Origin of the sequence: Clostridium fessum (assembly GCF_003024715.1) — a bacterium.
In the GTDB taxonomy this organism is placed as follows: domain Bacteria; phylum Bacillota; class Clostridia; order Lachnospirales; family Lachnospiraceae; genus Otoolea; species Otoolea fessa.
In genome coordinates this window covers 343,948-424,735 of the sequence record NZ_PYLO01000003.1, presented here as the reverse complement: position 1 = coordinate 424,735, position 80,788 = coordinate 343,948, and the positions used below count along the sequence as shown (strand labels likewise).

Annotated in this window: 72 protein-coding genes and 2 tRNA genes (1 of these 74 cut by a window edge); 53 read left to right on the top strand and 21 right to left on the bottom strand. The window is 48.7% G+C overall.

Annotated features, from left to right (window positions below):
• The 4 genes from C7U56_RS11275 to metA form a co-directional block, all read left to right on the top strand.
• A partial coding sequence (locus tag C7U56_RS11275; RefSeq protein ID WP_233430254.1) for an IS200/IS605 family accessory protein TnpB-related protein occupies nt 1-609 on the top strand: 609 nt, incomplete at its 5' end.
• A gap of 250 nt (nt 610-859) precedes the next feature.
• On the top strand, nt 860-1,648 hold the full coding sequence (locus C7U56_RS11270) for a pseudouridine synthase (protein ID WP_107001285.1): 789 nt from the start codon (nt 860-862) through the stop codon (nt 1,646-1,648).
• Nucleotides 1,649-1,760: 112 nt separating this feature from the next.
• On the top strand, nt 1,761-3,722 hold the full coding sequence (ligA, locus tag C7U56_RS11265; RefSeq protein ID WP_107001284.1) for an NAD-dependent DNA ligase LigA: 1,962 nt from the start codon (nt 1,761-1,763) through the stop codon (nt 3,720-3,722).
• A gap of 172 nt (nt 3,723-3,894) precedes the next feature.
• On the top strand, nt 3,895-4,818 hold the full coding sequence (metA, locus tag C7U56_RS11260; protein WP_107001283.1) for a homoserine O-acetyltransferase MetA: 924 nt from the start codon (nt 3,895-3,897) through the stop codon (nt 4,816-4,818).
• Between the two features lie 308 nt (nt 4,819-5,126).
• On the opposite strand, the gene C7U56_RS11250 is transcribed toward metA, so the two are convergent.
• From C7U56_RS11250 to C7U56_RS11235, 4 genes are all read right to left on the bottom strand, one after another.
• The gene (locus C7U56_RS11250) at nt 5,127-6,542 is read right to left on the bottom strand and encodes an alanine/glycine:cation symporter family protein (RefSeq protein WP_107001282.1); all 1,416 of its coding nucleotides are present in this window, start codon (nt 6,540-6,542) and stop codon (nt 5,127-5,129) included.
• A 40-nt stretch (nt 6,543-6,582) separates the two neighbouring features.
• The gene (glsA, locus tag C7U56_RS11245) at nt 6,583-7,515 is read right to left on the bottom strand and encodes a glutaminase A (RefSeq protein ID WP_107001281.1); all 933 of its coding nucleotides are present in this window, start codon (nt 7,513-7,515) and stop codon (nt 6,583-6,585) included.
• Between the two features lie 233 nt (nt 7,516-7,748).
• The gene (locus C7U56_RS11240; protein ID WP_107001280.1) at nt 7,749-8,681 is read right to left on the bottom strand and encodes a LysR family transcriptional regulator; all 933 of its coding nucleotides are present in this window, start codon (nt 8,679-8,681) and stop codon (nt 7,749-7,751) included.
• A 118-nt stretch (nt 8,682-8,799) separates the two neighbouring features.
• Nucleotides 8,800-10,416: a polysaccharide biosynthesis protein gene (locus C7U56_RS11235; RefSeq protein WP_107001279.1), complete on the bottom strand. Its 1,617-nt coding sequence runs from the start codon at nt 10,414-10,416 to the stop codon at nt 8,800-8,802.
• Nucleotides 10,417-10,708: 292 nt separating this feature from the next.
• Between C7U56_RS11235 and C7U56_RS11230 the strand changes: the two genes are divergently transcribed.
• Both C7U56_RS11230 and C7U56_RS11225 read left to right on the top strand, forming a co-directional pair.
• Nucleotides 10,709-12,004: a Na+/H+ antiporter NhaC family protein gene (locus tag C7U56_RS11230; protein WP_107001278.1), complete on the top strand. Its 1,296-nt coding sequence runs from the start codon at nt 10,709-10,711 to the stop codon at nt 12,002-12,004.
• Between the two features lie 19 nt (nt 12,005-12,023).
• Entirely contained in the window at nt 12,024-12,938 is a 915-nt protein-coding gene (locus C7U56_RS11225) for an AEC family transporter (RefSeq protein ID WP_107001277.1), read from the top strand.
• A 186-nt stretch (nt 12,939-13,124) separates the two neighbouring features.
• On the opposite strand, the gene C7U56_RS11220 is transcribed toward C7U56_RS11225, so the two are convergent.
• Nucleotides 13,125-13,925 (bottom strand): helix-turn-helix transcriptional regulator, encoded by an 801-nt coding sequence (locus C7U56_RS11220; RefSeq protein WP_107001276.1) that lies wholly within the window; start codon nt 13,923-13,925, stop codon nt 13,125-13,127.
• 436 nt (nt 13,926-14,361) lie between these two features.
• On the opposite strand from C7U56_RS11220, the gene C7U56_RS11215 reads away from it, so the two are divergent.
• From C7U56_RS11215 to C7U56_RS11205, 3 genes are read left to right on the top strand one after another with little or no spacing between them, the layout of a single operon-like run.
• Nucleotides 14,362-14,865 carry an NADH-quinone oxidoreductase subunit NuoE family protein gene (locus tag C7U56_RS11215; protein ID WP_107001275.1) on the top strand — a complete coding sequence of 168 codons (504 nt, stop codon included), beginning with the start codon at nt 14,362-14,364 and terminating at the stop codon, nt 14,863-14,865.
• Nucleotide 14,866: 1 nt separating this feature from the next.
• Nucleotides 14,867-16,330: an NADH-quinone oxidoreductase subunit NuoF gene (nuoF, locus tag C7U56_RS11210; protein ID WP_181357230.1), complete on the top strand. Its 1,464-nt coding sequence runs from the start codon at nt 14,867-14,869 to the stop codon at nt 16,328-16,330.
• Entirely contained in the window at nt 16,327-18,051 is a 1,725-nt protein-coding gene (locus C7U56_RS11205) for an NADH-dependent [FeFe] hydrogenase, group A6 (RefSeq protein ID WP_329751004.1), read from the top strand. Before nuoF ends, C7U56_RS11205 begins: the two co-directional genes overlap by 4 nt.
• Before the next feature lie 6 nt (nt 18,052-18,057).
• Here the strand turns inward: C7U56_RS11205 and C7U56_RS11200 are convergent, their stop codons facing one another.
• On the bottom strand, nt 18,058-19,014 hold the full coding sequence (locus tag C7U56_RS11200; protein ID WP_107001273.1) for a DUF3878 family protein: 957 nt from the start codon (nt 19,012-19,014) through the stop codon (nt 18,058-18,060).
• 364 nt (nt 19,015-19,378) lie between these two features.
• Here C7U56_RS11200 and C7U56_RS11195 point away from each other — a divergent pair, with 364 nt between their 5' ends.
• The 6 genes from C7U56_RS11195 to C7U56_RS11170 all read left to right on the top strand — a co-directional run bounded on the left by C7U56_RS11195 (nt 19,379) and on the right by C7U56_RS11170 (nt 26,126).
• Entirely contained in the window at nt 19,379-19,600 is a 222-nt protein-coding gene (locus tag C7U56_RS11195) for a DUF1858 domain-containing protein (RefSeq protein WP_107001272.1), read from the top strand.
• Between the two features lie 321 nt (nt 19,601-19,921).
• The gene (locus tag C7U56_RS11190) at nt 19,922-20,878 is read left to right on the top strand and encodes a LysR family transcriptional regulator (RefSeq protein ID WP_107001271.1); all 957 of its coding nucleotides are present in this window, start codon (nt 19,922-19,924) and stop codon (nt 20,876-20,878) included.
• Between the two features lie 626 nt (nt 20,879-21,504).
• Complete coding sequence (locus C7U56_RS11185; RefSeq protein WP_107001270.1) at nt 21,505-22,434, top strand: fumarylacetoacetate hydrolase family protein; 930 nt, start codon at nt 21,505-21,507, stop codon at nt 22,432-22,434.
• Between the two features lie 68 nt (nt 22,435-22,502).
• On the top strand, nt 22,503-23,297 hold the full coding sequence (locus C7U56_RS11180; protein WP_107001269.1) for an SDR family oxidoreductase: 795 nt from the start codon (nt 22,503-22,505) through the stop codon (nt 23,295-23,297).
• A gap of 273 nt (nt 23,298-23,570) precedes the next feature.
• Entirely contained in the window at nt 23,571-24,818 is a 1,248-nt protein-coding gene (locus tag C7U56_RS11175; RefSeq protein WP_107001268.1) for a dicarboxylate/amino acid:cation symporter, read from the top strand.
• Between the two features lie 129 nt (nt 24,819-24,947).
• Nucleotides 24,948-26,126: a pyridoxal phosphate-dependent aminotransferase gene (locus C7U56_RS11170; RefSeq protein WP_107001267.1), complete on the top strand. Its 1,179-nt coding sequence runs from the start codon at nt 24,948-24,950 to the stop codon at nt 26,124-26,126.
• A 270-nt stretch (nt 26,127-26,396) separates the two neighbouring features.
• Here the strand turns inward: C7U56_RS11170 and C7U56_RS11165 are convergent, their stop codons facing one another.
• The gene (locus C7U56_RS11165; RefSeq protein WP_107001266.1) at nt 26,397-27,335 is read right to left on the bottom strand and encodes a LysR family transcriptional regulator; all 939 of its coding nucleotides are present in this window, start codon (nt 27,333-27,335) and stop codon (nt 26,397-26,399) included.
• A gap of 781 nt (nt 27,336-28,116) precedes the next feature.
• On the opposite strand from C7U56_RS11165, the gene nifS reads away from it, so the two are divergent.
• From nifS to C7U56_RS11140, 5 genes are all read left to right on the top strand, one after another.
• Entirely contained in the window at nt 28,117-29,304 is a 1,188-nt protein-coding gene (nifS, locus tag C7U56_RS11160; RefSeq protein WP_022358754.1) for a cysteine desulfurase NifS, read from the top strand.
• 173 nt (nt 29,305-29,477) lie between these two features.
• Nucleotides 29,478-29,915 (top strand): Fe-S cluster assembly scaffold protein NifU, encoded by a 438-nt coding sequence (gene nifU / locus C7U56_RS11155; protein ID WP_022358753.1) that lies wholly within the window; start codon nt 29,478-29,480, stop codon nt 29,913-29,915.
• Nucleotides 29,915-30,994, top strand: coding sequence for a tRNA 2-thiouridine(34) synthase MnmA (mnmA, locus tag C7U56_RS11150; RefSeq protein ID WP_107001265.1), 1,080 nt, complete (start codon nt 29,915-29,917; stop codon nt 30,992-30,994). Before nifU ends, mnmA begins: the two co-directional genes overlap by 1 nt.
• Nucleotides 30,995-31,134: 140 nt before the next feature.
• A complete protein-coding gene (locus C7U56_RS11145; RefSeq protein WP_233430253.1) occupies nt 31,135-32,355 on the top strand; it encodes an N-acetylmuramoyl-L-alanine amidase in 1,221 nt (406 codons plus the stop codon).
• An 80-nt stretch (nt 32,356-32,435) separates the two neighbouring features.
• Nucleotides 32,436-32,525 (top strand) — tRNA-Ser (locus tag C7U56_RS11140).
• 175 nt (nt 32,526-32,700) lie between these two features.
• Here the strand turns inward: C7U56_RS11140 and C7U56_RS11135 are convergent.
• Both C7U56_RS11135 and C7U56_RS11130 read right to left on the bottom strand, forming a co-directional pair.
• Nucleotides 32,701-33,549, bottom strand: coding sequence for an aminotransferase class IV (locus C7U56_RS11135; protein ID WP_107001264.1), 849 nt, complete (start codon nt 33,547-33,549; stop codon nt 32,701-32,703).
• Nucleotides 33,550-33,666: 117 nt separating this feature from the next.
• Entirely contained in the window at nt 33,667-34,809 is a 1,143-nt protein-coding gene (locus tag C7U56_RS11130) for a YkvI family membrane protein (protein ID WP_107001263.1), read from the bottom strand.
• A gap of 212 nt (nt 34,810-35,021) precedes the next feature.
• On the opposite strand from C7U56_RS11130, the gene C7U56_RS11125 reads away from it, so the two are divergent.
• On the top strand, nt 35,022-35,933 hold the full coding sequence (locus C7U56_RS11125) for a LysR family transcriptional regulator (protein WP_107001262.1): 912 nt from the start codon (nt 35,022-35,024) through the stop codon (nt 35,931-35,933).
• A gap of 210 nt (nt 35,934-36,143) precedes the next feature.
• On the opposite strand, the gene C7U56_RS11120 is transcribed toward C7U56_RS11125, so the two are convergent.
• Together C7U56_RS11120 and C7U56_RS11115 are read right to left on the bottom strand one after the other, a co-directional pair.
• Entirely contained in the window at nt 36,144-36,488 is a 345-nt protein-coding gene (locus C7U56_RS11120) for a cupin domain-containing protein (RefSeq protein ID WP_107001261.1), read from the bottom strand.
• A gap of 143 nt (nt 36,489-36,631) precedes the next feature.
• Nucleotides 36,632-37,429, bottom strand: a complete 798-nt coding sequence (locus C7U56_RS11115; RefSeq protein ID WP_107001302.1) for an ATP-binding protein — start codon at nt 37,427-37,429, stop codon at nt 36,632-36,634.
• 354 nt (nt 37,430-37,783) lie between these two features.
• Here C7U56_RS11115 and C7U56_RS11110 point away from each other — a divergent pair, with 354 nt between their 5' ends.
• From C7U56_RS11110 to holA, 8 genes are all read left to right on the top strand, one after another.
• Nucleotides 37,784-38,959 (top strand): aminotransferase class I/II-fold pyridoxal phosphate-dependent enzyme, encoded by a 1,176-nt coding sequence (locus tag C7U56_RS11110; protein WP_107001260.1) that lies wholly within the window; start codon nt 37,784-37,786, stop codon nt 38,957-38,959.
• Nucleotides 38,960-39,004: 45 nt separating this feature from the next.
• Nucleotides 39,005-39,583 (top strand): VanZ family protein, encoded by a 579-nt coding sequence (locus tag C7U56_RS11105; RefSeq protein WP_233430252.1) that lies wholly within the window; start codon nt 39,005-39,007, stop codon nt 39,581-39,583.
• A 16-nt stretch (nt 39,584-39,599) separates the two neighbouring features.
• Nucleotides 39,600-40,355: a tRNA pseudouridine(38-40) synthase TruA gene (gene truA / locus C7U56_RS11100; protein ID WP_107001259.1), complete on the top strand. Its 756-nt coding sequence runs from the start codon at nt 39,600-39,602 to the stop codon at nt 40,353-40,355.
• 120 nt (nt 40,356-40,475) lie between these two features.
• Complete coding sequence (locus C7U56_RS11095) at nt 40,476-41,066, top strand: RNA polymerase sigma factor (protein ID WP_107001258.1); 591 nt, start codon at nt 40,476-40,478, stop codon at nt 41,064-41,066.
• Complete coding sequence (locus tag C7U56_RS11090; protein WP_107001257.1) at nt 41,063-42,517, top strand: anti-sigma-I factor RsgI family protein; 1,455 nt, start codon at nt 41,063-41,065, stop codon at nt 42,515-42,517. Before C7U56_RS11095 ends, C7U56_RS11090 begins: the two co-directional genes overlap by 4 nt.
• A gap of 286 nt (nt 42,518-42,803) precedes the next feature.
• Nucleotides 42,804-42,876 (top strand) — tRNA-Gln (locus C7U56_RS11085).
• 256 nt (nt 42,877-43,132) lie between these two features.
• Nucleotides 43,133-45,493 (top strand): ferrous iron transport protein B, encoded by a 2,361-nt coding sequence (gene feoB, locus C7U56_RS11080; RefSeq protein ID WP_107001256.1) that lies wholly within the window; start codon nt 43,133-43,135, stop codon nt 45,491-45,493.
• 212 nt (nt 45,494-45,705) lie between these two features.
• Nucleotides 45,706-46,689, top strand: coding sequence for a DNA polymerase III subunit delta (gene holA / locus C7U56_RS11075; RefSeq protein ID WP_107001255.1), 984 nt, complete (start codon nt 45,706-45,708; stop codon nt 46,687-46,689).
• A gap of 160 nt (nt 46,690-46,849) precedes the next feature.
• Here the strand turns inward: holA and rpsT are convergent, their stop codons facing one another.
• Nucleotides 46,850-47,113, bottom strand: coding sequence for a 30S ribosomal protein S20 (gene rpsT / locus C7U56_RS11070; RefSeq protein ID WP_022358531.1), 264 nt, complete (start codon nt 47,111-47,113; stop codon nt 46,850-46,852).
• 517 nt (nt 47,114-47,630) lie between these two features.
• Here rpsT and C7U56_RS11065 point away from each other — a divergent pair.
• Complete coding sequence (locus C7U56_RS11065) at nt 47,631-48,125, top strand: DUF2798 domain-containing protein (RefSeq protein ID WP_107001254.1); 495 nt, start codon at nt 47,631-47,633, stop codon at nt 48,123-48,125.
• Nucleotides 48,126-48,165: 40 nt separating this feature from the next.
• Here the strand turns inward: C7U56_RS11065 and C7U56_RS11060 are convergent, their stop codons facing one another.
• Complete coding sequence (locus C7U56_RS11060; protein WP_181357229.1) at nt 48,166-48,642, bottom strand: GHKL domain-containing protein; 477 nt, start codon at nt 48,640-48,642, stop codon at nt 48,166-48,168.
• A gap of 495 nt (nt 48,643-49,137) precedes the next feature.
• On the opposite strand from C7U56_RS11060, the gene C7U56_RS11055 reads away from it, so the two are divergent.
• The 8 genes from C7U56_RS11055 to ytvI all read left to right on the top strand — a co-directional run bounded on the left by C7U56_RS11055 (nt 49,138) and on the right by ytvI (nt 57,059).
• Entirely contained in the window at nt 49,138-49,653 is a 516-nt protein-coding gene (locus C7U56_RS11055) for a hypothetical protein (RefSeq protein ID WP_233430251.1), read from the top strand.
• On the top strand, nt 49,650-50,585 hold the full coding sequence (locus C7U56_RS11050; protein WP_107001252.1) for an ABC transporter permease: 936 nt from the start codon (nt 49,650-49,652) through the stop codon (nt 50,583-50,585). The genes C7U56_RS11055 and C7U56_RS11050 overlap by 4 nt, the downstream gene beginning before the upstream one ends.
• A gap of 98 nt (nt 50,586-50,683) precedes the next feature.
• Entirely contained in the window at nt 50,684-51,559 is an 876-nt protein-coding gene (gene cdaA, locus C7U56_RS11045; RefSeq protein ID WP_107001251.1) for a diadenylate cyclase CdaA, read from the top strand.
• Entirely contained in the window at nt 51,537-52,913 is a 1,377-nt protein-coding gene (locus C7U56_RS11040; RefSeq protein WP_107001250.1) for a CdaR family protein, read from the top strand. Before cdaA ends, C7U56_RS11040 begins: the two co-directional genes overlap by 23 nt.
• Before the next feature lie 43 nt (nt 52,914-52,956).
• Nucleotides 52,957-53,220, top strand: coding sequence for an HPr family phosphocarrier protein (locus C7U56_RS11035; RefSeq protein ID WP_107001249.1), 264 nt, complete (start codon nt 52,957-52,959; stop codon nt 53,218-53,220).
• 53 nt (nt 53,221-53,273) lie between these two features.
• Nucleotides 53,274-54,575 carry an O-antigen polymerase gene (locus C7U56_RS11030; RefSeq protein WP_107001248.1) on the top strand — a complete coding sequence of 434 codons (1,302 nt, stop codon included), beginning with the start codon at nt 53,274-53,276 and terminating at the stop codon, nt 54,573-54,575.
• A gap of 139 nt (nt 54,576-54,714) precedes the next feature.
• The gene (locus C7U56_RS11025; protein ID WP_107001247.1) at nt 54,715-55,905 is read left to right on the top strand and encodes a pyridoxal phosphate-dependent aminotransferase; all 1,191 of its coding nucleotides are present in this window, start codon (nt 54,715-54,717) and stop codon (nt 55,903-55,905) included.
• 38 nt (nt 55,906-55,943) lie between these two features.
• Complete coding sequence (ytvI, locus tag C7U56_RS11020) at nt 55,944-57,059, top strand: sporulation integral membrane protein YtvI (protein WP_107001246.1); 1,116 nt, start codon at nt 55,944-55,946, stop codon at nt 57,057-57,059.
• A gap of 14 nt (nt 57,060-57,073) precedes the next feature.
• Here ytvI and C7U56_RS11015 read toward each other — a convergent pair whose 3' ends face one another.
• Nucleotides 57,074-58,015, bottom strand: a complete 942-nt coding sequence (locus C7U56_RS11015) for an AraC family transcriptional regulator (RefSeq protein WP_107001245.1) — start codon at nt 58,013-58,015, stop codon at nt 57,074-57,076.
• Between the two features lie 305 nt (nt 58,016-58,320).
• On the opposite strand from C7U56_RS11015, the gene dapF (C7U56_RS11010) reads away from it, so the two are divergent.
• From dapF (C7U56_RS11010) to C7U56_RS10970, 9 genes are all read left to right on the top strand, one after another.
• On the top strand, nt 58,321-59,181 hold the full coding sequence (gene dapF, locus C7U56_RS11010) for a diaminopimelate epimerase (RefSeq protein ID WP_107001244.1): 861 nt from the start codon (nt 58,321-58,323) through the stop codon (nt 59,179-59,181).
• Between the two features lie 220 nt (nt 59,182-59,401).
• Entirely contained in the window at nt 59,402-60,721 is a 1,320-nt protein-coding gene (locus C7U56_RS11005) for a glutamine synthetase family protein (RefSeq protein WP_107001243.1), read from the top strand.
• Nucleotides 60,722-60,752: 31 nt separating this feature from the next.
• Nucleotides 60,753-61,307: an ANTAR domain-containing response regulator gene (locus C7U56_RS11000; protein ID WP_107001242.1), complete on the top strand. Its 555-nt coding sequence runs from the start codon at nt 60,753-60,755 to the stop codon at nt 61,305-61,307.
• A 46-nt stretch (nt 61,308-61,353) separates the two neighbouring features.
• Nucleotides 61,354-62,154, top strand: a complete 801-nt coding sequence (gene dapF, locus C7U56_RS10995) for a diaminopimelate epimerase (protein WP_107001241.1) — start codon at nt 61,354-61,356, stop codon at nt 62,152-62,154.
• A gap of 72 nt (nt 62,155-62,226) precedes the next feature.
• Nucleotides 62,227-63,027, top strand: a complete 801-nt coding sequence (locus tag C7U56_RS10990) for an N-acetylmuramoyl-L-alanine amidase (protein WP_107001240.1) — start codon at nt 62,227-62,229, stop codon at nt 63,025-63,027.
• 170 nt (nt 63,028-63,197) lie between these two features.
• Complete coding sequence (locus C7U56_RS10985; RefSeq protein WP_022358543.1) at nt 63,198-63,830, top strand: cytidylate kinase-like family protein; 633 nt, start codon at nt 63,198-63,200, stop codon at nt 63,828-63,830.
• A 131-nt stretch (nt 63,831-63,961) separates the two neighbouring features.
• Entirely contained in the window at nt 63,962-65,344 is a 1,383-nt protein-coding gene (locus C7U56_RS10980; protein WP_107001239.1) for an MATE family efflux transporter, read from the top strand.
• Between the two features lie 32 nt (nt 65,345-65,376).
• Complete coding sequence (gene rlmD, locus C7U56_RS10975) at nt 65,377-67,056, top strand: 23S rRNA (uracil(1939)-C(5))-methyltransferase RlmD (RefSeq protein ID WP_107001238.1); 1,680 nt, start codon at nt 65,377-65,379, stop codon at nt 67,054-67,056.
• 24 nt (nt 67,057-67,080) lie between these two features.
• Nucleotides 67,081-67,326, top strand: a complete 246-nt coding sequence (locus tag C7U56_RS10970) for a DUF6061 family protein (protein ID WP_021683568.1) — start codon at nt 67,081-67,083, stop codon at nt 67,324-67,326.
• 51 nt (nt 67,327-67,377) lie between these two features.
• On the opposite strand, the gene C7U56_RS10965 is transcribed toward C7U56_RS10970, so the two are convergent.
• The 7 genes from C7U56_RS10965 to C7U56_RS10935 form a co-directional block, all read right to left on the bottom strand.
• The gene (locus C7U56_RS10965; protein WP_107001237.1) at nt 67,378-70,023 is read right to left on the bottom strand and encodes an ABC transporter permease; all 2,646 of its coding nucleotides are present in this window, start codon (nt 70,021-70,023) and stop codon (nt 67,378-67,380) included.
• Between the two features lie 15 nt (nt 70,024-70,038).
• Nucleotides 70,039-70,710: an ABC transporter ATP-binding protein gene (locus tag C7U56_RS10960; RefSeq protein ID WP_006858253.1), complete on the bottom strand. Its 672-nt coding sequence runs from the start codon at nt 70,708-70,710 to the stop codon at nt 70,039-70,041.
• 135 nt (nt 70,711-70,845) lie between these two features.
• Nucleotides 70,846-71,745, bottom strand: coding sequence for a sensor histidine kinase (locus C7U56_RS10955; RefSeq protein ID WP_107001236.1), 900 nt, complete (start codon nt 71,743-71,745; stop codon nt 70,846-70,848).
• A complete protein-coding gene (locus C7U56_RS10950) occupies nt 71,738-72,415 on the bottom strand; it encodes a response regulator transcription factor (protein ID WP_107001235.1) in 678 nt (225 codons plus the stop codon). The genes C7U56_RS10955 and C7U56_RS10950 overlap by 8 nt, the downstream gene beginning before the upstream one ends.
• Nucleotides 72,416-72,431: 16 nt before the next feature.
• Entirely contained in the window at nt 72,432-73,604 is a 1,173-nt protein-coding gene (locus C7U56_RS10945) for a sigma-70 family RNA polymerase sigma factor (protein WP_107001234.1), read from the bottom strand.
• Nucleotides 73,605-73,630: 26 nt separating this feature from the next.
• The gene (locus C7U56_RS10940; RefSeq protein ID WP_107001233.1) at nt 73,631-74,833 is read right to left on the bottom strand and encodes a hypothetical protein; all 1,203 of its coding nucleotides are present in this window, start codon (nt 74,831-74,833) and stop codon (nt 73,631-73,633) included.
• A gap of 5 nt (nt 74,834-74,838) precedes the next feature.
• Nucleotides 74,839-75,945: a DUF6076 domain-containing protein gene (locus C7U56_RS10935; protein ID WP_107001232.1), complete on the bottom strand. Its 1,107-nt coding sequence runs from the start codon at nt 75,943-75,945 to the stop codon at nt 74,839-74,841.
• A 221-nt stretch (nt 75,946-76,166) separates the two neighbouring features.
• Here C7U56_RS10935 and C7U56_RS10930 point away from each other — a divergent pair, with 221 nt between their 5' ends.
• The 6 genes from C7U56_RS10930 to C7U56_RS10905 all read left to right on the top strand — a co-directional run.
• Nucleotides 76,167-76,787: a CHC2 zinc finger domain-containing protein gene (locus C7U56_RS10930; protein ID WP_107001231.1), complete on the top strand. Its 621-nt coding sequence runs from the start codon at nt 76,167-76,169 to the stop codon at nt 76,785-76,787.
• Nucleotides 76,762-78,153 (top strand): DNA primase family protein, encoded by a 1,392-nt coding sequence (locus tag C7U56_RS10925; protein ID WP_107001230.1) that lies wholly within the window; start codon nt 76,762-76,764, stop codon nt 78,151-78,153. Before C7U56_RS10930 ends, C7U56_RS10925 begins: the two co-directional genes overlap by 26 nt.
• A 377-nt stretch (nt 78,154-78,530) precedes the next feature.
• A complete protein-coding gene (locus C7U56_RS10920) occupies nt 78,531-79,820 on the top strand; it encodes a plasmid recombination protein (protein ID WP_107001229.1) in 1,290 nt (429 codons plus the stop codon).
• Nucleotides 79,821-79,835: 15 nt separating this feature from the next.
• Nucleotides 79,836-80,021, top strand: coding sequence for a hypothetical protein (locus tag C7U56_RS10915; protein ID WP_021683581.1), 186 nt, complete (start codon nt 79,836-79,838; stop codon nt 80,019-80,021).
• Between the two features lie 90 nt (nt 80,022-80,111).
• The gene (locus C7U56_RS10910; RefSeq protein WP_015540908.1) at nt 80,112-80,342 is read left to right on the top strand and encodes a helix-turn-helix domain-containing protein; all 231 of its coding nucleotides are present in this window, start codon (nt 80,112-80,114) and stop codon (nt 80,340-80,342) included.
• On the top strand, nt 80,314-80,788 hold the 5' end (the start) of the coding sequence (locus C7U56_RS10905; protein ID WP_420867024.1) for a recombinase family protein. It continues 1,205 nt past the right edge of the window; 475 of the gene's 1,680 nt are visible here — the first part of the coding sequence; the start codon lies at nt 80,314-80,316; the stop codon falls past the right edge of the window. The genes C7U56_RS10910 and C7U56_RS10905 overlap by 29 nt, the downstream gene beginning before the upstream one ends.

Below are 80,788 nucleotides of genomic sequence, written 5' to 3'. Positions count from 1 at the left end.
TTCTCCAGTGATAAAGACCATTTGTATCATGTGCTTGGCAGAATCCGCCGTTTTCAGAGGGAACATTCCTCCAGACAGGTCCAAAGCCGATGGGATTATGCAAAAAGGCTGAATATGGAGCTGTCCCGCAAAATAGCTGCGGAGATCACGAAATATGCCGCAGAGTATCAGGCAGGTGTAATTGTGTTTGAGTATCTGGAAATGCAGGGAAAAATATCCGGAAAAAAGAAACAAAAGCTTCATTTATGGAGAAAGCGGGATATTCAGAAACTGTGTGAACATCAGGCACATCGGAACGGGATTCGTGTCTCAAGAGTCAGTGCCCGGAACACCAGCAGGCTGGCCTGTGACGGAAGCGGAGCGGTAGTAAGAAACCAGGAGAACCATAGCCTATGTACCTTCCGGACCGGAAAACAGTATAACTGCGACCTGTCAGCATCCTATAATATCGGAGCGAGATATTTTATACGGGAACTTTTAAAACCCTTGCCGGAAACGGAAAGGTCTTCACTGGAGGCAAAAGTACCTGCAGTGAAGCGTAGAACCTCCTGTGTTTATGCAGATTTGAGAAAGCTTTATGTAGAAGTAAACAATTTAAAAGCGGCATAAATGCAGGCAGATATACAGCGGACTACCTGTAATGTGGAAACCAGCCGTATCCGGCATGGGAAAAGTGCGTATCCGCACGAATTCTAAGTTACTGGCGTATCCGCCGATATTTAGTCTTGCCGTTTAAAACGGCTGAGAAGCATGTGACTTTAGCCATGTGAGGTTCACCCCCATGGACGAAAATGTTATAATTTTTATACTTTGGTTGCCGGAATCCTACGGCACAATAAATCGAAATGAGATGAATAAAATGCAAAAAAATCAAAATGATAAATCATACAAGAGAGTACAGCCAAGTGAAAAGCAGGAATCCCGGATTCCAGCGGAAGGCGTTCGTTTAAATCGCTTTTTGAGCGAGGCGGGCATCTGCTCCCGGCGGGAGGCGGATCGGCGGATCGCGGACGGGCGTGTGACGATCGATGGGCGCGTGGCAGAGGTCGGACAGAAGCTGATGCCGGGACAGCGCGTGGCGTGCGATGGCGTAGCGGTGTCCGGCAAGGATGCGCCGGTGCTTTTAGCGGTCAATAAGCCGCGGGGGATTGTCTGCACGACTTCTGATAAAGATCGGGCAGAAAATATCGTAGAATTTTTAGATTATCCGGTCCGGATTTACCCGATCGGGCGTCTGGACAAGGATTCAGAAGGGCTGCTTCTCATGACGAATGAGGGCGAGCTGGTCAACCGGATTCTAAGGGCTCGTTACGGACATGAAAAGGAATATCTGGTAACGGTGGATAAACCCATTGATAGTGAGTTTGTCTGGAAGATGAGCGCAGGAGTGAAGATTTTAGATACGGTTACCCGTCCTTGTGAGGTGGAAAAGACCGGGAAGACGAGTTTCCGGATCATCCTGACCCAGGGACTCAACCGCCAGATCCGCCGGATGTGCGAGGCGCTGGGGTACCAGGTGCAGACGTTAAAACGCGTCCGGATGCTGAACATTACGCTGGATGGGCTGAAAACAGGCGAGTACCGGGAAGTGACAGCGGCAGAGAGACAGAAATTAGAAGATATTTTGAACGGAAAGAAGAATGACTGAGACAATGTTGTCTGGCAGTCAGTGCAGGTTCACATATGAGGTTGCATAGAAATGCTTGAAAACGCATTCAGAGGTAGTTGGAGAGAGCGATGGGAAAGGTGGAGTCAGATAGATGGCAGAGGACAAGACAAAACGGATACGGGAGCTGATTGGGACGCTGCGGGCAGCAGGGCGCGCCTATTATCAGGAGAGCCGGGAGATCATGAGCAACTTTGAGTATGATAAGCTTTATGATGAACTGGTTTCATTGGAGAAAGAGACGGGAATTGTGTTTGCGAACAGCCCGACGCAGAATGTAGGATATGAGGTAGTCAGCGCGCTTCCGAAGGAGCGCCATGAGAAGCCGATGCTTTCGTTAAATAAGACGAAGAGCGTGGAAGAGCTGGCAGACTGGCTCGGCGGGCAGACCGGGCTTTTATCCTGGAAGATGGACGGTCTGACGATCGTCCTGACCTATCAGAATGGAACACTTGTCAAGGCGGTTACGCGTGGAAATGGTGAGATTGGCGAGGTTATCACGGCAAATGCAAAGGCGTTTGTCAATGTGCCGTTAAATATTTCCTACCAGGGTGAGCTTATCCTGCGCGGTGAGGCGATCATCCGGTATTCGGATTTTGAGAAGATCAATGAGCAGATCGAGGATGTCGATGCGAAATATAAGAATCCGCGAAACTTATGCAGCGGTTCGGTGCGTCAGTTAAACAGCGAAATCACAGCGCAGAGACAGGTCCATTTTTATGCGTTCAGCCTTGTAAAGGCGGATGGCATTGATTTCAAAAATTCGCGGAAAGAGCAGTTTGAGTGGCTGAAAACACAGGGGTTTGAGGTCGTAGAGTACCATGAGGTGACAAAAGAGACGCTGCCGGAGACGGTCAAAATGTATTCTGAGGCGATTGCGGAAAATGATACGCCGTCGGATGGACTGGTGCTTTTGTATGATGATATTGCCTACGGCCAGTCGCTGGGGCGGACGGCAAAATTTCCGCGCGATTCGATCGCATTCAAGTGGGCGGATGAGATTCAGGAGACGAAGCTTCTCTATATTGAATGGAGCGCGTCGAGAACGGGGCTGATTAACCCGGTGGCAGTATTTGAACCGGTTGAGCTGGAGGGAACGACGGTCAGCCGCGCCAGTGTCCACAACATCAGCATCATGGAGGCGCTGGAGCTGGGGGCAGGCGACCGGATTACGGTTTATAAGGCAAATATGATCATTCCGCAGATCGCGGATAACCTGACGCGCAGCGGCGTCCGGGATATTCCGGAGGCATGTCCGGTGTGCGGCGGTCAGACGGAGGTGCGCCAGCTCAACGATGTAAAATCACTCTACTGCACGAACCCGGACTGCCAGGCGAAGAAGATCAAGAGTTTTACTCTTTTTACAAGCCGCGATGCGTTAAATATTGCGGGACTTTCAGAGGCGACGCTGGAGAAATTTATCGGTGTCGGCATGATTCATGAGTATGCGGACATTTTCCATCTGGACCGCCATCAGGAAGAGATCGTTGAGATGGACGGATTCGGGCAGAAATCGTATGACAATCTGATTGCGGCGGCTGAGAAAGCGTCCCACACGACCCTGCCGAGAATGGTGTACGGTCTGGGCGTTGCAGGCATCGGTCTGGCAAATGCCAAGATGATTTGCCGTCATTTTAAAAATGATTTTGAGGCGATGCGCCATGCCACCGTGGAAGAGCTGGTCGAGATTGATGGAATCGGGGAAGTTCTGGCGCAGGCGTGGACGGCATTCTTTTCGGATGGAAAGAATAATGCGATCGTCGATCATCTGCTGGCGGAGCTGACCTTTGAGGCAGGAGACGAAGAAAGCAGTGAGGGTGCAGATGAGGCATTCGCCGGGATGAATTTCGTCATTACCGGTTCGCTGGAACAATTCAAAAACCGGAAAGAACTGCAGGAGCTGATTGAGCGCCGCGGCGGCAAAGTGACCGGAAGCGTGACGTCCAAGACGAATTATCTGATCAATAATGATGTGGCGTCGTCGTCCTCGAAGAATAAGAAGGCGCGGGAATTGGGGGTGCCGATTCTTTCGGAGGAGGAGTTTTTGAAGCTATAAGAGAGGTGAAAAAGCCGGACGCCAGACAGTGTTTAGCTGGCTTTTTTTTGCAGCTTGTGTTATGATTAGGAATGCTGATATAGTTTTTATTGTAAGTAGAAATGAATCATATCGGTATATAATAGAATCCTAAAATTCAAACGAATTTTATATAAAAAGGGGATATATAACCATGCCAATTAAAATACAAAAGGATCTTCCTGCTAAGGCAATTTTGGAATCGGAGAATATATTTGTGATGGATGAGGATCGGGCGATGAGCCAGGATATTCGTCCGCTTGAGATTTTGATTCTGAATCTGATGCCGATCAAGGAGGATACGGAGACGCAGCTTCTGCGGGCACTTTCGAATACGCCGCTGCAGGTGGACTGTTCATTCCTGATGCTGGAAACGCACGTTTCGAAAAATACATCGCAGACGCATTTGAATAAGTTTTATGTGACGTTTGACGAGATCCGCCGCAAGCGCTTTGATGGTATGATTATTACCGGTGCGCCGGTGGAGAATATGGAGTTTGAGGAGATCAACTACTGGGACGAGCTGACGAAGATCATGGAGTGGAGCAAGACGCATGTGACTTCGACACTTCATATCTGCTGGGGGATGCAGGCGGGACTCTATTATCATTATGGAATCCAGAAACATCAGAGAAAGACGAAGCTTTCCGGCATTTACAGACATCGTCTTTTGAACCGGAAGATCCCGCTGGTCCGTAGTCTCGATGATTATTTTTACTGCCCGCATTCCCGTTACACGGAAGACCGGGAAGAGGATATTCTGAAACATCCGGAATTGCAGATTCTGGCGAAATCGGATGAGGCTGGCGTATTTCTGGTGATGAACCAGGATGGAAGCCAGATTTTCGTTCAGGGGCATCCAGAGTATGATCGCATGACGTTAAACAACGAGTACCACCGCGATCTGAAAAAAGGCTTAAATCCGCAGGTACCGTGCAACTATTACCCGGACAACGATCCATTTTCCATGCCGGTGCTGAAATGGAGAAATATGTCCAACACGCTGTACACGAACTGGCTGAATTACTATGTATACCAGATGACGCCGTACGTGCTGAAGGAGGACGAGCAGGAGTAGGAACAGAAATCTGCTATTTATGAGAGTATAAGATATAGAAATAGAGATTTCGATAAAATTGATCGGGGAAAATATCTTCTTCGAACTGGATGGTGGGAGCCGCCGTCGGAGTGGTGCTGCTGGCAGCTGGAATGTTTTTGATTTGGAAGAACCGCAAATAAGGCTGCAGATTAATAAAACGGTAAAAAGATAGATATAATACAGATATGAAAAAATACAGGCAGGGCTGTCGGAATTTTGCACAGTGTGGTTGAAACCATGTGTGGGAAAGATTCTGACAGCCCTGTTTATGCGGATTTTTGTTTTTATTAATTCCAGAAATCGGTTTCTTCTTTCAACTCAATATCAGCTGCTTTAAAGACCGGATTCTTCCCAGCCTGTTTCTGTGCCCGGTAGTCTTCCAGGCAGCGGAGCGCCGGCTTGGCAATCAGGAAGATAATTGGTACGTTGATGACTGCCATCAGTCCCATCAGAACATCGGCGGTATCCCACACGATGCCGAGACTTGCCACAGAACCGATGAGGACAATCACGATAGCGATCACTCTCTGGGTAATCCGGATGCCCTTGACTGGAGTTTTGCCGCAGAGATAAGCCATGCCGGTTTCAGCAAAATAGTAGTTTCCGAGTAGCGTGGTAAAGGCAAATAAAATCAGGGCAACTGTGATAAATACAACACCTGCGGTGCCGAATACGTTATTCATAGCTACCTGCACATATGCCATGCCAGCCATGTCTGCACTCGGTGCAACGCCGGAGCAGAGCAGTAAAAATGCGGTTGCAGAGCAGATGACAATAGTATCGATAAATACGGATAATACCTGAACAAGACCCTGTTTGACCGGGTGGCTGACACCCGCGGAACCGGCTGCGGTAGCGGAAGCACCGACACCTGCCTCATTGGAGAACAAGCCTCTCTTGATGCCGAGCATCACAACGGATCCCATGAAGCCGCCGAAGATAGCCTGAATATCAAAAGCCCCTTCAAAAATGCTTGCGAACATACCCGGAATCATGTTTCCGTGGAGAATAATCATCAGCAGGGCAGCTGCAATGTAAAGTCCGCCCATTACCGGAACAAGAATTCCTGTGATTTTAGCGATCTGTTTGCCGCCGCCGCTGATGCAGATGCCGAAGATAACAGCCTGGATGATACCGATGAGAATCGGAGTCAGGCTTGGATTGTAGAAACTGTATACTTTAAAAGAATCTGCCACATTGAAGGATGCAACGAGGTTAAATCCAACCATGTAAGTCAAAATCATGAAAATAGCATAGAGAACACCCAGCCATCTTTTTTTCAGAACGGCTTCAATATAGTAGGAAGGACCGCCGTAGCAACTTCCGTCCTCGGCACGGCGTTTGTAGATCTGTGCCAGCGTACTTTCTACAAATGCGGTTGCACTTCCGAGGATCGCGGTCATCCACATCCAGAAGATAGCGCCCGGACCGCCGAAACAGATGGCGGTAGAAATGCCGGCGATATTTCCGGTGCCGACGCGCGAAGCAGTGGAAACCATCAATGCCTGAAAGGCGGAAATAGACTCATCTTCCTTGTCGGATGGCTCCAGGATAACCCGGATAGATTCAAGTAAGTAACGAAGCTGTACCCCTTTGGTGCGGATGGTAAAATATATGCCGCCGCCTACCAGCAGGATGATTAACACGTAGCTGTAAAGATAGTTGCTTGCTGTGCCGATTATCTTTGCGTATAAATCTGCCATTTTAAAATACCCCTCTCATACAATTTACATATTGTTTTTGCTATAAAGTGTGCCGCTGCGGATCAAACATATGGAGATGCAGTTCATGTGACATATATTCAAGCACGCATTCTCCAGCGACGCTGTTCCCCTTTTTATCTAACGCCGGTCCGAAGATGCCGATTCCCATCTCGCCGTCTACCACTGATAAGATACCGCCGCCGACGCCGCTTTTGGATGGGATGCCGACCCGGACGGCAAATTCGCCGGAACCATCGTACATACCGCAGGTAAACATGAGTGTTTTGACGATTTTAACCGCCTGGCTGCTTAAAAGCCGTTTCCCCGTGTCTGGATGAATGCCATCGTTGGCGAGAATCAGTCCCAGTCCGGCGAGGCTTTCTGCCGTCACGCTGAGAGAGCACATTTTGACATAAAAATGCAGGCTGTTTTCCACATCTTTATTCTTTTCGATGTACCCCTTGCTCTCCAGCAGATAGGCGATTGCCCGGTTGCGGGAAATATGAGACATTTCCGAGTGATAAACCTTTTTGTCGAGGTTGATGTCCGGATCCATGCAGAGAGCCCGGATGGTATCAAGCATGGTATCGAAACTGATTTCGGAAGCAAGGCAGCTTGCCACTACGATAGCGCCTGCATTGATCATCGGGTTGTAGGGGGAACTGTCCGTATTTTCCAGTTTCATCAGCGAGTTAAATGGATCGCCGGTCGGCTCCATGCCTACTTTTTTAAATACCTGGTCGAAGCCGCAGATTTCCAGCGCGACTGCAAGGGTGATGATTTTGGAGATACTCTGAATACTGAATCGGACTTTCGTATCCCCGACGGAAATCCGTTTGCCGTTCCGGCAAAAAACACTGACTCCGAGCTGACTGCCATCTACCTTTCCAAGTTCTGGTATGTAGGTGGCAACTGCACCCTCATGGGTATGTGTTTTTCCCAGTGCAACGGCCTGTTCAAGTACATCTCTCATACTTAAACGCCTCCTGTTTTTTATTCGGTGTTGCTTTCTGATAGTATGGTAGCATGGGGAAGACAGTATGTATAATGCGTGTCAGCTTTAAGGGATATGACAAAAAGGTATAACGGGATATATATGTCAGATATGAATAAATATTTATGATGAACGGGGAAGAGGTGCTGAAAAGGATCAAAAAAAAACTGCCGGGACGGCTGTGAATGTCCGGCAGCTTTGATGGTGTTTTTTTAGAGAAGTTTTTTCTTTAAGTCATAAATAAATTCTTGTACGATCGCTGTCATTGGCGTGTCTTTCCGCATTGCATATCCAAATTCCAGCATAAAACCACAGTTTGGAATCGGAATAGAAGTGGAGTGGTAGGAGGCTTCTTGTTTGGCGAAATCGTGGATGCCGATGCTGTAGCAGTCACTGATCGAGATCATGTACATCAGGGTGGCGCGGCTGGAAAGATAGGTGATTTTCGAGCGCATTTTTTCTGCATCCTGATCCCCTTCGGAGAGAAGCTGGTAAATATAATCATCGCATTGTCCAAGATACCAAAGAAAGCCGTACTCTGCCAGTGTGTGCAGGTTGACCGGTTTCTGTTGCAGCAGAAGCGGATGTTTGCGGGAAATGATAATGTGTGGTTCGATGTTGGCAAGAAAATGGTATTCCAGCCCTTTTGATTCGAGCAAGGCCTCCATTTCACGCCGTTTGCGGCTGTCAAAATGAAACACGCCTACATCGACACGCCCGGATACCACATCCTCGATGACTTCGTCTGAATTGCCTTCATACAGTCGATGGGAGAAGGATGGCTGATCGCGGTGACGCAGGACTATTTCACTGAAACTTTCCATGATATGAGAAAAACGTGTCATGGAGACAGCCAGCGGATCAGAAATTTTGATTTGTTCCTTCTTTTTCTGAAACCAGAGCTGTTCCATTTCGTCAATGATTTTTTCGGAATGTGTCAGAAATTCCATTCCTTCAGGCGTTAATGTTACGCCTGAGCGGCTGCGGTTAAAGAGCCTGGCGCCGAGATTTTCTTCCAGATCGTGCATGATTTTCCCAAGATACGGCTGGGAAATATAGAGCGCCTGGGCGGCTTTATTGATGGATCCGAGGCGCGCTACCTTGATAAAATATTCTAAATGCCGAAAATTGATATCGTATTTCAAAAAAGTTCCCCCTTTGTAAATCCCCCTGAATGTAATAAGTATAAAATAAAAAAATATAAATTGCCAGAAAATACCTAAACATATTGCATTTAAGGGATATAGCAAAATAGCATATAATTTATTGTTTGACTGTACCTGTATGTAAGAGAAGCAGTCCTCCTATATACAGCAGGCAAAGGATACCGGACTGGATGAGGACAGGCGGAAACAGGTGAGGCAGGTAAGACGCGTTTGGAATAACTTCTAACATCCCAATCGAAACCAGCAGGCAGAATGCCGGTTTTACAATGCCCTGGCTGACTGGTAGGCGGATCGGGACTTCGCAGGCGAGGGCGTGGATGTGGAGAAAGGCGAGCACCAGTTCGCTGATGAGAAGCGCCGCCAGATAGGCGAAAATCCCCCATCGCGGGATGGCGAAAAGGACGAGCGACAGGGTGAGAAGCATGGAAACCGTATGGTGGATGAAGACGGTTCCCGTTTTCCCAAGCCCGTTTAAAATACTTCCCATGGTAGTGGAGAGGTAGAGAAACGGGCAGAGCCAGGATAAAATCTGGATGAAACGTCCGGCATCGGCGTTGTGGTAAAAGGTTTCGCCCAGTGCTGGACCGAAGCGGGTGAAGAGCCCGACGCAGAGAATTCCCATGTACAGGCTGTAGCGGAGTGCCATGGAGATGGTGCGTTCGATTTTGTCCGGCTGATTCTGCGCCTGCGCCTCCGAGACTGCCGGGAGCAGGACGACGGCGAGGGAGTTGGTAATGGCGGATGGAAAGAGGACAAAGGGGAGTGCCATGCCTGTGAGAACTCCGTAAATACTGACCGATTCAACCCGCGAGAGCCCGGAGAGGAGAAGCTGGTTCGGTACAAAGATGGCTTCGAGACTCTGGAGAAAGCTGAGCGTGAGGCGATTCGCCATGAGGGGGAGTGCCATGGTGAGGAGGGGGAGGAGCAGGGGGGGAGTGTGGGCGGATTTTTTTTGTGAGGGAGGCGTGGTGCTGGAAGTGTCAGGGGTATAAGGGGGCGTAGAACGGGATGAGTATTGAAAATGGGTGGTATTTTTTCGTGTTTGACGAGAATAGCTGGAAATATGCGTGTCTGTATTTTGCAGTGTGGCAGCAGGCTTCGAGCATCCATAAACCAGCAGACAGAACACCGCCGATGCCGCTTCCCCGATCAACAGCCCCCAGACAGCCAGCAGCACCGTGATCGGAATCCTGTTCGTGCGGCAGACATGGACGATCAGCAGGACGGAGAAAATGCGGATGCACTGCTCGACCACCTGTGAAAACGCCGGGACTGCCGTTTTTTTGAGCCCGTAATAATACCCGCAGCAGCAGGCATGGATCGCGCAGAAGGGGATCGAGAGGGCGAGTGCGGGCAGAAGCGGCGCACATTCGGGCGCAAGAAGGACGCGCGCGGCGAGAAAATCGGCGAAGGTGTAGATCAAAGAGGTCAGCGGCAGGGCGATCGATAGTGAGAGTGCGAGGCTGACCCGCAAAAAGGCGCGTCCCTTTTCCGGGGAGGCGGCGGTCAGGCGGGAGAGCGAAGTCTGGATTGGACCGGCGCAGAGAGCAAATGCGATGCCATGTATGGGAAAAATCATCTGATATAAACCCAGACCTTCGGCGCCGATCGTCCGGGAGAGAAAGATGCGGTAGAAAAAGCCGAGAATCCGGCAGAAAAATCCGACTGCCGTCAGGAGCAAGGTTCCGGTAATCAAAGGATGAAATCTTCGCATGGCAGATCTCCGGGGAGGGTATGTCAGAAAAGTATATGAGGAGGAAGATGAAAGTAGAAGAAAACCAAGATGTTTATAAAACACTGGGGACACATTTTTTGGGAAACTGAAAGAAGACCCGAGTTGGCAGAAGGGCAGAAATAGCTTAAATTAAAGGATACAAAAATAAACTGTATTTAATACATAAATTAACAGATGGACATTGAGTTAGAACAGGAATATACTAAAAACATCAAAAAATAAAAAATTACTGCGAAAAATAACTGGTTGGTAGGGAAAAGAGTGTGAAGCTATGTTAGAAGGAATTGTATTACTTGCATTTATCGCGGCGCTGGCAGGCTGCGTATTTACCGGCGCGTCCGTGCTTTGGGCGCTGGCGGGCGGCTATCTGATCTTCTGTGTGTACGGTTTGATTCGGAAGCACAGCTTTGCGGAACTCGGAAAAATGTCGCTTTCCGGCGTTAAAACCGTCCGCAATATCCTGATGATTTTCGGACTTATTGGCTTTATCACAGCGCTGTGGCGGGCGTCCGGCACGATCGCCGTGATCGTGTGCTGGTCGTCGAAGCTGGTGTCGCCGTCGGCATTTCTGGTGATCGCGTTCCTTCTTAACTGTATGGTGTCGATCCTGACCGGAACCTCCTTTGGAACCGGTGCGACGATGGGTGTTATCTGTATGGCGATGGGACGTGCGATGGAGCTTGACCCGTTCTGGATCGGCGGCGCGATTCTTTCTGGCATCTATTTTGGCGACCGCTGTTCACCGGTATCGTCCAGCGCGAATCTTGTCTGTGTGCTGACGAAGACGGATATTTATGAAAATATCCGCGAAATGATAAAGACATCGCTGGTGCCATTTGTGGCTACATGTATTCTCTATTATATAGTGGGACGTTCCATGAGTGCCGGAAACGGACGGATGGATGTGGAAGGGCTGTTTTCCAATCGTTTTGTACTTCATTGGAGTGCGGTAATCCCGGCGGCTATTATCCTGGTGCTGTCTGTGTTCCGGGTGGAGGTCAAGAAAACGATGCTGATCAGCATTGTGTTGGCGGCGTTTCTGAGCGTGGCGCTGCAGGGGCGGACAATCGGAGAAATTTTACAGATGTGTCTGACCGGTTATCAGGCAAGCGATCCGGCGCTCAATGCTATGATGAACGGCGGCGGCCTGAAATCAATGATTAAGGTGGCTGCGATTGTGAGCCTGTCCTCCTGTTATGCAGGAATTTTCGAGGGAACTGGGCTCTTGAAGCCGATTCAGGGGAAAATAGAGGCGTTGAGCCGGAAAATTACTCCGTTTGGTGCGACCTTTGCGGTGGCGGCAGTTGCTTCCATGATCGCTTGTAACCAGACGCTTTCGATCATGCTGACCCATCAGCTCTGCAAGGAAGGAAATCCAGATAATAAACGATTTGCAATCGATCTGGAAAATACGGCGGTTGTGCTGGCACCGCTGGTTCCGTGGTCGATCGCCGGAGCCGTTCCTCTGGCAGCCGTCGGTGCTCCGATTGCGAGTGTGGTGGTGGCGTCGTATCTGTACATACTGCCGATCTGGAGTTTTTTGGTTCGTCTCATAAGAAGGTCGTAGGAAAAGGAGGAAGAGCCATATGAATTTACTCGAACTTTGCAACCTACAGGGTTCCTTATTCCTGATGATACTGGCGGGTGCGGTACTGAAACGGCGCGGGATCATCAGCAAGGAAGGCGAAAAATGTCTGACGGATCTCTGCGTGAATATCGTGATTCCCTGCAATATTGTGAAATCGTGCCTGATTTCATTTGATGCTTCGATTTTTAAAACGTGCGGGTTGCTGTTGGCGGTTGGATTTGTCTTGCAGCTTGTCTGTGTGGCCCTCAACAAAGTGCTGTTTAAGGAATATTCAGAGCAGCACCGGAAGGTGCTTCAATACTGTACGATCGTTTCCAACGGCGGATTCCTCGGAAATCCGGTTGCGGAAGGCGTATATGGAAGTATGGGACTTCTCTACGCATCCATTTTTCTGATTCCGATGCGCGTTGTCATGTGGTCGGCGGGTACATCCTATTTTGTTGGAGGCGGTTCTGACCGGAAAAAGGTATTGAAAAATGTCCTGACGCACCCGTGTCTGGTCGGTGTCTACATCGGTATGTTCCTGATGGCAACACAGCTGCAGCTTCCGGGCGTGCTGAAATCGACGGTTACCTACATTGGAAACTGTAACTCGGCGCTGACGATGTTTATTATCGGTACGATTCTGACCGATGTGAAACTGCGTGAGATTATTAATCCGACGGCCCTCAAATTCAGTGTGCTCCGTCTGTTCCTTCTTCCGCTTCTGGCATATGGAATCAGCCTGGCGGCCGGATTGGATTCGGTGGCAGCAGGTGTGGCAGTCATCATGACGGGAATGCCAGCCGGTGCAACTGCAGCGATCTTTGCGGCGCGCTATGACAGCGATGCACCGTTTGCAGCGAAAACGGTAGTGCTCACGACGCTGATTTCGATGATTACGATTCCGGCGTGGTGTCTGTTTATAGGATAAAAAGAATAGGTAAGAAGCAACAATAATAGAAAGAATACTAGAAAAATTGAGAAAATAATGTAAATATGGTAAATGAATATAAAAAGACCTGAAAGGTGCGGTAAATGGCTGCTCTTCAGGTCTTTTATATTTTAAAATGAATCAAAGGTTAAGCAAACAGAGGTTGAAAGAATTAGTTTATGATTCTTATTCATTCGTTTCACTCTTTCGTGAAATCCGCGCTTCTTCCAGATAATTATACAGTGTATACTTGGAAATCTGCATCGCGTCGCACAGGAGCAGGCTGGTTTTTGTGATCTTGAAGACGCCTTTCTGGTCAAGATAGTCGAGTGCACGAATTTTTTCTTCCTTGTTCATCAGCATCATCGGTTTTCCGATCATGGACTCTGCCTGATAAATATAGTGCTGTAAAATATCATCGACATTCTTTTTGAGAATAAAGTCGCGGTCAGACATGGCTGCCTGATTTGCGCCATTCGTGCCGTCCGTGCTGCCAGTTCCGGAAAAGGTGCCATCAGAAGCCATTCCGGATGGTGTGCAGCCAGACATGCCGTCGATCTGTGCGCCCACAGCTGCCGATACGCCGATGGTGCCTGGGCGTCCGATCAGATTTTGCAGGGCGCTCTGTGCCAGATAGAGATCGCGAACATCCATATTTAAGCAGACAGATCCGATAATTTTGTGATGTTCGTCCTCGATGAGCGTTGTGCAGGACTTAAAAAGCCGGTCTTTCTGGCTGGTATCGAGGGAAATGATCGAATGCTTGAGCGGCTCGATATCATTGCCGAGCTGTGTGATCATGCCGCCGCGCGGGGAACCGCCGACGTCGCGCCCGCTTAGCTGTGAGTTGAATGCGTAGACGATCGTGTGATCGTAGCCTTTGCGGTAATCGTGGACGATGATCTCACAGTTATCTCCGAGAAACTTTTGAAGTCCTTCGAGAAAACGGATGAGAAACTGAAAGTCCATGTAGTTGGAAATTTCCATGAATACCTCCTTTGGGGTGCTCTGTGCCCCGAGTGTGTATCGCAAAATTTTGCGTCTTAAAATAATTCGGAAAATGAAATGCACAGGGATTGTCTTTCTTTTGTCAAAGTTCCTGAAAAAAATTTTATCGCGTTCATTTTGCTGCGTCAATCCTGTTTCTATAGAAAAAAGTTAGTAGATAGGGAACATAAATAAGAGAATGTTCTCCTTTTTTGTTTAAAAATCAAAAATTCAGGTACAAGATAACGGGAAATGAGAGCAAACCTGTTTCTTTCATCATACTCTCAGACAAACTGTTTGTCAATTAACAAACCAAACTGTAAGTTTTTCTTGACAATTTGTCAGTGCATCCCTATAATTGAGAAAAAATCAAACAGACAGTTAGTCAAACAAAAAATAAGTTTGGAAAAATACAAACTGAAAGTGAGGGAGCAGGATGGACAGGGACAGTTATGTATATAAGACACCGGCTTCAAAGCTGGTACAGGTGGCAGCGATTGCGGCGGAATACAAGGGCAGACCGGATATGCTGATGACAGTGATCATCCGGGCGCAGAAGGTTGTGTCGGCATTTTCTAAGGAGGTGGCGTCAGTCATCGCCAGGGAGATGGATATTCCGATGAACAAGGTGTACAGTTTCATCACCTTTTATGCGATGCTGTCGGTAAAACCGAGGGGGCGCTACATCGTCCGAATGTGCAAGAGCGCGCCGTGCCACGTACATGGGGCGCAGGCAGTCGTTCAGGCGCTGGAGGATCAGCTCGGCATCAGCATCGGGGAGACGACCGAGGACGGAAGGTTCACCCTGGAATACTGTCCCTGCCTGGGACTGTGTGAAATATCCCCGGCGATCATGATCAATGAGCACGTGTACGGCAACCTGACGCCGGAATCGGTGCGGGATATTATCAAACAATATATACGGGAGGATGTGGAATAGTATGGAGGAAATGCACGTATTGCTGAAAAACCGCGGCAAGATTAATCCGAGAAGTTCACAGGAGTATGCGGACCGCGGCGGATTTGAAGCGCTGAAAAAAGCACTTTCGATGGATAGTGAAGCGATTATCGATGTGATCCGCGCCTCCGGACTTCGTGGACGCGGCGGTGCGGGATTCCCGACCTACCGCAAGATGGAGTTTACCGCCCATGCATCTGACCCGACGAGATACATCGTCTGTAACGCCGATGAGGGAGAGCCGGGAACGAATAAAGACCGGATTCTTCTCTCGACCGACCCGTGTGCGGTCTTCGAGGGCATGGCGATTGCTGGAAAAGCAGTCGGCGCCCATACCGGATATATCTATCTGAGAGCCGAGTATACATATTTGTTCCCGGTATTAAAAGATGCGCTGGAGGATGCGGAAAAACGCGGATTTTTAGGAAAAAATATGATGGAGAGCGGTTTTGACTTTGAAATCAAGTTCCGCTCCGGTGCGGGTGCTTACGTCTGCGGCGAGGAGACGGCATTGTTTGAGTCCATTGAGGGAAAACGAGGCGAGCCACGTTTCCGTCCGCCGTTTCCAAGCATTCACGGACTCTTTGGAAAACCGACCATGTTAAATAACGTAGAGACGCTGGCGAATATTGCACCGATCCTCTTAAACGGAGCGGAGTGGTACCGCAGCATCGGCACGGCAAACAGCCCTGGCACGAAACTTTTTACGGTCTGTGGAAATGTGGTCCGCAGGGGCGTATTTGAATTTCCGATGGGCGTGAACCTCAAAGATATCATTTATGAGGTGTGCGGCGGTATCGCGGATGGAAAAGGGCTTCTGGGCGTGCAGACCGGTGGTACCTCCGGTGCGATCATCAATGCAGATCAGATCGATATGACACTGGATATTGATACAGTTTCGGCATCCGGCGGACGTCTTGGCTGCGGTACGATTCTGGTCATCGACGACAGCAACTGTATTGTAGATATTGTGCGAAACAATTTGGACTTCTTCCGCGGCGAGTCATGCGGAAAATGTACACCGTGCCGCGAGGGCGGCCAGCAGCTGTACAATCTGGTTACCCGCATCAGCCGGGGGCTGGCGACTCTGCCGGATCTGGAAAAAATCGATGAGCTGACGGAGACGATGCGTCTGACCGCACTTTGTGGTCTGGGACATTCGACCGCAGTTCCGGTGCAGACGAGTATCCAGAACTTCCGAAAGGAATATCTGGCGCACATTGATCGGGATTACTGCCCGGTCTGTACACAGGCAGCTGTGGCGGAAGGCATTTATGAAGCAGAAGAAGATTATAGAAACGATGGAAACAGCCGGATAGGAAGACAGCATGCAGCAGTCGGTGAACGTGATGTCATATATGATTCGTATGACGCGTATGCAAGACACCGCAGCCGGGGAACATCCTATGCGGGACAGTTTAAACGGAGAGGGGGAAGAGAAGCATGATGGTACATCTGACAATCGACGGACAGCCGGTAGAGGTGGAGGAAGGAACGACGATCCTCCAGGCGGCGAAGAAAGCCTGTATCCACATTCCGACTCTCTGCTATCATGAGGATTTGAGCATCAAGGCGGTCTGCCGTATCTGTGTGGTTGAGGTAGAAGGACAGAGACTTCTACCGACCGCGTGCAGTACACCTGTTTCGGAGGGAATGGTCGTGCAGACGGCATCCCCGAAGGTACTGAAAGCGAGAAGAAATATTCTGGAACTGATTTTTGCGAGACATCCGCAGGAATGCCTCGTATGTCCGAAGGACGGAAAATGCGATCTGCAGAAGGTAGCGCAGGATGTCGGAATGCACCTCGATATCCGCTATGACAAGCAGCTCCGCCATCAGAAGGAGGACTGGAGTTCTCCGGCCATCATGCGGAATCCGCAGAAATGTATTCTGTGCGGGCGTTGTATGGAGGTCTGCAATGAGATTCAGGGAATCAACGTCCTTTCGAAGGAAAACCGTGGATTCCATACGCTGATCGCCCCGGCCTATGGGGAAAAACTGGCTGATACCAATTGTATTAACTGCGGCCAGTGCGTGCAGGTGTGTCCGACCGGAGCATTGACGGTGCATTATCATACCTACGGGTTATATCGCCAGAAAGAATTAGGCAAAAAACTGATTATCCAGGTGGCTCCGTCCGTCCGCATTACGCTGGCGGAGGCACTGGGTGAGCAGCCGGGTGTTGTCAGCACGGGACGTCTGGTGTCGGCACTTAAGCGCCTGGGCTTTTACAAGGTATTTGATTCTGATTTTTCCGCGGATCTGACGATCCTGGAGGAGGGAACGGAACTGTTAAACCGCCTGCAGAATGGCGGAACTCTGCCGATGATCACCTCCTGCTGTCCGGCGTGGGTTAAATATTGTGAGACTTACGCGCCGGAGTACACGAAGCATTTATCGACGGCAAAATCCCCGCAGCAGATGTTCGGTGCGCTGATCAAGACCTGGTTTGCGAAGCGCGAGGGCATCGATCCGGGTGAGATCTGCAGTGTTTCCGTTATGCCGTGTACGGCAAAGAAATTTGAGTGTACCCGTCCGGAAATGAGGGACAGCGGCTATCAGGATGTGGATATTTCCATCACGGTACAGGAACTGGCAGCGCTGATCCGTGCCGGTGGAATCGATTTTTCTGAGCTTCCGGATACGCCGTTTGACGATCCATTTGGCGAAGGAAGCGGCGCGGGACTTATTTTCGGTGCGACTGGCGGCGTCATGGAGGCGGCACTCCGCACCGTTTATGCGGTGGTAACCGGCAAAGAGATGGAACATCTAGACTATACACCGGTCCGCGGTTTCGAGGGAATCAAGGAATCGCAGGTTGATTTGAACGGCAGAGTGATCAAGGTAGCCGTGGCACACGGCATCAAGAATGCCAAGATTCTGCTGGAAAAGGTAAAGAACGGAACCGCCGATTATCAGTTTATCGAGATCATGGCGTGTCCGGGCGGCTGCATCGGCGGCGGTGGAAATCCGCCTAAGACATGGTCGATCATGGAGAAGCGGAAGAAAGCCATCTATGAGGCAGAGGCAGAGCTTCCGGTCAGACAGTCGCACAAGAACCCGGCGATCCAGAAAATTTATGAGACGTATCTGGGAGAACCGTGTGGGGAGCTGTCACATAAGCTGCTGCATACAGAGTACTGCAACCGGCAGGATCTGTTGCAATAGATTATGTTATTGATCTTCCCAAGTCTCAATCCGCGCCTTACGGTTCAAAATCCCTTTCTCCCATATCATTAAATGCATCTTAAATTCAATCGAATCCTGCGCTGTCGTAAAGGGTTCTTCACGCAGCAGTTCGGAGCGGATGCCGCGCTTTTCAAGCTCTTTCTGTCTTTTTTTGGCAAAAAGTTCGAGAGCCAGGTGACGGGTCTGCTGGGCTTTTCCGAAGGTGCGGGACGGGTAGGCGGAAGAGGCTTTTTGAAGCTTCCGGGTCAGGAGATCGACTGTCTTGGCATGGGCGTTCCGGTGCAGGAGGCGGGCAATCTGACGGGCGCGGCGCTTGGTGGGGTGCTGCTCATAGTCTTTCAGGCGATGTAGCAGTTTTGGATCACTGGCTTCGACGGCGATGGATTGGAAGACGCGCGAAGCGTCTTCGGAGAGATGCCAGGGATTTTCACGGATGACGCGGTATTTTTCCGGGACCGCCGGGTAGCAGCAGACGTTCAGTGGGGGAAATTCCGCGAGGGAGGCAAGCTCCCGCTCGTTTGCGTTGCAGGAGTTTTCCCCCAGATAGTCGAGTTTGTCGCGCAGGATGGCGATGCGGTATTCGAGCTGGCGGAGGTATTCGTAGCCTTTCATCCAGAAGTGCCCGAGCTGACTGTAGTCATAGTAGTGATTTTCGAGAGTCAGATCTTCGAAAAAGAGTGTGACAACCGAGTCTCCCTGATGGACGATCAGGGCATAGCGTTCGTTTTCATCCTGGGTTAAGAGGGCATCGAGTTCGCCCTCGTATGCCGGATCGTAGGTACCGGTCAGGCGGGCGTTGTGGAAGAGAAGGAAACTTTCGACTGCATCATTCATCAGGTAAACTAGGCGGATCGTGTCGGGAGCAGAAGTGCCGGTTTCCGGGAGAATAAGTTCGAACTGGTTTTCGGATAATAGTAATTCTAACATGGAAAAGGGATCCATTTTATAAAACTCCTTAATGTATAAAAATCAAAATGTTTTCCGACACAGGCAGAAAAACGGAGCCAGTGACTATCGTATTCTCAATACAGGAAAACATAGAACAATCATGGTAATTATAAGAGAAATAAGAAGAGGATGCAAGAGAAGAGTAATGCTGCTGCCGGATTGTACAAAATTTTCAGCTCAGAAAAATTTTTCCAGTGAATCGTAACATTTTCTATGTTTCACAAAAAAAGATAGTAAAACCGCGCGATTCGTGTTAATATAAGAAAGCATAAGAATAATCGCGGTGTTTTTGCAGCGGCGGTGAAAACCGCAAAGCTGCGTAAGAGACTGCAAGTATGAATAGAAAGGAAAATTTATCATGGAAATCACAAAAGCAACCACGATGGGCGAGATGCTTCAGTATGATATGGGTATTGCATATGTTCTGATGGAGGCAGGCATGCACTGTGTTGGCTGTCCGTCTTCGATCGGTGAGTCTCTGGAGGAGGCCTGCATGGTACATGGTCTGAACGCAGACGAGGTTATGGCAAACATCCAGGAGTACCTGAACGCAAAGAAAGAGTCTGAGCAGGCTGAATAATCGGAACTTAGATGTTCGATAAAATTTCGGATAAAAAGACGCTGTGTACGAAGTAATGAGGCTTCAGCATAGCGTCTTTTTCGTTGTTTTATAGGAAAGAACGCCTCATAAAGCAAGAGTGAAAAATGCTCGGATTGTTGTTTAGAGACTGAAAATTGTGTAAAAATAGTATACATTACAGAATTGACGTGATAAAAAGAACCCGTTATAATTGCGATAAAAATATTTTTACTTTTTTTCCGGGAGAGAGACTAAAACATATAACCGGATAAAAGCGGGTAGCTGATAGAGTACATAGAGATACAATGGAGGGATGGGAGTATGTTCAGTAAGCGTGAGTATGAATACGTGATGGAAATTGCGAAGGAAGGAAGTTTTTCAAAAGCAGCCCAGAAACTCTATATTTCCCAGCCGGCGCTCAGCGGTGCGATTAAAAAGATTGAGAAAGAGTTATATGGGCTCTCGCTTTTTGACCGGAATGTGAACCCGGTGGCACTGACCCCGGCGGGGCAGTATTATCTGGAAAAAACGCGGAAGATATACGAGCTCAGCAATGAGATGGAGCAGCATTTTGCAGAGCTGGCGGGTATCCGTTCCGGTGTGATTAACATCGGAAGCTCCGGATATTTCTGTGCGTATTTTCTTCCGGAGGTGATCCGGGGCTATTGCAGACTGAATCCAAAGTGCCGGATCAACGTGACGGAGACGGATATTTCAGGGATGGATGCGGGGCTTAGAACCGGGCAGTTTGATATCACGATGGATGTCGAGGCACTCGACCCGGAGATGTTTGAGAGTGTGACGCTGGGGTATGAGTATATGATTATGGCGGTTCCTGCTTCCTTTGCTGTGAATGAGAAGCTGAAAGAGTTTCAGATCTCCAGGGAATCAATCCTGGAGCGGAGTTTTCTGGATGAAGCGGTGCGTGCGGTGGACCTTTCCAAAGTCTCGAAAGAACCATTTCTGATGCTGAAAAAGAATCAGGATTCTTATAAAAGGAGTATGGATATCTGCGCCCACGCTGGTTTCGAGCCGAAGGTGATTATGTATTTTGATCAGCTTCAGACTGCCTATAATGTGGCGCGGAGCGGACAGTCCGGTATCATCTTTTTTAGGGATGCACTGCTGAAATACACAGAGAAAACGGAAAAACTCTGTTATTACAAGATTGGCGATCCGCTGGCAAAGCGTGCAATCCTTTTGTCGATGAAGCGCTATCCGGGCGTGGGGGCAACAGTAGATGATTTTATCAAATACATTCTACTGGCTAAAAAATAGTTTAAAATTTCACAAAATACTGATAGAAAATTGCTTATAGTGCCATATTTAAAAATAACTCGGATTTTTAACCAGATAAAATACTGGAGTATATCCCATAGCTGAAAAAATAGAAACTTGGATGCAGAGCCTGGGCGGCGGCTATTCCCATGACTGTGCGAAAGCGATTGCACTGGTGCCGTTTTTCAAGGCTGCATATTAAAATAAGTGTTCAAATTCTCAGTGTCATGGACAGGCATAAGGATTCTCCTATGGACATCAAACATACTACTAGAATGATTAACTTATAAAAGCAATAATAAAACGATTATATATATTTAAAATCATACGTCTGGAACAGGCATTTCCACTTCCTCCAACCACAAGGAAAGCCTGTATCCAGGCGTATTTTCGCTTATTAGGGAAGGTCAAGTATCATTTTAGACACGTTATGGTCCATAACCATTTACCTATACGTCCATATTCGAAAGAGAGTTGGAACATTTTTGGTGGGAATGGTAAAGTAATGTCAGAAAGAAACAGAGAGCTTCAAGAGGTTGGGTTTCAGACGCTGAAACAAAATGAAAAGAAACAGACAAATAGAACTTCTGAAGAAGCAATCTCTGACAGATAAAGGAGGAAACCATATGAGATTTGCAACTATCAAAGTGAACGGAACAGAAAAAGCCGGTATCGTCTTAAAGAATGGAGTGCTTCCGATTGAGGCACTGAATGCAGCAAAGGGAACCGCATGGGCCGAGGATGTCATGAGTCTCATCCAGAAGCAGCAGATTCCGGGACTGACAAAATGGTATAACGCAGGCGGCAAGGAAGAGCTGGAAAGTATTCCGGGACTGGTTCCGAGCGAGAAAGTTGTATACGGACCGCTCTACCGCAACCCGAAACGTATCTTCGGTATCGGCCTTAACTATGCAGACCATGCCGGAGACATCGGTTCTGCAGCTCCGAAGGGATTTCCGGGAAGCTTCTTCAAGCAGGCAGACACCCTGATTGGTCCGGGCGATGAAATCCTGCTTCCGAAGTTAAAAGAAGCACAGAAAACCACCGCAGAGGCTGAGCTTGGAATCATCATGGGCAAGGATTGCAGAGATGTATCCGAAGAAAACTGGCAGGATGCCATCGTCGGTTACACCACCATCCTTGATATGACTGAGGAATCCATCTTAAAGGGAAATGATTATGTAAGCGGCAACCCGAGATATTTAACCATCGTAAAGAACTTCCCGACCTTCTTCTCCTTCGGTCCGGAGCTTGTAACCCCGGATGAGGTACCGGATGTCAATGAACTTCTGGTCCAGAGTGTTCACAACGGTGAAGTTCATGCAGAAAACGTAGTAGCAAACATGACCCACAGACCGCCGCGTCTGGTATCCCTGCACAGCAGCATCCAGGGCTGGTACGCCGGAGACATCCTTTCCACCGGAACACCGAGAGCGTTCCATATCCAGAATGGCGATGTAGCAGAGTGCCGCATCACCGGACCGGACGGATTCGAGATGACACCACTTGTAAACCCGGTTGTTGACTTAAAAAAACATCCGGAAAAGGAAGTGTAGGAAAATAAAAAATTCAAACAGAACATTCAAATCATTTTATATATTCATTTTAAGCAGGAGGTAGCAACATGGATTTAGGATTAAAAGACAAAGTAGTTCTCTGTATGGCATCAGCAGCCGGACTTGGCAAGGGAATTGCAACCGAGATGGCAAGAGAAGGTGCAAAGGTTATGATTTGTACCGCAGAACCGTTTAAAGATCAGCTTCTGGAAGCACAGGCTGAGATTGAGAAAGAAACCGGAAACCGTCCGGAGACCTTCCTCTGCGATGTTAACAAGGCGGAGGACATCGAGGCACTTGTAAAACACACCGTTGAAACACTGGGCGATATCTACGCACTCGTAAATATGTGTCCGGGTCCGAAGCCGGGACCGTTCGTAAGCTTTGATGATGCGGCATGGGAGGGCGCTTTTGAGATGTGCCTGCTCTCCTACGTAAGAACCATCCGTGCGGTACTCCCGTCCATGAAACGTCTCGGCGGCGGCCGTATCGTAAACTCAACTTCTTCTTCCGTTAAGGACTGCCTGGACAACCTGATTCTTTCCAATACCATGAGAATGGGCGTTGTCGGCATGAGCAAGACCCTGGCGAGTGAGGTCGGCAAAGACAATATCTTAGTCAATGTCATTGGACCAGGTCGTATCGGCACCGCAAGAATTGAGAATCTGAACAAGATGCGTGCAGACAAGGCTGGCATCAGCGTAGCAGATTACGAGAAGGAAGACCTGAAGAAGTTCCCGATGGGACGCTACGGCACCATCGATGAATACGGACGTCTGGCTACATGGCTGTGCTCCGAGGCAAATACATACGTATCTGGTCAGACTATCCTGTTAGACGGTGCGATGACAAGAGCATACTAATTGCAAAACATGGCAAAGATGCATTTCCGGAATGCAGGACATCCGGAAGAGTTCACGGAAGGCATGTTTTGCAGGTGAATTGGGAAATTTACCCGGAACTGCAGATACCTCTCTCCCGGAGGACATTTGGGGAAATGAAATCTGGGAGAGAATATAGCATAGAGGAGGTTGTTTAAAGCAGGCACTTTTGAAATAGAAAGTGCTGTGAAACAACATGGTGGTCACATATGTGTGAACAGTAAGTGAGGGTATTGCATAAGAAGGGGAATATTCATGAAAGAAAAAAAGAAATTGAGCTTGGCGACAAAGACGTTCATCGGTTTTGGCCTTGGTATTGTCATCGGACTCGTATTTGGAGAAAAAGCAACCATTGTAAAACCTCTGGGAACCATCTTTTTAAATATGATTAAAATGATTGTCGTTCCGATGGTATTCTTTTCCATCACAGCGGGAGTCGCGAGCTTAGGAGACTTGAAAAAGCTTCGGAACATTGGCGTGAAGGTGGTTGGACTGTATGCGCTGACATCTGCACTCTGTGTAGGATTAGGGCTTATCATGGCAAACATCATCAATCCAGGAAAAGGATTTGATTTAACCGCGTTATCACAATCAACTGATTATGAGGCGCAGGCGATGCCGAGTATCATTGATACGTTAATCGATATGTTCCCATCCAACATTTTCACTTCTTTTACCAACACAAATATGCTGCAGATTATCGTATTTTCGGTATTCTTAGGCGTAGCACTTATCATGATGGGAAAAGAGGGGGAACGCCTTTTAGCAGGTGTACAGAGCTGTGCCAATGCAATGTATAAAATCACAGCCATTGTTATGGAGTTTTCTCCGATTGGTGTATGTGCACTGTTAGCAGATTCAGTTGGTGCATATGGTCTGAAAATCTTTGGACCGCTCGGAAAGCTGATTCTCACGGTTTATGCTTCCGATGTAATCCTTGTTTTACTGATGTATATTCCGATGGTAGCGCTTCTGGCAAAGTTCCCGGTAAAGAAATGGCTGCAGGGTATCTGGAAAGTATGGGTTGTAACGGCCAGCACCACCAGCAGCAGCGGTTCTCTTCCGATCACAACCTCTGTTACGAATGATGAGTTTGGCGTATCTTCCGAGTTATCATCGTTCTCCCTGCCGCTTGGCGCAACCATCAACATGAATGGTGGATGTATCTACTATGCAGCGGCTATCGTAATGACGGCACAGATTTATGGAATGAACCTGACACCGTCCGCATTGGTAAACATTATTATTTCTACTGTATTAGTAGCTATGGGCTGTCCGGGTGTTCCGGGAGGCGCGATCATCATGACCACGATTCTTCTGACGAACATGGGACTTCCGCTGGAGATTGTAGGTCTGATTGCCGGTATCTTCCGACTGATTGATATGGCAAATACAACCTTTAACGTAACCGGTGATGTGGTAACCACCATGGTGGTAGCACGCAGCGAGGGCATGATGCATACGCTGGGAACTGGTGCGGAAACCGAGACAAAGGCAGCGTAAGGGCTGGAGAACAGAAAAACGGAATTCCGGCCGGCTACCAGGAAAAATAAAATATTCTTGGAAAAGTGTCAGCAGATGCGGACCAATGAGAATCTGAGAGTATATGCAGAATGAAAAGGAGATTTTATTATGGATAAATTATTCGCAAAAAGAATGGATGAACTGGTTCCGTCTGGAATCCGTAAAGTAAACGAAAAGGCGCTGGCAATGGAGCGCGCAGGAGAGACGGTCATTCACTTTGAGTTAGGGCGTCCGGATTTCGATACACCGGAATACATCAAGAATGCCTGCATCGAGGATATCAAAAAAGGCGATGTATTCTATACTTCCAACTTTGGTACCATGGAGCTGCGGGAGGCGATTGCCTGGAAATTAAAGACGCAGAACAATGTAGAGTACAAACCGACTGAGATCATCGTCAGTGTAGGTCTTTCCGAGGCAGTTTTTGATGTCATGGCAGCAATTCTCGACGAGGGCGATGAGGTTCTGGTTCCGAATCCGGGCTGGTTAAACTACTTAAATGTTCCGAAGCTTCTGGGCGCGGTTCCGATTACCTATACATTGAAAGAGGAGAATGATTACCAGATTGATCTGGATGAGATTCGTGCAAAGGTTACCCCACGGACCAAGGCACTCGTTCTTATCACTCCGAGCAATCCGACCGGCGGTGTGCTGGCAGAGGATGTGCTGAAAGAACTGGCAGAGATTGCTGTGAAGAACGATATCATGATTATATCAGATGAGGTATATGAGAGACTGTTATACGATGATGCAAAACACATCAGCATCGCCTCTCTTCCGGGCATGAAGGAGAGAACCATCACATTAAACGGCTTCTCCAAAGCATACTCCATGACCGGCTGGCGTCTCGGCTACGCAGCCTGCAGCGAAGAGATTGTCAAGACTGTCAATAAGCTGCATCAGCACGTGGTTACCTGTGCAAGTTCCTTCGTACAGAAAGCCGGCGTCGTAGCGCTGAAAGAAGAGAAGAACGAAGTAGCAGACATGGTAAAAGAGTATCAGAGACGCCGCGACTATGCAGTTAAAGCAATCAACGAGATCGACGGACTGAGCTGCCGCTGCCCGAAGGGTGCGTTCTACATCTTCATCAACATCGAAAAACTCGGCATGAGTGGACAGGAATTTGCTCCGCTGCTTCTTGAAAATGCCAAGGTAGCAATGGTACCGGGCGATGTATTCGGAAGCGAAGGCGACCACTATATCCGTATGTCCTTTGCAAACAGCTATGAGAATGTTGTTGAGGGATGCAAGAGACTGAAGGAATTTGTGGAGAAGATTCGTAAGTAAAAGTTACTTAAAAAATTTGCTTTACGAATTGAAAGACCGAGTGAATGGTCGGAATCTGGATAAGGAAGAATAGTAGAATAAAAATTCTTCAAATGTTAAATAAATTCGACCAAGAAATGATAGAAAAATATGAAATAAAACACAGGCAGCTTCGACGGATATCGTCTAGGCTGCCTGTGTCTATTAGGGGCTGAAGTCCCATTTTGTACGTTTTGTGCAAAAATTCTAAAATATATGTAGAAACAGAATGCACAGAGAAAGAGCAAATTCTTATGCCTTAATCTTCTTTTCCTCCAGATTCCGGTAATACTCCTTCACCATATCGATAAAATCCTTCGCGTGTGGTGAAATAATGCTGTTCTTCTTATATAAAAGCAGCAGCGGCACGCTGAACGGTGGATTGTCTACGGTGAAGAATGCAAGCTGCTCCACGTGGGCAGTGTGGCGGATTCCGCCTTCCGGGAGGAAGGTGATGCCGAACCCTCTTGCCGCCAGGTTGACCGAAGTCGTACTGCTGGTGGTGTATAGGGCATCCTTTGGTTCCATATTCATTTTGGCAAAGAGGTTTTTCATGGCGTGTCCCATGACCTGATCCTCCTGCAGCAGGATGAAGCGTTCCCGGCGCAGCTTTTTCATGTCGATTGGAAGCGGATGGTCCGGAGTGCCTGCTTCCAGACCGCGGATAGCCGGATGGTCCTTGCTGGCTACCAGAAGGAGGCGCTCATTGAAGATGGTGTCATAGACGAAATCATCCAGATTGAGCGGCATATTCATCAGGGCAAAATCGATCTGATCCTCCTGTAACAGCTTGGAAAGCTGGGCAGTGTGGTGTTCACGTAAGGTGATGCGGACATCCGGGTGGCTTTCAGAGTAGCTTGGCAGGATATCCGGCAGCAGGACGGATCCGCGCCACAGCGTCATGCCGACATTCAGAGTACGGCTGCGTCCCGTTTTCAGCTCGCCGAGCTGTTCCTCAAACTGCCCGGTCAGGACTCCGACACTTTCCAGATAACGCATATAGATTTTTCCTGCCTCAGTTAGTTTGAGCGGCATATGGCTGCGATCGAAGAGCTTGACACCTAATTCCTTTTCGGTTCGTGCGATACACTGGCTTAAATATGGCTGTGACAGATATAATTTTTCAGCCGCTTTGGAAATGCTTCCCTCACGGACGGTGGTAATAAAATACTCCGGGTTTTTAATATACATTTTTCCGCCTCCATTTAGCTTAATTAGCCTTTGCTTTATAGGACTATTTTTAAATGCTTATATTATTGTAAAAAAACAATATTTATATTCTCGTTCCGGGGATGGTATTTCAAGTTGATGCGTGTTATATTATAGCCATCAGGAAAAAACAAGAGTTTTCACTTAGAAGTATCCTAATAATATATAATAATATTACAATAGCGATATGTCAAGTGAAGAACCGACCTGATTCTATACCAATCCCTTTTATGTATAAGTATTGACAGGTATCCGTTACCAGTTTATTTCTTTTTATTTATGTAAACCCTATTGCATCAACCCTCCATGTGCGGTCAGAAGCCAATGACAGCACTACAGCAGTTATCCGAAGATTCCCTCTTGGAGGATAACATGCGTTTCCACGGAATTGCTGCCGATTGGGTAACGGATTTCAAGGCAGAAGTGGAGCAAAGATTTAATAAAAAACCGTTTAGTCAGGAGTTGACCCCTCCTAGCTGGACGGTTTTTTATTGTCTGGATAAGTAAGGTGGAATAGCTTGAGCACATTATATACCCCATTTTTAACTAGGTTTTTTCAAAAACCCGCTCATTCTTGCTTGTATTTTTTCAATTTTCCTATATAATAATAAAGAACGTAGATGAAGCTTTTACCTTTATTGCTACAAACTATGTACGCAGCAAATGTTTACAGGCGGGGAGTTCCTGCCGTGAGATTCCGTGTGATACAATCACAATAAAGGCAGGCGTGCATACACTAAGAAGAAAGGCGGATTTATTAGTTATGAAACAGTTGATTTATCTGGACAATGCGGCGACAACCAAAACGCGTCCGGAAGTAGTGGAGGCAATGCTCCCGTATTTTACGGAGTATTACGGCAACCCGTCTTCCGTTTATGAATTTTCGGCAGAGCCGAAGAGAGCGATTGCACAGGCTCGCGAGACGATCGCGAAAGCGCTGGGCGCAAAGTCCAACGAGATTTACTTTACCTACGGCGGCACGGAGTCTGATAACTGGGCGCTGATTTCCACAGCAGAGGCATATCAGGCAAAGGGCAAGCACATTATCACGACCAAGATTGAGCACCATGCGATTCTGCACACCTGTGAGTACCTGGAGCAGAGAGGTTTTGAGGTTACTTATCTGGATGTAGATGAGTTCGGTGTTGTTAAATTAGACGAGCTGGAGAAGGCGATCCGTCCGGACACCATCCTCATCTCTGTTATGTTTGCAAACAATGAGATCGGTACGATTGAGCCGATCAAGGAAATTGGTGAGATTGCGAAGAAACACGGCATTTTATTCCACACCGATGCGGTACAGGCATTTTGTCATGTTCCGATCAATGTAGATGAGTGCCATATCGATATGCTCAGTTCCAGCGCTCACAAGTTAAATGGACCGAAGGGAACCGGCTTCCTTTATATCCGTACCGGATTAAAGACTCGTTCCTTCATCCACGGCGGCGCACAGGAGCGTAAACGCCGCGGCGGTACCGAGAATACGGCTGGTATCGTAGGATTCGGCAAGGCAGTTGAGATTGCGATGGCGACGATGGAAGAGCGCACAGCAAAAGAAAAAGCGATGCGTGACCACCTGATCGAGCGTGTATTAAAAGAAATTCCATTTGCACGCCTCAACGGACATCCGTCCCAGAGACTTTCCAACAATGCAAACTTTGCATTCCAGTTCATCGAGGGTGAATCCATGCTGATCATGCTTGACATGGAAGGCATCTGTGGTTCCAGCGGTTCTGCATGTACCTCCGGATCCCTGGATCCGTCCCATGTACTTCTGGCGATCGGACTGCCGCATGAGATTGCACACGGTTCCCTGCGTCTGACCCTGTCAGCCGAGACAACCATGGAGCAGATTGATTTCACGGTAGACTGCTTAAAGAAGATTGTAGAACGTCTTCGTTCTATGTCTCCGCTGTATGAGGATTACATTAAGAAACATCCGCAGCAGTAAGATTTAGACATTTTAAGCAAAATGAACATCTACAGATAGGTACTTTTGCAACTGAAAGTGCCGTAGGATAACGTGGTGGCAGCAGAAATTTGCCGTATTTAAAGGCGAAAGCACGGCAAATTCCGTTACTGTACACGTACACAGTGAATGAAGATATAGAGAGGAAACACCCGATGTATTCAGAGAAAGTAATGGATCATTTCCAGCATCCGAGAAATGTAGGCGAGATTGAAAATGCCAGCGGTATGGGTACCGTCGGCAACGCAAAATGCGGCGATATTATGCGTATTTACCTGGATATCGATGACAACCAGATCATCCAGGATGTAAAATTTAAAACATTTGGCTGCGGTGCAGCCGTTGCGACCAGCAGCATGGCGACCGAGATGGTAAAAGGAAAAACCATCCAGGAAGCGATGGAAGTTACCAACAAAGCCGTTATGGAGGCACTGGACGGACTTCCGCCAGTTAAGGTACACTGTTCTCTGCTCGCAGAGGAGGCAATTCACGCTGCTCTCTGGGATTATGCTCAGAAGAATGGCATTGAGATCAAAGGACTCGTAAAACCGAAGACGGATATCGGCGAGGAAGACGTCGAAGAAGAGTATTGATGAAAAAGAAAAAAGTAGTAGTCGGCATGTCAGGAGGAGTTGACTCCTCCGTGGCTGCCTGGCTTTTAAAAGAACAAGGATACGATGTGATCGGCGTCACAATGCAGATCTGGCAGGATGAGACGAATGTAGAGCAGGAAGAGCACGGCGGCTGCTGTGGTCTGAGCGCTGTCGATGATGCCAGACGGGTTGCGGAACGGCTTGAGATCCCGTATTACGTGATGAACTTCAAAAAAGAGTTCAAAGAAAATGTCATGGATTACTTTGTACAGGAATATCTGGACGGACACACGCCGAATCCATGTATTGCCTGTAACCGATATGTAAAATGGGAGTCCCTTTTGCAGAGAAGTCTGGAAATTGGGGCTGATTATATTGCAACGGGACATTATGCGCGCGTGAGGAAGCTGCCGAATGGCCGCTATGCGATCTGCAAGTCTGCGACGGCGGCGAAAGATCAGACCTACGCGCTTTATAACCTGACCCAGCATCAGCTTGCACACACTTTGATGCCGGTCGGCGAATATACGAAAGACAAGATTCGTGAGATGGCGGAGGAGATTGGACTTCCGGTGGCACACAAGCCGGACAGCCAGGAGATCTGTTTCGTGCCGGACAACGATTATGCAAAATTTATCGAGGAAAATAGTGATTGCCGGATTGACGAAGGCAATTTTGTAGATAAGTACGGCAATATTTTAGGTCGTCATAAAGGAATTACCCATTATACGGTGGGACAGAGAAAGGGCTTAAATCTGGCACTCGGTCATCCGGTGTTCGTGACGGAGATACGTCCGGAGACGAACGAGGTTGTGATCGGGGAAAATGAGGATGTCTTTTCTAACCGCCTGACCTGCCGGAATCTCAACTGGATGGCGATTGAGGATCTGGGCGATCAGGAGATGCGCGTCAGTGCGAAGATTCGTTACAGCCACAAAGGGGCGCTCTGTACGATCCGCAAGATTGGCGAAGATCGGGTGGAATGCGTATTTGATGAGCCGCAGAGAGCGGCGACGCCGGGACAGGCAGTCGTTTTTTATGACGGCGAATATGTCGTAGGCGGCGGTACGATCGAATAATTTAGAAATGAAAGAAGATTTTAATTGGGCAGAAATCTCTGTCGGCATCAAAGTTGTGCTGCGATCCGATTGATTAGAAACAGTGAATGCGCGGATCATGGAGAGGTTAGAATCTTCTGTAAGATTGGAGTTTTTTATAAATGGCAAGAGGAGAAAGCAGAAAAAGAAAGCCAGGCACACCGGATTACCGGAAACGTTTCTGGGCGGCGGTGACCGCGATTGTGGTCACGGCGGGTTCCATTGGCGTAAGCCATGCTGGATTTACCCTTCCGAATCAGGCACAGAAGCAGGTGCAGATGGCGGCTGCTGAGACAGAACCGGCGGAACAGACAGCGAAGAAACAGGTGCCGAATGCGGCAAAGCGAAGTCTGGAGCTGGAAGATGCACAGGGCATTCAGGAGGCGGATGCAGCGGCGGTTGCGGACCAGAGCGAGCTGGAGAGTGACAAAACGACGGCGAGCGGCTTCCGGAGTGTCGATGAGACAGTGTATGCGACTGAGAACCTGCTCAACGTGCGTTCGGGCTGTGGAACGGAGTATGAGATTGTGACACAGCTGAATCAGGGCGACAGCGTGCAGCGCGTCGGTATCGGAGACGGCTGGAGCGAGGTGCTTTATAAGGACAAGAGCTGTTTTATCCGTTCCGAATACCTGACGACGACCGAGCCGGGCAGTGAGGAAGCGACGGTCACAGCGCAGGGGGCAGAAGCGGATGCACAGGGTGCACCGGTGTCCAACGGACGTATCGTAGCGATCGACGCGGGACATCAGGCAAAGGGCAATCCGGACAAAGAACCAGTCGGACCGGGCTCCTCGACCATGAAGGCGAAGGTGGCTTCCGGCACCGAGGGCGTATCGACGAAGCTGCCGGAGTATGAACTGACTTTATCAGTTTCGAAGAAGTTAAAACGGATTCTGGAAGAGAGAGGCTATCAGGTCGTCATGATCCGGGAGTCCAACGATGTCAACTTAAGCAATGCGGAGAGAGCGGAGATCGCCAACAAGAGCGGCGCCTCCATTTTTGTCCGGATTCATGGAAATTCGCTGGATAATACGACGGTCAACGGAACACTCTCCATGTGCCAGACGGCAACCAACCCGTACAACGGCGGGCTTCACGCGGCAAGCTATTCTCTTTCCAAGAAGATCACGGACTCTGTCTGCGCGGCAACCGGCTTCAAGAACCGCGGTGTGCAGGAGACAGACAGCATGAGCGGCATCAACTGGTGTAAGATACCGGTTTCCATTGTCGAGATGGGCTTTATGAGCAACCCGGAAGAAGACCAGAAGATGGCGCAGGATGATTATCAGGAATTGATTGCCGGGGGAATTGCGAACGGAATTGATGCGTATTATCAGTAAATGCTGAAAAAAACAGATGACAAAAGTCAAAATATCATGTATAATAGTATAGGTGTTTCGAAGAGAAACACCTAATATCTGGAGACGTAGCGAAGCGGCCGTAACGCGGCGCACTCGAAATGCGTTTGTCGGTTCATCCCGGCACGAGGGTTCGAATCCCTCCGTCTCCGCGTCCTGGGGATCCTTGTAAATACAAGGATCCCTTATTTTATTTCATAGGAAATTGCGTCCTATGAAACAAAAAATGCTCCGCGAGGATGCGCACTTGCGCGAAGCAGAAACATGTCGCAAGCGAAAAAGAGCTGCCACGTTTTGAGTGACAGCCCTTGGCAAATTTATGGATTTTTACCGTACCTTCGTATCTTCCGCATAAAACTCCGCATAAGCATCCTGCAAAGTCTTCAGCGTCTTCGGATCTTTTCCTCCGATTGGTTTTCCATCGAGTTCAACGGCCTGGATGCAGAGCCCGCCGGAGCTGCTGACGATGATTTCGTCGGCGTCTGCCAGTTCCTGCATGGTAAATGGTGCCTCGCTGGTCGGGATGCCGTTTTTCTCAGCTAACATCAGCAGATGTTTTAACGTGATGCCCGGAAGAATCAGATTATCTCTCGGTGGGGTGCAGAGAACGCCGTCCTTGATGATTAAGATATTGCTGTGGGCGCATTCGGTGACGCGTTCGCCGCGGTGGAAGACCGTTTCCTGACAGCCCTGTTCGATGCAGCGCTGGTAAGCGATGACACTTGGAATCAGGTTCAGCGTCTTGATGTTGCAGTGCAGGAAACGGGTGTCCTCCATCGAGATCAGGCGGAAAGTCTTATCAAATGGAATCAGGTCGCACGGAACAGTAAAAATCATCAGATTTGGTTTTACGGAAGCAGGTGGAAACTGATGTCCACGATAGGTAGTTCCGCGGGAACACTGCCAGTACAGCATACCGTGGTCAATCTCATTGGCATCGATGCATTTCTGCAGCTCGGCACGCAGTTCTTCGCGCGACATTTCAAACGGGATTTCCAGCAGCTTGCAGCTGTTGTAGAAACGGTCGAGGTGGTCGTCTGCGGCAAAAATGTTGTTGTTTGCAAAGGTGGTGGCATCGTAGCAGCCATCTCCAAAATAAACGGCGCGGTCCAACATCGGGATTTTCATTTCCTCGAGGGGGCCGATTTCTCCATTGTAATATCCGACATATTTCATTGCATATACTTCCTTTCTATGTTGATTCGAAAATACCTCGTCAAGTGTTTACATTATACCACATCCGTCTATAAGATGAAATCTCCCACAGGCGGATGTGTTCTTATCATTACATATTTATTTGTCTTTATGTTTAATAATCTTATATCCGCCTACCAGCAGCGTCGGCAGCAGGTAGAAGAGGATAAATCCGTAAGACAGGTACGAATAGCCCTGCTCGATCAAGGTGACAACGCCGACGCGGGATAATACGAGTGCAGCGATCAGCGTGATGACCGTAATCAGACCGCGGTTTGTATCGGACAGCTTGGCAGCGCCCTTTTCCTCCATGGCAACGTCGAAACGGTCGATGATCATGTGGATGCAGCCAGTTGCCGTCTCAACCAGCGTCCAGCCCATAACGAGACTGAACAGTGCCATCAGTGCCGGTCCGCCGTTGACTGCCTTGATCATTTCCATCCACGGGGTTGTGACATCCGCGCCGACGATGGAGGTGTCACCGTAGAAGCACATCATCGCAAAGTAAGACAAAAACCACGGAATAACCATCAGAAGACCGGCGATCAGACCGGAAATAAAGGTTTCTTTCCGTTTGGTCTGGCGTGTCAGGGAGAACATGCCCATCGGGATGGAATTGATGTTGTAGGCAACATACAGGATACCGGTGTAAATGCACAGCGGAACAGTGACAGAGCCGTCGTAGGTGCTGGTGTCCATCGTGCTGAATACATGGGAAATGTTGCCGCCCTTGTTGACGAGTACCAGAATTGTAAACAGAATATAGCCGCCATACAGTAAAATAGTACCGATCGATTCAAATTTCTCGATCATCTTGGAACCCTTAAAGTTCAAGAGTCCGCAAATCAGAACGATCACAACGGAGCCGAGAATATTCGGAAGTCCGACCTGCTCGAAAATACTTCCAGTTGCGGCTGCCATAACGGCAATCAGCAGAATCGCGATGAGGACAGTTAAAATATCCATCATCGGCCAGAGCGGTCCAATGACCTGCTTGATATAGTTTTTATAATCGTAAACCTTGTAGATCCGGCAGATCTCAAAGGTCAGGAAGGCAAACAGGGCAAAACCGATGCCGATCGTCAGTCCGGAGATCCAGCCCATCGCTCCGAATTTCGCACCGTAAGAATAAATCTCACGTCCGGTTGCATAGCCGCCGCCAATCAGAACCGATTGCAGCAGGACGCCCGGCAGAATGTACTTGGCGTATGTGCCTTCGTAGAAATTTTTGAATTGTTTCATACCTTTCACTCACTTTCTTTTGTTGACTATTAAAAATTATAAAGGATGAATGAAAAACTTGCCAATAGAAAGAACAGATATTATAATAAGGGAAACTTATAACGAAACAGGAAAAGCCAGATCGAAAGCCCGTAAATTGGGCGGCGTGATTCATTTTTTTGCTCGATCGAAAAGACGCGATTACATATAGGATATAGAAATGGGGAAATGAGATGAATTTAAAACAAATGGAATATTTTGTGGCGGCGGCGGAGCAGCTGAATTTTACGCGGGCGGCGAAAAAATGTTTTATTTCGCAGACAGCGATGACGCTGCAGATTCGGTCGTTGGAGGAGAAGATCGGGGTGCCGCTTTTTGTGCGGGACAAGCACCATGTCGAGCTGACGGCGGCGGGAAAGGTATATCTGAACGAGGCGCGGGCGGTTCTGGTCCGCGCCGAGGAGGCGGCGAAGCTCGCGCGGACGGCAGCGGAAGGCGTAGCTGGGGAGCTGACGATCGGATTTATCCGGGGATATGAGCAGAGCCGTTTTTCGGAGACGCTCAGAAGTTTTCATGAGGCGTACCCGAATATTTCGATTCATCTGCTGCGGGAAAATATGAGTGCGCTCTATGAGCTGTTAGATAATGGAACCTGCGATCTTGCGTTTAATCTGTCTTTGTACACGCAGAATTACGAGGATTTAAAGCATCGATTCCTCAAACGGTTTCCGATGATGGCGGTTCTTTATCCGGGACACACGCTGGCGGGAGAGAGCCATCTGATGTACCGTGATCTGGCGCGGGAAGACTTTATCATCATGCAGCCGCAGGGGCGTTCCAACGATGAGGCGGAAGAAGTATTGATTTGTTACAATAAGGGCGGTTTTATACCGAATATCGTGGCGCGTGAACGGGAGGTACAGACGGTGCTTCTGGAGGTGTCAGCGGGATTTGGCGTGGCGATTCTCCCAGAATATGCCGTCCGCCATTATCGGAATGCGCGGAATCTGGTAGTGGTTCCGCTTCTCCGCGCGGACGGCAGCCCGGAAGAGCTTGATTTTGAGATCGCATGGCGTCAGAGCAACCCGAATCCGGCGATTGAAAAGCTGCTGCAGTGGGTGGAGACACATGAGTATGTGGAATAATGAAAGCTGGAAGCTGCTGTTCATATCTGTTGAAGGGAGATTAACTGGAAAAATGAACACAACCATGTGCTTATAAAATGAAAAACAGGCATATCGCGGAGAAAAGGATGAAAATCATGCATGGATTCCTGCGGTATGCCTGTTTTGGAATAAATGGATAAGGGCTGCTATCAGTCGGGCTGCATGGTAAAAAGAGTTTGAGCGCAGTCTTTATTTAAATGGGAAAACAACCGTCAACATCCATTTAAATGCTTCCGGTGCATAAACGGCGTGCGGCTTTTTCGCCGGCATGACGAGAACTTCGCCTGCGTGAACCAGGTGCTCGACGCCATCGACCGTGAAGCGGCCGGTGCCTTCCAGAACGGTCACCATCGCATCTCCGGTGGAATCATGGGTGGAGATTTCTTCGCCTTTTGCAAATGCAAACAGAGTAACGCTGACAGCTTCGTTCTGTGCCAGAGTCTTGCTGACGATCTGACCGTCTTCTGCGTTTACCAGGCCGGCTAAAGACTGCACTTTTTCGTGAGTAATGTTTTTGATGTATGGGTATTCCATAATGAACCTCCTTAATAAAATCTCGTTTAGATATATAAATTTTCGTATTCTTTTGAGTCTGATTGAGTCCATTCGGCAGGTGTGTATGGAGAGCGGAACCTGCACGAAATGGTTGGGTAGGTCAATCGGGGGAATGGCAGATATTAATCTAAAATCCGCCCATCGATCGAAATGGTTGTTACCTGCCATGGAATGAATTTTCCGCTTGCCTGCAAGGCATTTTTAACTGCCTGTTCAATGCCTCCGCAGCATGGAACCTCCATGCGGACAACGGTCACGCTCTTGATATCGTTGCTGCGGATAATTTCGGTCAGTTTTTCGGAGTAATCGATGCTGTCCAGTTTCGGACATCCGATCAAGGTTATTTTACCATGGATAAAGTCCTGATGGAAGCGGCTGTATGCGTAAGCGGTGCAGTCGGCAGCGACCAGGAGCTTTGCCCCATCGAAATACGGTGCATGGATCGGAGCTAATTTAATCTGAACCGGCCAGTTTTGAAGGGCGCTCACCGGGATGGATGCTGAATCAGAAGGATTAAAAGTCTCGGCGCTATCTGCATGAGTATCGTCATGTTCAGAAGGAGCGCTTTCAGTGCGCTTCAGGAAACGGCTCATGGATCCTGGACATCCGCTGAATGCAGGGCGGGCGGAAGCGTTTGCAGAAGCAGCAGTATTTGCATTTTCCAGCACCTGTTTTGCCTTGCGGGCAGCCATATGAACCTGGACGGCCGCTTCATCGTAAGCCGCTGCTTCGCGCTCGACAAAAGAGATGGCACCGGTCGGACAGGCTGGCAGGCAGTCTCCCAGACCGTCACAGTAATCATCTTTTAAAAGAGCTGCCTTTCCATCAACCATGCCGATGGCGCCCTCGTGACAGGCAGAAGCGCAGAGCCCGCAGCCGTTGCATTTTTTTTGATCAATTTCAATAATTCTTCGTATCATGATAAAAACCTCGTCTTTCTTAACTTTCATGTATGAATTTCCTGTCCGTGAGGATAAAAGCACGGAACAATTACTGTTTCAATTACGAGATTAAGTATAATTGTTTTGCTGAGAAAAGTCGGTTGTTTTTACAACGTTTTTAGAAAAGCTACGGCAAATTCCGTTGTTGGACACGCCTTTACTTTCCTATATGCTTGTACTATAATTAATACTTATATAGCCAGATAAAAAGAATGGCGGAGAAAGGCTGAGAACCAGAAAAATCAAAGATAGAACGATGGAGAATGACAGAGTCAGGGGCTGTTGACTCAGCTGGTGGATAGAAGAACTTCTGAAAGCGAGGAAAAACATAAGATGAAATTTGCAAATAGAATGGACCGGTTTGGCGAGGGCGTGTTCTCCATGCTGGCGCAGATGAAGAAGAAAAAATTGGAAGAGGGGGAGATGATCGTTGATCTGAGCATCGGCGCACCGAATATTGCCCCCGCACCGCATATTTTAAAGGCGCTCAGCGAAGCCTGTCTGGTACCGGAAAATTACCTGTATGCAATTCAGGATCAGCAGGCACTTCTGGAGGCAGTGTCCGACTGGTATGCGCGCCGCTATGGAGTGGAGCTGAACCCGGAGACAGAGATTTGCTCTTTGCTCGGTTCCCAGGAGGGACTGGCGCACATCGCACTTTCGATCGTGGACGAGGGCGATGTGGTTTTGGTACCGGATCCGTGTTATCCGGTGTTTGCGGATGGTCCGTCTTTGGCGGGGGCAGAGCTTTACTATATGCCGCAGCGCGAAGAAAATCACTACATCATTGATTTGAAGGAAATTCCGGAGGAAGTCGCTCAGAAAGCGAAATTTATGATTGTCTCCTACCCGAACAATCCGACGGCAGTGCTGGCACCGGATTGTTTTTATGAAGAGCTGATCGCATTTGCAAAGAAATATGATATTATCGTGCTGCATGACAACGCCTACAGTGAACTGGTATTTGATGGAAGAACCTGCGGAAGTTTTCTGTGTTTCCCAGGAGCGAGAGAAGTCGGAGTGGAATTTAATTCCCTGTCAAAGACCTATGGACTGGCGGGGGCACGTGTCGGCTTCTGCGTGGGAAATAAGGAAGTTGTCAGTCATCTGAAAACGTTGAAATCCAATATGGATTACGGTATGTTCCTGCCGATCCAGAAGGCAGCGATCGCGGCGATTACCGGTGACCAGAGCTGTGTGGCTTCGACCAGAGCTGCTTATGAGGGACGGCGTGACTGTCTGTGTGATGGTCTTGCATCCATCGGATGGAAGATGGAGAAACCGGAGGGAACGATGTTCGTCTGGGCACCGATTCCAGCTGGATTTAGCGATTCGATGGAATTTGTAAAAACGTTATTTGAAAAAACAGGAGTTCTGGTGACACCGGGAAGTGCGTTTGGTCCATCGGGAGAAGGACATGTGCGGATGGCGCTGGTGCAGGATGAAGATGCGATCGCGCTGGCGGTACAGCGGATTGACGGGAGCGGAATCTTAAAATCCGAGCAGTAAAGGCGTAAGCGCATAGAAGAATCAAGCGAATACAGGGATTGATAGATGAATACAGGAAAAAATATCCGGGAAAAACAGAAAGCACTGGGAATGGCATGGATCTGGCATGTGATCTTAATATTATACATTTTATTTATCTACTCCAATTCCATGCGACCGGCAGTGCAGTCATCGGCGGAGAGCGGACGGGTTCTCCGGCTTTTGCAGAAGCTGGCAGCAGATACCGGAATAGCCGTACCATGGCTGACCGAGCATATTGTGCGCAAATGTGCTCATTTTATTGAGTATACAGGACTGGGGATTTTGCTGCGGCAGAGTGCTCTCTGTGTGCGTGTGAACGGAGCTATTTTGGAAGAAATGCGGACAGAGGATCCGGCTGATGGGAAAGATAGGACTGGGAGAATGCGTGCGATGGCACCGTGCGGGCCTGTATGGCTGGAACTCCATCGTATCGCTATTTTTGCGGTCCCGTTTCTGGATGAGACGATTCAGCTGTTTACCGAGGGGCGTTCTGGTCAGATCAGCGATGTGTGGCTGGATATGGCAGGAGCGCTGACCGGAACGTTGCTGTATCTGGCGGCGGGACAGATATATTTACGAATAAAAAAGAATGAAAATGGATAACACATGGAGAAAAAATATGCCAGATCGAAATATAAAAATTACCCTGCAATATGACGGAAGCCGTTATGACGGCTGGCAGAAGCAGGGAAACACGGACAAGACGATACAGGGAAAATTAGAGCAGATTCTGGAGAAAATGGCGGGGCAGACGGTAGAGGTGCACGGTTCCGGACGGACAGATGCAGGCGTCCACGCATGGGGACAGGTGGCGAATTTCCATCTTCCGGCGTCCTGTGCCGGGATGAGCGCGGAGGAGTTGAAAGCGTACCTGAACCGCTATCTCCCGGATGATATCGCTGTTTTATCGGCACAGGAGGCGGGAACGCGTTTTCACAGCCGTTTAAATGCTGTTTCCAAGACGTACTGCTACCGGATTGAGACGGCAGCGAAGAAAAATGTATTTGAGCGCCGATATGTGTACGGTCTGGGGGAACCGCTGGACATAGCGTCTATGAGACGGGCGGCTGCGTATCTGACGGGTGAGCACGATTTTAAAGCATTCTGTTCGTTGAAACGGATGAAAAAATCGACGGTGCGGAATCTCACTGCTATTGAGCTGACCATGCAGGAAAGTGTGTGCGAACTGCATTTTCGTGGCAATGGCTTCCTATATAATATGGTAAGAATCCTGACCGGTACACTGATCGAGGTAGGACTTCATAAGCGGACACCGGAATCAGTGGCGGAGGCGCTTTTTTCCTGTGACCGAGCGCTGGCAGGTTTTACGGCGCCGCCGGAGGGGCTTTTTCTGGAACGGGTCGAGTATGAATAAAGCTGCATTGATTTTTGCCAGCTGCCGTGAGGAGCTGGACAGAAATCAGAAAAAATTCATAACAAATGCAATAAGAACTGGTTTCTTTGCATTAAGTTATATAGAAAGGAAATTTCGTCCATGTTTTTGACGGGGCTTTTAACGACCATGGAAGAGCCGGTCGCCTATGATAAGATGAGCGATGAAAAGCTGCTTCTGCGAGTGGCAGAGGGAGATAAGGCGGCATTTCAGCAGCTTTATCAGAATACGGATAAAACTATATACGGTTTTATTCTATCGATTTTGCGGAATCTGCAGGACTCTGAGGAGGTCATGCAGGAGCTTTATTTAAAGGTCTGGACTTCGGCTGGAAGCTATCAGTCGCAGGGCAAACCGCTGGCGTGGATGTTTACGATCGCTAGAAATCTTTGCTATATGCGCTTCCGTGACCAGAAGCATGAAGCGGATATCGGGCTTTCGGATCTTTCTGAGATGGAGACAGGGGAATTCTGTCCCCAGATAGAGGATGCTGCGGATAAGATGGTATTACACGCAGCACTCAAAATATTAAATGAAGAAGAACGGCAGATTGTACTTCTGCGGACATCAGCGGGGTTAAAACATCGTGAGATCGCGGCAGATTTGGAGATGCCGCTGGCAACGGTGCTTTCCAAGTACAACCGTGCTATGAAAAAACTGAAAAAACACCTGAGAGAGGAGGGAGTACATTGACCGATCACTCTGAAACAGCGTGGGAACAGGATGAGATTGAGTCACATCTGCGATCGGCGATGGACGCCCTGACTCCCAACGTATTCGATAAAATCGATCTCTCGACGCCACAGGAGATCTATGTAAAACCATCCCGCCGTGTACGGATGTACCGCCGGATGCGGACCGTGGCGATGGCAGCAGCCGCCTGCCTGTGTGTGGCTGTGTTAGGAGGCGGTGTTTCATTTTACCAGAATCACCGTGTCGATTCGGTGATTGGCATCGATGTCAATCCGAGTATTGAGCTTTCCGTCAACCGGAACGAGAAAGTATTGCAGGCGAATCCGCTCAATGAGGATGCGGAGACGATCCTGGATGATATGAATTTGAAAAATGTAGACCTTGATATTGCGGTCAACGCATTGATCGGTTCGATGGTCCGGAACGGTTATCTGGATGAACTGGACAATGCGATTCTAGTTACCGTGTCCAATGAGAATGAGAAAAAGGCATCATCTTTGCGTCAGGATGTCGTAGGGGATGTAGAGTCTTCCCTGCAGGAACACGCGGTACAGGCGGTTGTCTATGACCAGCGGATGAAGGTAACCGGGGAGATTCAGGATCTGGCGGAGAAATACAATATTTCTTATGGAAAAGCGTATTTTCTGCGAGAGCTGATTCGGGATAACGACCTGACCGAAAATGATATGAAAAAATTTGCCGGTATGACGATGGAAGAGATTGCGCGGGAGATCGCGGATCGTGCTTATACGGTAGGTTATTCGAAGACGGACAGCACCATTGAGACGGATGCGGCTCTGGTTCGTGAGGTGACATTGCCGCAGACCGAGGAAGAAACCTTAGCGGAGACGACCGTGGAAAGCACCGGTCAGCCGGAAAATGAACCGACGCCGGCAGAACAGCCATCGACTGCAGTACGCCCGGTGGAGACAACCGCCGCAGCAGATGAGGACGAGGAAGAAGTCGATTCGGGAGGCAAGAAAGCGAAGATTGACTATGTAGATTACGAGAGCGGTTCGCTGAACATCGTTTTTAAGGAAAAGGTTAAATGGAAAAATCCGACCGTGTCGGTGGTAGATCCGGACGGTCAGAGCTATTCGGCGAGAATCACGGACACAGGCGGAACCTCCTGTGAGATTCACGTCAAAGGGCTTCCCGCCAATACGGAGTGCACGTTTACGCTCGGCGGAGTGGCAGTGCGGGACGGCGGTTCCTTTGGTACGGTAAAAGGCTATTTCGAGACGCCGGATATTGCGGATGATCTGATTGATGAGGATGACGACGATGCGGATGATGAGACAGTGGAGACAAAGCCATCCGAGACATCCCGCGCGCCGGAGACACTGACAGAAGCAGTAAAGGAGAGCACGCACTCGGAGACAGAGTACAGTCAGATGGAGACAAAGCAGACGGAAAAAGAAACGAAGACAGATGCGGAGTCAGCTAATTAAAGCGGAGTGTATGAGGATATATGATTCCTGCTGCCTGAACCATGATATGTCTGGAGTTATCAGAAGTTGGATTCGGGCAGCAGGAATTTTAAGAACCATTAGAATTATTTGCAGGAAGCCTCGTGACGGAAAAATATCCGGGGCATTACGAGACTGTAAAATGTTTCGAACTGGTAAACAATTATAATTGTTCAAAAAAACATAAGTGTTTGAAAAAAATACTTGACGAAACAAAAATTTATGATATAATAATAAATGTGGCTGAGACAGCTATGAAATAAAAGATTGGGCTATCGCCAAATGGTAAGGCAACGGACTCTGACTCCGTCATTTTCAAGGTTCGAATCCTTGTAGCCCAGCTATTTTGAGACAGTGAGGATGATTCATCCTTGCTGTTTTTCTTTTGTCTTTTCTGTTTTTTTTTCTGATTGGTAGATTCTTAAAGATTCCAACGATTGACAAATTCCCTAAAGTACAATAGACTTATCTGGAAACATAATTGAGAAAAAGTTTCAATAGTATTTTTCTCTCTATGCTTTGCTTCAAAATCAGGCGGATGTAGAAGCTTGATGACATACAATGAGTTTGACCAATGAAGAGAGATGGAGGCAGAGAATGACATTAAAGGATTTACCAATAGGAAAAACTGCAACCGTTCGGGCAGTTGGCGGAGAAGGTGCACTGCGGCATCATTTTCTGGATATGGGATTGATTCCGACTGCATCGGTTACGATGGTAAAATATGCGCCGATGGGCGATCCGGTTGAGGTGCGGATTCATAGCTATGAACTGACGTTGCGCCTGGCGGATGCAGAGAAGATAGAGATTGAGAATGTACGCGAGGCAGGAACCGAAGCAGCGGACAAAAAGGAACATGGGATTCCGATGGCGCGCGCGATCGATCACCCTGGACTCGGAGAAGGTGGAAAATACCATACAAAGGCGGAGGAACACCCATTGCCGGATGGCACCGTCCTGACGTTTGCACTGGCAGGTAATCAGAACTGCGGCAAAACGACGCTTTTTAACCAGCTGACCGGCTCTAATCAGCATGTGGGGAATTTCCCAGGCGTGACGGTGGACCGGAAGGATGGCACGATCCGCGGACATGAAAATACGAAAGTGACCGACCTGCCAGGAATCTATTCCTTATCGCCATATTCGAATGAGGAGCTGGTGACGCGTCAGTTTATTTTGCAGGAGCACCCGAAGGGAATCATCAATATCGTGGATGCGACGAACATTGAGCGCAACCTGTATCTGACCATGCAGCTTCTGGAACTGGATATTCCGATGGTTCTGGCGCTTAATATGATGGACGAGGTGCGCCAGAACGGCGGTTCTGTCCGTGTCAACGAACTGGAGGAAGAACTGGGAATTCCGGTTATCCCGATCTCAGCGGCAAAGAATGAAGGAATCGGAGAGCTGATCGATCATGCGCTTCATGTAACGCATTTTCAGGAGAAGCCGGGACGGCAGGATTTCTGTGATGCGGATTATCACGGTGGTGCGGTGCACCGCTGCCTGCATGGTATTATGCATCTGATCGAAGATCACGCGCAGAATGCGGGTATTCCGGTGCGCTTTGCTGCATCGAAGCTGGCAGAAGGCGATGAGGAGATTGAGGCGCGTCTGAATCTGGACACGAATGAAAAAGAGACGCTGGAACATATTATCTGCCAGATGGAGAAGGAACGCGGGCTGGATCGGGCAGCTGCGATTGCAGATATGCGGTTTGGTTTTATCGAAAAAGTCTGCAGGCAGACAGTCGTCAAACCGAGGGAAAGCCGGGAACACCAGCGAAGTGTGAAGATTGACCGTCTTCTTACCGGAACCTACACGGCGATTCCGGCATTTATTGCAATCATGGGTCTGGTATTCTGGCTGACATTTAATGTGATTGGCGCGGTCCTTTCAGATGGTCTGGAACTGGTGATTGGATGGCTGACAGAGCGGGCAGACGCAGCGCTGACAGCGGCAGGTATCAATCCGGTGCTCCATTCCCTTCTGATCGATGGTGTGTGCAATGGTGTCGGAAGTGTTTTGAGCTTTCTGCCGATCATTGTGACGCTGTTTTTCTTCCTGTCGCTTTTAGAGGACAGCGGTTATATGGCACGTGTGGCGTTTGTGATGGATAAACTGCTTCGAAAGATCGGCCTTTCCGGACGGAGCATCGTGCCGATGCTGATTGGCTTTGGCTGCACGGTACCAGGAGTCATGGCAAGCCGGACGCTTTCTTCGGAGCGGGATCGAAAAATGACGATCCTGTTGACTCCGTTTATGAGCTGTTCCGCCAAGATTTCGATTTATGCGTTTTTTACCGCTGTCTTTTTCCCGCATCATGGGGCGATTGTTATGATTGCACTTTATCTGTTGGGAATCCTGATGGGAATTTTGATGGCAATGCTTCTTAAAACAACTTTATTTAAGGGTGAAGCCGTTCCGTTCGTCATGGAGCTTCCGAACTACCGGATGCCGGGGGCGCGCAATGTCGCCCAGCTTCTCTGGGAAAAGGCAAGGGATTTCCTGCAGAAAGCATTCACAGTTATTTTTGTGGCGACGATTTTAATCTGGTTCCTTCAGACATTTGATCTGCACCTGAATGTTGTGTCCAATTCCCAGCAGAGTCTTCTGGCGGTTATTTCTGGTGTGATTGCACCACTGTTTGCGCCGATGGGATTAGGCGACTGGCGTGTCTGCACGGCACTTCTGACCGGATTTATGGCAAAAGAGAGTGTTGTATCAACGCTGTCGGTTCTGTTCGGGACGACTCAGAGCCTGCGTGACATTCTGACCCCTCTTTCAGCGGTCAGTCTGCTGGTTTTCTGCCTGCTCTATACGCCGTGCGTGGCAGCGATTTCATCGGTCAGACGCGAACTGGGCGGAAAATGGGCTTGCTTTGTCGTGGTGGCGCAGTGCGTGATTGCGTGGATTGTAGCGTATGCGGTCTATCTTTTGCTAGGGATGGTAATGTAGGTTTTGACTGAAAGTGAACCAAGGAAAAATTTCAAGCAACAAAAGGAGCTGCTGTTTTATTCTTTTTATGGGTTTACAGTAGACAACATTTTAGAAAAATGTTTATAATAGTAGGAAGTGAAAAAATAGACAGGAAAGTAACCGGATGGACAGTCATTCGAAAAAATGGATCTGTTTTTATCGAATAGAACCAGGAGGCGGGGACGGAGTTAATGCAGACGATCAATGAAGACATCAAAAATGGCACATTTAAGCCGGTTTATCTGCTATACGGCGAAGAGGCGTTTTTGAAGCAGAGTTATAAAAAGAAGCTGCGGGCGGCGATCTCGGGCGATGATACGATGAACTACAATTATTTCGAGGGAAAAGGGCTGGATGTGAACGAGCTGATCAGTCTGGCGGACACGATGCCATTTTTCAGCGAGCGGCGTCTGATTCTGATCGAGGACAGCGGATTTTTCAAGACTTCTTCGGAGGCGCTGGCGGAGTATCTGCCGATGATGCCGGACACGACCTGCATCGTATTCGTGGAGGAGGCGGTCGATAAGAGAAACAAACTCTACAAAAAGGTCAAGGATCTGGGTCACATTGCGGAGATGAAGCGGCAGGACAGCGCGCAGCTCGCCAGATGGGCGGCGACGATCCTGGCGCAGAATGGGCGGAAGATCACGCCGTCCACGATGAATCTCTTTTTGGAGCGCGTCGGCGATGATATGGAAAACATCCGGATGGAGCTGGAAAAACTCATTTCCTACACGATGGGCAGTGAGGTAGTGACGGCAGAGGATGTGAAAGTCATCACGACCGTGCAGATCACGAACAAGATCTTCGACATGGTAGCGGCGATCACGGCGGGAAAGACGAAGCGGGCGATGGATCTGTACGAAGACCTGCTGACACTCAGGGAGCCGCCGATGCGGATCCTGTTCCTGATTGCCAGACAGTTTAACCAGCTTTTGCTGGTGCGAGAATTGCAGGCGTCCGGCGCAGACCGGGGGACGGTTGCCTCGAAATTGAAAGTACCTCCGTTCGTAGCCGGAAAGCTCAGCAGCCAGGCGGCGGCATTTACGAAAGAACAGCTCATTTCCTATGTGCAGACCTGCGTGGATGCCGAGGAGGCAGTCAAGACCGGGCGGATGGGCGACCGGCTGGCGGTGGAGCTGCTGATCAGTCAGCCCAGAAGTTCCGTGCGCTGATTCTAAAGGGCAGTGCCAGCATCAGAATCAGCGGTTCTTCGGCCGGACCCGGCTGGAAAAGAAGCAACAAAAAACCATTATTCTGTCACACCCACAGAATAATGGTTTTTTAATTTGGGTTAATTTTTAATATATAATTCGAAAGATCCGCTCTGGATAATTAAGCCAGAGTATTTACAGCCTTGGAAAGACGGGATACTTTGCGGGAAGCTGTATTCTTGTGGTATACGCCCTTGGAAGTAGCCTTGTCGATCTCGCTGGTAGCAGCTAATAATGCAGCCTGTGCAGCAGCCTTATCTTTTGCAGCAACAGCAGCTTCTACTTTCTTAACAGCAGTTTTAACTTTGGATCTGATAGCCTTGTTTCTTGCAGCTCTTGTCTCTGCAACTAAGATTCTTTTTTTTGCGGATTTAATGTTAGCCAATGTAGTGTACCTCCATCATAAATTCTTTTATTTTGATTCGTAATTCATTTTGTATTTGGTTTGCATTAAAGCCTGGACACGGACAGTTCAATGTAAACATACTATTACATTCTATCGAATAAAGGCAGTATTGTCAATATCTATTTGCCTGTTTTTAGGGAAAAATTCGGAAAAAATGAAAGGGGAGCTGAAAAAGCAGCTCTTGTCAAGTTGCATAAGCGGAATAAAAAATAAAAAAAATTGATCGTTCAATATGATGAAATTGTGAAAAAATAAAAAAAGTGCTTACACGAATGGAAAAAAGACGTTATAATAGCGAACCGTAACCCAAATCGAATATAGTTTGAAAAAACGCAGTGAGATTGCATACAGCAGTAGAGATCGAAACGAGTTTCCGATTTCTGCTGCCTTTTATTTTGTGAAATTTATCACGGACAGCATCTTGTGCGTGGGTGTGTCGGACTGATTTGCCGTTGCATCTGGATAGAAGCAATTATTTTATAGGAGGAGAATGAAAATGCCAAGAAATAAGAGAGAAAGTTTTATCTATTCCGTTATCATGTGTTTCACGATGGTACTCTGGATGAGTATGTACAATGTAACCCTTCATATGGGACATTTATCCTTGGAAACGATCCGCGAAGGATGGATCGGATTCCCGTTTGCATTCGTGTATGCGTTTCTGTTTGACTGGTTCATCGTGTCCGGTCCGGCGAAGGGAATTGCGTTCCGTTACTTTGTATCACCGGAGAGCAGCACACTTCGTAAAGTAATCACGATCTCCTGCTGCATGGTCGTTCCGATGGTATTTGTTATGTCCTTATATGGCGGTCTGGAAGCCTGCGTGAAATCCGGCGCATGGAGCCAGCTGCTCATCATCTGGCTGACCAATATTCCGAAGAATATCATCATGGCGCTTCCGTTCCAGCTCATCGTAGCAGGTCCGCTGGTGCGCTGCGTGTTCCGTACCGCATTCCCGGAGGGAACCGTGCTGCAGGAACCGGTTATGTAGGGAGATAGCAGAAAAAACTGGATATCCCCTTTTTGTGTCATTACGGATTCAGCAATACCGAAGCATAAAATACGCCGTCCCGCCATTCAAACCGTGCATCGCCGTGGTACTGTTCGGCGATCATGCGGATCGATTCGGTTCCGATGCCGCTTCCCGCAGGTTTGGTCGATACCAGTTTTTCATTCATCCAGGTAGGGCTGAATGCGCTGGTGTTGTCCGTGGTGATGGACAGGGTGGAGATACCCGTCTGCACCGCGGAGAGACGGATGAAAGGCGGCGTGTTTTCAGAGCCGGAACACCCGGTCTCCCAGGAGAAAAAGTTGTAGCCGAAGAGCGCCTGACAGATGTAGAAAGCGGCGGCACGCACGACCAACAGATAATCGATGATAAATAAATATAGAAATAAAATCATTCCGCTCTCGGCGTCTACTATCAGCTTAAATAAAACGCCAAAGCAAGGGAGCGCGAGGTATTGCACCCATACACTGGACAAATCATCTACAATCGCGATTTTCAAAACAAAATCCCTCTTTTCTTCTGATTGTCTGGAAAAAGGCTGCTTACGCATGTTTCGAACCTTTTGATCCTAATATCATAAAGATGTTGGGGTCAAAAGGCATTTTGCCCCCTCTGATACCAGATTGCTCCGCACTATATGCTCCCGCAATCTTCAAAAACATTCGTAATTCGCTCATTTTTCTTGGAAAAATGGCTACTTACTCATGTTTTTGGCGGGTCCCAAGGTCAAAAATTCTCCTGCAAGCAAGCTTGCGTCGAACTTCTGACCTTTTGACCCTGGTATCATCATAAAAGTATCATAACATAAAAAGAAGCAAAAAAGGCATAGTTTTTACATCTTATGAAACAGACTTGATACGCTCTGCCGATCATGCGAAAATGTGTGATCGGCAGAGCTCTTTTTTGATGTCTGACAATCCCTTACAAATTTATGAAAAACCTATGAAAAATCCCCCCGCCCCCTCGCCAAGAGAAAAAAGTTATGTTATAATTTATGGAAGAATGCGTTTTTGGCGCAGCGGTTTCAGAAACGGGACGTATTGAACCGGAAGCCGCGGCATATATAAAAAAGGAACCATGTATGCTCAACGAAGACAAGATAAAATTAATGACCGAACTGGCACTGTTTGAGAAGAAGCATGCTTCCCAGATGAAAACAGTCAATCAGTATTTTAAAAGCGACTATATCAGCCGCAATCTGCTCCGGGGATTTATAAGCTATACATTGTGCAGCATACTTCTCTTTGGAATGTGGGTATTATTTAATGTAGAAGTAGTTCTGAGTTCGATAGGAATGGATGAACTGAAGGGACTGGCTTTTCGAGGAGGAGCTTTATACCTCGGGGGGCTTTTTCTGTATGTCGTCCTGACGATCATCGTGTATGGCGGGCGGTATGAGTACGAGGAAAGGATGAACCGGATCTACATAGCGAAACTGAAACATCTGGATAAGCGCTACGATATACACCGGCGCGCCAGAAAAATGGAGAGAGAGAGGAGAGGCAGATGAGAGGACTCCTTGCAGGGAAAGAAGCACTCAAGGCTTTCTATGCGAGATACAGTGCATTTGTGAATGCATTCCTGCGTTTTATAACTGCCTTTGCGGCGGTGTTTCTGATTAACCAGAACATCGGACTGATGCCGAAACTGAGCGGCGGTCTGGTGCCGCTGTTTGCGGGAATTATATGTGCATTTCTCCCATTTGGAGCCATTGCGTTTCTGATTGGGGTTTTTTTGCTGGCACAGCTCTTTGCAGCATCGATGGAAGTGGCGCTCATCACCTTGGTGTTCCTTCTGATCGTGGTGCTGCTGTATTACGGATTTCAGCCGGGTGACAGCGCGTACCTGATTGTAACGCCGATCTTGTTTTTTCTGAAGGTGCCGTTTGCAGTCCCGATGATTCTCGGACTGACTGGAAGCCTCGTATCGGTGATTCCGATGAGCTGCGGGATTTTTCTGTACTACGTGATTCTGTATGTGAAGCAGAACGGAAGCTTCCTGGCAGGCAGTGAGCAGACTGAGATCACGCAGATGCTGGCGCAGGTCATCAAAAACCTGCTGGCAAACCCGGCGATGCTTGTCATGATTGCGGCATGCTGCCTGGGGGCGCTGACGGTCTGTGTGCTCAAGAAACTGTCGATCAACTACTCCTGGGGGATCGCGATCGGAGCTGGCCTTATTTTACAGATTCTGGTTGTGTTTATCGGCGATTTCCGCTTTGGCGTTCCGGTGTCCGTGCCGGAGCTGGTTGTGGGAATGATTGGTGCGGTCATTGCATCGCTGATCTATCAGCTGTTTGTTTTTTCGGTCGATTACAGCCGGACCGAGTACACGCAGTTTGAGGATGACGATTATTATTACTATGTGAAAGCGGTTCCAAAGATTGCGATTTCGAGGACGGATGTAAAGGTACAGGAAATCAATAAAGTAAAGAGAAGATAGACTATTTTATAAAAGAAACTTGTTGTTAAAAGAAATGCGTGACGGGTCATATGTACGTGACTGGTAACAGAAACGCAGCCCGAAAGGGAGGGAAAAGAATGGCAGAGATACTGGCGGAGATTTATTCGTGGATCTCGTTCGTACCGAAGATAACCTTTAAAAATTTAATAGAGATCGCGATTATAGCAATTCTGGTATATGAAATGCTGATCTGGATCAAAAATACGCGGGCGTGGACGCTTCTGAAGGGTATTGTTTTTATTCTTGCATTCTTTCTGGCAGCTGCGATCCTGGAACTGGATACGATTCTGTGGCTTCTGGAAAAGACGTCGTACATTGCGGTAACGGCGATCATCGTTATTTTCCAGCCGGAGCTGCGGAAAGCACTGGAGCAGATCGGAAGCCAGAACGTGCTGACGACGCTGTTTTCAACGGATGATACGAAGAAAAATGAGGATTTCAGCGAAAAGACGATTGCAGAGCTGGTGCGTGCTTGTTTTGAGATGGGAAAAGTCAAGACGGGCGCCCTGATCGTCATCGAGAGGGGCACGCCGCTCGGAGAGATCGAGCGGACGGGCATCGAGGTCGATGGTATCGTGACGAGCCAGCTTCTGATCAATATTTTTGAGCACAACACACCGCTGCACGACGGCGCGGTCGTGATTCGCGGTAACCGTGTGACGGCGGCGACCTGTTATCTGCCGCTCTCGGACAATATGGATATCAGCAAGGCATTGGGAACCAGACACCGTGCGGCAGTCGGAGTCAGTGAGGCGACCGATAGCGTGACGCTGGTTGTATCGGAAGAGACAGGGCGTGTGTCGGTGGCTGTGTCCGGACGGCTTAAGAGTGTCAAGGATGGAGATGAACTGAGAGATATATTGTCAGTTCTGGTAAAACGGGAAACGGAAAACACAGGTCGTTTCAGAATATGGAAGGGAAGACGCAGAAATGAAAGAAAAGCTGACGAATAATCTTGCGATCAAGCTGATTGCCCTGTTCTGTGCTTTCTTTGTGTGGCTGGCGGTCGTGAATGTGGCGAACCCGATCAAGGTATCGACGAGGGAGGTTCCGGTCACGATCACGAACGATCAGGTGCTGGAGCAGGCGGATCTTGCCTATGATGTGGTAGGCAAAAAAACGGCGACGATCAGTTTCAAGATCCGGACGAAGGATGATTATAAGGTAAAGGCGTCGGATTTCAACGCCTATGCGGATTTATCGGAAATGTATGATGTGACGGGTGCGATCCCGATCCGAGTGGAAGTGGTGAACAATGAGGAACTGCTGGAGTCCACGCCGGTTGTGAAGTCCCCGGAGGTCATCAAGATCACGACCGAGGCGCTGCAGACCAAGGCATTTACGCTGAAAGCGTATCCTCAGGGCAAGGCGGCAGAGGGTTACGAGGCGGGTGAGGTGACAATGGTGCCATCCCAGGTGACGGTTAAAGGACCAACCTCCCTGATCGGACAGATCAGCAGCGTGGGTATCCGTTTTAATATTGACGGTGCTGCGGCGGATGTCGGTGGAACAGCAACACCGGAGTATTTTGACGCCAATGGAAATGTGCTGTCAGATTTGGGAGATTCTGTCAAGACGGTTGGCGGAGATGTCTCTTATACGATGCAGATCCTGAAAGTAAAAGAAGTACCGCTTGATTTTGACGTCAGTGGTGAAGTGGCGGATGGATACCGCTATACGGGTCCGAAGACGGATATCAAGTCGGTGTCTGTGGCGGGGCTTAAGACGGATCTGGCATCGGTCAGCACGCTCACGATTCAGGGACCGTCCCTTAATGTGCAGGGCGCGACGAAGAATGTGGAGTGCGAGATCGATCTGGATGATTATCTGCCGTCCGGGCTTACGATCGTGGGACTGGATAGCACGACGATCAACGTGACACTACAGGTCGAGAAGTTGATAGAGAAGACCTTTACGGTCAAACCGGAGGATGTGACTCTAAACGGAAAGAACAGCAGCTACAGCTATACCGTCGAAGATACGAAGATGGAAGTCAAGGTACAGGGACTTGAGGAGGATTTAAGCAGCCTGTCGGCGGCGAAGATGAATATCCGGGTCGATGTATCAGGCATGGGACTGGGCGAGCACACGGCAGCGGCGCAGTTCCAGCTGGGGGACGCGTATAAGATGCTGTCGGCGCCGGCTGTGACAGTGCGGGTCAGCGAACATGGAAGCTCCAGTGCCCAGACGACGGAAAGCATCGAGAGTGACCGTGGAGACACGGGCAGCCAGAGCAGTTCCAACCGGGAGAGCGGGGCAAGCTCGGCAAAAGAAAATGTGGATGCAGAGAGCGGCAATGCTGCATAAAGCATGGTATGCCATCCACAAATGAGGAGAAAGAAGTTAAACAATGGTAAAAGCAAAAATTAAATTAAAAAACCCGACTGGTCTGCATTTGAGACCGGCGGGAATCCTGTGTAATGAGGCGGTAAAATTCGATTGTTCTGTCCAGTTCCAGTTCCGTGGCACCGTGTCCAATGCAAAGAGTGTCCTGAGCGTGCTTGGGGCGTGCATCAAGAGCGGTGATGAGATCGAGTTTATCTGTGATGGAAAAGACGAGGAGGAAGCTCTGTCGGCGATGCTGAAAATAGTTGATGACGGGCTGGGCGAGTAGGGAAAACCGGTGCGGTAAAAGAATGTGTACAGACGTACAGATAGGATGAAACTATGATCGTTTATTTGGTTTGCTATGCGGCTTCGCTGCTTCTGGCGCTTGGCCGCCATTATCTTTTATCCGGCGCAGGGCTTCTGGCGGCGGCGGCGTATCTGTATGCGTCAGACTATATCCGGAGTGGAAATCTTCTGCATCTGCGGGGGATTTTCGCTCTTTCCTTTGTAGGTGGACAGGGACTGGCGTGTATGAAGCTTAGTTATTTAAGTCAGGCATGGAGTGCGGGAACGTGGCTGGGACTTTTGGCGGCGTTTGCGGGCTTTTATCTGGCTTTTTATTATCTGGAAGCATTTTCCAGTGAGGCGTCCGTCCGTGTGGGCGGTCATTCCGGCGCGGTGCAGCGCCGGGGGTTGGAATCTTATGCCGGAACCGTCTTTTTCTGCGCGGTGGCGCTGGCGGCGCTATCGGCAGGCTGTTTCGCGATCGAGGCGGTCTATATGGGCTATATTCCGCTGCTGCTCCGGGGCGTTCCGCATGCTTATTCCTATTTCCATGTGACCGGGCTTCATTATCTAACGGTGTCCTGTGTGCTGGTTCCGGCGCTCTCTGTGATCTATTTTTGCATCGAGGGCGGTCGCAGCCGGGGACGGCTGGTATGTATGCTTCTGGCAGATGCAGCGGCGGTGGCGATTCCGCTTCTGTGCGTGTCGCGCTCCCAGCTTCTGTTTGCGGTACTGCTGGCATTGATTACCTACATACAGATGGAACACCAGCTGAATCCGATTTATGTTGTTTTTGCGCTGGCAGGGCTGATTGGGCTCTACATTCTGCTGACGATCGCGCGCAGCCATGATACTGCCTACTTGAATACGGTTTTTGAGATGAAACGGCACCTGCCGATTTTTGTGACGCAGCCGTATATCTATATTGCAAACAATTACGATAATTTCGACTGTCTGGTCAAGGGACTTGTGAAGCACAGCTGGGGCATGAAGATGCTGGCACCGTTCTGGACGCTGACGGGACTCAAGTTTCTGGTTCCGTCGTTGACGGCATTTCCGTATTATGTGACGAAGGAAGAGCTGACGACGCTGACGATGTTTTATGATGCGTACTACGATTTCGGCATAATTGGCGTGTTCATCTTTTCTGCCATATTAGGAGCGGCGGCGTATCTGCTGATGCGGATGATGCGCCAGGTGCAGAATCCGATTACCTATCTTCTGTACGCACAGTTTGCACTTTACATGCTGTTATCGTTTTTCACAACCTGGTTCAGCAATCCGTCCACATGGTTTTATTTCGCGGTGACAGCGGTTGTGGCCTTTCTGGTATCGCATAAGGTTGCAGGGCGGTAAAAATATATGGATTAAGATATAAAAATGAAATAAAATCTGCTATAATAACAAAAAGACGACAATTCAGTAAGTTAAAGTGCTGCTTGTATACAGATAGAGTTGCCGCATGGATCAGTTTTACAGAAAAGAGGGCAAGCCAATGATTTCAGAAAAAATGATACCGCTTATGAAAAATAACTCCGCCATCCGTATGATGTTTGAAGAGGGCAATAAGCTGGCGGCGAAATATGGACGTGAGAATGTGTTTGATTTCAGCCTTGGAAATCCGAGCGTACCGGCTCCGGCAGAGGTAAATCAGGCGATTCAGGATATCGTAAAGGAAGAAGATTCCCTGTTTGTACACGGATATATGTCCAACGCAGGCTATGAAGATGTGCGTGAGACGATCGCTCAGTCGTTAAACCGCCGGTTCGGCACCTCCTTTCACGCAGGCAACATCCTGATGACTGTCGGTGCGGCAAGTGGTTTGAATGTCATTTTAAAGACCCTGTTAAATCCAGGAGAGCAGGTCATTACCTTTGCACCATACTTTGTAGAGTATGGTTCCTATGTCCGCAACTATGACGGCGAGCTGGTGGTTGTATCTCCGAATACGGTGGATTTCCAGCCGAATCTCGTTGAATTTGAGGAAAAGATCAACGAAAAGACCAAGGCAGTGATCATCAACACCCCGAACAACCCGACCGGCGTTATTTATTCCGAGGAAACACTGCAGAAGATTGCAGCAATTCTGGAAAAGAAACAGAAGGAATTTGGTACATCGATCGTGCTTCTGTCCGATGAGCCGTATCGTGAGCTGGCTTACGACGGCGCGGTTGTACCGTATGTGACAAAATATTACCGCAATACAGTGGTTTGCTACTCTTACAGTAAGTCTCTGTCCCTTCCGGGCGAGCGTATCGGTTATCTGGTAATCCCGTCTGAGATGGATGAGAGCGCAAACGTATTCCAGGCGGCAACGATTGCGAACCGTGTTCTGGGTTGTGTCAATGCGCCATCCCTAATGCAGAGAGTCATCAAGCGCTGCGTAGATGCGAATGTGAATCTGGAAGCTTACGACCGCAACCGTAACCTGCTTTACAACGGATTGAAAGAGTGCGGATTTTCCTGCATCAAGCCGGAGGGCGCGTTCTACCTGTTTGTGAAATCTCCAGTGGAGAATGAGAAGGAATTCTGCGAGGTATGCAAACAGTACAATGTACTGGTAGTACCGGGAAGTTCATTCGCGTGCCCGGGTTATGTGCGCATTGCATACTGCGTATCATATGGACAGATCGAGAGATCGCTTCCGGCATTCAGAAAGATTGCGGAACACTATAATCTGGTATAGCGAAATTGTATCATCGTCTTGGAAAGGAAAAGGATGAGATGAAACGATGTTTTAGAATGATTCTGAATATTGTGATTCCGCTCCTTGGTTTATGTCTGGTCATCTTTTTAGGTCCCAGACTTCTGCATTTTTTCATGCCGTTTGTGGTCGGATGGATTCTGGCACTTTTAGCAAATCCGCTGGTGCGGTTTCTGGAACGGCGCGTGAAGCTGGTGCGGCGCCACGGCTCGATGCTGATCATTATTGCGGCGCTGGCGATTGTGATCGGTCTTTTTTACGGGGCGAGTCTTCTGGTTTACCGGGAAATGGGAAGTTTTCTGGCGGATGCACCGGAAATATATCAGAGTGTGATCGCTGAGATCGGGGATGCATTGCAGAATGGGCGCAAGCTTGCAGAATATTTTCCGCAGAATTTACAACCGCCGCTGCTGGCATTTTCGGATAATCTGGATGGTCTGTTTGGAAAACTGGTATCGCGGGCGGCGGAACCGACCGTGCAGATCGCCGGACATGTGGCGAAGAGTATTCCGAATCTTCTGGTAAATATGGTCATTATTATCCTGTCTTCGTACCTGTTTCTGGCGGACCGGGAGTCCATCATGCGGTGGCTGAAAGAGCATCTTCCGGCATTTGTATTCCGCTATATCGAGTATATGAAACGGGACGCAAAGGGACTGATTGGTGGATATTTTCTGGCACAATTCCGTATCATGTGTGTGGTGGCGCTGATTCTCGCGGCAGGATTTTTGGTGCTGGGTGTCCGCTACGGTGTCCTGTTGGCGTTTTTGACGGCGATTCTGGATTTTCTGCCGATCTTTGGAACGGGAACGGTGCTGTTCCCATGGGCGGTTGTGAAACTGTTTGCGGGGGAGTATGCGTATGCGACCGGGCTTATCCTGCTCTACATCCTGACGCAGGTCGTCCGTCAGATCATCCAGCCGAAGATCGTCGGGGAGTCGATGGGATTGCCGCCTCTGATGACGCTGTTTCTTTTGTATCTGGGATTTAAGCTGCGCGGGCTGACAGGCATGATTCTGGCGGTGCCGGTGGGGCTTGTCTTTATCAATTTTTATAAATATGGGGCGTTTGATTCAATGATCCGGAATTTTAGAATGCTGATGGAGTCGATTCAGAAATTCCGGAGGGAAGAATAGGGGAAGTTTCCTTATTATATAGTAAAATTTTCTTGGTAATTTAATCTGGATAAATTATGCGGCGTATCGCGATATTTTTTCTTATATGCCCGGAGGAACGCAGCATAATTGCGGAATCCGGATTGATAGCAGGCTTCTGTGACGGGGGTGCCCCGGCGCAGGAGCTCGTTTGCGTTTTGGAGGCGTTTTTCGGTCAGGTATTCGGTAATGGTGTAGCCGGTTTCCTGGCGGAAGAGGCGCATCATGTGGTATTTGCTCATGTAAAAGCGGGTGGCGAGCTGGTCGATCGTGTGGTCTTCTTCTGGGTGTTCAGAGAGGTAGCGCATGAGTTCCAGGATTTTTTCGCCGGAAGGGGAGGTCGGAACGTATTCCCGATGGTTTTCGGAGGCGGCGCGATCAAGGTGTACCATAAATTCCAGGAATAATAAACGCAGAAGAAGCCCGGAGCCATAACTGCTGCCACCAAGGGATTCAAAGTTAGCATTGTCTGTGCCATTGTCATTTGTACCACCTGCCTGATAGGCATTTTCCAGTCTTGACAGCGCCTCTAAGAGCGGCGTCATGGTAAGGGAACCGAGGCGCAGAACATCGGACTGCTGTTCTCTGGCAAGCTGGAAACAGAGGTCGAGCGCACAGTCAGCACAGGAGAATGCATCCAGACATTCCGGCGACAGGTAGAGGATGATACGCTCATATCGGCTGTGGTATGGTACGACCGGCTTGTGCAGGCAGTGCGCGCCGACGAGGACGATGTCGAGCGGGCGGAGGTGGTAGGAACGGCCTTCCACGATGTAGTCTGCTTCGCCATTTAACAGGATCAGGACTTTGTGGAAATCATGATAGTGGTAGGCAACCGGTGTATCCATCTGCCCGCGCAGGTGGAAAAGGCGGAATTCGTGGTTGAGGTAGCCGCGTTTTTCGTAGGCGGGGGATTCGTGGGTGGTGTTTTCTGGCATAATGGGACTCCTTTTTTTGAGTGTATTGCAGGTTGATTGTTGCGGGAAATTATATCTTGTATAAATGCATTGAGTTTGTTGTTTTCCTTTGAGATAAATATGTTTTGAAACACAGACATTTCATTTCTTAGTTCATATTATATAGCATTATATGCAATATTTAAAGCATGATTCTTCTATTAAAAGCTGCTATATTTTCCTAAAATAAAAATTAAAGAAAGAGTGGTTTCCAGAACGGAAGTAGAATAGAAATCATTGATGAAAGAATTTTATGGTATTGATTAAAATAGGCAGGAGGTATCGCGATGAAACAGGTTGTGCTTGAAAAATATCACTGTATGGGAAATGATTACCTGGTGTTTGATCCAAATAAGAATGATCTGGAATTGAATGTGGAGAATATCAAGAAGATGTGCAGCCGTCATTTTGGCATCGGCGCGGATGGCATTCTGGCGGGTCCATATCTGGGGGAGAATGATTTTTATGTACACATCTACAACGCGGACGGAAGCGAGGCGGAGAAGAGCGGCAACGGTATGGGTATTTTTGCAAAATATCTGCGGGACGCGGGATATGTGCAGAAAACGACGATCTCCTGGAAAACGCTGGGAGGCGAGGAGACAGTCTTTTATCTCAACGAGGATGCGACCCGTGTGAAAATTTCGATGGGGCATCCGACGTTCTGGAGCGATGAGATTCCGGTGACCGGCGAGCGGCGGGAGATGGTAAACCAGACGATGGTATTTGGAAAGATTCCGTATGTCACGACTTGTCTTTCAATGGGAAATCCGCACTGCGTCATCTGGATGAATGAGATTTCGAAGGAAATGGTGTGCCGGATCGGCGAGCATTCGGAAACATCCGAATATTTCCCGGAAAAGGTCAATACGCAGATTTTAAATGTCCTTGACCGGACGAATATCCAGATCGAGATCTATGAGAGAGGCGTTGGATATACGCTGGCGTCCGGAAGCTGCGCCTGCGCGGCGGCGAGTGCGGCATACCGCCTGGGACTTGCTGATCCGCATATGTACGTCCATATGCCGGGCGGCACGCTGGAAGTGGAAATCAAGGAGGACGGCATGGTTTACATGGTCGGCGAGGTCGGATATGTGGGACATATCCAGTTGGGAAATGAATTGAGCGAACAGCTGCGGATTAAATAAAAAAGTATTTGACAGAAAAATATCGGACTGCTATATTTTATTTATAAAAATTGTGAAAAGAATGACAGGGGCATTCTCACACAGCAAAACGATCATAAACGTATGCTTGAAATTTTGGGGGCTGTATAGGCAGGAAAATTCTGGGCGTATATGAAAAGAGGGCGAGGGGGCTGACTGGAAACAAAGACAGCTGCCTCGTTTTTTATAGGAGGAAATGGCGATGGGAGAGAATACGAACCGATCCGAACCTTTTTTTGATGAAGATGTTGATTTGGTAAAGCTGCAGTTTACCGATATTTTTGGACAGTGCAAAATGGTCCAGATGACGCGGAGGCAGGCGGAAAAAGCGATGAAAGAGGGGTATGCAATCAACCGGTTTGCGCTCGGCGGCTTACAGAAAGCTGGGATCGAGGGCGCGGCGGCGCCGGAATATCTGACGGACCAGAGCGAGAGTGTGGAATTGTACTTGAAGCCGGATGCATCAACGTATCAGGTCCTTCCGTGGGATTCCGGGCAGGAAAATGTAGCGCGCGTGATCTGCCAGGTCTGCAATGCGGATGGGACGCCGTCCTGGACGGATTCGCGTCATATTTTACAGGAAACGGTAAAACGTGCCGAGAAGATGGGACTGGACTTTGATTTTGATTTCCAGTGTGAGTTTTATCTGTTTCACACGGATGATGATGGGAGACCGACGACGGTGACGCATGAGGTTGCCGGGTATTATGACGCGGGGCCGATCGATTTGGCAGAGGGCGTCCGCCGGGACATGGTTCTGAGCCTGGAGGAAGCAGGATTTGCGGTCGAGAGCACGCATCATGGTCTGACTGCCGGACAGCACAGCTTCGTCCTTCCGGCGCGCCGGGGCATTGAGGCAGCAGATTATTTACAGACGTTCAAGGCGGCGGTCAAACGGATTGCGAAACGCCATGGTCTGCATGCGACTTTTATGCCGAAGCCAAACATGAGCGGCGACGGATCGGGGCTTCATGTGGGCGTGTCGATCTCTTCCAGACGGGGCGCGGAGGCGATGGCGCAGGCGAAGCATTTTGCAGCAGGCGTGCTTAAAAATCTGAGTGATATGATGATTTTTACGAATCCAACCGTCAATTCATATAAACGTCTGGCGGCGGAGCGGAGCACGGTGTTCCAGCCGGAGTTCCCGGCGGCTGTGTGGGAAAAGGGAAGTAAAAAGGCAGTTCATGTGAAGGAAGACCGGAACGGACGTATTTCCGTGGAAGTGCAGTTCCCGGATCCGTCTGCGAATCCGTATCTGGCGCTGACGGCGATTCTGGCAGCAGGACTGGAAGGAATCGAGAAGGCGCTGGTGCTGGATGAAGAAGCGGGCGATGAGGATGCGCCGCGGTTCCCGGAGACATTGGGGATATTGCTCCAGAAGCTGGATCAGAATGAATTTGCACACCGTGTATTTGGGGAAAAGTTCTGCCGGATGTACGGCGAGGGCAAGAAAGAGGAGTGGGAACGCTTCTGTGCCTATGTGACGGATTGGGAGACAGCGGAATATCTGTATCGTTGTTAGGGGGTACGAAATCGCAGTGAGGTGAGACCACGTGGGAAACATCATAGTAGCATTTTCGAAGCCGCAGGACGGACGAAATATTAGAAATATACTCGTAAAACATGGAATACAGGTCACAGCCTCCTGCACATCGGGCGCGCAGGTTTTAGCGTCAACCGATGATTTGCGAAGCGGGATTGTGGTGAGCGGCTACCGGTTTGGTGATATGACCTGCCGGCAGCTTGCCGACCAGCTGCCGCCGGGATTTGATTTGCTTCTCATTGCTTCCCCAAGCCGGTGGAGCGGCGAAGCGATGGGAAAGATTGTCTGCCTGCCGGCGCCGTTTAAAATGGGAGATTTAGTTTCAACGGTCCGCATGATTGAGCAGACGCAGGCGGAAAAAAGACGGCGGATGCGTCACCAGCCGCCGCAGAAGCGCAGGGAAGAGGATCAGAAAGCGATCGACACCGCAAAGGCGATTTTGATGGAGAGGAACCGGATGACGGAGCCAGAAGCGCATAAATATCTGCAGAAATGCAGCATGGACAGCCAGGTCAGCCTTATTGAGGCGGCACAAATGGTAATCAGTCTTTACAAAATGGCGTAAGATCCTTTAAAATAGGATCAAAAAGGCAGAAGGAGCAGTAAAAACAATGAAATTTACAAAAATGCAGGGACTTGGCAATGATTATGTCTATGTCAACTGTTTTGAAGAAACGGTAAACGATCCGGAGAAGTTGGCGATTGCCGTCAGTGACCGCCATTTTGGAATTGGTTCCGACGGATTGATTCTGATTACTCCATCCGAGGTGGCAGACTGCCGCATGGATATGTACAATCTGGACGGTTCCCGCGGCGCGATGTGCGGCAACGGCATCCGCTGTGTGGGAAAATATGCGTATGACCACCATATCGTGGACAAGCCGCAGATTTCTGTTGAGACATTGTCCGGGATTAAATATCTGGATATGAAGGTTGAAAATGGCAAAGTAACGGCGGTCACCGTCGATATGGGCGAGCCGGAGCAGACTTCCGAGCTTCCGGAGAAGATCGAGGTAGATGGAACGGAATACGAATTTACCGGAATTTCCATGGGAAATCCGCACGCCGTTCTGTTTATGGACGAGATTGATTCCTTGGATCTGGAGACGATCGGACCGAAATTCGAGTTCCATAAGCGTTTCCCGGACCGTACCAACACCGAGTTTGTCAAGGTCATTGACCGCACACACGTAAAAATGCGTGTCTGGGAGCGCGGATCCGGCGAAACGATGGCATGTGGAACAGGTGCCTGCGCGGTTGCCGTTGCATCTATTCTGGCAGGGCATACGGAGGATGAGGTTGAGGTCGAGCTGCTGGGCGGCTGCCTGCAGATCCGCTGGGACCGCGAGAAAAACCGCGTGTTCATGACTGGACCGGCGGTGGAAGTGTTTAGCGGGGAGTATGAGGAATAATTAAACAGGAAACTTTGGGACTTCTTTCACATATGGTAGTAGTACAACGATATGTGAGAGGAGTCTTTTCTTTTGGAAGAAAAAAAGAAAGTGATGATAGATGCCGGGCACGGCGGAACGAAAGATCCGGGAGCAGTATTTGAGGATCGGATGGAAAAGGACGATACCCTGCGTCTGGCGCTGGCAGTAGGGAGGATTCTCGAGGAAAATGGGGTGAATGCCGTCTACACGCGGTCAACGGACGTCTATGACACGCCCTACCAGAAAGCAGAGATGGGAAATGAGGCGGGCGCGGACTATTTTGTTTCCCTGCACCGCAATGCGGCGAGTGAGCCGGGAAAAGGTTCGGGCGTCATGACGCTGGTGTACAAGACAGGCAGGGAATCAGAACAGCTGGCGGATTCAATACAGAGAGAGCTGGCGCGCACCGGATATGTGGATCTCGGCGTGATCGAGCGCCCGGATTTGATTGTGCTGCGGAAAACGCAGATGCCGGCGGTTCTGGTTGAAGTCGGATTTATCGACAATCCGGAGGATAACAAGCGGTTTGACGCGCAGTTTGACGAAATTGCGGCGGCGGTTGCATCTGGGATTCTAAATGTAATCGATGACGACATGGATCGCCGTCCGGTGGAAGAGAGCGACTATTATTACCAGATCCAGACGGGGGCGTACCGCATCCGATCGCTGGCAGAGCAGCAGTTAGAAGAACTGCGCCGTATGGGATTCCCTGCATTTCTGGTGTACGATGGGACGTATTTCAAGCTTCGGGTCGGTGCGTTTAAAAATCTCGACAACGCTGTGCGGATGGAACGGGAACTGCGGAAGGCGGGATTTCCGACGGTGCTTTTGTATGAGAGGGAGGTGAAGTAGGGGAGAAAAGCTGAAAAACAGGCACTATCTGAAAATAAGAATAGAATGACTTATTTGATTGATTTTTGCTGTGCTTTTTGTAAAAATGAATGGAAAAAATCCCCTCATTATGGTATGCTGAAGATAGAAAGCAATATGCATTTTCTTGTAGATAAAGGGAGGGGTTTGGTATGTCAGAGAAGAAAAAAATTATCATCACGATTGCGAGGCAGTATGGAAGCGGCGGTGCGGATACGGGCAAAAAGTTGGCGGAAGATCTGGGGATCAGTTTTTATGATAAGAACATTCTCCGTATGAACTCAGATGAGAGCGGTATCAAAGAGAGCTATTTCCATCTGGCAGACGAGAAGGCGGGCAACCGGCTTTTATACAAGATTATCAATACATTGACACCGGAAAAGGGCGCACCGTCGTTCGGTTCCGATCTCATTTCAGCCGACAATCTGTTTCGCTTCCAGTCGGAAGTGATCCGGAAGCTGGCGGCGGAGGAATCCTGCGTCATCATCGGCCGCTGCGCGGATTATGTGCTGGACGGCACCGAGGGACTGATTCGCGTGTTCCTCTACGCGGATATCAAGGTGCGCGAGGAGCGCGTGCGTGAGCGGAATCTCTACGCGGACAAAGATGTCCTCAAAAATATCCACCGGATCGACCGGGAACGCCGCGATTATAATCGTTATTATGCAGGGCGCGACTGGGAGAAGCCGGAGAACTACGACCTTTTGATTAATACGACACAGATTGGTGTGGACGGGGCGGTTCAGTTGATTAAGGATTATTTAAAAATGAGGGGGCTTTTGTAAGGGAAAAAGAATGACTTCCACTTGCAATTCAATATAGTATCGTGTAAAATGGCACATACAGCCGGGCGAATACGAGAGTGTTTGGACGGCTGTATGTGCTGTTTTGCTATTATTACAAGTAAGGGGAAAATATGAAATATCAAAATGATATTGACAAAATGAATACGAACCGGAATTTATTTCTGATGTCGCTGCCGATCTTCGTGGAACTGTTATTGCAGCTTTTGGTCGGAAACGTCGATCAGATGATGGTAAGCCGGGTGTCGCAGCCCTCGGTGGCGGCGATTGTCAATGCGAACCAGATCATGAACTTGGTGATTATCGTGCTGAGCATGGCATCGACGGCGGTTACTGTGATTTTGTCCCAGTATCTGGGCGCGCAGGATGAAAAAAATGCATCCCGGACCTGCATGGTCTCGCTCGTGCTGATCGGCGGCGTCAGTCTTGCGGCAACGATTCTGGTTTTTGCCGGGCACACGCCGCTTTACCGGGCGATCCATGTGCCGGAGGAGGTTTTTGATGAGGCGTCGCTGTATCTGCTGATTGTCGGCGCATTTATTCTGGTGCAGGGACTTTATCTGACCTTCTCAGCGATGATCCGCGCATTTGCCATGGTAAAGGAAGTCATGATTATATCAGTTATCATGAATGCCATGAATATTGTGGGAAATGCGATTTTAATCAACGGCTGGTTCGGAATGCCGCAGCTTGGGGCGGTCGGAGCGGCGATCTCGACGGATATCAGTAAGTTAGTTGGTCTGGCATTGATGATCGGAATGTTTTTCAAGAGCCGCCGCGTCAAAATGGGAATGAGTTATCTGCGTCCATTTCCGGTGCAGATTTTAAAAAATCTCTGCCTGTTGGCAATTCCGACGGGGGTCGAAAGTTTTTCGTACAATCTCTCCCAGATGATGATTCTGGGAATTGTTAATTCCTTTGGCACTCTGGTTACTGTAACCAAGGGATATTGTACGATTTTTGCCAATATTGATTATGTTTATGCGATGGCGATCGCGACGGCAACCCAGATTGTGCTGGGCTACCTGATCGGAGCGCGCCGTCTGAATGATATACAGAAACGAGTGAATGCGACACTGAAGGTTGCGATTGCGGCGTGTGTCGGGATGGCGGTGCTGATGTGCCTGGGAGGCAAATACATTTTCCTGATTTTCACAGACAACCCGGAGATCATTGCGCTTGGACGGCGGATTCTGGTGATTGAGATTGTGCTGGAGATCGGGCGCGCGGTCAACATTGTTATGACCAAATGCCTGATTGCGGTCGGCGATGTCCTGACCCCGACCACGGTCGGAATCACCTTCCAGTGGGTCGTAGCTGCCGCCGGCTCCTGGTTGCTCGGCAGCAAGCTCGGCTGGGGGCTGGAAGGCGTCTGGATCGCAATGGCAGCCGATGAATGCGTGCGCGGACTCATTTACGCGGTGCATTTTAAGAAAGAACGTTGGAAGAAGAATTTTAAGGGCGTGAAGACGGAAGCAGAGTTGGGAGAGGCGTAGAAGATAAGCGAAGAAAGAAAGTGTGAGAAAAAATGAAAGAAACAGGATGGAAAAAGACGGCAGGGAATGGTTCTGATGGAAAAAGAACGGAAGGAAAGAAATCGTTTGGCCGGGGGGAGAAAACAACTGGATTTTCCAAGAATAGTGCAAAAGTGGGAGTCAATGGGGAAAAACAGGGAAAATCTGCCCGTAAAGTGTCTGGAGTTGAGGATAAATGGGGCACACATGGGGACAGGAAACGAAATGTAGGGGAAAAAGATGGTCAGAAAACGGTTCGTGGTGGACAGCGTGGAAAAATAAAATGTCCGATTTACCGTGAGTGCGGTGGCTGTCAGTATCTCCATTTAACCTATGATCAGCAGTTAAAAGAAAAACAGAAGCGCATGGAAGAACTGCTGGGCGGTGTCTGTCCGGTTCGTCCGATCATTGGAATGGAAGAGCCGTATCATTACCGCAATAAAGTTCATGCGGTATTTGGATTGGATCGGAAAAACAATCCGATTTCTGGCATTTACAAAGAGGGGACACATCGGATTCTTCCGGTGGATTCCTGTCTGATTGAGGATCAGAAAGCAGACGAGATCATCGTGACGATCCGGAGTATGCTTCGTTCGTTCAAGATCCGTGTTTTTGATGAGGACACCGGATACGGTCTGCTGCGTCATGTATTGATTCGCCGCGGCTTCACAACCGGCGAGATTCTGGTCGTTTTGGTGACAGCATCCCCGGTATTCCCGTCGAAGAACAATTTCGTCAAGGCGCTTCGTGAAAAGCACCCGGAAATTACTACGATTGTCCAGAATATCAACGGCAGAAGCACCAGTATGGTACTGGGGGACAAAGAACATGTACTGTATGGAAAAGGATATATCGAAGATGAACTCTGCGGACTCCGGTTCCGTATTTCGTCCCGTTCCTTCTATCAGATTAACTCAGTTCAGACTGAGAAGCTGTACGGAAAAGCGATGGAACTGGCAGGACTTACAGGCAAGGAGACGGTACTGGATGCTTATTGCGGTATTGGTACGATCGGTCTCATTGCCAGCAAACACGCGGGCAAAGTTATCGGCGTAGAGTTAAATCAGGATGCAGTGCGGGATGCAGTGCAGAATGCGAAGAAGAACGGCATCACCAATGCACAGTTCTTCTGCAATGACGCCGGACGGTTCATGTCTCATATGGCAGCCCGCAGCGAGAGCGCCGACGTCGTTTTCATGGATCCGCCGAGAAGCGGAAGTACCGAAGAATTTATCGACGCGGTAGCCCTTATGCAGCCGAAACGGGTGGTATACATCTCCTGCGGTCCGGATACATTGGCACGCGATTTGAAAGTATTCGCAAAGCATGGTTATCGGGCGAAAGAAGCATGGCCGGTGGATTTGTTTGGGTGGACGGGGCATGTTGAGACGGTTGTCTTGCTTTCCAAGGGCGAAGTCGACTCGAAAAAGATTCGGGTTGAGTTCTCTTTGGAAGATATGGATATGTCCGAATTTCAGGATGGGGCAACCTATCCGCAGATCAAGGAGTATGTGTTGGAGCATACCGGGTTAAAGGTGTCCAACCTCTATATCTCACAGATTAAACGAAAATGTGGGATTGGGGTTGGTAAGAACTATAATCTGCCGAAGTCCGAGGATTCCAGACAGCCCCAGTGTCCGCCGGAAAAAGAGAAAGCAATCCGAGAAGCATTCAAATATTTTGGGATGATCTAACATCCCGCAAAATGGAGGTTTCTTATGGATAGATTGATTTCTTGTGAGTTTAACATGGATACCGCTTGTGTGGAACTGAAATTTTTAGATGGCAGCATGATTGCCATTGATACCATCGCCGTGGAGAATGAGGTTGCTGACAATATGTATCAACGGTCAGAACTGGATTATCTAATCTACAATGATCCGGTTGGATATGCAGACTTGATCTTGAACGGTGATCCCGAAATTTATCTAAAAACTGTAACTGAATGTAAACCCTTAGATTAAAACTCAGCCCTCTGCCTTTTCCTTGGCAGAGGGCCGTTTTTTGCTTAACAGTTATTGAGCATCCCTTAATTGCTCTACAACACTGCATTTCGCTGCATTGTCATACATCATGCAAGGAATCAGCCACCCCAGCAGAAGAAATACCGGAATTGTCAGCAGGACAGGCAGAATGGTGAATCGATACTCAAAGAACCAGAACATACTGCCCAGCATTTTTCCTGCAAGAGGTCCCACCGCCAGCGACAGAATAAAGGCCGCCGATACGGAGGACATTGCGTAAAACAATCCCTCGTAGATCAGCATGGTTTTGAGCTGCCGGTTCGTCATTCCTACAGCCTGAAGCACAGCAAATTCACGGCGGCGGGAAAGAATACTGGTCATCATGGCGTTGAAGAAATTTAAGAGTCCCACCAGCCCGATGATAGCACAGAGGATACCACCTACCAGAAGGAACATCTGCCGGAACTGAGCAAACTCAGAGCGAGCCGTGGCCTTGCTTTCATACATCAAGGGTGAAAACTCACCGGCAGTGAGCTTCGATAGATATTGCTCTGCTTCGGCCTCGTCTGCGTCGTCTGCTGTGTCGAACAGGTAGAGCATCGGAATGGCCGCACCGCCGCTGTCCCTCTGTGCGGTATCCACAGACAAAACTGTCTCATATCCAATACCACCATAACGATAACTCATGGAATACGGAAGCTCTACCAAGGCGCAGACCGTGTACTCTACATCTCTGGCTCCATACAGTTTTTCCTGAAAGTACTCCTCCGGTGTATCTTCGGTGCGGAGTTCCCCGGTGCGGCTGTCGATATATTTCACATCGTCCGCATAGGTGGCGGTGATCGTGTCTCCCACCTTGGGGTAGTATTCAGGATTGGGCAGATTACCGTAGTCATCTAAGGAAACCGCAATGGCAATAGCGTTATTGTTTGGCTCCAGCATAGGAGAAATATCTCCGTCGAACACTTGCAGCTTGTCAAACAGGCTGTTATCCAGAGCCTCGATTCTGGTATCTCCCATCACCATATCGCCCCGGTGCTCCATGCGGCTCATATGGCTGTCCAACTGCTCAGCACTTTCGTACCTTGCATAGTCCTGCCGCAGAGCATCCTCCGTCATCCAAAGATATACGGGTTTTCGCACAGCATATCCCGTGCCGGAAAGACTGGACTTTGTGTTTGCTGCGATCTCTTCGATCTGTTCCGGCGTGATGAATTCATCTGCCGGGTTGTAACGGAAATAGTCGGGCGTGCTGACGATAAAATCGGCGCAGGTCATGAAGGATACATACTTCTCCATGCTGAAGCCGCCCACAAAGGCACACAGTGCATTGAACAGCGTCACCGACAGTGCCAGAGACACCACCACCAGCACCGTCTTTTTTTTGTTTCGTCCCAGATTGGCAAAGGCCATCTGATGGAGCTTCGCTCCCCGGGTGCTGCGCTGTTTTTTCTTGGTCTGCATCGCATCTGTATATTTGGTAGCCTCCACCGGAGAAACCCTGGCTGCCATTTTCCCGGGCTTGGAGCAGGACAAAAGCACCGTCAGCAGGGCAAACAGCACGGAGCCAACAAAGATCACAGGCGAAGTGCTGATGGTGGTGATGCCTGCATCCAACTGGGTGGAGCGCAAGACAACAGGCACCAGAACAGCGCCAATGCCATAGCCCAACAGCAGCCCCGCCGGAATGCCGATCAGACAAAGCAGAAGTGCCTGCTGGCGAATGATGCGTTTGAGCTGCCGGGGCGTTGTGCCAATGGTTTTCAGAAGCCCGTAAAACCGGATATCCCCCGCAACAGAGATCTGGAAAATGTTATAGATGATAAGATACCCGGTGAAAATCACCAGCAGCAAAAAAGCTGCTATGGCGATCACAAGTTCCGGATCGAGATGCGACTCCAGCTGGGATGAGGTATATCCCCAGTTGACGCCGATCCGGACGCTGTTGGGATCGGTATAGCTGTCCCATGTGTAGCCGAGATCGGTATCCACCTGCTCCATCTGCCCTTGAATGTTTGTACTGGAAGCCATCATGACATTCAAATCGGTGCGGAAAGGCTGTAAACCTGTTTTCACTGCCTGCGCTTCGATGTCATCTGCGTAATCACGGCTGATGTTGATGTAATGAACAGGCATTAGTTCATCATAGTCCCAATAGCCCACCAGCGTAAAGGTATCTGTTACAGTAAAGGCGGTTTGATCCTTGTCCGTAATGGAATAGGAAACCGTGACCTCGGCGCCCAGCTCCGGCGTTACGCCAAGCAGCTGCAACGCTGCCGTATCCATGGCTACCTCTTTGCCGCTTTCGGGCATCCGTCCGGTAGTAGGGGTTGCATAGCTCCATTTAGTGCAGTTGGCATCCATGTAGCTGATCTCTGCAGGGGTTTTGGAAAAGACACCCTCCGCAGTGATACCGATTACCTTCCGTACCCCCGCAGCCTTCACCTTTGGGTGGGCAGCGATACGTTCCGCCTGCTCGGGGGAAACATCCTTAAAGGTACCGTGTGCATAGCCACCTACCTGCCGAAACTGGTAGGTTTCATAACTGGCGTTCAACGACAAGACAATGGTGAACATGGACGTAAATAGCAGCGTTGTCAGTGCAATGGCAAAAATAGCGATCAGATTGCGGCGACGGTTCGCATAAAGAGATTTTAAGCTGAGCTTTCGAATACATTTTCTGTTTTTGACATTCATCGTAGCCACCTCCCGTTAGTTCTGGGAGACGATCCGACCATCTTCGATACGGATAATGCGGTCTGCCATCTGCGCAATTTCTTCGTTGTGAGTGATCATTACGATTGTCTGGGCGAACTTTTGACTGGTGACTTTCAAAAGGCTCAATACATCCTGGCTGGTTTTGGAATCCAGATTGCCGGTGGGTTCATCTGCCAGAATGATAGCGGGTGCTGCCGCCAGCGCACGGGCAATGGCTACTCGCTGCTGCTGACCGCCGGAGAGCTGATTGGGCAGGGCATCCAGACGATCATCCAGCCCAAGTGTCTGTACAATTTGCTGTACGAAATCCTTATTGACCTTGCCACCGTCCAGCTCAATGGGTAGAACAATATTTTCATACACATTCAGCACCGGAACAAGATTATATGCTTGGAACACAAAGCCGATTTTCCTGCGGCGGAAGATGGTCAGCGCTTCCTCCTTCAGGGAGAAAATATCCTGTCCGTCCACCATGACCGTGCCACTTGTAGGGCGATCCAGCCCGCCCAGCATGTGCAGCAGCGTGGATTTGCCGGAGCCGGATGTGCCGACAATTGCAACAAATTCGCCCTTCTTTACACTTAAATCAACTCCATCCAACGCATGAACTGCGTTATTGCCGGAGCCATAAATCTTTTTCAGGTTTTTTGCCTGTAAAACTTCCATAAATGAGTACCTCCATAAAAAAATCTGTATGTATGAAAGGAAATGATCCTTTGATACATACAGATTATCGCATAGGAATCTTTCCACATTCTTTCCGGCGGAAAATGAAATCTAACAGTTTTGATAGAATTGTTGTTATTTCGGCAGAAATATGGAAAACGTACTTCCTTTTCCCGGAACGGAAGCAACCTTGATATAACCGCCCTCGCCGGATATGATCTGTCGGGCAAGGTATAAGCCGATGCCGATCCCTTCTTGTTTCTGCACACTATTTGAGCGGTAAAAGCGAGCAAATATCTTCGCTTGCTCATTTTCCGGGATGCCTGAACCGGTATCCGATATATCGATCCTTGCAAACATTTCATAGCTTACGGCAGAAATAGTAATGGTGCCATGCTCTGTATATTTGATGGCGTTGTCTACGATATTAGCCAGCGCTTCCGCTGTCCATTTGAAGTCGAATACAGCAAAAGCATCTGTATCCTGCAGTTGCAAAGACAATCCTTTTTCAGAAGCCTTGGCAGTATATTGTTCTACCACACTTTCAAGCAGCGGCTGCAGCGCTGCTTGCTGAGGGGAGAGTGAAATGATCCCGTTTTCCAGTCTGGAAAGCTTTACGAGAGAATCGATCAGAAATCGCAGCTTTTCCGATTGTTTGTACAGCGCCTCCACATTTGCCTTCGCCGATGCAGGCAGAGTTTCCTCCATCAAAAGCTCGCTGTATAACAGCAGATTTGCAATCGGCGTTTTCGTCTGGTGGGAAATGTCCGCAATCAAGGTTTTGATTTTGTCTTTTTCCTGAGCTATATTTTGAGAAGATGCTTCTGCTGCGGAAAGATAGTGCGCAAACTTCGTTTCCAATGCAGACAGCTGGCTTTCATCAAAATTGGTTTCAGAAAAGGAGCTGGTCATGGCAGCGTCCAGCATCCTTTCGATTTCTTCCATCGTTTTTCTGGTCTTTCTCCGCTCCCATAACACAACAGCTGCCGCCGCCAGAAAACACAGCAGTATGATCACAATGCCGGTTTTATTCATCTTTTGTCACCCAGCTATAACCGATTCCGTAGATGGTTTTAATGTATTTCTGTGCGCCAAGCTTATCCCTCAGACGCTTGATCGTAACAGACAAAGCATTTTCATCCACATATTCTGCGCCATCTGTCCAGATCCGGTCGACAAGGTCTCCACGGGTCATGGTTCGACCACGGTTTTCAACAAGCAGACGCAGTAATTTTTGTTCTGTTTTACTCAATTCCACTTTTGAATCTCCCACATAAAAGGTCATAGCCTCAAAGTCAAAGTGAAATAGATCCATATGGAACGGCGCATTTTTATGGCTTGACGCTTGCTTTCGCAGTTGGGTATTCACCCTTGCCCGCAAAACCGAAAGAGAAAAGGGCTTGGTAATGTAATCATCAGCGCCCCTCTCCAGTCCGTCTACGATGTCCAGATCGGTGTCGTTGGCAGTCAGCAGAATAACAGGAATATAGGGTGTGTTTTCCTTGACCTCCCGGAGCAGCTCGAGCCCGCTGCCATCCGGCAGATTGATATCCAGCAGGATCAGGGATACACCGCCGCAAAGAAGCTGTTCCTTCGCCGTTTTTAGGTCTTGGCAGGATATAATCTGACGGTCATCTGCTTTCAGTGCTTTACTTAAACCCTGATTCAACCCTATATCATCTTCAATAATCAATAATTGTTCCATGTATCTCACTCCCTCGTTATTCAAAGGCCACCATTATTTCCTTGGGTAATTTTTCGTTCTCACAGTTCAGAAGATAGGCGATTGCTCTGCTTGCAAATTTGTTTGTTTTCACTGTATCCCAATCGGCAAGCAAAATGACCTCTGCCTTGCCGTTCTCAAAATCTAATGATATTTCGCCCCATTCGCCGTCGCAGTCTGCCTGATATTCGTAGATTGCGGCGGCGATTTTCTTTTTTCGCTTGATCTTGGATTTCTGTTTTAGCCGGACTGCATGGATTGCGCCCTCGGCAACCAACAATTCCGTCAACTTGTCCACTGCTTTTCGGTAGGCTCGTTCTGCACCGCTGGCTGTACTGCCCTCAAACATAACCGCCAGTTCTTCAAAGGTGGGGCGTTCTTTCCATGAGCTGACACGCCCACAGGTCATGCAAATTGCTAACCGGTTTTCGAGCAAGGTCTGTTCCCGGTAATTCAGTTTCTCAAATGCCCGCTGCACCTTTTCTGCCTGTATGCCGTTCCAGAGGATATCGGTATAGTTCCAGCTATCGTCAAGGGCTACATCCTCGCCTGTTTCTTCGCCGTCCTCGTCTGTGACATAGAAAGGCTGCTGATTGCGGATTCCACGGACAACTTTCAGATATTCTTCCGCAAGGGCAAGATCGCAGTTGTATTTCTTGGAAAATTCGTTGACCGCATCCTTGGTATTGTGGTACAGCCAAGCCATTGACCGCACCATTTTGTAATTGGTCAGAGAGGACACCGACCATTTTTCTTCGCCCATGCGAAAACGGAGCATAGCATCCCGGATGAACGGGAAAATGTATGTAGCATACTCTGCACCCTTGGCAAGGTCATAGTCCATCAGCTTTTGGAGCATTTGCTCCCGGCAGGAGAGCTTTATATCTATAAATCGGTCTGTGTCGTACAGATCGCCGCCATCCACACCGAGAAAGTCTTTGATGCGCTTGTTAAGCTGCGGCTCGTAGTGGTGTAGGAAGAATGAGAAATATATCAAATTCTTTTCCTGCAAGGCAGACAGGATATATTCGTTCAGATTGCCCACCGCTGGAGGCTCCGGTTCCAGTTGGAAGATGCGCTCTGCCGCATAAGGAATGATGCCGTCACCGTGCGGATTGACTTGGTGTTTTGGTATGTATCCGGTCATATCCCATGTAAAATCATTCAGCATAGCGCACCTCCTTCCAAGAATGAATCTCAATATTTTTCGGCGTATTTCTCAACCAAATCTACTAACTCTAACCCAATTAAAGAGCTGTTCACTCGATCGCTATCTGTTTTAGATTTGCAATCCAGCATTGCCATCTGCGTAAGTTCATCATTGGGTTTCATCCCTGTTACATAAAACAAGGTATCAGATTCACGAGTTGTTTCAGCATGGCGCAACTTTTCGTCTAATACCCACATTCGAAATCTTTGTCCTCGTCCATTCATTTGCCATACATTTCGAAAGTCTAAGAACATCAAGCCCTCTAATGCTTCTGTGTAAATTATAACAGCGGTGATTTTTTTGAAAACATCAGGTGATACACCTATGCTCTGGGCAGCATTGGGATGCGTAAGAATACCATTTATCGCATTGGTTAACAAAGACCATGCTTCAAGGAAACTGTTCGAAGCAAAGTCACAATATGACCAATTTATATATAATAGATTGTACTCGTTGCTTTGTGGAACAGAAAATTTCGAAGAAGCGCTGTTAAGAAAATCTTTGAGTTTCATAACACGTGGACTTATATAGACAATCCCATTATCCTTGCAGAATGCTGGAATTTCTTTTCTACCTTCATCAGAAAGCAAAACGGTAGGTATCGCAATTTTGCATTCTTGATTCTCAATCGATGGGAACTTGGGACATTTCACCTCTATATTGATAGTAATTTTCTGAGCATCACCATTCAACGATAATTCGCCAATGAATCTCGCTTCTGGATTTTTTGACAACTTTGATTTGCCAATAGGAGGTTCATACAGGGCTTGTTTCCACCTGCTCCTGAACGTATAAAAATATAGAACAGATACTTCGGACACTGCTTCAAAAAATGTATCTTCGTTATAATTTTGTTTTCCTGCCGACAACTGATCTTTGATGAATCTTTCCATGTGGTCGCTTCCAAATACGGATTCTAAGCACGCTAATCGGCCAGATAAATTCATGCAGAAATTTGAATTAAAGGTATCGTTGTCAATAATGCCCTTAGCCTTGATTACCCCATGAAGATTAGGCTCGTTATTAAGCATTTGAGTATATCCAACAAAGGTTGTCAACCTGTTTTCTATTGCCTTTATAAGAAAATGTTCATCAGAATAATCGTCAAGCCAGCCACATTCCCAAATATTCTTCAAATAGTGGCATATTTCATAATCATTATGTATTGGAAAAGGTATATCATGTCGCATTTTTATCACCTACTCTTCATCTTTGCTTCTTTCTTCAAAGCAGCCTGATCCATTTCCTTTTCATAATCGCCCTTGGCGTAGGTGACATTGCTGAGCGCCCGGAGCATCTTGTCTTTTGCCAGCTTTTTCATAACCTCTGCAAGATCAGCGTCCAGAGTACCACGCTTCACATAGCGGTTTATGGTGTTCAGCCGTTTCTCATAAATCTGTTTCACCGGATGATCGTCCGCAAGCTCCCGTTGTTCTCGCCCTTTCAGATTGCCGATCTGCCGACAGGTGCGGCGCAGCTTGTCACCCGGTGCAAACCCACCACAGTATTTGGTGTGCCTTGCATTGGTGGTCAGAAACCACTTGCTGCAGATTTTGCATTTTTTCGGTGCATGGCCAACACACAAGCCCTCAAAGAGATCAGACCGGAACATCCCCACAAAGGATACATAGTGCATCCGCTTGACCAGCTTCGCAACTTTTTCGCCTGGACGGATGACGGATACATACTGAACAGAGTTGTTCAGGGTGGACATCCAGGCATTGCCCACCGTGATGGAAAACTCCGGCGGGAAATAATTGCCGAACATTCTGGCAAAGCCCTCTGCGGTGCGGTCAGCTTCGTTGCCGTCTGATTTTTCTGCAAAATCAAGCATGGCCGTTTGGTATTCCCCAAGGGAGTAAGCCAGATGCCCGCATACAGCGGTATAGCGTTGCAGCATAATTGCTTCGGCATAGTTCTGGATTTCTTCAAATTGCAAAGAATTGGTTGCGGCTTTTGTGGCAAACTCCACATATTTCAAGGCATTTTCGACAGTAAAAACCCTTTCTATCCGTTCTCTGTGCTTTGGCATGTCCATATAAGAGAACGGCGGGGTTTCGCTGAGAGTATCCAGCATCGCCAGAGTAGCTTCCTTTGCCATAGGACAGAGTGCAGAAGCGTCCTGTCCGGCGTTCAGCATTCCAAGCAGTAGATTAATTTTCTGGCATTGTTCATTCATTTTGGCAAGAGTATCCGCCGAAACATTCAGCGCATCACAGGCAAGAGTGCCGACAGGAAGTGTTTTCCCCTCATATATGACCGTATCCTGCCAGAAATCCAATGTCATCAATTCTTGACTCATGCTTACCCTCCTGTCCTGTTTTTTATTTTTCTAATTATATCATGTATATGTGAAGAAATCTATGTCCTCAGATAAGTTGTCCTGTTTTTTGAAACAGGATTGTCCTGTCATTAGCCTGTTTTTTGAAAAATCCGTCATAACCATAATAGAAGGAGCGAAGCACCTGCCAATCACGGCGGGTGCTTCGTGCTTTCCAGAATAATATGAATGGAGGTTTTTCTATGACAATCTATGAAACCATCAAGGCGGCAATCAGCATAAAGCAAGCCGCCGAACACTACGGGCTGAATGTCAACCGCAACGGTATGGCTTGCTGCCCATTCCACAACGACAGGCATCCGAGCTTGAAGCTGAATGAGGACTATTTTTTCTGCTTCGGCTGCGGAGCCAAAGGGGATGTGATCGACCTTGTGGCAAGGCTGTTCAATCTGAGCAGTTATGAAGCAGCGCAAAAGCTGGCTTTGGACTTCGGGCTTGACCCGAAACCGCCCACTGCCGCAGCTATGGTCAAGCCGAAGCGTCCCTATATCCGTCAGTTCCGGGAGGATGAAATGCTGTGCTTCCGGGTGCTGACGGATTATTTGCATCTGTTGGAAGATTGGAAAGTGCGCTATGCTCCCAAGACACCGGAAGATGCTCTGGATGACCGTTTTGTGGAAGCCTGCCAGATGCACTGCCATATCGAATATATGGCAGATGTGCTGACGGTGGGTGATCTGGAAGAACGGGTGGCATTGGTGGACAAGCTGATGCAGGACGGCAAAATTGCTTTTCTGCAAGAGTATACCGCACAAAAGAAAAAGGAGGTGGCGCACCATGGCGAAGAACCGGAAAACGCCTGATATGAACTTGCCCATGTGGTTTGACGGGCAGAACATCAACGAAGCTCTGTTTTGTGAAGAATTTCTGCAAGAGCGCAGGATCATCTTCGCAAACGGAGCTTTTTTCACGCCCGATGGTCGAGTGACGGACGATCTTCCTCTGCGTGGGGAGATTTACGACAAGCTGAAATTCTGTGCCGTAAACAATATCCCCCGGAAGATCACCAACATTCTGGAAGTGCTGAAACTGGAAGCGCAAGTGCCGGACTTTCCACCGGAGCAGGATCGGATTCATTTGTCCAACGGTACGCTGCTATTGAACGGCACATTTACCGAGGGCAGACCGGCTATCGTGCGGAGCCGTTTGCCGGTTGCTTACAATCCCGATGCTACTGCGCCGGTGATCTGGCTGAACTTTCTGGATGGGTTGCTTTACGCCGAGGACATTCCAACTTTGCAGGAGTTTATCGGCTATTGCCTGATTCCCTCCAACAAGGGGCAGCGCATGATGGTGATTAAAGGCAACGGCGGCGAGGGTAAATCTCAAATCGGTGCGGTACTGTCTACCATCTTCGGCACGAATATGAAAGACGGCAGCATCGGCAAGATTTCTGAAAACCGCTTCGCCCGTGCCGATTTGGAACACATTCTCCTGTGCGTGGATGATGATATGCGGATGGAAGCTCTGCGCCAGACCAACTATGTAAAATCCATCGTGACAGCACAAGGCAAGATGGATTTGGAACGTAAAGGCAAGCAGAGTTATCAGGGCTGGATGTTCGCCCGATTGCTGGCATTCAGCAACGGTGATCTGCAAGCCTTGTATGACCGCAGCGACGGATTTTATCGCAGACAGCTTGTGCTGACCACCAAGGAAAAGCAGGTGGACAGAGCTGACGATCCTGATCTTGCAGAGAAGATGAAAGCTGAAGCCGAGGGTATCTTCCTGTGGGCATTTGAAGGCTTGCAGCGGCTTGTTGCCAACAACTTTAAGTTTACGGAGAGTGACCGCATCCGTGAAAATCGGGAAGCGGTCAAGCGTGACAACAACAATATCTTTGATTTCATGGAATCAGAGGGATATATCCAGCGCAAAGCGGATGCGTCCATCAGCTCCAAGGATTTCTATGAAATCTACCGGATGTGGTGCGAGGAAAACTCCCTTGCACCGCTGAAAGCCCGCAGCTTCAGCGACGCCATGATTGCCAATGCCAGAAAATTCAATCTGGAGCATTGCAACAACATCACCAACTCTGCCGGACGGCGGGTTTGGGGATTCATGGGAGTGGAAGCCATTGCACGACCTCATATAAATGGGTTTTACGGAGATTCGCCGTGTACGTACGTACCGGAGGACATTCCGGAGGAATGGCGGCAGGTCGAGTAAATCCCATTGCTGGTACGTATGTACGCAGCAAAAGAGCGTGAAACGCTTGTTATAGAAACAGCACACATCCTCTCGTTCGGGCTGCTTCTATGTCCACAGGCTTTTGAAAAAGTGTCTGTGGACACCGGCTGCAAGAGGAAGTTGACACAGAACAGCTTCATGCAGACGGGCTGACCATGGGAAAAGGCGCAGACATTTTCGCCTTGGTCAGCAGAGGTCACCGCAGTGACCGCATTCCCCCTCGGGAGAGCCCTCGGAGAGCCCACGGCACTTTGCAGCCAGTATGGATGAAAGTGTCATAGTGGGTTATTACACTTTGAAAAAGTGCCGTTCTCCAGCCTTCCGCTGTTGCAAATCTCAAAGAAAGGAAAAATCCAATGGCAAGAAATGATGGAATAGACCGTACCGTAGCCAGAAATCAGGACTTGGAAACACCGGCTGATGTGGCGAAGGTACAGGAACACAATGAGCGTGAAAAGGACAGCTACAGCAATCAGGACATCGTGCCGGAACGCACTTCTCTGAACGTCCATTTCAAAGCACCCACGGACGATTATGTAAAAATGTTTGAGCAGATGGAACAAGACGGCGTGATCTCCACCAGAGGTCTGAAACCGGATGCCGTCAAATACGGTGAGTTGGTATTTGATGTGAATTCCGCTTATTTCTACAATCATGGCGGCTATGAATTTGCGAAACAGTTTTATGCCGATGCCTACAAAGCTGCTGCGGAGATCGTAGGTGGTGAGCAGTATATCCTCTCCGCTGTGATGCACGCCGATGAGCGCAACCGAGCAATGTCCGAAGCTTTGGGCGAAGATGTGTACCACTACCACCTTCATGTGGTTTATATCCCGGTGGTGGAAAAGCAGATCCTTTGGTCGAAGCGATGCAAGGATGAAGCCCTCCGGGGAACCGTTAAGGAGGTCATCACACAGGTCAGCCGCAGTAAGAAATGGGAGTCCAAGCCGGTGCTTGGCGAGGACGGAAATCCCATGCTCAACGCAAAAGGGAAAAAGATTTTGAAGTCATCCTACAGTGTGTTGCAGGATGACTTTTTCAATTTCATGCGAAACGCCGGTTATACCGATGTGGAGCGTGGAGAATGTGGAAGCACCGAGGAACATCTGACTGTGACCCAGTTCAAGGTGCAGGCAGAACAGCAGCGGCTGGAAGCTGTGACCGGGCAGGTGGCACAGGCAGAACAGAATTTGGAGGATGCCAAAGCTGCCACAGCAAAACAGAAAAAGAAACTGGAATCTTTGCAAAAGGAAACCAAGGCGGCAAAGACCATTGCGCTGACAGTGCAGGACATTGAAGTAATGGGCAAAAAAGCCACATTCGGAAACAATATCACGCTGACACCGGATGAATGCGACACACTCAAACGCTATGCGGTCAATGGCATTATCGCCAATGCTGACAACAAGCGTCTGAAAGAAAAACTGGCTTCCGCAGAAAAGACGGTTTCCATCTGGAAGCAGCGGTATGAAGCGGTAAACGAAAAATATATGGAACTCAAACAGAAAGCCCAACCCTTTCTGGATGCACTGGAAATCGCATCCGAAAAGGTTCGGGCTTTTATCAATTCTATCCTCATCAGAGGAAAGCAAACACAGGAACACGAACACCCTGCCCGGAAGCGTGGACAGGATATGGAACTTTGATGGAGGAATCGCCTATTGAAGAAATATTATGAGGAAGCGAAATATAATGCGGCATTTGACCGCTGTGTGGATGTTATGAGCCAGATGCTCCAGAAATATGGACATCAGGTTTTGGATAAATTGGAACAGGACGCACCGCAGGGAGTGGAGCATTCCGAGGAAAGTAATCAAGCGCAGCTTCTGACGGATAAGGCTGCATAAAATTTGCAATTTACACGTTGCGTATTCGCTATGGCTATGCTATAATGATTACGCAACGTGTATTTTTTTGCTTTTGTGGAGAAAAGACGGATGGATTGTAAAAACAGAATTATAAAGTTGCGTGAAAGCACAGGACTGAATCGGAAAGATTTTTGCAAGCTCGTCCATATTCCTTACCGGACTATGACTGAATGGGAATTGGACAACCGCCATGCACCGGATTATGTGCTGTGGCTTTTGGAGTATTATATCCGCAACGAGGGACTTATGGTAAAAGGAAGGAATGAGGGAGGTGGAGATTCTGAAAAAGAAACAACTTAAATGCTATCTTTATACAAGAGTGTCCACCTCGATGCAGGTTGACGGATACAGCTTGGATGCCCAGCGTGACAAGCTGCGGAAGTATGCGGCATACGAGGATATGATCGTTGCCGGGGAGTATTCTGACGAGGGCTTTTCCGGAAAGAACATTCAAGGGCGGCAGGAGTTTCAACGGATGCTGAATGACATTCAGGACGGCAAAGATGATGTTTCTTATGTGTTGGTCTTTAAGCTGTCCCGATTTGGCAGAAATGCAGCGGACGTTCTGAATTCTTTGCAACTCATGCAGGATTTCGGTGTCAATCTGATCTGCGTGGAGGATGGCATTGACAGCTCCAAGGATGCAGGAAAGCTGATGATCTCTGTGCTGTCTGCGGTGGCAGAGATTGAGCGAGAAAATATCCGCACACAGACAATGGCAGGACGTGAGCAAAAGGCTCGTGAGG

Excerpts from the sequence above, each read along its gene's own strand:
- C7U56_RS11135 (WP_107001264.1), bottom strand. The coding sequence starts at position 33,549 with ATGAAATATGTCGGATATTACAATGGAGAAATCGGCCCCCTCGAGGAA.
- C7U56_RS10950 (WP_107001235.1), bottom strand. The coding sequence starts at position 72,415 with ATGGAACAATTATTGATTATTGAAGATGATATAGGGTTGAATCAGGGT.
- C7U56_RS10985 (WP_022358543.1), top strand. The coding sequence starts at position 63,198 with ATGTCAGAGAAGAAAAAAATTATCATCACGATTGCGAGGCAGTATGGA.
- cdaA (WP_107001251.1), top strand. The coding sequence starts at position 50,684 with ATGGCAGAGATACTGGCGGAGATTTATTCGTGGATCTCGTTCGTACCG.
- C7U56_RS10925 (WP_107001230.1), top strand. The coding sequence starts at position 76,762 with ATGGCGAAGAACCGGAAAACGCCTGATATGAACTTGCCCATGTGGTTT.
- C7U56_RS11170 (WP_107001267.1), top strand. The coding sequence starts at position 24,948 with ATGGATAAATTATTCGCAAAAAGAATGGATGAACTGGTTCCGTCTGGA.
- C7U56_RS11105 (WP_233430252.1), top strand. The coding sequence starts at position 39,005 with ATGAATACAGGAAAAAATATCCGGGAAAAACAGAAAGCACTGGGAATG.
- ytvI (WP_107001246.1), top strand. The coding sequence starts at position 55,944 with ATGAAACGATGTTTTAGAATGATTCTGAATATTGTGATTCCGCTCCTT.
- C7U56_RS11040 (WP_107001250.1), top strand. The coding sequence starts at position 51,537 with ATGAAAGAAAAGCTGACGAATAATCTTGCGATCAAGCTGATTGCCCTG.
- C7U56_RS11200 (WP_107001273.1), bottom strand. The coding sequence starts at position 19,014 with ATGGATCCCTTTTCCATGTTAGAATTACTATTATCCGAAAACCAGTTC.
- C7U56_RS11270 (WP_107001285.1), top strand. The coding sequence starts at position 860 with ATGCAAAAAAATCAAAATGATAAATCATACAAGAGAGTACAGCCAAGT.
- C7U56_RS11175 (WP_107001268.1), top strand. The coding sequence starts at position 23,571 with ATGAAAGAAAAAAAGAAATTGAGCTTGGCGACAAAGACGTTCATCGGT.
- glsA (WP_107001281.1), bottom strand. The coding sequence starts at position 7,515 with ATGAGAGATGTACTTGAACAGGCCGTTGCACTGGGAAAAACACATACC.
- nifU (WP_022358753.1), top strand. The coding sequence starts at position 29,478 with ATGTATTCAGAGAAAGTAATGGATCATTTCCAGCATCCGAGAAATGTA.
- C7U56_RS11190 (WP_107001271.1), top strand. The coding sequence starts at position 19,922 with ATGTTCAGTAAGCGTGAGTATGAATACGTGATGGAAATTGCGAAGGAA.
- C7U56_RS10910 (WP_015540908.1), top strand. The coding sequence starts at position 80,112 with ATGGATTGTAAAAACAGAATTATAAAGTTGCGTGAAAGCACAGGACTG.
- C7U56_RS11230 (WP_107001278.1), top strand. The coding sequence starts at position 10,709 with ATGTTAGAAGGAATTGTATTACTTGCATTTATCGCGGCGCTGGCAGGC.
- C7U56_RS11120 (WP_107001261.1), bottom strand. The coding sequence starts at position 36,488 with ATGGAATACCCATACATCAAAAACATTACTCACGAAAAAGTGCAGTCT.
- C7U56_RS11130 (WP_107001263.1), bottom strand. The coding sequence starts at position 34,809 with ATGAAACAATTCAAAAATTTCTACGAAGGCACATACGCCAAGTACATT.
- C7U56_RS10935 (WP_107001232.1), bottom strand. The coding sequence starts at position 75,945 with ATGAGTCAAGAATTGATGACATTGGATTTCTGGCAGGATACGGTCATA.
- C7U56_RS11125 (WP_107001262.1), top strand. The coding sequence starts at position 35,022 with ATGAATTTAAAACAAATGGAATATTTTGTGGCGGCGGCGGAGCAGCTG.
- feoB (WP_107001256.1), top strand. The coding sequence starts at position 43,133 with ATGACATTAAAGGATTTACCAATAGGAAAAACTGCAACCGTTCGGGCA.
- C7U56_RS11110 (WP_107001260.1), top strand. The coding sequence starts at position 37,784 with ATGAAATTTGCAAATAGAATGGACCGGTTTGGCGAGGGCGTGTTCTCC.
- C7U56_RS11095 (WP_107001258.1), top strand. The coding sequence starts at position 40,476 with ATGTTTTTGACGGGGCTTTTAACGACCATGGAAGAGCCGGTCGCCTAT.
- C7U56_RS11250 (WP_107001282.1), bottom strand. The coding sequence starts at position 6,542 with ATGGCAGATTTATACGCAAAGATAATCGGCACAGCAAGCAACTATCTT.
- C7U56_RS11115 (WP_107001302.1), bottom strand. The coding sequence starts at position 37,429 with ATGATACGAAGAATTATTGAAATTGATCAAAAAAAATGCAACGGCTGC.
- holA (WP_107001255.1), top strand. The coding sequence starts at position 45,706 with ATGCAGACGATCAATGAAGACATCAAAAATGGCACATTTAAGCCGGTT.
- metA (WP_107001283.1), top strand. The coding sequence starts at position 3,895 with ATGCCAATTAAAATACAAAAGGATCTTCCTGCTAAGGCAATTTTGGAA.
- dapF (WP_107001244.1), top strand. The coding sequence starts at position 58,321 with ATGAAACAGGTTGTGCTTGAAAAATATCACTGTATGGGAAATGATTAC.
- C7U56_RS11235 (WP_107001279.1), bottom strand. The coding sequence starts at position 10,416 with ATGCGAAGATTTCATCCTTTGATTACCGGAACCTTGCTCCTGACGGCA.
- C7U56_RS11195 (WP_107001272.1), top strand. The coding sequence starts at position 19,379 with ATGGAAATCACAAAAGCAACCACGATGGGCGAGATGCTTCAGTATGAT.
- C7U56_RS11065 (WP_107001254.1), top strand. The coding sequence starts at position 47,631 with ATGCCAAGAAATAAGAGAGAAAGTTTTATCTATTCCGTTATCATGTGT.
- C7U56_RS10965 (WP_107001237.1), bottom strand. The coding sequence starts at position 70,023 with ATGAATGTCAAAAACAGAAAATGTATTCGAAAGCTCAGCTTAAAATCT.
- C7U56_RS11225 (WP_107001277.1), top strand. The coding sequence starts at position 12,024 with ATGAATTTACTCGAACTTTGCAACCTACAGGGTTCCTTATTCCTGATG.
- C7U56_RS10960 (WP_006858253.1), bottom strand. The coding sequence starts at position 70,710 with ATGGAAGTTTTACAGGCAAAAAACCTGAAAAAGATTTATGGCTCCGGC.
- C7U56_RS11165 (WP_107001266.1), bottom strand. The coding sequence starts at position 27,335 with ATGTATATTAAAAACCCGGAGTATTTTATTACCACCGTCCGTGAGGGA.
- C7U56_RS10980 (WP_107001239.1), top strand. The coding sequence starts at position 63,962 with ATGAAATATCAAAATGATATTGACAAAATGAATACGAACCGGAATTTA.
- C7U56_RS10945 (WP_107001234.1), bottom strand. The coding sequence starts at position 73,604 with ATGCTGAATGATTTTACATGGGATATGACCGGATACATACCAAAACAC.
- C7U56_RS11005 (WP_107001243.1), top strand. The coding sequence starts at position 59,402 with ATGGGAGAGAATACGAACCGATCCGAACCTTTTTTTGATGAAGATGTT.
- C7U56_RS11220 (WP_107001276.1), bottom strand. The coding sequence starts at position 13,925 with ATGGAAATTTCCAACTACATGGACTTTCAGTTTCTCATCCGTTTTCTC.
- C7U56_RS10970 (WP_021683568.1), top strand. The coding sequence starts at position 67,081 with ATGGATAGATTGATTTCTTGTGAGTTTAACATGGATACCGCTTGTGTG.
- C7U56_RS10920 (WP_107001229.1), top strand. The coding sequence starts at position 78,531 with ATGGCAAGAAATGATGGAATAGACCGTACCGTAGCCAGAAATCAGGAC.
- C7U56_RS10940 (WP_107001233.1), bottom strand. The coding sequence starts at position 74,833 with ATGCGACATGATATACCTTTTCCAATACATAATGATTATGAAATATGC.
- nifS (WP_022358754.1), top strand. The coding sequence starts at position 28,117 with ATGAAACAGTTGATTTATCTGGACAATGCGGCGACAACCAAAACGCGT.
- C7U56_RS11015 (WP_107001245.1), bottom strand. The coding sequence starts at position 58,015 with ATGCCAGAAAACACCACCCACGAATCCCCCGCCTACGAAAAACGCGGC.
- C7U56_RS11185 (WP_107001270.1), top strand. The coding sequence starts at position 21,505 with ATGAGATTTGCAACTATCAAAGTGAACGGAACAGAAAAAGCCGGTATC.
- C7U56_RS11215 (WP_107001275.1), top strand. The coding sequence starts at position 14,362 with ATGGACAGGGACAGTTATGTATATAAGACACCGGCTTCAAAGCTGGTA.
- C7U56_RS11030 (WP_107001248.1), top strand. The coding sequence starts at position 53,274 with ATGATCGTTTATTTGGTTTGCTATGCGGCTTCGCTGCTTCTGGCGCTT.
- C7U56_RS10930 (WP_107001231.1), top strand. The coding sequence starts at position 76,167 with ATGACAATCTATGAAACCATCAAGGCGGCAATCAGCATAAAGCAAGCC.
- C7U56_RS11035 (WP_107001249.1), top strand. The coding sequence starts at position 52,957 with ATGGTAAAAGCAAAAATTAAATTAAAAAACCCGACTGGTCTGCATTTG.
- C7U56_RS11025 (WP_107001247.1), top strand. The coding sequence starts at position 54,715 with ATGATTTCAGAAAAAATGATACCGCTTATGAAAAATAACTCCGCCATC.
- dapF (WP_107001241.1), top strand. The coding sequence starts at position 61,354 with ATGAAATTTACAAAAATGCAGGGACTTGGCAATGATTATGTCTATGTC.
- nuoF (WP_181357230.1), top strand. The coding sequence starts at position 14,867 with ATGGAGGAAATGCACGTATTGCTGAAAAACCGCGGCAAGATTAATCCG.
- C7U56_RS11145 (WP_233430253.1), top strand. The coding sequence starts at position 31,135 with ATGGCAAGAGGAGAAAGCAGAAAAAGAAAGCCAGGCACACCGGATTAC.
- C7U56_RS11050 (WP_107001252.1), top strand. The coding sequence starts at position 49,650 with ATGAGAGGACTCCTTGCAGGGAAAGAAGCACTCAAGGCTTTCTATGCG.
- C7U56_RS11180 (WP_107001269.1), top strand. The coding sequence starts at position 22,503 with ATGGATTTAGGATTAAAAGACAAAGTAGTTCTCTGTATGGCATCAGCA.
- C7U56_RS11055 (WP_233430251.1), top strand. The coding sequence starts at position 49,138 with ATGGAAGAATGCGTTTTTGGCGCAGCGGTTTCAGAAACGGGACGTATT.
- rlmD (WP_107001238.1), top strand. The coding sequence starts at position 65,377 with ATGAAAGAAACAGGATGGAAAAAGACGGCAGGGAATGGTTCTGATGGA.
- mnmA (WP_107001265.1), top strand. The coding sequence starts at position 29,915 with ATGAAAAAGAAAAAAGTAGTAGTCGGCATGTCAGGAGGAGTTGACTCC.
- C7U56_RS10955 (WP_107001236.1), bottom strand. The coding sequence starts at position 71,745 with ATGAATAAAACCGGCATTGTGATCATACTGCTGTGTTTTCTGGCGGCG.
- C7U56_RS11205 (WP_329751004.1), top strand. The coding sequence starts at position 16,327 with ATGATGGTACATCTGACAATCGACGGACAGCCGGTAGAGGTGGAGGAA.
- truA (WP_107001259.1), top strand. The coding sequence starts at position 39,600 with ATGCCAGATCGAAATATAAAAATTACCCTGCAATATGACGGAAGCCGT.
- ligA (WP_107001284.1), top strand. The coding sequence starts at position 1,761 with ATGGCAGAGGACAAGACAAAACGGATACGGGAGCTGATTGGGACGCTG.